This is a genomic window from Xanthomarina sp. GH4-25 (assembly GCF_045363175.1).
Lineage (GTDB): Bacteria > Bacteroidota > Bacteroidia > Flavobacteriales > Flavobacteriaceae > Xanthomarina.
Map to the genome: position 1 here is coordinate 115,343 of NZ_JBJFLO010000002.1, position 115,343 is coordinate 230,685.

Annotated in this window: 118 protein-coding genes (2 of these 118 running past the window's edge); 79 read left to right on the forward strand and 39 right to left on the reverse strand. The window is 32.0% G+C overall.

The window, feature by feature from the left end; all coding sequences use genetic code 11:
* The 17 genes from ACI5KZ_RS03140 to hisIE form a co-directional block, all read left to right on the forward strand.
* A protein-coding gene (locus ACI5KZ_RS03140) for a bifunctional UDP-3-O-[3-hydroxymyristoyl] N-acetylglucosamine deacetylase/3-hydroxyacyl-ACP dehydratase (RefSeq protein ID WP_109309952.1) crosses the window boundary here: on the forward strand, positions 1–361 show its final stretch. The gene continues 1,046 nt to the left of window position 1, outside the view; the window shows 361 of its 1,407 coding nt (coding positions 1,047–1,407); its start codon lies beyond the left edge, outside the window; the stop codon is at positions 359–361.
* A 27-nt stretch (positions 362–388) separates the two neighbouring features.
* The gene (gene lpxA, locus ACI5KZ_RS03145; protein WP_109309953.1) at positions 389–1,174 is read left to right on the forward strand and encodes an acyl-ACP--UDP-N-acetylglucosamine O-acyltransferase; all 786 of its coding nucleotides are present in this window, start codon (positions 389–391) and stop codon (positions 1,172–1,174) included.
* Between the two features lie 48 nt (positions 1,175–1,222).
* Positions 1,223–1,789 carry an elongation factor P gene (gene efp, locus ACI5KZ_RS03150; protein WP_109309954.1) on the forward strand — a complete coding sequence of 189 codons (567 nt, stop codon included), beginning with the start codon at positions 1,223–1,225 and terminating at the stop codon, positions 1,787–1,789.
* Between the two features lie 67 nt (positions 1,790–1,856).
* Positions 1,857–2,792, forward strand: a complete 936-nt coding sequence (locus ACI5KZ_RS03155) for a UDP-3-O-(3-hydroxymyristoyl)glucosamine N-acyltransferase (protein ID WP_109309955.1) — start codon at positions 1,857–1,859, stop codon at positions 2,790–2,792.
* Positions 2,793–3,200, forward strand: coding sequence for a nuclear transport factor 2 family protein (locus ACI5KZ_RS03160; protein WP_406846869.1), 408 nt, complete (start codon positions 2,793–2,795; stop codon positions 3,198–3,200). It abuts the gene before it with no gap.
* Positions 3,201–3,269: 69 nt separating this feature from the next.
* A complete protein-coding gene (gene sucD / locus ACI5KZ_RS03165; RefSeq protein WP_109309957.1) occupies positions 3,270–4,142 on the forward strand; it encodes a succinate--CoA ligase subunit alpha in 873 nt (290 codons plus the stop codon).
* Between the two features lie 158 nt (positions 4,143–4,300).
* Positions 4,301–5,047 (forward strand): 3-oxoacyl-[acyl-carrier-protein] reductase, encoded by a 747-nt coding sequence (gene fabG, locus ACI5KZ_RS03170; protein WP_406846870.1) that lies wholly within the window; start codon positions 4,301–4,303, stop codon positions 5,045–5,047.
* An 8-nt stretch (positions 5,048–5,055) separates the two neighbouring features.
* The gene (locus tag ACI5KZ_RS03175; protein ID WP_406846871.1) at positions 5,056–7,089 is read left to right on the forward strand and encodes a VWA domain-containing protein; all 2,034 of its coding nucleotides are present in this window, start codon (positions 5,056–5,058) and stop codon (positions 7,087–7,089) included.
* 9 nt (positions 7,090–7,098) lie between these two features.
* Positions 7,099–7,914 (forward strand): prohibitin family protein, encoded by an 816-nt coding sequence (locus tag ACI5KZ_RS03180; RefSeq protein WP_109309960.1) that lies wholly within the window; start codon positions 7,099–7,101, stop codon positions 7,912–7,914.
* A 245-nt stretch (positions 7,915–8,159) separates the two neighbouring features.
* Positions 8,160–9,017 (forward strand): ATP phosphoribosyltransferase, encoded by an 858-nt coding sequence (gene hisG / locus ACI5KZ_RS03185; protein ID WP_406846872.1) that lies wholly within the window; start codon positions 8,160–8,162, stop codon positions 9,015–9,017.
* Positions 9,014–10,300 carry a histidinol dehydrogenase gene (hisD, locus tag ACI5KZ_RS03190; RefSeq protein WP_406846873.1) on the forward strand — a complete coding sequence of 429 codons (1,287 nt, stop codon included), beginning with the start codon at positions 9,014–9,016 and terminating at the stop codon, positions 10,298–10,300. Before hisG ends, hisD begins: the two co-directional genes overlap by 4 nt.
* Entirely contained in the window at positions 10,297–11,328 is a 1,032-nt protein-coding gene (hisC, locus tag ACI5KZ_RS03195; RefSeq protein ID WP_406846874.1) for a histidinol-phosphate transaminase, read from the forward strand. Before hisD ends, hisC begins: the two co-directional genes overlap by 4 nt.
* Positions 11,325–12,458: a bifunctional histidinol-phosphatase/imidazoleglycerol-phosphate dehydratase HisB gene (hisB, locus tag ACI5KZ_RS03200; protein ID WP_109309964.1), complete on the forward strand. Its 1,134-nt coding sequence runs from the start codon at positions 11,325–11,327 to the stop codon at positions 12,456–12,458. The genes hisC and hisB overlap by 4 nt, the downstream gene beginning before the upstream one ends.
* A 46-nt stretch (positions 12,459–12,504) precedes the next feature.
* Positions 12,505–13,086: an imidazole glycerol phosphate synthase subunit HisH gene (gene hisH / locus ACI5KZ_RS03205; RefSeq protein WP_109309965.1), complete on the forward strand. Its 582-nt coding sequence runs from the start codon at positions 12,505–12,507 to the stop codon at positions 13,084–13,086.
* A 1-nt stretch (position 13,087) separates the two neighbouring features.
* A complete protein-coding gene (gene hisA / locus ACI5KZ_RS03210) occupies positions 13,088–13,819 on the forward strand; it encodes a 1-(5-phosphoribosyl)-5-[(5-phosphoribosylamino)methylideneamino]imidazole-4-carboxamide isomerase (RefSeq protein ID WP_109309966.1) in 732 nt (243 codons plus the stop codon).
* 1 nt (position 13,820) lies between these two features.
* On the forward strand, positions 13,821–14,576 hold the full coding sequence (hisF, locus tag ACI5KZ_RS03215; protein ID WP_109309967.1) for an imidazole glycerol phosphate synthase subunit HisF: 756 nt from the start codon (positions 13,821–13,823) through the stop codon (positions 14,574–14,576).
* A 44-nt stretch (positions 14,577–14,620) separates the two neighbouring features.
* Complete coding sequence (gene hisIE / locus ACI5KZ_RS03220) at positions 14,621–15,214, forward strand: bifunctional phosphoribosyl-AMP cyclohydrolase/phosphoribosyl-ATP diphosphatase HisIE (protein WP_406846875.1); 594 nt, start codon at positions 14,621–14,623, stop codon at positions 15,212–15,214.
* 39 nt (positions 15,215–15,253) lie between these two features.
* Here hisIE and ACI5KZ_RS03225 read toward each other — a convergent pair whose 3' ends face one another.
* Complete coding sequence (locus ACI5KZ_RS03225) at positions 15,254–15,691, reverse strand: hypothetical protein (protein WP_406846876.1); 438 nt, start codon at positions 15,689–15,691, stop codon at positions 15,254–15,256.
* 96 nt (positions 15,692–15,787) lie between these two features.
* On the opposite strand from ACI5KZ_RS03225, the gene ACI5KZ_RS03230 reads away from it, so the two are divergent.
* The 5 genes from ACI5KZ_RS03230 to ACI5KZ_RS03250 all read left to right on the forward strand — a co-directional run bounded on the left by ACI5KZ_RS03230 (position 15,788) and on the right by ACI5KZ_RS03250 (position 18,920).
* A complete protein-coding gene (locus ACI5KZ_RS03230) occupies positions 15,788–16,570 on the forward strand; it encodes a tRNA pseudouridine(38-40) synthase TruA (protein WP_109309970.1) in 783 nt (260 codons plus the stop codon).
* 165 nt (positions 16,571–16,735) lie between these two features.
* Positions 16,736–17,239 (forward strand): Dps family protein, encoded by a 504-nt coding sequence (locus ACI5KZ_RS03235; protein ID WP_109309971.1) that lies wholly within the window; start codon positions 16,736–16,738, stop codon positions 17,237–17,239.
* A gap of 131 nt (positions 17,240–17,370) precedes the next feature.
* Positions 17,371–17,574: a hypothetical protein gene (locus ACI5KZ_RS03240; RefSeq protein WP_109309972.1), complete on the forward strand. Its 204-nt coding sequence runs from the start codon at positions 17,371–17,373 to the stop codon at positions 17,572–17,574.
* 44 nt (positions 17,575–17,618) lie between these two features.
* Positions 17,619–18,167: a hypothetical protein gene (locus ACI5KZ_RS03245; protein ID WP_109309973.1), complete on the forward strand. Its 549-nt coding sequence runs from the start codon at positions 17,619–17,621 to the stop codon at positions 18,165–18,167.
* Between the two features lie 75 nt (positions 18,168–18,242).
* Positions 18,243–18,920, forward strand: a complete 678-nt coding sequence (locus ACI5KZ_RS03250; protein ID WP_109309974.1) for a DUF2461 domain-containing protein — start codon at positions 18,243–18,245, stop codon at positions 18,918–18,920.
* Here the strand turns inward: ACI5KZ_RS03250 and ACI5KZ_RS03255 are convergent.
* Both ACI5KZ_RS03255 and ACI5KZ_RS03260 read right to left on the reverse strand, forming a co-directional pair.
* The gene (locus ACI5KZ_RS03255; protein WP_109309975.1) at positions 18,913–19,359 is read right to left on the reverse strand and encodes a GreA/GreB family elongation factor; all 447 of its coding nucleotides are present in this window, start codon (positions 19,357–19,359) and stop codon (positions 18,913–18,915) included. The two genes, ACI5KZ_RS03250 and ACI5KZ_RS03255, sit on opposite strands and share 8 nt — an antisense overlap.
* A gap of 3 nt (positions 19,360–19,362) precedes the next feature.
* Complete coding sequence (locus ACI5KZ_RS03260; protein WP_109309976.1) at positions 19,363–19,764, reverse strand: glyoxalase; 402 nt, start codon at positions 19,762–19,764, stop codon at positions 19,363–19,365.
* A gap of 174 nt (positions 19,765–19,938) precedes the next feature.
* Between ACI5KZ_RS03260 and ACI5KZ_RS03265 the strand changes: the two genes are divergently transcribed.
* Positions 19,939–20,325 (forward strand): acyl-CoA thioesterase, encoded by a 387-nt coding sequence (locus ACI5KZ_RS03265; RefSeq protein WP_109310035.1) that lies wholly within the window; start codon positions 19,939–19,941, stop codon positions 20,323–20,325.
* On the opposite strand, the gene ACI5KZ_RS03270 is transcribed toward ACI5KZ_RS03265, so the two are convergent.
* Positions 20,326–21,573 (reverse strand): mechanosensitive ion channel family protein, encoded by a 1,248-nt coding sequence (locus ACI5KZ_RS03270; protein WP_109309977.1) that lies wholly within the window; start codon positions 21,571–21,573, stop codon positions 20,326–20,328. It abuts the gene before it with no gap.
* Positions 21,573–21,863: a DUF3817 domain-containing protein gene (locus ACI5KZ_RS03275; protein ID WP_109309978.1), complete on the reverse strand. Its 291-nt coding sequence runs from the start codon at positions 21,861–21,863 to the stop codon at positions 21,573–21,575. The genes ACI5KZ_RS03270 and ACI5KZ_RS03275 overlap by 1 nt, the downstream gene beginning before the upstream one ends.
* 234 nt (positions 21,864–22,097) lie before the next feature.
* Here ACI5KZ_RS03275 and ACI5KZ_RS03280 point away from each other — a divergent pair, with 234 nt between their 5' ends.
* On the forward strand, positions 22,098–23,444 hold the full coding sequence (locus ACI5KZ_RS03280) for a T9SS type A sorting domain-containing protein (protein WP_406846877.1): 1,347 nt from the start codon (positions 22,098–22,100) through the stop codon (positions 23,442–23,444).
* 29 nt (positions 23,445–23,473) lie between these two features.
* Here ACI5KZ_RS03280 and rlmF read toward each other — a convergent pair whose 3' ends face one another.
* Positions 23,474–24,331: a 23S rRNA (adenine(1618)-N(6))-methyltransferase RlmF gene (gene rlmF, locus ACI5KZ_RS03285; RefSeq protein WP_109309980.1), complete on the reverse strand. Its 858-nt coding sequence runs from the start codon at positions 24,329–24,331 to the stop codon at positions 23,474–23,476.
* A gap of 117 nt (positions 24,332–24,448) precedes the next feature.
* Here rlmF and ACI5KZ_RS03290 point away from each other — a divergent pair, with 117 nt between their 5' ends.
* A complete protein-coding gene (locus ACI5KZ_RS03290; RefSeq protein ID WP_109309981.1) occupies positions 24,449–25,567 on the forward strand; it encodes a DEAD/DEAH box helicase in 1,119 nt (372 codons plus the stop codon).
* 237 nt (positions 25,568–25,804) lie between these two features.
* Positions 25,805–26,266 (forward strand): cold-shock protein, encoded by a 462-nt coding sequence (locus ACI5KZ_RS03295; protein ID WP_109309982.1) that lies wholly within the window; start codon positions 25,805–25,807, stop codon positions 26,264–26,266.
* Between the two features lie 66 nt (positions 26,267–26,332).
* On the opposite strand, the gene ACI5KZ_RS03300 is transcribed toward ACI5KZ_RS03295, so the two are convergent.
* From ACI5KZ_RS03300 to ACI5KZ_RS03335, 8 genes are read right to left on the reverse strand one after another with little or no spacing between them, the layout of a single operon-like run.
* On the reverse strand, positions 26,333–27,454 hold the full coding sequence (locus tag ACI5KZ_RS03300) for an ABC transporter permease (protein ID WP_109309983.1): 1,122 nt from the start codon (positions 27,452–27,454) through the stop codon (positions 26,333–26,335).
* Between the two features lies 1 nt (position 27,455).
* Entirely contained in the window at positions 27,456–28,562 is a 1,107-nt protein-coding gene (locus ACI5KZ_RS03305; RefSeq protein WP_109309984.1) for an ABC transporter permease, read from the reverse strand.
* The gene (locus ACI5KZ_RS03310) at positions 28,559–29,287 is read right to left on the reverse strand and encodes an ABC transporter ATP-binding protein (RefSeq protein ID WP_406846878.1); all 729 of its coding nucleotides are present in this window, start codon (positions 29,285–29,287) and stop codon (positions 28,559–28,561) included. The genes ACI5KZ_RS03305 and ACI5KZ_RS03310 overlap by 4 nt, the downstream gene beginning before the upstream one ends.
* 5 nt (positions 29,288–29,292) lie before the next feature.
* Entirely contained in the window at positions 29,293–30,195 is a 903-nt protein-coding gene (locus ACI5KZ_RS03315; RefSeq protein WP_406846879.1) for an ABC transporter ATP-binding protein, read from the reverse strand.
* Positions 30,196–30,197: 2 nt separating this feature from the next.
* The gene (locus tag ACI5KZ_RS03320) at positions 30,198–30,701 is read right to left on the reverse strand and encodes a hypothetical protein (protein WP_109309987.1); all 504 of its coding nucleotides are present in this window, start codon (positions 30,699–30,701) and stop codon (positions 30,198–30,200) included.
* Positions 30,702–30,724: 23 nt separating this feature from the next.
* Complete coding sequence (locus ACI5KZ_RS03325) at positions 30,725–31,618, reverse strand: HlyD family secretion protein (protein WP_109309988.1); 894 nt, start codon at positions 31,616–31,618, stop codon at positions 30,725–30,727.
* Between the two features lies 1 nt (position 31,619).
* Positions 31,620–32,873 carry a TolC family protein gene (locus ACI5KZ_RS03330; protein ID WP_406846880.1) on the reverse strand — a complete coding sequence of 418 codons (1,254 nt, stop codon included), beginning with the start codon at positions 32,871–32,873 and terminating at the stop codon, positions 31,620–31,622.
* Between the two features lies 1 nt (position 32,874).
* Complete coding sequence (locus ACI5KZ_RS03335; RefSeq protein ID WP_109309990.1) at positions 32,875–33,489, reverse strand: TetR/AcrR family transcriptional regulator; 615 nt, start codon at positions 33,487–33,489, stop codon at positions 32,875–32,877.
* Between the two features lie 187 nt (positions 33,490–33,676).
* On the opposite strand from ACI5KZ_RS03335, the gene ACI5KZ_RS03340 reads away from it, so the two are divergent.
* Positions 33,677–34,951, forward strand: a complete 1,275-nt coding sequence (locus ACI5KZ_RS03340; RefSeq protein WP_406846881.1) for an OprO/OprP family phosphate-selective porin — start codon at positions 33,677–33,679, stop codon at positions 34,949–34,951.
* 22 nt (positions 34,952–34,973) lie between these two features.
* Here the strand turns inward: ACI5KZ_RS03340 and ACI5KZ_RS03345 are convergent, their stop codons facing one another.
* On the reverse strand, positions 34,974–37,265 hold the full coding sequence (locus tag ACI5KZ_RS03345; RefSeq protein WP_406846882.1) for a DNA topoisomerase 3: 2,292 nt from the start codon (positions 37,263–37,265) through the stop codon (positions 34,974–34,976).
* Positions 37,266–37,413: 148 nt separating this feature from the next.
* On the opposite strand from ACI5KZ_RS03345, the gene ACI5KZ_RS03350 reads away from it, so the two are divergent.
* The 6 genes from ACI5KZ_RS03350 to ACI5KZ_RS03375 all read left to right on the forward strand — a co-directional run bounded on the left by ACI5KZ_RS03350 (position 37,414) and on the right by ACI5KZ_RS03375 (position 42,471).
* Positions 37,414–37,746, forward strand: a complete 333-nt coding sequence (locus ACI5KZ_RS03350) for an ArsR/SmtB family transcription factor (protein ID WP_406846883.1) — start codon at positions 37,414–37,416, stop codon at positions 37,744–37,746.
* A 38-nt stretch (positions 37,747–37,784) separates the two neighbouring features.
* Entirely contained in the window at positions 37,785–38,252 is a 468-nt protein-coding gene (locus ACI5KZ_RS03355) for a DUF6428 family protein (protein WP_406846884.1), read from the forward strand.
* Positions 38,253–38,278: 26 nt separating this feature from the next.
* A complete protein-coding gene (locus ACI5KZ_RS03360; RefSeq protein ID WP_109309995.1) occupies positions 38,279–38,890 on the forward strand; it encodes a low molecular weight phosphatase family protein in 612 nt (203 codons plus the stop codon).
* Positions 38,891–38,894: 4 nt separating this feature from the next.
* Positions 38,895–39,929, forward strand: coding sequence for an ACR3 family arsenite efflux transporter (gene arsB / locus ACI5KZ_RS03365; protein ID WP_406846885.1), 1,035 nt, complete (start codon positions 38,895–38,897; stop codon positions 39,927–39,929).
* A 193-nt stretch (positions 39,930–40,122) separates the two neighbouring features.
* The gene (locus ACI5KZ_RS03370; protein ID WP_406846886.1) at positions 40,123–41,757 is read left to right on the forward strand and encodes a transcriptional regulator; all 1,635 of its coding nucleotides are present in this window, start codon (positions 40,123–40,125) and stop codon (positions 41,755–41,757) included.
* A gap of 201 nt (positions 41,758–41,958) precedes the next feature.
* Complete coding sequence (locus ACI5KZ_RS03375) at positions 41,959–42,471, forward strand: hypothetical protein (RefSeq protein ID WP_109309998.1); 513 nt, start codon at positions 41,959–41,961, stop codon at positions 42,469–42,471.
* Positions 42,472–42,533: 62 nt separating this feature from the next.
* Here ACI5KZ_RS03375 and ACI5KZ_RS03380 read toward each other — a convergent pair whose 3' ends face one another.
* A complete protein-coding gene (locus ACI5KZ_RS03380) occupies positions 42,534–43,433 on the reverse strand; it encodes a M23 family metallopeptidase (protein WP_109309999.1) in 900 nt (299 codons plus the stop codon).
* 376 nt (positions 43,434–43,809) lie between these two features.
* Here ACI5KZ_RS03380 and ACI5KZ_RS03385 point away from each other — a divergent pair, with 376 nt between their 5' ends.
* The 5 genes from ACI5KZ_RS03385 to ACI5KZ_RS03405 all read left to right on the forward strand — a co-directional run bounded on the left by ACI5KZ_RS03385 (position 43,810) and on the right by ACI5KZ_RS03405 (position 46,113).
* The gene (locus ACI5KZ_RS03385; protein ID WP_406846887.1) at positions 43,810–44,034 is read left to right on the forward strand and encodes an EamA family transporter; all 225 of its coding nucleotides are present in this window, start codon (positions 43,810–43,812) and stop codon (positions 44,032–44,034) included.
* Between the two features lie 14 nt (positions 44,035–44,048).
* The gene (locus tag ACI5KZ_RS03390; RefSeq protein ID WP_406846888.1) at positions 44,049–44,291 is read left to right on the forward strand and encodes an EamA family transporter; all 243 of its coding nucleotides are present in this window, start codon (positions 44,049–44,051) and stop codon (positions 44,289–44,291) included.
* A 91-nt stretch (positions 44,292–44,382) separates the two neighbouring features.
* Positions 44,383–44,865: a glutathione peroxidase gene (locus tag ACI5KZ_RS03395; RefSeq protein ID WP_109310000.1), complete on the forward strand. Its 483-nt coding sequence runs from the start codon at positions 44,383–44,385 to the stop codon at positions 44,863–44,865.
* Positions 44,862–45,323 (forward strand): TspO/MBR family protein, encoded by a 462-nt coding sequence (locus tag ACI5KZ_RS03400; protein WP_406846889.1) that lies wholly within the window; start codon positions 44,862–44,864, stop codon positions 45,321–45,323. The genes ACI5KZ_RS03395 and ACI5KZ_RS03400 overlap by 4 nt, the downstream gene beginning before the upstream one ends.
* 166 nt (positions 45,324–45,489) lie before the next feature.
* A complete protein-coding gene (locus tag ACI5KZ_RS03405) occupies positions 45,490–46,113 on the forward strand; it encodes a hypothetical protein (protein WP_109310002.1) in 624 nt (207 codons plus the stop codon).
* Positions 46,114–46,178: 65 nt separating this feature from the next.
* Here the strand turns inward: ACI5KZ_RS03405 and ACI5KZ_RS03410 are convergent, their stop codons facing one another.
* Positions 46,179–46,763, reverse strand: a complete 585-nt coding sequence (locus tag ACI5KZ_RS03410; RefSeq protein ID WP_123808418.1) for a hypothetical protein — start codon at positions 46,761–46,763, stop codon at positions 46,179–46,181.
* A 131-nt stretch (positions 46,764–46,894) separates the two neighbouring features.
* On the opposite strand from ACI5KZ_RS03410, the gene ACI5KZ_RS03415 reads away from it, so the two are divergent.
* The 8 genes from ACI5KZ_RS03415 to ACI5KZ_RS03450 all read left to right on the forward strand — a co-directional run bounded on the left by ACI5KZ_RS03415 (position 46,895) and on the right by ACI5KZ_RS03450 (position 54,656).
* Positions 46,895–47,752 carry a winged helix-turn-helix domain-containing protein gene (locus ACI5KZ_RS03415; RefSeq protein WP_406846890.1) on the forward strand — a complete coding sequence of 286 codons (858 nt, stop codon included), beginning with the start codon at positions 46,895–46,897 and terminating at the stop codon, positions 47,750–47,752.
* A 425-nt stretch (positions 47,753–48,177) separates the two neighbouring features.
* Positions 48,178–49,275 (forward strand): acyl-CoA desaturase, encoded by a 1,098-nt coding sequence (locus tag ACI5KZ_RS03420; protein ID WP_109310005.1) that lies wholly within the window; start codon positions 48,178–48,180, stop codon positions 49,273–49,275.
* Positions 49,276–49,362: 87 nt separating this feature from the next.
* Complete coding sequence (locus ACI5KZ_RS03425) at positions 49,363–49,554, forward strand: cold-shock protein (RefSeq protein WP_109310036.1); 192 nt, start codon at positions 49,363–49,365, stop codon at positions 49,552–49,554.
* A gap of 235 nt (positions 49,555–49,789) precedes the next feature.
* A complete protein-coding gene (locus ACI5KZ_RS03430) occupies positions 49,790–50,848 on the forward strand; it encodes an NAD(P)-dependent alcohol dehydrogenase (RefSeq protein ID WP_406846891.1) in 1,059 nt (352 codons plus the stop codon).
* Between the two features lie 133 nt (positions 50,849–50,981).
* A complete protein-coding gene (locus tag ACI5KZ_RS03435) occupies positions 50,982–52,073 on the forward strand; it encodes a nickel-binding protein (protein ID WP_406846892.1) in 1,092 nt (363 codons plus the stop codon).
* Between the two features lie 133 nt (positions 52,074–52,206).
* Positions 52,207–52,701: a nuclear transport factor 2 family protein gene (locus tag ACI5KZ_RS03440; protein WP_109310008.1), complete on the forward strand. Its 495-nt coding sequence runs from the start codon at positions 52,207–52,209 to the stop codon at positions 52,699–52,701.
* 40 nt (positions 52,702–52,741) lie between these two features.
* On the forward strand, positions 52,742–54,127 hold the full coding sequence (locus tag ACI5KZ_RS03445; protein WP_406846893.1) for an FAD-binding oxidoreductase: 1,386 nt from the start codon (positions 52,742–52,744) through the stop codon (positions 54,125–54,127).
* Positions 54,128–54,206: 79 nt separating this feature from the next.
* Positions 54,207–54,656: a KTSC domain-containing protein gene (locus tag ACI5KZ_RS03450; RefSeq protein WP_406846894.1), complete on the forward strand. Its 450-nt coding sequence runs from the start codon at positions 54,207–54,209 to the stop codon at positions 54,654–54,656.
* 93 nt (positions 54,657–54,749) lie between these two features.
* Here ACI5KZ_RS03450 and ACI5KZ_RS03455 read toward each other — a convergent pair whose 3' ends face one another.
* The 3 genes from ACI5KZ_RS03455 to thiE form a co-directional block, all read right to left on the reverse strand.
* Positions 54,750–55,493, reverse strand: coding sequence for an acyl-CoA desaturase (locus tag ACI5KZ_RS03455; protein WP_109310011.1), 744 nt, complete (start codon positions 55,491–55,493; stop codon positions 54,750–54,752).
* 67 nt (positions 55,494–55,560) lie between these two features.
* On the reverse strand, positions 55,561–56,130 hold the full coding sequence (locus ACI5KZ_RS03460) for a Crp/Fnr family transcriptional regulator (protein WP_109310012.1): 570 nt from the start codon (positions 56,128–56,130) through the stop codon (positions 55,561–55,563).
* A 12-nt stretch (positions 56,131–56,142) separates the two neighbouring features.
* A complete protein-coding gene (gene thiE / locus ACI5KZ_RS03465) occupies positions 56,143–56,790 on the reverse strand; it encodes a thiamine phosphate synthase (RefSeq protein WP_109310013.1) in 648 nt (215 codons plus the stop codon).
* Between the two features lie 230 nt (positions 56,791–57,020).
* Here thiE and ACI5KZ_RS03470 point away from each other — a divergent pair, with 230 nt between their 5' ends.
* From ACI5KZ_RS03470 to ACI5KZ_RS03485, 4 genes are all read left to right on the forward strand, one after another.
* Positions 57,021–57,398 (forward strand): cupin domain-containing protein, encoded by a 378-nt coding sequence (locus tag ACI5KZ_RS03470; protein ID WP_109310014.1) that lies wholly within the window; start codon positions 57,021–57,023, stop codon positions 57,396–57,398.
* A gap of 366 nt (positions 57,399–57,764) precedes the next feature.
* Positions 57,765–58,541, forward strand: a complete 777-nt coding sequence (locus tag ACI5KZ_RS03475; RefSeq protein ID WP_406846895.1) for a DUF6090 family protein — start codon at positions 57,765–57,767, stop codon at positions 58,539–58,541.
* Positions 58,542–58,626: 85 nt separating this feature from the next.
* Positions 58,627–59,142, forward strand: coding sequence for a VOC family protein (locus ACI5KZ_RS03480; RefSeq protein WP_406846896.1), 516 nt, complete (start codon positions 58,627–58,629; stop codon positions 59,140–59,142).
* A gap of 231 nt (positions 59,143–59,373) precedes the next feature.
* On the forward strand, positions 59,374–60,429 hold the full coding sequence (locus tag ACI5KZ_RS03485; RefSeq protein ID WP_406846897.1) for a serine hydrolase domain-containing protein: 1,056 nt from the start codon (positions 59,374–59,376) through the stop codon (positions 60,427–60,429).
* Between the two features lie 284 nt (positions 60,430–60,713).
* Here the strand turns inward: ACI5KZ_RS03485 and ACI5KZ_RS03490 are convergent, their stop codons facing one another.
* Positions 60,714–61,565 carry a hypothetical protein gene (locus ACI5KZ_RS03490; protein WP_406846898.1) on the reverse strand — a complete coding sequence of 284 codons (852 nt, stop codon included), beginning with the start codon at positions 61,563–61,565 and terminating at the stop codon, positions 60,714–60,716.
* A gap of 216 nt (positions 61,566–61,781) precedes the next feature.
* Between ACI5KZ_RS03490 and ACI5KZ_RS03495 the strand changes: the two genes are divergently transcribed.
* Positions 61,782–62,408 carry a MarC family NAAT transporter gene (locus tag ACI5KZ_RS03495; protein WP_406846899.1) on the forward strand — a complete coding sequence of 209 codons (627 nt, stop codon included), beginning with the start codon at positions 61,782–61,784 and terminating at the stop codon, positions 62,406–62,408.
* A 153-nt stretch (positions 62,409–62,561) separates the two neighbouring features.
* On the opposite strand, the gene ACI5KZ_RS03500 is transcribed toward ACI5KZ_RS03495, so the two are convergent.
* The 3 genes from ACI5KZ_RS03500 to ACI5KZ_RS03510 form a co-directional block, all read right to left on the reverse strand.
* On the reverse strand, positions 62,562–64,844 hold the full coding sequence (locus ACI5KZ_RS03500; RefSeq protein WP_406846900.1) for a BamA/TamA family outer membrane protein: 2,283 nt from the start codon (positions 64,842–64,844) through the stop codon (positions 62,562–62,564).
* 23 nt (positions 64,845–64,867) lie between these two features.
* Positions 64,868–69,982: a translocation/assembly module TamB domain-containing protein gene (locus tag ACI5KZ_RS03505; protein ID WP_406846901.1), complete on the reverse strand. Its 5,115-nt coding sequence runs from the start codon at positions 69,980–69,982 to the stop codon at positions 64,868–64,870.
* Positions 69,983–70,180: 198 nt separating this feature from the next.
* A complete protein-coding gene (locus ACI5KZ_RS03510; protein ID WP_406846902.1) occupies positions 70,181–70,924 on the reverse strand; it encodes an arylesterase in 744 nt (247 codons plus the stop codon).
* 27 nt (positions 70,925–70,951) lie between these two features.
* Between ACI5KZ_RS03510 and ACI5KZ_RS03515 the strand changes: the two genes are divergently transcribed.
* The 3 genes from ACI5KZ_RS03515 to ACI5KZ_RS03525 all read left to right on the forward strand — a co-directional run bounded on the left by ACI5KZ_RS03515 (position 70,952) and on the right by ACI5KZ_RS03525 (position 75,148).
* Positions 70,952–71,641 (forward strand): ABC transporter ATP-binding protein, encoded by a 690-nt coding sequence (locus ACI5KZ_RS03515; RefSeq protein ID WP_109310019.1) that lies wholly within the window; start codon positions 70,952–70,954, stop codon positions 71,639–71,641.
* Positions 71,642–71,688: 47 nt separating this feature from the next.
* A complete protein-coding gene (locus tag ACI5KZ_RS03520; RefSeq protein WP_406847040.1) occupies positions 71,689–74,184 on the forward strand; it encodes an ABC transporter permease in 2,496 nt (831 codons plus the stop codon).
* A gap of 229 nt (positions 74,185–74,413) precedes the next feature.
* A complete protein-coding gene (locus tag ACI5KZ_RS03525; RefSeq protein ID WP_406846903.1) occupies positions 74,414–75,148 on the forward strand; it encodes a tetratricopeptide repeat protein in 735 nt (244 codons plus the stop codon).
* A gap of 232 nt (positions 75,149–75,380) precedes the next feature.
* Here ACI5KZ_RS03525 and ACI5KZ_RS03530 read toward each other — a convergent pair whose 3' ends face one another.
* Positions 75,381–76,469 (reverse strand): serine hydrolase domain-containing protein, encoded by a 1,089-nt coding sequence (locus ACI5KZ_RS03530; protein WP_406846904.1) that lies wholly within the window; start codon positions 76,467–76,469, stop codon positions 75,381–75,383.
* 230 nt (positions 76,470–76,699) lie between these two features.
* Between ACI5KZ_RS03530 and ACI5KZ_RS03535 the strand changes: the two genes are divergently transcribed.
* From ACI5KZ_RS03535 to ACI5KZ_RS03585, 11 genes are all read left to right on the forward strand, one after another.
* A complete protein-coding gene (locus ACI5KZ_RS03535) occupies positions 76,700–77,647 on the forward strand; it encodes a sensor histidine kinase (protein ID WP_406846905.1) in 948 nt (315 codons plus the stop codon).
* Positions 77,647–78,345, forward strand: coding sequence for a LytR/AlgR family response regulator transcription factor (locus ACI5KZ_RS03540; protein ID WP_406846906.1), 699 nt, complete (start codon positions 77,647–77,649; stop codon positions 78,343–78,345). The genes ACI5KZ_RS03535 and ACI5KZ_RS03540 overlap by 1 nt, the downstream gene beginning before the upstream one ends.
* Positions 78,346–78,485: 140 nt before the next feature.
* Positions 78,486–78,977: an RNA polymerase sigma factor gene (locus ACI5KZ_RS03545; RefSeq protein ID WP_406846907.1), complete on the forward strand. Its 492-nt coding sequence runs from the start codon at positions 78,486–78,488 to the stop codon at positions 78,975–78,977.
* Positions 78,961–79,617, forward strand: coding sequence for a hypothetical protein (locus ACI5KZ_RS03550; protein WP_406846908.1), 657 nt, complete (start codon positions 78,961–78,963; stop codon positions 79,615–79,617). Before ACI5KZ_RS03545 ends, ACI5KZ_RS03550 begins: the two co-directional genes overlap by 17 nt.
* Before the next feature lie 113 nt (positions 79,618–79,730).
* Positions 79,731–80,183: a hypothetical protein gene (locus ACI5KZ_RS03555; protein ID WP_406846909.1), complete on the forward strand. Its 453-nt coding sequence runs from the start codon at positions 79,731–79,733 to the stop codon at positions 80,181–80,183.
* Between the two features lie 117 nt (positions 80,184–80,300).
* The gene (locus tag ACI5KZ_RS03560; protein WP_406846910.1) at positions 80,301–81,695 is read left to right on the forward strand and encodes an alpha/beta hydrolase family protein; all 1,395 of its coding nucleotides are present in this window, start codon (positions 80,301–80,303) and stop codon (positions 81,693–81,695) included.
* 114 nt (positions 81,696–81,809) lie between these two features.
* Complete coding sequence (locus ACI5KZ_RS03565; protein WP_406846911.1) at positions 81,810–82,430, forward strand: CatB-related O-acetyltransferase; 621 nt, start codon at positions 81,810–81,812, stop codon at positions 82,428–82,430.
* Positions 82,431–82,496: 66 nt separating this feature from the next.
* Positions 82,497–83,228 carry an NAD(P)-dependent oxidoreductase gene (locus ACI5KZ_RS03570; RefSeq protein ID WP_406846912.1) on the forward strand — a complete coding sequence of 244 codons (732 nt, stop codon included), beginning with the start codon at positions 82,497–82,499 and terminating at the stop codon, positions 83,226–83,228.
* Between the two features lie 15 nt (positions 83,229–83,243).
* Positions 83,244–84,107: an alpha/beta fold hydrolase gene (locus tag ACI5KZ_RS03575; protein ID WP_406846913.1), complete on the forward strand. Its 864-nt coding sequence runs from the start codon at positions 83,244–83,246 to the stop codon at positions 84,105–84,107.
* Positions 84,100–84,660 (forward strand): hypothetical protein, encoded by a 561-nt coding sequence (locus ACI5KZ_RS03580; protein WP_406846914.1) that lies wholly within the window; start codon positions 84,100–84,102, stop codon positions 84,658–84,660. Before ACI5KZ_RS03575 ends, ACI5KZ_RS03580 begins: the two co-directional genes overlap by 8 nt.
* Positions 84,661–84,796: 136 nt before the next feature.
* On the forward strand, positions 84,797–85,855 hold the full coding sequence (locus ACI5KZ_RS03585) for a serine hydrolase (protein ID WP_109309477.1): 1,059 nt from the start codon (positions 84,797–84,799) through the stop codon (positions 85,853–85,855).
* A 125-nt stretch (positions 85,856–85,980) separates the two neighbouring features.
* Here ACI5KZ_RS03585 and ACI5KZ_RS03590 read toward each other — a convergent pair whose 3' ends face one another.
* From ACI5KZ_RS03590 to ACI5KZ_RS03620, 7 genes are all read right to left on the reverse strand, one after another.
* Positions 85,981–88,359 carry a TonB-dependent receptor domain-containing protein gene (locus ACI5KZ_RS03590; protein ID WP_406846915.1) on the reverse strand — a complete coding sequence of 793 codons (2,379 nt, stop codon included), beginning with the start codon at positions 88,357–88,359 and terminating at the stop codon, positions 85,981–85,983.
* Between the two features lie 265 nt (positions 88,360–88,624).
* Positions 88,625–89,236: a hypothetical protein gene (locus tag ACI5KZ_RS03595; protein ID WP_406846916.1), complete on the reverse strand. Its 612-nt coding sequence runs from the start codon at positions 89,234–89,236 to the stop codon at positions 88,625–88,627.
* An 11-nt stretch (positions 89,237–89,247) separates the two neighbouring features.
* Complete coding sequence (locus ACI5KZ_RS03600; RefSeq protein WP_406846917.1) at positions 89,248–89,631, reverse strand: hypothetical protein; 384 nt, start codon at positions 89,629–89,631, stop codon at positions 89,248–89,250.
* A 24-nt stretch (positions 89,632–89,655) separates the two neighbouring features.
* Positions 89,656–90,348: a CPBP family intramembrane glutamic endopeptidase gene (locus tag ACI5KZ_RS03605; protein WP_406846918.1), complete on the reverse strand. Its 693-nt coding sequence runs from the start codon at positions 90,346–90,348 to the stop codon at positions 89,656–89,658.
* A 66-nt stretch (positions 90,349–90,414) separates the two neighbouring features.
* A complete protein-coding gene (locus ACI5KZ_RS03610; protein ID WP_406846919.1) occupies positions 90,415–91,575 on the reverse strand; it encodes an MBL fold metallo-hydrolase in 1,161 nt (386 codons plus the stop codon).
* Positions 91,576–91,613: 38 nt separating this feature from the next.
* Positions 91,614–92,036: an LIC_13387 family protein gene (locus tag ACI5KZ_RS03615; protein WP_406846920.1), complete on the reverse strand. Its 423-nt coding sequence runs from the start codon at positions 92,034–92,036 to the stop codon at positions 91,614–91,616.
* Positions 92,037–92,047: 11 nt separating this feature from the next.
* A complete protein-coding gene (locus ACI5KZ_RS03620; RefSeq protein WP_406846921.1) occupies positions 92,048–92,599 on the reverse strand; it encodes a TetR/AcrR family transcriptional regulator in 552 nt (183 codons plus the stop codon).
* Positions 92,600–93,908: 1,309 nt separating this feature from the next.
* Here ACI5KZ_RS03620 and ACI5KZ_RS03625 point away from each other — a divergent pair.
* The 5 genes from ACI5KZ_RS03625 to ACI5KZ_RS03645 all read left to right on the forward strand — a co-directional run bounded on the left by ACI5KZ_RS03625 (position 93,909) and on the right by ACI5KZ_RS03645 (position 99,728).
* The gene (locus tag ACI5KZ_RS03625; RefSeq protein WP_406846922.1) at positions 93,909–95,222 is read left to right on the forward strand and encodes an ATP/GTP-binding protein; all 1,314 of its coding nucleotides are present in this window, start codon (positions 93,909–93,911) and stop codon (positions 95,220–95,222) included.
* Positions 95,215–95,898: an RloB family protein gene (locus ACI5KZ_RS03630; RefSeq protein ID WP_406846923.1), complete on the forward strand. Its 684-nt coding sequence runs from the start codon at positions 95,215–95,217 to the stop codon at positions 95,896–95,898. The genes ACI5KZ_RS03625 and ACI5KZ_RS03630 overlap by 8 nt, the downstream gene beginning before the upstream one ends.
* A 911-nt stretch (positions 95,899–96,809) precedes the next feature.
* Positions 96,810–97,610: a DUF1853 family protein gene (locus ACI5KZ_RS03635; RefSeq protein ID WP_406846924.1), complete on the forward strand. Its 801-nt coding sequence runs from the start codon at positions 96,810–96,812 to the stop codon at positions 97,608–97,610.
* 58 nt (positions 97,611–97,668) lie between these two features.
* A complete protein-coding gene (locus tag ACI5KZ_RS03640) occupies positions 97,669–98,685 on the forward strand; it encodes a trypsin-like peptidase domain-containing protein (protein WP_165815832.1) in 1,017 nt (338 codons plus the stop codon).
* Between the two features lie 206 nt (positions 98,686–98,891).
* Complete coding sequence (locus tag ACI5KZ_RS03645; protein ID WP_109309491.1) at positions 98,892–99,728, forward strand: OmpA family protein; 837 nt, start codon at positions 98,892–98,894, stop codon at positions 99,726–99,728.
* A gap of 83 nt (positions 99,729–99,811) precedes the next feature.
* On the opposite strand, the gene ACI5KZ_RS03650 is transcribed toward ACI5KZ_RS03645, so the two are convergent.
* The 3 genes from ACI5KZ_RS03650 to ACI5KZ_RS03660 form a co-directional block, all read right to left on the reverse strand.
* Positions 99,812–100,810 carry an NADP-dependent oxidoreductase gene (locus ACI5KZ_RS03650; RefSeq protein WP_406846925.1) on the reverse strand — a complete coding sequence of 333 codons (999 nt, stop codon included), beginning with the start codon at positions 100,808–100,810 and terminating at the stop codon, positions 99,812–99,814.
* 95 nt (positions 100,811–100,905) lie between these two features.
* On the reverse strand, positions 100,906–101,763 hold the full coding sequence (locus ACI5KZ_RS03655) for a universal stress protein (protein WP_406846926.1): 858 nt from the start codon (positions 101,761–101,763) through the stop codon (positions 100,906–100,908).
* Between the two features lie 140 nt (positions 101,764–101,903).
* Positions 101,904–103,463, reverse strand: a complete 1,560-nt coding sequence (locus ACI5KZ_RS03660) for a DEAD/DEAH box helicase (protein ID WP_109309494.1) — start codon at positions 103,461–103,463, stop codon at positions 101,904–101,906.
* Between the two features lie 151 nt (positions 103,464–103,614).
* Here ACI5KZ_RS03660 and ACI5KZ_RS03665 point away from each other — a divergent pair, with 151 nt between their 5' ends.
* Entirely contained in the window at positions 103,615–104,196 is a 582-nt protein-coding gene (locus tag ACI5KZ_RS03665) for a pseudouridine synthase (RefSeq protein WP_406846927.1), read from the forward strand.
* On the opposite strand, the gene ACI5KZ_RS03670 is transcribed toward ACI5KZ_RS03665, so the two are convergent.
* Positions 104,183–104,872: a hypothetical protein gene (locus ACI5KZ_RS03670; RefSeq protein WP_406846928.1), complete on the reverse strand. Its 690-nt coding sequence runs from the start codon at positions 104,870–104,872 to the stop codon at positions 104,183–104,185. The genes ACI5KZ_RS03665 and ACI5KZ_RS03670 overlap by 14 nt on opposite strands.
* 683 nt (positions 104,873–105,555) lie before the next feature.
* Here ACI5KZ_RS03670 and ACI5KZ_RS03675 point away from each other — a divergent pair.
* Positions 105,556–105,687 (forward strand): hypothetical protein, encoded by a 132-nt coding sequence (locus ACI5KZ_RS03675; RefSeq protein ID WP_406846929.1) that lies wholly within the window; start codon positions 105,556–105,558, stop codon positions 105,685–105,687.
* 49 nt (positions 105,688–105,736) lie between these two features.
* Here ACI5KZ_RS03675 and ACI5KZ_RS03680 read toward each other — a convergent pair whose 3' ends face one another.
* Positions 105,737–106,168 (reverse strand): 3D domain-containing protein, encoded by a 432-nt coding sequence (locus ACI5KZ_RS03680; protein WP_109309497.1) that lies wholly within the window; start codon positions 106,166–106,168, stop codon positions 105,737–105,739.
* A gap of 97 nt (positions 106,169–106,265) precedes the next feature.
* On the opposite strand from ACI5KZ_RS03680, the gene ACI5KZ_RS03685 reads away from it, so the two are divergent.
* A complete protein-coding gene (locus ACI5KZ_RS03685; RefSeq protein ID WP_406846930.1) occupies positions 106,266–107,579 on the forward strand; it encodes a dipeptidase in 1,314 nt (437 codons plus the stop codon).
* 67 nt (positions 107,580–107,646) lie between these two features.
* On the opposite strand, the gene ACI5KZ_RS03690 is transcribed toward ACI5KZ_RS03685, so the two are convergent.
* Positions 107,647–109,653, reverse strand: a complete 2,007-nt coding sequence (locus tag ACI5KZ_RS03690) for a thiamine pyrophosphate-dependent enzyme (protein WP_406846931.1) — start codon at positions 109,651–109,653, stop codon at positions 107,647–107,649.
* Positions 109,654–109,776: 123 nt separating this feature from the next.
* Between ACI5KZ_RS03690 and ACI5KZ_RS03695 the strand changes: the two genes are divergently transcribed.
* Genes ACI5KZ_RS03695 through ACI5KZ_RS03715 form a run of 5 tightly spaced genes read left to right on the forward strand, consistent with a single transcriptional unit; the run spans position 109,777 to position 113,763 of the window.
* Entirely contained in the window at positions 109,777–110,727 is a 951-nt protein-coding gene (locus ACI5KZ_RS03695) for an isopenicillin N synthase family oxygenase (protein WP_109309500.1), read from the forward strand.
* Between the two features lie 6 nt (positions 110,728–110,733).
* Positions 110,734–111,066, forward strand: coding sequence for a translation initiation factor (locus ACI5KZ_RS03700; protein WP_109309501.1), 333 nt, complete (start codon positions 110,734–110,736; stop codon positions 111,064–111,066).
* Complete coding sequence (locus ACI5KZ_RS03705) at positions 111,066–112,007, forward strand: DUF1835 domain-containing protein (RefSeq protein ID WP_406846932.1); 942 nt, start codon at positions 111,066–111,068, stop codon at positions 112,005–112,007. The genes ACI5KZ_RS03700 and ACI5KZ_RS03705 overlap by 1 nt, the downstream gene beginning before the upstream one ends.
* Entirely contained in the window at positions 111,997–112,863 is an 867-nt protein-coding gene (locus ACI5KZ_RS03710) for a nucleoside phosphorylase (RefSeq protein WP_406846933.1), read from the forward strand. The genes ACI5KZ_RS03705 and ACI5KZ_RS03710 overlap by 11 nt, the downstream gene beginning before the upstream one ends.
* A 45-nt stretch (positions 112,864–112,908) precedes the next feature.
* Complete coding sequence (locus tag ACI5KZ_RS03715) at positions 112,909–113,763, forward strand: substrate-binding domain-containing protein (RefSeq protein WP_406846934.1); 855 nt, start codon at positions 112,909–112,911, stop codon at positions 113,761–113,763.
* Positions 113,764–114,024: 261 nt separating this feature from the next.
* Here the strand turns inward: ACI5KZ_RS03715 and ung are convergent, their stop codons facing one another.
* Positions 114,025–114,690, reverse strand: a complete 666-nt coding sequence (gene ung / locus ACI5KZ_RS03720) for a uracil-DNA glycosylase (protein ID WP_109309505.1) — start codon at positions 114,688–114,690, stop codon at positions 114,025–114,027.
* Between the two features lie 68 nt (positions 114,691–114,758).
* On the opposite strand from ung, the gene ACI5KZ_RS03725 reads away from it, so the two are divergent.
* A protein-coding gene (locus ACI5KZ_RS03725; protein WP_109309506.1) for a YfcC family protein crosses the window boundary here: on the forward strand, positions 114,759–115,343 show its 5' end (the start). The gene runs 909 nt beyond the window's last position; 585 of the gene's 1,494 nt are visible here — the first part of the coding sequence; its start codon is at positions 114,759–114,761; its stop codon lies beyond the right edge, outside the window.

A 115,343-nucleotide genomic window follows, 5' to 3' on the forward strand; every position in this document is an offset into this window, starting at 1 on the left:
ACTAACAGATTCTGGTGTTATTGGTATGAAAAACGTAACCATGAACGAACCGTTTTTTGCAGGACATTTTCCTGGAGCTCCTGTAATGCCTGGAGTTTTAATTGTAGAAGCAATGGCTCAAACAGGAGGAATACTTGTTTTAAGTACTGTTCCTGATCCAGAAAATTACCTTACATTCTTTATGAAGATTGATAATGTAAAATTTAAGCAAAAAGTAGTTCCTGGAGATACGTTAATCTTTAAATGCGATTTAATTTCGCCAATACGTCGTGGTATTTGCCATATGCAAGGCTATGCTTATGCTAATGGAAAATTATGTGCAGAAGCAGAGCTCATGGCTCAAATAGCAAAAGTTAAATAATCAAGTAAGTAAATAAAACTTAATCAAATGAATCAACCACTAGCTTACGTTCATCCTGGAGCTAAAATTGCAAAAAATGTTGTAATTGATCCTTTTACAACCATTCATAATAATGTTATTATTGGTGAAGGTACTTGGATTGGAAGTAACGTTACTATTATGGAAGGTGCTCGCATTGGTAAAAATTGCAATATTTTCCCAGGTGCTGTTATTTCAGCCGTTCCTCAAGATTTAAAGTTTGATGACGAAGATACTTTGACCATTATTGGAAACAATGTAACCATTAGAGAGTGTGTTACTATTAATAGAGGTACCACAGATAAAATGAAAACAGTTATTGGTGACAATTGTTTGATTATGGCATATTGTCATATTGCTCACGATTGTATTGTTGGTAACAATTGTATTTTCTCAAATAATAGTACTTTAGCAGGACATATAACTGTTGGAGATTATGTAGTTCTAGCTGGTATGACAGCTGTTCATCAATTTTGTTCAATTGGTAATCACGCATTTGTAACAGGAGGATCTCTTGTAAGAAAAGATGTGCCACCATTTGTTAAAGCTGGTCGAGAGCCATTATCTTATGTTGGAATTAACTCAGTAGGATTACGAAGACGTGGTTTTTCCACTGAAAAAATAAGAGAGATACAAGATATATATCGCATTTTATATCAAAAAAATTATAATAATACTCAAGCTTCAGATTTAATTGAAGCAGAAATGGAAGCAACACACGAACGTGATGAAATACTTCAGTTTATCAAGAATTCACATCGTGGTATTATGAAAGGGTATTTTAAATCAAATTAATGTAGTTTCAAAAGAAAACACACATACAACTTAACAACAAACAATAGAATGGCAAGTACAAGTGATATTAGAAACGGATTATGTATCAGATATAATAACGATATTTATAAAATAATTGAATTTTTGCATGTAAAACCAGGAAAAGGACCTGCTTTTGTTAGAACTAAAATGAAAAGTGTTACCAATGGAAAAGTGTTGGATAACACGTTTTCGGCTGGACATAAATTAGAAGATGTTCGTGTGGAAACACATAAATTTCAATTTTTATATCATGATGGCGAATTTTACCATTTCATGAATACAGAAGATTACACACAAATTCGTTTGCTTGAAGCAGCTTTAGATAGAGCAGATTTAATGAAAGAAGGCGAAGTAGTAACAGTTCTTATCAATTCAGAAGACAACATGCCTCTATCGGTAGATATGCCAGCTAGTGTTATTTTAGAAGTCACACATACTGAGCCTGGAATTAAAGGGAACACAGCAACCAATGCAACAAAACCAGCAACGGTTGAAACTGGGGCTGAAGTAAATGTGCCGTTGTTTATAAACGAAGGAGACAAGATTAAAATTGAAACAGAAAAGGGCACTTATAAAGAAAGAGTTAAAGAATAACTAATTTAGCAGTTAACAGAATCAGATAATAATTGTAAAACCGAGACTGAAACTGAAAACTAAGCCTATGAAGTTTCCAACGCCACATACTTTAGAACAAATATCTAAAATAATTGATTGTCAATTTTTAGGCGATGCCAATTTTCAAGTTTTAGGCATGAACGAAATCCATGTAGTGGAAGCAGGAGATATCGTTTTTGTGGATCACCCAAAATATTACGATAAAGCTTTAGAGTCTGCTGCAACTATTGTTTTAATTAACAAGGAAGTCGCTTGTCCAGAAGGTAAAGCCCTGCTAATTAGTGACGATCCTTTTAGGGATTTCAATAAATTAACGCAACATTTTAAACCTTTTGTTCCTTCGATTTCAGCCATCTCAACTTCAGCTAAAATCGGAAAAAACACCATTATTCAACCTAATAGTTTTATAGGCAATAATGTGGTAATTGGAGATAACTGTACTATCCATTCGAATGTGAGTATTTACGATGATACCGTAATTGGTAATCACGTAACCATTCATGCAGGAACTGTATTAGGAGCTAGTGCTTTTTATTACAAAAATAGACCTGAAGGTTTCGATCAATTAAAATCCAGTGGAAGAGTTGTTATAAAAGATCATGTAGATATTGGTGCATTATGTACCATAGATAAAGGAGTTACTGCAGATACAACCATTGGAGAAGGCTCAAAACTAGACAATCAAATTCAAGTTGGTCATGATACGGTTATTGGTAAAAAATGCCTTATTGCATCTCAAGTTGGAATTGCAGGTTGTGTTATTATTGAAGACGAAGTCACCATCTGGGGACAGGTAGGTATAACTAGTGGAATTACAATTGGTAAAAAAGCAGTAATTTCAGCTCAATCTGGTGTTAGTAAATCTTTAGAAGGTGGTAAAAGTTATTTTGGCACACCAGCTGATGATTTTAGATCAAAATACAAAGAAATAGCTTCCATTAGGATGATTCCAGAGATTTTAGAGAAATTAAAAATTAAATAAATGAGCCCTAAAGAAATAGTAAAACAATTTTATGAATACAACTTAGTTGAGAATAAAATTGCTGTTGAAAAATATTTTCATGAGAATTGTGAATTACATTGGAATAGCAGTAAAGGATTTCAATTATTGAATTTTGAAGATATTCAAGCCTTCTTTAATAATGTTAATGACACCTACTTTAATCTAAGGTCAGAAATTAGTCACTTACTTCAAGATGGAGATTTTGTTACTACTAGATATACTGTTTATGCTAGAACAATTGAAAATCCAGATGAAGAAATTCCTTTAGCACATTATATAAGCATATGGGAGTTAAAAGATGGTAAATTGTTTAAAGGTCATCAAATAAGTCAATTAGCAGATGATGATGCCATTCAAGCCAATTCTTTTTCAGAAATTAAAGTTTAAATTACTTTATAAATAGCAGTTAAAAACTTACTTTTGCAACGTTTTAAAAACATAAAAAATTAATCGATAATGAGCGTTTTAGTTAATAAAGATTCAAAAATAATAGTACAAGGTTTCACAGGAAGTGAAGGAACATTTCATGCAGGTCAAATGATAGAGTATGGAACGAATGTTGTTGGTGGTGTTACACCAGGAAAAGGAGGGCAAACACATTTAGACAGACCCGTTTTTAATACAGTTCAAGAAGCTGTAGAACAAGCAGGTGCAGATACAACTATTATATTTGTACCACCAGCTTTTGCAGCAGATGCCATTATGGAAGCTGCAGATGCAGGAATTAAAGTTATTATAACCATTACAGAAGGTATTCCTGTTGGAGATATGATTAAAGCTGCAGACTATATTAAAAATAGAGACTGTAGGTTAATTGGGCCTAACTGTCCAGGAGTTATTACTCCAGGTGAAGCTAAAGTTGGTATCATGCCAGGTTTTGTTTTCAAAAAAGGAAAAGTAGGGATTGTTTCTAAATCGGGTACTTTAACTTATGAAGCAGCAGATCAAGTAGTAAAACAAGGATTGGGCATTACAACTGCAATAGGTATTGGTGGAGATCCAATTATTGGAACAACAACCAAAGAAGCTGTGGAATTATTAATTAACGATCCAGAAACTGAAGCTGTAGTAATGATTGGTGAAATTGGTGGTCAATTGGAAGCAGATGCTGCTAATTGGTATAAAGCTAGCGGATCTAAAAAACCTATTATTGGCTTTATTGCTGGTGAAACTGCTCCTGCAGGTCGTACCATGGGTCACGCTGGGGCTATAGTTGGTGGTAGTGATGATACGGCTCAAGCAAAAAAGAAAATTATGAGAGCTTGTGGAATTCACGTAGTCGATTCACCTGCTGAAATTGGTAAAAAAGTAAAAGAAGTTTTAGGATAAAATCTTGTTTACATATAAATAAACCTCATAAATTCATCTTAATTTTATGAGGTTTTTTATTTCATATAACTTCTTATCGCTATATTTGATACTAGAAATCAACCAAACGAATCAACCATTTCGTACAATTGTGTTATTCGTACCAAAAATATATTAGAATGAAATTATTAGATGGAAAAACAGCCATTATTACTGGAGCAAGTCGAGGAATAGGCAAAGGTATTGCACAGGTTTTTGCTAAACAAGGTGCTAATGTAGCATTTACTTATAGTTCGTCTGTAGAAGCAGCTAATGAATTGGAAAATGAATTAAATGCACTTGGTATTAAAGCTAAAGGATATAAAAGTAATGCAGCCGATTTTAAAGAAGCTCAAGAATTAGCAGATGCTGTAGTAGCTGAATTTGGTGCCATAGATATTTTAATTAATAATGCAGGAATCACAAAAGACAATTTATTGATGCGTATTTCAGAAGAAGATTTTGATACCGTTATTGAAGTTAACTTAAAATCTGTTTTTAATATGACCAAAGCTGTACAACGTACGATGTTAAAACAGCGTAATGGTTCTATTATTAATATGAGTTCTGTAGTAGGTGTAAAAGGAAATGCTGGACAGACTAATTATGCAGCTTCTAAAGCAGGGATTATTGGTTTTTCAAAATCCGTAGCCTTAGAATTAGGTTCAAGAAATATTAGAAGTAATGTGATTGCTCCAGGTTTTATTGAAACTGAAATGACAGCAAAATTAGATGAAGCTACTGTAAAAGGATGGCGAGACGCTATTCCATTAAAACGTGGAGGAACACCTGAAGATATTGCTAATGTTTGTGTATTTTTAGCTAGTGATATGAGTTCTTATATTACAGGGCAAACCATCCATGTAGATGGTGGTATGCTAACTTAAAATTATACATGCAAACAGAAACAATTTTATATATAATATTATCTGGAATTATAGCGCTATTCGTAGCGCTTTTTCAGTATAAATATAAAGTGAAACAGCGCTCGAATCGGCAAATTATTTTGGCTACTCTAAGGTTTGTAACTGTTTTTTCATTATTGCTTTTACTTATAAATCCTAAATACGAAAGTCAAAGTGTTTATCTAGAAAAACCAAATTTGGTAGTAGCTGTAGATAATTCAAACTCTATAGCTTATTTAAAACAAGATGCGAATGCTTTGACTGCTTTAGAAAATATCACTTCTAATGCAGAAATTAATAATAAATTCAATGTGCAAACCTATGCCTTCGGAAAACAAGTAAAACAGTCTGATTCCATTACTTTTAATGAAGAGCAAACCAACCTTGATAAGGTGTTCCATGAGTTCAATCAAATATATAATCAAACTGTTTCTCCAACAGTTTTAATAACCGATGGGAACCAAACTATTGGGAACGATTATGTGTTTTCTGCAGCCAAATACAAACAACCCGTTTATTCAGTAATACTTGGAGATTCAACAGTTTACTCAGATCTAAAAATCCAACAGTTAAATGTGAATAGATATGCCTATTTAAAGAATAAATTTCCGGTAGAAATTATTTTGGTATATCATGGAGAAGAAGCTATAAACTCTGTGTTTAGAGTAAGAAGTGGATTAGCAACAGTTTTTTCTGAAAAAGTAAATTTTACCAAAGAAAATAATTCTCGAATATTAAATTTTTATTTGCCAGCCAATCAGGTTGGAGTTCATACCTATAAAGCGATTTTAGAACCTTTAGATAACGAAAAAAATACAGTAAATAATCAGAAGGATTTTGCTGTAGAGGTGATAGATCAAAAAACGAATGTTGCTATAGTGTCTGAAATATTACATCCAGATATAGGTGCTCTTAAAAAAAGTATCGAGGCTAATGAGCAACGACAAGTCGAAATTTTAAAACCTATTAATTATTTAAATAAACATAATGATTTTCAATTAGTTATATTATATCAGCCAAATAATAACTTTAATTCTGTATTTGAACATTTAAAAAGTACAAATAGCAATTATTTTTTGATTTCAGGAACAAAAACCAACTGGAGATATTTAAATAGCCTCGACTTAAATGTCACTCACGAAATCACTAATCAAACCGAGGATTACCAAGCAGTTTTAAATTCAGGGTTTTCAAATTTTATTGTTGAAGATTTAGAGTTTGAATCGTTTCCACCTTTGAAATCTAGTTTTGGTGAAGCCCAGTTTAAAATACCATTTCAATCCATTTTATATAAAAAAGTTGGAAATTATGCTACAGAAAATAGCTTACTAGCCACTTTAGAGCAAAATGGTACGAGAAAAGCTGTATTGTTTGGAGAAAACATTTGGCAATGGCGAGCACACAGCTATTTAATCGATAAGTCTTTCAATAATTTTGATAATTTTATTGGAAAATTAGTTCAATATTTAGCTTCTACTGAAAGAAAAACCAGACTAAATGTGGATTATAAGTCTTTCTATGAAGGAAATTCAAGTGTGCTAATAAAAGCGCAGTTCTTTAATAAGAATTATGAATTCGATTCCAAGGAATCTCTTTCAATAATAGTAACTAATAAGGTTTCTAAAGAAACCAAAAGCTTTCCATTTATTTTAAAAAACAATTACTATCAAGTAGATTTAAGTAACTTGTCTGCTTCCGAATACGACTTTACTGTAAATGCTGCCAACGAAAAAATATCTAAATCTGGAAGTTTTAGAATCTTGGAATATAATATTGAACAGCAGTTCTTAAATGCGAATTTTGAAAAACTTCAACAACTTGCAAAATCTAATAAAGGAAATAGTTATTTCGCAACAAATAGCAATAATTTAATTAACGATATTTTACAAGATGAAAGGTACAAACCAATCCAAAAGAGCCATAAAAATGTTGTACCTTTGATCGACTGGAAATATCTTCTAGCATTAATTGTTTTTTGCCTATCGGCAGAATGGTTTATTAGAAAATATAACGGATTAATTTAAAAAAAAAACATGGAAAAATTACCAAAAATTGCTTTACCTACTATCATTATTGCTATAGTACTTGTTATTTTACTTGCTAAATCTGCTGTGACCATTGGTTCTGGAGAAGCAGGTGTTTTATATAAAACGTTCGATAATGGAGTCGTTACAGACCAACCACCTTTAGGTGAAGGATTTCATATTGTAGCACCTTGGAATAAGGTATTTATTTACGAAGTAAGACAACAAGAGATTCTAGAGAGAATGAGTGTATTATCGTCTAATGGATTAGATATTAAATTAGAAGCCTCAATTTGGTTTCAGCCAGATTTTGCTCAATTAGGAAAATTACACCAAGAAAAAAGTGAAATGTATAAAGAGCGTGTATTATTACCAGCTATTCGTTCGGCAGCAAGAAGTGTTGTAGGACGTTATACACCAGAACAGTTGTATTCAAGTAAGCGTGATGCTATTCAACAAGAAATTTTTGAAGAAACTAAAAAAATTGTCGAAGATCAATATGTTCAATTAAATGAGGTTTTAGTTAGAGATGTTACTTTACCACCAACTATTAAAGAGGCTATTGAACGTAAATTAAAACAAGAGCAAGAATCTTTAGAATATGAGTTTAGATTAGTTACAGCAGCTAAAGAAGCTCAAAAAGTAATTATTGAAGCAGAAGGTAAAGCAGAATCTAACAGAATTTTAAGCGCTTCTCTTACTGATAAAATCTTACAGGATAAAGGGATTGATGCAACCGTTAAATTATCAGAATCTCCTAACAGTAAAGTTATTGTTATTGGTTCTGGAGACTCTGGAATGCCTTTAATACTTGGGAATCAATAAAAAAAATAATATTTATTTAGGAATTGTAATTAATTATTTACAATCTTTGTACTCACAAATAAGAAACATGACTTTTATTCAATTACATCATCATCATTTTCATTCTGGCACTCAAGCGAGCTGAAAATGTATTGAATAAAATCAACATATTTAAAAACCCGTTTGAGTAAATCAAACGGGTTTTTTATTTCTTAAAAGTAGAAATTTCTTTCCAAAAGATTTACTCAAACATATTTAAACAAACAATGAGTAAATTAAAAATTGCAGTGCAAAAATCTGGTCGTCTTCATGAAGACTCCATGAAATTACTTAAAGATGTTGGTATTTCTATCGATAATGGTAGAGACCAACTAAAAGCATCAGCCAAAAACTTTCCTATTGAGGTTTTTTATTTACGAAATGGAGATATCCCACAATACTTAAGAGATGGTGTTGTAGATGCTGCCATTATTGGTGAAAATATTTTATTTGAAAAAGGAAACGATATTCCTATTACAGAAAAATTAGGCTTTTCGAACTGTAAAGTATCTCTTGCTGTTCCAAAATCTTCAACCTATAAATCGATTCAGGATTTACAAGGCAAGCGTATTGCTACTTCTTATCCCAATACGGTTAATCAGTATCTAATTAAAAATAAGATTGAAGCACAACTTCATATCATTAATGGTTCCGTAGAAATAGCGCCAAATATTGGTCTTGCTGATGCTATTGTAGATATTGTTTCAAGTGGTAGCACCTTATTTAAAAATAACTTGAAGGAAGTAGAAGTGCTATTACAGTCTGAAGCGGTTTTAGCTGTATCACCTTTAATTTCTAAAGAAAATCTAGAGATTCTAAATAAATTGAAGTTTCGCTTTCAATCGGTTTTAAAAGGAAGGCAATCTAAATATGTGCTTTTAAATGCTCCCAACGATAGAATTCAAGATATAATTAATATCCTTCCAGGAATGAAAAGCCCAACAGTTCTACCATTAGCTGAAACAGGTTGGAGTTCATTACATTCAGTCATTAACAAAAATGATTTTTGGCACATAATTGACGAATTAAAACTTCAAGGAGCTCAAGGAATTTTAGTTTGTCCAATTGAAAATATGGTTATATGAAAAAAATAATAAATCCAAGTAGAGAAGATTGGTCAACCTTATTACAAAGACCAACACAGAAAGTTGAAAACATTGAGTCTACAGTTAATCAAATTTTTGAGGATGTAAAAAAACATGGAGACACTGCCATTTCAAAATATACAGAACTCTTTGATGGAGCTGTTTTAGAGTCCAATATGGTAATTAAAGAAGAGTTTGAAAAAGCTTCAGAATTAGTTTCAAACGACTTAAAAGAAGCTATTTCAATAGCAAAAACAAATATTGAAAAATTTCACCAAGCTCAAAAAACAGATAATGTAGAAGTGGAAACATCAAAAGGGGTTATTTGTTGGCAAGAACAAAGACCTATAGAAAAAATTGGTTTGTATGTTCCTGGAGGAACAGCTCCTTTGTTTTCAACGGTTTTAATGCTAGCCATTCCTGCTCAAATTGCAGGCTGCAAAGAAATAATATTGTGCTCTCCTCCAAATCAAAAAGGCAATATTGCAAACGAGATTTTGTATGCTGCACAACTTTGCGGTATCACTAAAATATTTAAAGTTGGAGGTATTCAAGCTATAGCTGGTTTGACTTTTGGAACAGAAACCATGCCTCAGGTTTATAAAATATTTGGACCAGGAAATCAATTTGTAACAGTGGCTAAACAGTTAGCTACAAAATTCGGAGTAGCCATCGATATGCCAGCTGGACCAAGTGAGTTATTGGTAGTTGCAGATAGTACAGCTAATGCAAGCTATGTAGCATCAGATTTGTTAAGTCAAGCTGAACATGGTGCAGACAGTCAGGTTATTTTAGTGTCTTCTTCAAGAAAACTGATTAAGAACGTTGAGCTTGAAATTAAGATGCAAATCAAGGAATTACCAAGGAAAGAGATTGCAGAGAAAGCATTATCCAATTCAAAATTAATTTATATGGAAAAGGATGCAGATGCCTTGAATTTAATAAACGGTTATGGACCAGAACATTTTATTATTTGTACTGAAAATGAGGATTATTTTATAGACAATATTATAAATGCAGGTTCGGTCTTTATTGGTAATTACACACCGGAAAGTGCAGGAGATTATGCATCTGGCACCAATCATACCTTGCCAACTAATGGCTTTAGTAAAGCGTATTCTGGCGTAAATTTAGATAGCTTTACTAAGAATATCACCTTTCAAAAGATATCAAAGGTAGGTTTAAAAAACATTGGCAAAACAATCGAATTAATGGCTGAAGCAGAAGGTTTACAAGCTCATAAAAACGCGGTTTCAATAAGATTAAAAGACTTGATATCATGAAGATTTTAGAACTAGTAAGAAATAACGTAAAAGAATTGAACCCTTATGCATCTGCAAGAGATGAATATCAGGATAGTTCAAACAACATGCTGTTTTTAGACGCCAATGAGAATCCGTTTGATAATGGTGTGAACCGTTATCCAGATCCTCAGCAACTTCAAGTAAAATCTAAACTCTCAAAAATTAAAAACCTCTCTACTAATAACATGCTTTTAGGGAATGGAAGTGATGAAATACTCGATTTAATATTTCGCGTTTTTTGCGAGCCAAATAAAGATAAGGTTATAACCTTACCACCAACTTATGGTATGTATCAAGTGTTAGCGAATATTAATGCTGTTGAAGTTGTAGAAGTGCCTTTATCTAACACTTTTCAGCCTCAAATAGACAAAATTTTAGAGGTCACAAATGCAAAAATTTTGTTTTTATGCTCACCAAATAATCCGACTGGTAATTGTTTTGCAGTTTCTGATGTTGAAAAATTACTTGAAAATTTTCAAGGAATTGTCGTTTTAGATGAAGCCTATATAGATTTTTCGGAACAGAAAAGCTGGTTAAATAAGTTAGATGATTTCCCAAACCTAATCATTACACAAACCTTTTCAAAGGCTTATGGTCTGGCTGGAATTAGATTGGGAATTGGTTACGCATCAACAGAAATTATTTCAGTGTTGAATAAAATAAAACCACCTTATAATGTGAATAGTTTGACACAACAGTCGGTTTTAGATAGATTAATAAATAGAAAAGAAGTAGCTTTTGAAATTCAACAAATCAAAGCTGAAAGAGAGAATCTAATTATAGAATTACAGACCATTTCCTTTATATCTAAAATCTATCATTCAGATGCTAATTTCTTACTTGTTAAAGTAGACGATGCAAATTTTAGGTATCAACAATTCATAGAAAAAGGCATTGTAATTCGCAATAGAACCAATCAGTTAGGTTGTAAAAACTGTTTGCGTTTAACCGTAGGAACTAAAGCCGAAAACACAAGATTAATAAACACTTTAAAAGCCATACAATGAAGAAAGTACTTTTTATAGATAGAGATGGAACACTAATAAAAGAAACACCAGATGAGCAAATAGATGCATTCGATAAAGTAGAGTTTTACCCAAATGTATTTCAATATTTAAGTAGGATAACCAAAGAGTTGGATTTTGAAATAGTTATGGTTACCAATCAAGATGGTTTAGGAACAAACACATTTCCCGAAAACACGTTTTGGCCAGTTCATAATTTTATCATTAAAACATTTCAAGCTGAAGGTATCGAGTTTAAAGAGCAATTTATTGATAAAACATTTGCTAGTGAGAATGCTCCAACTAGAAAGCCAAATACAGGTTTATTAACTCAATATTTTTCTGAAGATTATGATTTAAAAAACTCATACGTTATAGGAGATCGATTAACTGATATTGAATTAGCAAAAAACTTAGGTTCTAAGAGCATTTTTATTAATGACAATACCAACCTAGGAACAAATGAAATTACCGTTAAACGCGAAGAGTTAAATAGTATTATTGCTTTAGAAACCAACGATTGGAAAAAGATTTATACCTTTTTAAAAGCAGAAGTAAGAACAGGTTCAATTGAAAGATACACTAATGAAACTAAGATTAAAATCAATTTAAACCTAGATGGAACAGGACAAAGTAACATAGAAACTGGTATTGCTTTTTTCGATCATATGTTAGATCAAATAGCTAGACACGGACAATTAGATTTGGTTATTAAAGTTGTTGGTGATTTAGAAGTGGATGAACACCATACCATAGAAGACACAGCGATTGCCTTAGGTGAACTTTTTGCAACGACATTAGGAGATAAATTAGGTATAGAACGATATGGGTTTTGTTTACCAATGGACGATTGTTTAGCACAAGTAGCTATAGATTTTGGTGGTAGAAACTGGTTGGTTTGGGATGCGGAATTTAATCGCGAAATGATAGGAAAAATGCCAACTGAAATGTTTATGCACTTTTTTAAATCCTTCACCGATGGAGCAAAATGCAATCTAAATATAAAAGCAGAAGGAACAAACGAACACCATAAAATCGAAGCTATTTTTAAAGCTTTTGCAAAAGCTATTAAAATGGCTGTTAAACGAGATGTAGATAATATGATCTTACCAACAACAAAAGGTATATTATAAATTAAAAAAAGATGCCTCTCTGAGGCTATCGAAGCGTTTTAAAAATATGAAAGTAGTCATTATAGATTATGGAGCAGGAAATATTAAAAGTATTCAGTTTGCATTTAAGAGACTTAATATAGATGCCATATTAACTAATAATCCAAAAGAAATTTTAGAAGCAGATAAAGTTGTTTTCCCTGGTGTTGGTGAAGCAAAAAGTGCTATGGATATGTTGAAAGAAAGTGGTTTAGATATTATTATACCAAAGCTAAAACAGCCCGTTTTGGGTATTTGTTTGGGCATGCAATTACTTTGTAATGAAACTGAAGAAGGTAGTACAAGAGGCTTAGGAGTCTTTAATGTTTCTGTAAAACGGTTTTCAAATCAGGTAAAAGTGCCACAAATAGGATGGAATACTATCAATAATTTAAAATCTAAGCTTTTTAATGGTATTTCTGAAAATGAATATATGTATCTTGTACATAGTTATTATGTCGAAAACTGCAAAGAAACCATAGCTACAACTAATTATAGCCAAATCTATTCATCAGCTTTACAAAAAGACAATTTTTTTGGTGTTCAATTTCACCCAGAAAAGAGTAGTTATGTAGGGGAACAATTATTAAAGAATTTTTTAGAATTATAATATGAGAATCATACCAGCAATAGATATTATAGATGGAAAGTGTGTAAGACTTACAAAAGGGGATTATAACACAAAAAAAATATACAACGAAAACCCACTTGAAGTGGCCAAACAATTTGAAGCTGCAGGCATTGAATACTTGCATTTAGTAGATTTAGATGGCGCAAAGGCTAAACAAATAATAAATTATAAAGTGTTAGAGCAAATAGCCTCTAAAACAAAATTAAAAATTGATTTTGGAGGTGGAATTCGTGCAAATGAAGATCTGCATATCGCTTTTAATTCTGGTGCTAAACAGATAACAGGAGGAAGTATTGCTGTTAAAAACTCTAAAGTTTTTGAAGGTTGGCTTGAGAAATACGGTGGTACAAAAATTATTCTTGGTGCAGACTGTAGAAATGAAAAAATTGCCATTAGTGGCTGGCAAGAAGAAAGTTCTTTAGAGGTCATTCCATTTATAAAGAATTATCAAAAAAAAAGTATTCAATATGTTATTTGCACAGATATTTCAAAAGACGGCATGCTTGAAGGCCCTTCAATCGAGTTATATAAAAACATTATAGATTCTTGTTCTAATAGCAATGGCCAATCCGTTAAATTAATTGCTTCAGGTGGTATTTCTAGTATAGATGACATTAATTTACTAGAAGATATTGGTTGCGAAGCTGTTATTATTGGTAAAGCTTTGTATGAAGGAAATATTAAACTAAAGGATTTAGAAACTCATTTTTAACATGCTTACAAAACGAATTATCCCGTGTTTGGATATTAAAAACGGGCGCACTGTAAAAGGTGTCAACTTTATAGATTTAAAAGATGCAGGAGATCCAATAGAATTAGCTAAGAGGTATGCAGATAATGGTGCAGACGAATTAGTTTTTTTAGATATCTCGGCAACATTGGAAGGAAGGAAAACGATGTTAGATATGGTTTTAAAAGTGGCTGAACAAGTAAATATTCCATTTACGGTTGGTGGAGGCATTTCTTCTATAGAAGATGTTGAGGCTCTTTTAAAATGTGGAGCAGATAAGATTTCTGTAAATTCATCAGCTGTTAAACGCCCAGATTTAATTAACGAATTATCAAAAAGGTTTGGCAGTCAGTGTATCGTGGTTGCCATAGATGCTAAACAGATTGATGGACAATGGAAAGTGTATCTTGCAGGTGGAACCATTCCAACAGAATTGGATTTATTATGTTGGGCAAAAGAAGTTGAAATGCGTGGAGCTGGAGAGATCTTATTCACTTCTATGGATCATGATGGCACTAAAGATGGATTTGCAAATACAGTCTTAAAGAAACTTTCAGAAGAATTGAATATTCCAATTATTGCTTCTGGTGGAGCTGGAAGTATACAGCATTTTTCAGATACTTTTCAACTAGGGAAAGCAGATGCTGCATTGGCAGCAAGTGTTTTTCATTTTGGTGAAATAGAAATTATAGATTTAAAAAGAGAGTTAAAAAAACAGAGAATTCCTGTGCGACTTTAAGTTGTTTTGCTGAATTTATTCAGCCACACATAAGCATTATAAAAATGAATATAGATTACGATAAACATAACGGACTCGTTCCAGCTATTATCCAAGATAACACAACAAACAATGTGTTAATGTTGGGTTATATGAATGAGGAAGCACTCAATAAAACATTAGAAACAAAACTTGTAACATTTTTCAGCCGAACAAAGCAACGCATATGGACCAAAGGTGAAGAAAGTGGTCATGTATTAAATCTAGTGTCTATTAAATTAGATTGTGATAGCGATACACTATTAATAAAAGTAAATCCAAAAGGACCAACCTGTCATAAAGGATCCGATACCTGTTGGAATGATAATAACACTCAAAATTTCGGATTTCTATCAGATTTAGAAACTGTCATTGAAAACAGAAAAAATAATGCTTCAGAAGACACATCTTATGTTGCTTCATTATTTTCAAAGGGCATTAATAAAATAGCACAAAAAGTAGGAGAGGAGGCCGTAGAAGTTGTTATTGAAGCTAAAGACAGCAATGACGATTTATTCTTAAATGAAAGCGCCGATCTACTGTTTCATTACTTAATTCTCTTACAAGCCAAAGGTTTTAAGCTTCAGGATATTGTTAATATTTTAAAAGAAAGGCATTAGAAAAACATCTAACACCTTTTCATTCTTTAAAAAATAAGTTTATGAAATCCAGTTTTTTGAAATACATTTATTAGAAAAACCAATAAGATAAAAACCAATAATTATAATCATTACAGGCATAATCATTCCTCCAGGACCATATACATCCATAGCTTCACTAATGAAAAAATTATAAATCATTTGTACAACAATTCCTAATAATGATATAACATAGAGTGTTTTTGCTAATTTTTTTCTAAGTAATAATGCAATGGATGCAATAGAACCACCAAAAACAGCAATGGCAAAAGCAGCAGTTGCCCAAGCAGGATAATTGGCATATAAGGCTTGTTCGGCTTCAGGTAAAGATGCTAAGTCAGCATCTGTCATATAGGCTTGTCCAATATAAGCCATAACTCCCATAAGGTTCCAAATAAGTGCAACAACACCTACTATCCAAAACCAAAGAGGTGGCTTGTTTGTTGAAATGTTAGTCATAAGTTAGTATGTTTTAATGGTTAATATAATTACAAGGTATAAAAAATTTGGCAGTTACTTAAAATGACTTATTTTTCAACATTCAAATAAAGAGTTGTGTTTAATAAAAAATATTTCTACGTTTTAAAAGTTCAATATTTAGGTTATCGTTTTCATGGTTGGCAAAAGCAGCCTAATATAAAAACGGTTCACTTAATGATAGACAGAACCTTAAACTATATATTTGAGGGCAAACGATTTAAAACGTTAGGCTCAGGGAGAACAGATGCTATGGTTTCTGCTCAGGAAGCCGCTTTCGAGCTTTTTGTATATGAGCCTTTAGATGATTTAGATGAGTTTTTAGCATTGTTTAATCATAATTTGCCACAGGATATTCGAGCTCTTTCTGTGAGGCAAGTAGATGAAAGTTTTAATATTATTAATCATGCAAAAGTTAAAGAATACCTGTATGTCTTTGCTCATGGAAATAAATTTCATCCGTTTTGTGCTCCTATTATGACTACCATTTTGGAACCCTTGGATATTGAATTAATGAAAAAAGGGGCCAAACTATTTGAGGGTTTTCATAATTTTAAAACGTATTGCTATAAAGCGACAGAAAATGGCATCTTCGATAGAGAGATACTTACCTGTGAAATTGTAGAAAATACTATTTTTACTGCTAATTTTTTTCCAGAAACATCCTTTTTACTTCGTGTACGAGGACAAGGTTTTATGAGAAATCAAATTAGATTAATGATGGGGGCTTTAATTAAATTAGGAAGAGGAGATCTTACTTTAGAATACATAAAAGACTCTTTAAGTCCTGAAAGCATAGAGGTTATGGATTATATAGCTCCTGCTTCAGGCTTGATTTTAAATAAAGTTGACTTCGAATAAATCGATTATATTTCTAGTTTCATAATTTTTTTAACACTTCAAATCTAATTTAACTTAATTTAAGTTAATCAAAACTTATAACCGTTAAACCCTGTTAAACCACTTGACTTTCTGTATTCAAACCTTAGTTTGTTTGGTATATAAACCAATAAAACAAGATAGATTATGAGTTATTTGAATATGCAAGATGAAAAATTATTACCAGTTGTGGTAGAGCTAAATACGTTATTAGCAGATTATCAAGTTTACTATCAAAACCTAAGAAGCAACCATTGGAATATATTAGGAAAAAGCTTCTTCAATTTACACATTAAATTTGAGGAGCTTTATACAGATGCAAGAGAGAAAATTGATGATATAGCCGAACGTATTTTAACACTTAGATATCACCCTATGAGTAAGTTTAGCGATTATTTAAAAGTTTCCTCAATCGAAGAAGCTTCAGCTTTACAAACTGATAAAGAAATGGTTATGGAAACTTTAAAAGATCATAAAATACTTTTAAAACAAATGAATGTCGTTATCGAAAAAGCAAATGCAGTTTCAGATGAAGGAACAGTCGATTTAATAGGCGCATATATTAGAGAGTTAGAAAAATCCAGCTGGATGTTAGATGCTTGGAACAAAGAAACAACAGATTCACTTAAGGATCATATTATTGAAGCATAGTATAAAATGTTTTAAATATCTATTAGAGTTAAGATGCATTTCATTTAAGCTAAACATTATAAGCATTTAGTGTCATATTTGTTGTAGAAGTTTGATAATCAAGTTTTGTATGAACCATTAAAAATTAAATCATGAAAAGAATACTATTAATATTTGCTCTTTTATTTTCCTTTTCAACTGTATTTACTAGTTGTAGAGATGAAAAAAAGGCAGACGAACAAATTGAAGAAACAATGGATGAAGTAGGAGATGACGTTGAAGATGCAGCTGAAGATGTTGGTGACGCAGTCGAAGATGCTGCAGACGATGTTGAAGATGCATTTGACGGCAATTAATACTTAATCTCAATTAATTTATTAACCTTTAAAAACAAACAAAAATGAAAAATTTAATATATATAGTTATGTTTTTAGTTCCAACTGTCTTTTTTGCGCAGGAGAAACCTAAAAATGTATCTGAAGAAACAACCACAAAAACCATAACAGTAGATGATGGTAGAGAAGTGGTAGAGAAAAAAGTAAAAGTTACAACTAAAGAAGAACAAGAAATCAAATTGGCTGAAGATGATAAAAATAAAGTGAACCAAGAGATTGTTGCTTCACCTTCAAAAGTAACTCAAACTGTTGAAGTTGATAACGATATGGATCCAATGTACGATTCTAAAACACAATCGGTGTATTATAGCTATAATGATGAGAATTTTGTTTTCAAAAGAAATAAAGATGGTTTTGTAGTTTCAGAAATTGGAACCGATGTTCAAACAGATTATGGACATGTCTTAAATACAAGTAGAAATAATAATTATGTTTTTACCTCAAGCGATTATAATGGTGTTGGATATTTTGATGCCAATAATAATTTTATAGTAGAGTATTACGATGTTAATAGTAAATCTGTTATTAAAAAAACATTTACAATAGCTAAATAAGCTTTTTGAAATTCAATTTAAAAGTCCTGCTAATTAGCAGGACTTTTTTGTACTTTTAACTTAAATACATCAATCATGAAACCAACTATCTCTAAAGACATTTTCGATTTTTTAAACAAACTAGAAAGAAATAATAATCGCGATTGGTTTAATAATCATAAAAACGAGTTTAAAGAGGTAGAAAAACAATCAAAAACTTTCTACAATCAAGTCTTAGATGCTTTAAGAGTCCACGATGACATAGACAAACTTAAAGTTTTTAGAATTTATAGGGATGTTCGTTTTTCTAAAAACAAACTCCCATATAAAACACATTTTGGAGGTTCTTTTCATAGAAAAAAACCAGAATTAAGAGGTGGCTACTATTTGCATTTAGCACCTAACAATCAATCTTTTATAGCAACTGGTTTTTGGGAACCTAACAAAGATGATTTATTTAGAATACGAAAAGAATTTGAAATGGACGATTCCGAAATTAGAAAAATTATTACTAATAAAACCTTTAAAAATATCTGGGGAGATTTTGTTGGTGACGAATTAAAAACGGCTCCAAGAGATTTTGATAAAGAGCATCCTGCCATTGATTTAATTAGAAAAAAACAATACATTTTCACAAAAAAATATTCTGATAAGGAGGTTTTATCAGATGATTTCTTTGAAGATATTATTAGGTCTTTCAAAGCTGTTCGACCTTATTTTAATTATATGAGCGATGTACTTACAACCAATTTAAATGGTGAATCTATTATTTAATTTCTGTAACAGTAAATGTGTTATTATTAAAACTTACAGTATCTCCAACAGACTTACCTTTTAATAATTGTCCAATAGGTGAGTGTTGAGAAATACCGAAATAGGTGTCATTTTCTATCTCAATTTTTCCAACGCTTATTGAAATAAAGTATGTATTGGAAGTTGTTTTAACCAAGCTACCTAAAACCACATTGGTATTTGCTATTTTAGAATTAATGAGTTTTAAAGTGTCTAACATTTTTGATGCGTCACTTAAATACTGTGCATGTAATTCTAAATCGTTAAAAAGTTTTCCGTTACCAGAATCATCTCCTTCGTCATTGCTCTTGTCGTTATTTTCAATAGACTCTTTAATAGTTTCTATTTCATCTTTATAACTTGCAATGCGTTTGTTTACATAGCTATAACAGGCTTGTAACAAGTGTTCTTTCAAATTCATATCTTAAACAAAGATAGAATGAAAAACTTGAATATTACTAATTAATTTTTCCTTAACTAGGTGCATCATGCGTTTATTTAAAGCTGAAGAATTAGTTATGTAACATTGATATTCTTCAACTGTAAATTGACCAATGACCATACCCTTTAAAGAGTTTCTAAATTTCATGTCTTTATGAATGGCATTTTCTATGTAATCTATTTGTTTTTCTATAGATAAGTCTAAGAATACATTTTTATGTTTGTTTACATAATTTTTAAACACTTCAATAAACAAGTCGTTTTGAAGTTTAATAATAGGTCTTAGAGTTGCATTTTGAAAGCGTTCGTCATCGCTCATAGAATCGGAAAATAATGTTGAGGATAATTGTGGGCGACATTCTAAAAGGTCTGTAGATCTGTTCATTTTTAGTAAGTTTTTTTAAACTTACAAATTATGTGTTCTAAATTGGGGAAGGCTCTTAATCAATATTAACAGGGTTATTAACAAATAGATTAATTAAATATTTGTATTGATACAAAAGATATTATTATGCTTCCAAAACTTTTAGATAAAGTATCTTTGATAAAAATTAAATATATGAGATTTCATACACGAAAATGGGTAAAACCTGAAGATTTAAACCCAAATGGAACCTTATTTGGAGGACGATTATTGGCTTGGATAGACGAAGAAGCAGCGCTTTATACCGTAATTCAACTTGATAATAATAAAATTGTTACAAAATATATTTCTGAAATAAATTTTATGAGTTCGGCAACACAAGGCGATATAATTGAAATTGGGATGGATGTTGTGAAATTTGGAAAAACGTCCATTACGCTAAAATGTGAAGCACGTAATAAAATGACACGTGAAACTATTTTAACAGTCGATAATATTATTATGGTGAATTTAGGAGAGGATGGGAAGCCAGCGCTTCATGGTAAAGATAAAATAGAGTTTATTAAAGACAGATTAAAATAACTATTTTTTTAGAATAGGATATTGCGTAGGATATTCAAATAATTCCAAATCGAAATAAGAGACAGCTGCAATAGCATGATCGAAAATATCTGCCATAATATATTCGTAATTTACCCAACGTTTATCACTACTAAAAGCATAAATCTCTAAAGGTAATCCGTTTGGTGTAGGCTCTAATTGTCTAACCATAATGGACATCTCTTTGTTTATAGCAGAATGATTTTGTATGTAAGAAAGCATATATTTTCTAAACACACCTAAATTAGTCATATTCCTTCCGTTTATTAAAGTAGATTTATCCACTTCGTGAGTTTCATTATAACTAAAAATATCCTTTTGTCTTTGAGATAAATATTCAGAAATTAATTCAATTCTTTTAAGGTCTTCAATTTGAGCATCTGTTAAATAATGCACACTTTTTGCTTTTAAAATAAGAGCTCTTTTTATACGTCTACCACCTGAAGACTGCATGCCTCTCCAGTTTTTAAAAGAATCTGTTAAAATAGCATAGGTAGGGATATTTGTAATTGTCATGTCGAAATTCTGAACCTGAATGGTAGACAAGTTAATTTCAATAACATCACCATCTGCTCCGTATTTATCCATAGTAATCCAATCTCCAATTCTTACAGTATCGTTTATTGAAACTTGGATACTGGCTACAAAACCAAGAATGGTATCTTTAAAGATTAATAATAATACAGCTGATGCAGCCCCAAGTGTCGTGAAAAATTTAAGAAAAGAAAGATCGATAAGTATCGCTAAACAAGTGGCAAAACCTATAACCCATAGAAAAAGCATGGCTACTTGTATGTAACTATCTATAGGCTTGTCTTTTAATCTGGGTAAAGTTTTAAAGTAAGATTCGAAAGTTTGTAACACACTTCTTATAATCCAGATGGTTAAAATAACACCATAGACTTTTAGAATCATTACAATATAACCCTCAAAATGAGGGAAATCGTAAAAAACAATAGGGAATATCTTAATAGTAATAACTAAAGGAACAATATGTGCAATGTTTCTAGGAGCTTTATGGTCTACCAATAAATCGTCGAAATTAGTTTTAGATTTATTAGAAAACTTGGCAAAAGCATTCACTAATATTTTACGAGTAACATAATCTGTTATGTAAATTAATACAGCTAAAATTAGTAGTAAACAAAACATGTTTAGATACTTTGATGCTGTTTCAGAGATATGTATTGAAGTAAAATAATCGTAAAAAAAACACTGTAAGTCTTTCATTAAGATACTTGTTTTAAATAAACTTTATCTACATAAAAAGTTCCAAACGGTATAACTGAAGCTGAGAGAATAAAAAGCAAGGTTTTTGTTTTCCATTTTAATTTAGAACCGAGAATGACTGCTAAAATAATATAACCAATAAATAGTATACCATGAGGCATACCTAATAATTTTACATATTGTGGATCGTTGCCAAAATATTTAATTGGTACTGCAATAAACAGTAATAAAATATAGGAGATTCCTTCTAAAAAAGCGATAATCCTAAAAGTGTTTAATAATGAAAGCATAAGATATTTTTAATGAACAAAAATACAATTCAATAAATTAATATCCACATTTTTAGAATGTTTTTAACGTATTGAAAATTACTAATAAATAATTCATATTTAGGTATAAAACAGCAAGTTATCGGATAAATTCTACAAATAACGAATAAATGCATCAGCCGTTTAAGAAAATAATACTTTTATATTATTATTTGTAAGCTATTAATAAAATAACTAATCACTAACAAACCAAATATGCAACCTACATTTATTGGCATATATAAACATATTACGTTTTTTTCTATTTTGTTTAGTTGCGTTTTCCAATTTCAAGGGTTTTCGCAAACGACAGATATTATAGATTCTAATTTCGAAGAAGTCCTTGTTAACTTAAACATTGATACCAACGGATTGAATGGTAATATATTAAATACTGATGCAGTTGGTGTTTTTTATTTAAATGTAAGTGGAAATGATATTCATGACCTTTCAGGAATTGAAGCTTTTACTAGCCTAAAAACTTTAGATTGCTCATTAAATAACCTAGAAGAACTAAACGTTTCTAATAATATTCATTTAGAAGAATTAAATGCAAACGATAATGAGTTAGTTGCTATTGATGTTTCATTAAATACAAAATTAGAAATTCTAAAACTAAGCTCAAATCTATTAAATACTATAGACCTTACTTATAATGTGGATTTGGAAAGTTTATCTGTAGATTTAAATAATTTAACAACGCTAAATGTTATTAACAACTCGAAACTTGAATTTCTAGGTTGTTATTCTAATTATTTAACAACATTAAATGTTACAAATAATACTAAATTAAAATATTTATTCGCAAATTTTAATGAATTAACAACGTTAGATTTAACGCAAAACAATCTTTTAAAGACACTTTCTTGTAGTTCTAATAATTTAACTGAAATAAATCTGGATAACAATCCACAATTAAGTTATTTAGATTGTAGAGAGAACAGTATTTCAAGTTTAGATCTAAGTGATTGTCTTGGTTTAAAAAGATTGTTTGTTAGTAACAACTTACTAACTGAATTAGATTTATCAAATCATTCTAACTTATTACTATTATACGCAAGATATAATAATCTTTCGGCCTTAGACATCTCTAGTAATTCAGGATTGAGATGGATTAAATGTGAAGGAAATAATCTATCTACAGTAGATTTTAGAAATGGAAATAATAGTTATATTTCCGAATTCACTATGACCGAAAACGCGAATCTAAGCTGTATTTTTGTCGATGATGCCGAAGCTGGTTATTTATCTGGATGGTCAATAGATGCTACCTGTGCATTTGTAGAAAATGAATGGGATTGTGAAGCATTATCAACTACAGAAGTAAAAGAACCTATAGGATTTCATATGTTTCCAAATCCAGCTTCAGATAGGCTTACTATTAGTATTGATTCGCAACAAGCAGATTTAGAAATATATTCAATTAATGGACAATTATTATTAAGCAAACCATTAACTTTTGGTAAAAATAATATTCAATTAACCTCTTTAAGTGCAGGAATGTATTTGGTTCAAATAACTTCGGAGAATCTTTCAGAAACTAAGAAATTACTTCTTAATTAATTTCTTATTATTAGAATTTACTTTTTTTTTTAAGAAAACGTCCAAGCTAATATGTGACTGATTTTGTTTCCTTGAGACATTTTAATAATTTGATATGTTGCCTTTAACTTCTCTAATTGCTTTTTTAATTTAGTTAAATGCTCTTTTTTAGAAACTAGAGTAGTAAACCAATTTACTTGGTCTCTAAAATCGACACTTTGCTTAATCATGCGTTTAATAAATAACGCTTCGCCACCATTACACCATAACTCATTAGCTTGGCCACCAAAATTTAGAGTAGTTGCACCATCTTTTTTAAGGTTTTTCAGTTTTAATCTTGTTCCTTTTAACGCTTCTTCTTTAGATCCATGGAATGGAGGGTTACACATAGTAAAATGATAATATTCTTTTTGCTTAATAATTCCTTCAAAAATATAAGCAGGATTTGTTTGATGTCTTATCTCAATAGAATCTCTTAGATTATTTGTTAAACTTACATTGTATTTTGCAGCATTTACAGATTCTAATTGCGTATCACTTCCTACCATATGCCAGCCGTATATTCGAGTTCCTAAAATAGGATAGATACAATTAGCCCCAACACCTATATCGAGACCATTAATTTCGCCTTTAGAGTTATTTACTTGGAGTAAATCGGCTATTTGGTGAATATAATCAGCTCTCCCTGGAATCGGCGCACATAAATAGCCCTTTGGAATATGCCAATCGGTAATCTGATAATGGGTCTTCAATAACGCTTTGTTTAAATGAAATACAGCTTCAGGATTTGAAAAATCAATGGTTTTATTCTTGTAAACATTAGTAAAAACATAACGCTCCAATAAATGATTATTGTTAATTAATTCATCAAAATTATAATCTTTACAATGTAAGTTTCTGGAATGCATTTAATTAATTTTAACACTTAAATACCAAAGGTAATTTAATAAATAACTAAAAGAGTTTAATGTTAAAGTAATTCAACCAGAGTAAATAGCATTACCTTTGCCACTTAATTAAATATTATGGCCACATTTTCAGATTTAGGAATACATAAAGAATACGTAAAAGCTCTTAAAGAACTAGGAATTAAAACACCAACTCATATTCAAGAACAAGCCATTCCAATCTTACTTAACTCTCAAACAGATTTTATTGGTTTAGCACAAACTGGAACTGGAAAAACAGCAGCTTTTGGATTACCAATATTACATCAAATAGATACTTCATCTAATCAAATTCAAGCTTTAGTTTTAGCTCCAACTAGAGAATTAGTACAACAAATAAAAAAGCAACTCTTTAAGTTTACTAAATATACAGATTCAAAAATATTTGTTGAAGGAGTTTATGGAGGCGAAAAAATAGATAGACAAATTAGTGCTTTAAATAGAACCACACATATAGTAGTCGCAACACCTGGACGTTTAATCGATTTAATAGAACGCAACACTATTGACATTAAAAACATCAAAACATTAGTGTTAGATGAAGCAGATGAAATGCTTAGCATGGGTTTTAAGGAGGAGTTAAACAAAATTTTAAAGTTTACAACAGGAAACAGACATACTTGGTTGTTTTCTGCAACGATGCCTGATGAGATTAAACAAATTATAAAAACCTATATGTCTGAAAAGGCCGTTCGAATTGAAGTTAATAAGGAGCATCAGGTTAATGAAAATATTACACATCAATATCTTACCACAACCATAAAAGATAAAGTGAATATTATTTCTAGAATTCTGGATAGAAGGAAAGATGAACGTGGTATTATCTTTTGCAGAACAAAGGCAGGAACTCAAAGTTTGATGGAAAACCTTAAAAACGAGGGGTTCTCTGTTGGTGCGCTTGAGGGAGACATGCAACAAAAAGAACGGGATAAAGTAATGCGGGCTTTTAAAAATGAATCTCTACGAGTGCTTATTTCTACAGATGTTTCTGCACGTGGTATTGATGTTAATAACCTGGCATTTGTTATACATCATCAACTTCCTGAACAGTTGGAATACTATACACATAGAAGTGGTAGAACAGCCAGAGCTGGAAAATCTGGACACTCAATTGCTCTAATTATTCCTGGTGAATTGCAACGTGTACACGACTTACAAAAAGTGTTAGGAATTACTTTTAGAGAGATTGTTATGTAAATTAATTTCATATTATTTTTAAGCTCTAAAAAAAGACGAGCAATTCTCTAAATAAATTAAAATGAATGCCTTATCTTTGTAGGAGTTTAAAGGAGATATACCTAGCTTGTGCACTATTATTTTACAAGACATATCTTTAGGTTCATTAATAATATACATGGTTCTTATCGAAACATTCGTTTAGTATTTTAACATCTTCTTAAGCAATACATTATCTATTAATTTTTAAAACTACGAATGGCAAAATCGCAACAGACATTTAATAAAAGTGAAAAAGAAAAAAAGCGTTTAAAAAAGCGTGAAGACAAACGTAAAAAAATGGAAGCACGAAAGCTAGAGAAAGAATCTGGTGGAAGTGATGGAATCCAGTTCGCATACGTAGATTACAATGGGAATTTAACAGATACGCCTCCAGATCCTTCTATGAAAGTAAAAGTAGATGCAGAAAGCATTGAAGTAAGTATTCCTAAAAGAGATGATAGCGATATTGAAGAATTCGATCCAGTTAGAAAAGGAAAAGTGTCATTTTTTGACTCATCAAAAGGGTTTGGCTTTATCATCGATTCTGAAAATCAAGAAAAATATTTCTGCCATGTTAGTGGCTTAATCGATGAAATTATGGAAAATGATAAAGTGTCTTTCGAACTAGAAAAAGGTATGAAAGGTATGAATGCTGTCAAAGTAAAAATTGTTGAATAAACAGACTATATTCTATAATATATTTAAGTCCTATCAAATTTTTGATAGGACTTTTTTTTTAAATGATTAAGTCGTTTTTCTATATCTCCACACAGCTAAAATATTCATAATTACGGCATATATAAGGGTTTTAATAAACTGAGGGAGTATATCTATAAAACCTGAACCCTTTAGCATCACCATACGCATCACTTCCACAAAGTATTTTATAGGATTAAATTCTGTTAATATTTGAGCCCATTCTGGCATACTCTCAATGGGTGTAAACAAACCACTCATTAAAATGAAAATTACCGTAAAAAACCAAGCTATAAACATGGCTTGTTGTTGGGTATCTGTAAAATTAGAGATGAATAATCCCATTCCAAGAATCACTAAAATATAAACAGAAGTGTAAGCGTACATTAAAACCAAATTCCCAAGCATTGGAACATTAAAAATTAACCTTGCTAAAATTAATCCTATGGTTAACAAGCCCATGCCTATAATCCAGAACGGAAAGAGTTTCCCAATAATAAACTGACTTTTCTTAATGGGTGTCACGTTTATTTGCTCTAAGGTCCCAATTTCTTTCTCTCTTACAATATTCATACCTGAAAGAAATAAGGTAATCATGGTAACTAATAAAACTAGAATCCCAGGAACCATAAAAGTTTTGTAATTCAGGGTTTCGTTATACCAAAATAATGGAATGGTTTCAATGTTTACGGGCTGTATTTGTGAGTCTGATTTTTGCTTTAAATCCATTTTTATCTGCTTGCTAAAACTCCGAATGATTTGTGTGATATAAACATTTTCTACACCAGCAGCAGCGCCATCAATAGCATTAATAGTGATACCCAAATTTACTTTTTTATCTTTTTGTAAGTCTCTTTCAAAATAGAGTGGAATGTCTATCACTACATCTACCTCACCTTTTAACATAGCAGAACTTGCTAAGACTTCCGAAGGAAAACTTGTTTGCACATTAAAATAAGTTGAAGCCTCGAATTTTTCGATTAATGCTCTAGACGAAGTACTTTGGTCGTTGTCTATATAAGCAAATTTGATGTTCTTTACTTCAAAGGTTGCTGCATTTGATAGGATAACCAATTGGAGTAGTGGTAACACAAAAATAATAGGAAGCATACCTTTATTTCTAAAGATTTGCTTGAATTCCTTTTGGATGATGTAGAAAATAATTTTCATATTATTCCAACCTAATTTTATATTTCTTTACACTTAACACAATAAAAAAGAAGGTCATCCCAAATAAAATTAAGGTTTCTTTCCAGATAAATTGTAAACCAACTCCTTTAAGCATGATCCCTTTTAAAATAATAATAAACCATTTAGCAGGAATCACGTTACTGATAATTTGGAGAGGTACAGGCATACTAGAAATAGGGAAGATGAAACCTGATAATAAAATTACCGGAAGCATTAATCCCATTAAGGAAATCATCATTGCTGTTTGCTGGGTTGCAGAAATGGTTGAAATTAAAATACCTAAAGCCAAAGCCGAAATAATAAACAACACACTTTCAACACCTAATAAGAACAGACTCCCTTGAACTGGCATTTTAAAAATGAATATGCTTAATAAAACAATAACAATGGCATTGATTATCGATAGAAAAATATATGGAAACACCTTGCCAATAATAACTTGAAAAGGTTTAATAGGAGATACTAATAAAATTTCCATAGTACCAAGTTCTTTTTCTCTAGTTATGGAAATAGACGTCATCATAGCGGAAACCAACATTAAAATAATGGTCATAACGCCTGGTACAAACATATAAACGCTTTTTAATTCTGGATTATAAACCATTCGTGGTTGTGAGATTATAACGTAGTTAATTTTTATACCTTTATTTTGCTCTTGAAGGTAATTTTGCAAAATAGAACTCACATAATTACTAATGGTATTGGCTGTGTTAGGATCTGTGGCATCTGAAATAATTTGAACAGTCGCCTGATAGTCTTTAATCAGGTTTTTACTAAAATCCTTTTCAAAGTTTAAAACGGCTTTTACTTTTCCTTTTTTGAAAACGGTCTCTATATCAGCTTCACGTTCTATATGTTGTTTGATACTGAAATATTTTGAAGTTGAAATTTTATTAATGATCTCTTTGGTAGTGGCATCTTTAGAATGATCTAATATGGCGATATCCACATTGTTTATTTCGTTTGTAATAGCAAAACCAAACAATAAAATTTGAACAATAGGCATCCCAAAAAGTATAAACAAAGAACGTTTATCTCTAAAAATATGATAAAACTCTTTGGTGACAAAGCCTATAAATAATTTCATCCTCTGGCTAATTTTAAAAACACATCATTCATATTATCCACTTGGAATTGTTCCTTTAATTTCTTGGGTGTATCTAAGGCTTCTATTTTACCATTTACCATTATAGAAACACGATCGCAGTATTCAGCTTCGTCCATATAATGTGTGGTTACAAAAATGGTTGTTCCTTCGTGTGCTGCTCTGTAAATCATTTCCCAGAACTGACGTCTAGTTATAGGATCAACACCACCTGTAGGTTCATCTAAAAACACAATTTTTGGTTCATGTAACAAGGCAACTGAAAACGAAATTTTCTGTTTCCAACCTAAAGGTAAAGAACCAACTAATTGGTTAGCGACTTCATCTAAGCCTAAATCATCAATAAGCTCTTTAGTTTTTATTTTAATTTTTACTTTAGAAAGACCATAAATACCACCAAAAAAGGTAATGTTTTCTTTAACTGTTAAATCGTCATATAAAGCGAATTTCTGACTCATATAACCAATGTTCTTTTTGATGTCTTCAGCCTTGGTAAAAACATCAAAACCTGCAACCTGTGCAGCACCAGAAGTAGGTAAAGAAATACCAATAAGCATTTTCATAGCCGTAGTTTTTCCAGCACCATTAGCACCAAGAAACCCGAATATTTCCCCTTTTTTAACTTCAAAAGTAATGGCGTTTACAGCTGTAAAATCTCCAAATATTTTGGTTAAGCCTTCTGCTTGTATGACGTTATTATTGTTCATTGTTGTTATTTTGCCATTTCCATAAAACTATCTTCTATGGTTGCTTGGGTTCTTTCTATACTTATATTCGATAGTTTTTGCTCTTCCAAATAGGTTTTTAGCTCTTTCGGATTAAAATCTGAACGCGTATCCGTATAATGTACAAATTCTCCAAAAGGATACACGCTATGTTGATGTTGGTAAGCCTTTAAGCTATTAATTAATTGATACATATTATTGGCACTTACATCGTAAATAACTTTAGAATATTGTTTTACAATATTTTCTGGAGTATCAATCTGTAAAATTTCACCATTCTGAATCAATGCAATTCTATCACATAAAGCGGCTTCATCCATATAAGGTGTAGATACCAAAATAGTAATATTTTTTTGTTGCAAACGCTTAAGCATGTCCCAGAACTCTTTTCTTGAAACAGGATCAACACCAGTAGTTGGTTCATCTAAAAATAGAACTTTGGGCTTATGGATTAAAGCACAACACAAAGCTAATTTTTGTTTCATCCCACCAGATAATTTTCCAGCTCTACGGTTTTTAAATGGCTCTATTTGAACATAGATATCTTCTATTAACTCGTAGTTTTCTTCTATAGTCGTACCAAAAATTGTTGCAAAAAACTTTAGGTTTTCTTCAACAGTTAAATCCTGATATAACGAAAATCTTCCAGGCATGTAGCCCACGTGTTTTCTAATATCTTTAAAATTATTCAACACATCAAAACCTGTTATTGTTGCTTTACCTTCATTAGCGATCAATAGAGTGGTTAAGATTCTAAAAAGTGTTGTTTTACCAGCCCCATCAGGTCCAATAAGCCCAAAAAGTTCATTGGGTTTGACTTCAAATGAAATATTGTGCAAGGCTTTAACCTCTTTATAGGATTTTGATATGTTAGAGACTAGAATTCCCATTATTATTGAAAGTAATCCGAATAGGCATTTACATTTTCAACAATGCTTTGTTTAATCTCAGAAGCTTCATTTGTAGTCATAGCTTCAGAAAGAGCATCTAATTTTTCTATTAATGGTAGCAACCATACATGAAGATAATCATGTGAAGCTCCTTTCATCGTACATTCCTTTATTACATAATTTTTAGAGTTATTAAGCTCTGATGCTAAATTGTGATAATCATCTAATGTAAGTGTTTCATTTGTGTTTAAAGTAGTTTTCATTTGCTGAACACCAATATTTGTTTCTTCGTTTGCAATCCATTTTTTCCCATTGTCCAATTGAATCTCATTCATCCAATTGTTGTTTATTACAGAATTGGCATCAAGTGATTCCTGATTTTCATGAGAAACAACTTCAGTTTCTGCTTGAGTGTTTTGTTCTACTGCATGTGGTTCTTTTTTGTTGTTAATACAACTTGATAATATAAATGCCATCATTGCAATTGATAAAAGTATTTTTTTCATAATATATAATTTAAAGGGTTGATTTAATTGTTTAACCACATTTCGGCTGGCATGCCTATTTTTATACTGCCATCGTTAATAACTGTTATTTTTACTGCGTATACTAAAGCTACTCGTTCTTCTTTTGTTTGAATAATCTTAGGTGTAAATTCAGCTTCTGATGCAATCCAAGTAATGGTGCCTTCATAATCTTTCATGCTATCTTGATCATCTATTTTTACTATTACGTTTTCACCAATTTTTAAATTAGCCAATTGCGTTTGGCTAACAAACACCCGTAATTCCATGGTGTTTAAATCGGCAACTTTGTAGAGTGGTTTGCCAAAAGAAGTAATTTCACCAGGTTCTGCATATTTTGTTAAAACGGTTCCTTTTATTGGGTTGATAATTTTACATTTTTCTATCTGATCGTCTAATTGTTTAATTTGAACATCGATACTTTTTAACTCGTTAACAACAGGAGCGTTTTGTATTTCAACACTTCGGATCTGTTGCTTAATCACGTCAATTTCTCCTAAAATATCATCCAGTTGCTTTTGGGTACCGGCGTTATCATTAATAAGATTTTTAGTTCTGGTTTTATTAATGTTGGCTGTTTTTAACTTGGCATTCAATACCGCAATTTGAGATAAAACACCTTGAGATTTTGAACTTACAACATCTTTTGAAATTAAAAGTTGTTGGCGTTTTAACGATAAAGGAATGGTGTCGATATAACCTATAATGGATTCCTGTTTGAGTATGTCTCCTTCATGAACCTGAAAGGCCATGAGTTTTCCATTATTTTCAGCAGAAACCGTTATTTCAGTAGCTTCAAAATTTCCATAGCCATCTGCCTTTCCGTTAGTGTTGCTACAAGAAACTAAGCTTAAAAGACTTAAATTAATGCCTATAAAATATGTGTGAATTTGTTTCATATTAATGTCCTTGAATAATGTTATAATTTGCTTTTGCTAATTCTAGCTTTATGTTGTGCGTTACTAGCATATTTTCAGCTTCAAATAAATTAGTTAATTCAGTAATATAGGTAGATGTTGTAATCACACCATGTCGTAATTGAGATTCTGTTGCCAATAAAACATCTTTTCTAAGATTGATAATTTCAGAATCTATGCGAATGTTTTCTGAAATTTTGTTTATTTCTTTTTCATATTGATTCAGTTCAATATGAGTATTTAACTGAAAAATCTCTGTTTCGTTATCAATAATATCTTTATGAATCATTAAAGATTCTCGTTTCTTTTTATTGGCATTCCAATCGAACACATTCCAGTTCAATTTTACACCAACAGTATAAAATGGTTGAAATGTATTATCCAACATATTTAAACCTGGGTTACCAATACCTCCAGATGCAAATCCTAATAGTTTAGGAATGTTTTCTTTTTGAATGAGTTGTTCCCGACTTTCAATTTCTTCTTTTTTTAGTTGAAACAATTCCATTTCTGGACGTGGTGCTGTAGGAGTGAGGCTTGTTGAAATTTCAGGTTGTTGAAACTTGGTTGATGCGTCTAAAGAGTGACCAATTAAAGCCGATAAGGTTTCTACTAAGATATTTTTATTATTATTTATTTCTGAAAATTGTTGTTTGATTCTTAATAATTCGGCTTCAATAACTTTATCTGATGATGGTAAAATAGTTCCATACGCAATACCAGATTTCACTTCCTTAAGCTTGCTCTCCAATTGGGCTTGTTTCTTTTCTAACAAATTAAATGATTCGTCTGAAAGTAGAATAGAAAAATATAGCTGATTAACCTGCTGCTTTAATTTGTACAAACTAACATCCAATTGTTTTTGTTGGGTTTTTAATTCTGCCTCTTTCACTTTTGTAGAAGCATTAATTGAACCTCCATGATAAATTAATTGATTTACTGAAAGTGTTGCACGATATTGGTCGTTATTTGGTGGCTCAACACCAGTATTTGCTAAAGGAATTTGAGTAACATCAGATAAATAAACAGCTTGTGCATCAAAGTCCATTTGGGGTAGTTTTGCTGTATCTATTGTTTCTAATTCTAAGGCGTTTTTGCTTTCCAATAGTTTTTTTTGTTTCACTAAAGGATAGTTTTTGGATACCAATTGATAACAAGTTTCTAGTGTTATTTGCTGTTGCGACCAACTAACAATGGTCCATAAAAAGAAAACCAATATGCTAAATGTTGTTTTCATTTTAATGTTGTTTTATTGAATTGATAATAAACTCTGAAACATCAGTTTTACGTTGTTCCATGAGTTGTTTAAAACCCTCATCGTCTATCTTAACAAATGCTTTGACAAGTGGTTTTGCTACAAAAGGAAAAATATTTAATGCCAGGATGTTAATAAATAACTGGTCGCCTTTTGTGGGTTTTAAAATGCCTTTACTAACCTCTAATTCAACTTGTTGCTTAAATTTTTCAATATTCAATAAGCTAGAGTTTTCTTGAATCTTTATGATAAAATCTGGATTTCTATTTAATTCTTGTATGATGAAATTTGGTAGGTAAGGATGCTTGATAATAAAAGAAATGTAATTTGATGTGAAGTTTTTTACTTTATCTTCAATCGATGAATCATCATTTAAAATCTTGTTAAGTTGTGGAGCTAATAATGAAAACGCATTTTTAAATACAGCTTCAAAAAGTAATTGTTTGCTTCTGTAATAATAATGTAACATAGCCTTATTAATTCCTGCCAAGTCTGCTATTTCTTGCATTCTAGCACCATCCATACCCTTTGTTTGAAACACGTTTTTTGCAGCATCTAAAATTTGTTCTTCAGTATTGCTATCTTTTTCTTTATTCATGTTAACTATTTAGTTTAACCATTTGGTTAGCAAATATACTAAATTATATTTAATGCCATGATAAAAGGACACAGAGAGTTGACAAATATTATTAAGAATGAAATAACAGAAGAGTGAAGAAATAAAGTTATGATTGCTTTGAACTTGAAAAAGTAAGAAAGCGTTGAATGAAGATTAATTAAACTTTATGATTCAACTTAATCAAAGCTGCTTTATAAGAAATTATGATAATTACTATATTAGCGAAAAAAAATTGGTACCTATCAAAACATCATATTTTTATATATTATTAGTAATATTTTTCTGTTTTATAAATCAAGTTATAGCACAGACAGACTCAATTTCATCTGGAAAGATAAATGCAGAATATACAGATAAAGGGTTTGCGTTTAGTACCTCCGACAACAATTATTTACTGCATATAGAATCTAGATTACAGTTTCGTTTTGCGACTCCGAATGATCAAGATCCATTGACGTTTGATGATTTTTATAAAGACAATCAAACAACATTTAAAATAAATAGAGCTCGTTTAAAGATTGGAGGTCATGCCTATAAACCTTGGCTTAAATATTATTTTGAATATGAACTTTCACAAGGAAACCTATTAGATTTCCGAATTATGATTGAACGTTGGGATTTTTTTAAAATTAAAATTGGACAATGGAAAACATACTATAATCGGGAACGTGTCATTTCTTCTGGAAAACAACAGATGGTAGATCGATCTATTATTAATAGACCATTTACAATAGATAGACAACAAGGAATTGAATTTTATGGTCGTATTTTTCCACAAACTTTAGCAGATTTTACTTATCACTTATCCATATTAACAGGAGTGGGTAGAGGTGCTACCGTAAATGATGATAATCATTTAATGTATGTAGGTCGCTTGCAATGGAACATGTTTGGTCAAGAATTAGAAATGACAGGTTCTGATTTAAAATTCCATGAAAAACCTACAGGTTTAATTGCTTTAGCAGCAGCTACTAATAGAAGCCCCTATACTCGATTCTCTCAAGCTGGTGGTGGAGAATTAACAGGTTTTGATGAAGGTATTCCAGGTCAATATCGGGTTAATCAAGCTTTATTAGAAACAGCCTTTAAATACAAAGGGTTTTCTTGGCAAAATGAGTTTCATATAAAATCTGTTAAAGATTATGTAAACGATGATTCCAGAAACTTAAATGGGCAATATTTTCAAGCTGGTTACTTCTTTTCAAATATTTGGAGTATTATACCAGAACCTCTAGAAGTTGCTGGTATTTATTCAAACTATAATCCAGACATCGACATAGCAAATAATTACGAACGAGAATTGGGAATGGCTTTTAATTGGTTTTTTAATGAACACAGGAATAAACTGACGATGGAGATTACTCATTTTTCATATCATAGCGTGGATAATCAAAATCCTAAAGAATGGCGTTTTCGTTTACAATGGGATATCTCTTTCTAAAAAAAAAAAATCAGCTTGAATTTTATGTATGAGATTGAATGATTTTAAAGACTAACTCTTTTGTCAATTTCTCATTGCCTGCCTTTTCTCGTAACAAGTCAAATGGTAATATAAAATCGCAGTCTTTTCCATATTTACTACAGCCATAAGCTGTTTTACCTTTTATAATAGTTCCTTTGTTACATTTTGGACAAGTTAGCGTGTCTGGAATTGCTTTTGTTTTTAACTTCTTAGGTTCTAAAATAAGTTGAAAATTATCATCAAAACGCAATAGACCTTCAACTGTACCGGTAGTGGTTTTGAAGCCTTTTAAATTGACAGTCGAGCCTTTCTTTAACAATCTTAAAAACTGTTTTTCAGAAATCTTTTTTTCATGAATATTAAATGGAAGAATAAATTTACAACCTTCTTTATAAGAAGTACATCCATAGGCAGTTTTTCCTTTTATAAGCGTTCCTTTTTGACATTTCGGACACGTTTCAGCTGTGATACCAGCCTTCTTTTTTTGTTCTGTTTTTGCTTGCCGTTGCTTGACTACTGTAGCTTGAGAAATATTAGCCCGATTGGTTTCACTGCGTACTTCATAAACCAAATCATCTACCATTTTTTTCATGTTGATTATAAACTGATTAGCGCTAAATTCTCCTTTTTCAATATCTTTTAACTGCTTTTCCCATAAGCCTGTAAGTTCTGCCGATTTTAATAATTCATTTTGAATGGTATCAATTAAAGCAATTCCTGTAACCGTAGGAAGTAATTGTTTTTTGTTGCGTTTTATATACTGACGCTTAAATAAGGTTTCAATTATATTAGCACGTGTAGATGGTCTGCCAATACCATTTTCTTTCATCAAATCACGTAACTCATCGTCGTCCACCTGTTTTCCTGCTGTTTCCATAGCACGAAGAAGGGAAGCTTCAGTAAATTGATTGGGTGGTTTGGTCTGCTTTTCTAGGAAACTAGGTTCATGAGGTCCTTTTTCGCCCTTAACAAAAGTTGGTAGTATATCTGATTCTTTCTTATCTTTTTCATCAGATTCAAAAACCACTCGCCATCCTTTTTTGAGTATTTCTTTCCCTGTTGTTTTAAAATGGACATCTGCAGCTTTTCCTATAACTGTAGTATTTGACACAGAACAATCTTCATAAAAAACAGCAATAAAACGTTTCACAATAATATCATAAACCTGTTGCTGATTGTATTGCAAATTGGTTTGAATGCCTGTTGGAATTATCGCGTGATGATCGGTTACTTTTTTATCGTTAAAGACTTTAGTCGACTTCTTAATTTTTTTACCTAAAAGAGGTTGTGTTAACGTGGCATAATTAGTTAGCTTTTGAAGAATCCCTGACACTTTTGGGTACACATCATTGGGTAGAAATGTGGTATCGACTCTGGGATAAGTAACGACTTTCATTTCGTATAATTTCTGAACAATTTTTAAAGTTTCATCTGCCGAGAATCCAAACTTCGTGTTGCAAAACACTTGTAAGCCTGTTAAATCAAATAGTTTTGGGGCATATTCAGTGCCTTTTTTCTTAGTGATTGATTCAATTTCAAATTCGTGTTCCTTTACTTTATTGGCTAAAACTTGACCATCTTCCATTTTAGTAAAACGACCTTCTTCATAAGAAAATAAGGTGTCACGATACATAGTTTGCAGTTCCCAATAAGGCTGTGGTTTAAAACTCTCTATCTCTTTAAATCGGTTTACAACCATAGCAAGTGTTGGGGTTTGCACACGTCCAACTGAAAGAACTTGCTTGTATCCACCATGTTTCACGGTGTATAATCGGGTTGCATTCATACCTAATAACCAATCTCCAATAGCTCTAGAAAATCCAGCATAATAGAGATTGTCATAATTTTCAGAAGGTTTTAAATTCTCAAATCCTTCTTTAATGGCTTCAGTTGTAAGCGAAGAAATCCAGAGCCTTTCAATCTTACCTTTATAATTTGCTTGATCTAAAACCCATCGCTGAATGAGTTCTCCTTCTTGACCTGCATCACCACAATTTATAACGACTTCAGCTTTATCGAACAAACTCTTTACAATTTTAAACTGTTTTTGAATGCCAGAATTGCTAACCACTTTTGTTTTAAACTTCTCTGGAAGCATAGGAAGATTATTTAAATCCCAACTTTTCCAATGTGGTTTGTAATCGTTTGGCTCCATAAGTGTACATAAATGTCCAAATGTATAAGTTACTGCGTAACCATTACCTTCATAGTAACCATCATGCTTATTTTTTGCCCCGAGAACAGATGCAATCTCTCTGGCAACACTAGGTTTTTCAGCTATACAAACTTTCATTTATGACTCTTTTTACAGTCATGCAAAGTACATTTTTTTATAAAAATTTTAAACTTTATGGAGACTCAATTTTAAATTTTATTAAAAAATAGTTGTGAGATAATTTGCTTAATCGTAATATTGCAATGAACAAATAAAAGAGAATGTCATGGGACTTACCAAATCAGAAATATTTACAGATGAGCAAAACAGAATGGCATTGATAGCTAAAGCTTTTGGCCATCCTGCTAGAATTGCCATTCTACAACATCTGTTTAAATTAAATAGTTGTGTGTGTGGCGATTTGGTTAGCGAAATTGGTTTGGCACAACCAACCATTTCTCAACATCTAAAAGAATTAAAAAACTTAAAGATAATTAAAGGAAATATAGAAGGAACAAGTGTTTGTTATTGTATAGACCAAAAAGAATGGAAAAATATAAAACACATGTTTTTACAGTTTTTTGAGCAAGAGCCTATTGTAAATGGCGATTGTTGTTAACACACTATTTTAAATTATCTCATTAATTAATAATTATTATGAAACTATCAGAAATTAAACAGCATTTAAAAAAAATAGAAACTATTGCATTTCAACTACCAGATGGAGCTTTGGTACCAAGTCATTTCCACGTTACAGAAGTTGGAAAAATAGATAAACACTTTATAGATTGTGGTGGTACTATTAGAAAAGAATCTGTCATCAACTTTCAGCTTTGGGAAGAAAATGATTATAACCACAGATTACATCCTGAAAAACTAGTGCAAATTATTGAGCTTTCAGAACGTGTATTAGAACTTCCTGATTTAGAAATAGAAGTGGAATATCAAGGTGAAACAATTGGAAAATTTGGTTTAGATTTTGAAGAGACCCATTTTTTATTAACCAACAAACAGACAGATTGCTTAGCCAAAGAAAAATGTGGTATTCCTGAAGCGAAACCAAAAATGAAACTTTCTGAATTGCAAAATACGTCTTGCTGTACGCCAGAGTCAGGATGTTGCTAACAATTATGAATTTTAAAAATTAAAGAATGTTTCCAAAAATTAACGCATTAATAACAACTTTTGATACAAATTCTATAATTGAAAGTAGAAAAGAAGTATTAAAATCATTAATTACTTATATTCAAGAAAAGGTTTCAAATAAAGAAGAAGTTCGTTTAAACTTTATCTGCACACACAATTCGAGACGAAGTCATTTGTCACAAGTTTGGGCTCAGACGATGGCTCATCACTTTCAGATAAGTTTAGTTTCTTGTTATTCTGGAGGAACAGAAGCAACTGCATTATATCCTAAAGTAGCAGAAACATGTAAACAAATGGGATTTTATGTTCAGATGTTATCTGAAGGAATAAATCCAATTTACAGTATTAAATATTCAGAAAATGAACATCCAATTATTGGTTTTTCAAAATTATATAACCATGCTTTTAACCCAGAAAATCAATTTGCAGCTATCATGACTTGCTCTCAAGCAGATGCTGGTTGTCCATTCATTGCAGGAGCAGAAAAGCGTATTCCAATTACCTATGAAGACCCTAAAGCTTCTGACAACTCACCAGGTCAAACCGAAGTTTATGCAAACAGAAGTTTGCAAATAGCAACAGAAATGTTTTATGTGTTTTCTCAAATAAATAAATAGTAAAATGTCTTCAACCAAAAAACTTAGTTTTCTCGATAGTTATTTAACGCTTTGGATTTTTATAGCCATGGCAGTAGGAGTAGGGGTTGGCTATTTAATGCCATCTGTCCCAGATTATATCCATTCGTTTAGTAGTGGTTCAACCAACATACCAATTGCTATAGGATTGATTTTAATGATGTATCCACCATTAGCTAAGGTTAATTATGCCTTATTACCTAAAATTTTTAAAGATGTAAAAATTCTATCTATTTCATTGGTTTTGAACTGGATTATTGGACCAGTATTAATGTTTATACTGGCGATTACCTTTTTGCAAGATTATCCAGAATATATGGTTGGGTTGATATTAATTGGTTTGGCCAGATGCATTGCTATGGTTTTAGTTTGGAACGATTTAGCAGAAGGAAGCAGTGAATATGGAGCTGGTTTGGTAGCTTTAAATAGTATTTTTCAAGTGTTTGCTTATAGTTTTTATGCCTGGGTATTTATTACTGTTTTACCACCCTATTTTGGGTTTGAAGGAGCCATTGTGGATATTTCTATTGCTACAATTGCCGAAAGTGTGGCTATTTATTTAGGGATCCCTTTTTTATTAGGTTATTTAAGTAGGAAAATATTGGTGAAATTAAAAGGGGAAACCTGGTATAATGAAGTGTATATTCCTAAAGTATCACCTATAACATTGATTGCTTTATTATTTACAATTGTAGTGATGTTTTCTCTTAAAGGGGAACTGATAGTACAAATACCAATGGATGTTGTAATTATTGCCATTCCTCTTTTAATCTATTTTGCATTGATGTTTTTAATCGGATTTTTTATAAGTAAAGCAATGGGAGCAACTTACGATAAAAATGCTGCTATTGCCTTTACAGCTGCTGGAAATAATTTCGAATTAGCCATTGCTGTAGCCATAGCCGTCTTTGGTTTAAATTCAGGACAAGCTTTTACAGGAGTTATTGGACCGTTAGTGGAAGTACCAGCATTAATATTATTAGTACGTGTTGCTTTTTGGTTACGTAAGCGATATTATTAAATCTCTTATTGCAAAGAAAATCATTTATTTATCTTGTATATTTGAGATAACTAAACCAACTTTATTTTAATAAGTGAATCTAATCAAGTATATATTACTTAGTGCATGTTTCATAAATACTTTTTTATGTAATGCTCAAGAATCACTTACAAGTGAACAAGCTTTAAAACAATTTGATTCTATAACTGCAGTTATGGATGAATCATTTTCTGAAAATGATATAAAAACTTTTAGACGCGAATCTTTTTCCGAAAAACAGCTTCAAGTATATCTGTCCCAACATTTTAAACGTATGGATTTATTGCCATATATAGAAGGACATTACAATTTAAAGCTAAATAGATATATGCATTCGGGAAATTGGTTTCGGGAAATAGGGTTTCCTAAAGAATCTATTAAGTCTTGTGAAGATTTTTTTAAATATTATAGAACTATTGAAGATAAGGCAACCGAGTCCGAAAAAAAAGCATTTCTTGAAATGATAACGTTTACTCATAGCATGTTAGCAATAGGCTACTCAAAATTGGGGATGTTTGATCTGGCAAATGCAGAACATAAAAAAAATATTGAGTATACTAAAAACCTAGATGTTATTTCTTATGCTTCTGCTATTAATAATTATGGACTCTATTTTTACTGGTTCAAGAAAGAGTTAGATCCAGCTTTAATGAACTTCAATTTAGCCTATCAGATTACAAACAAACATTTTCCTACCCATACATTAATTGGTAGTATTAGAGATAATTTAGCCGATGTGTATGTAGATCAAGGAAATTATAATGATGCTTTACCATTATATCAAACCAATTTTGAGTTTTATAAAGTGGCACTCGATGAAGAATTATTTACAATAGATGTTCCAAGATTAATAAATGCAGGAAGTCAATTAGTGATTACTTTTATACATATAGGAGAATTAGAAAAAGCGAATCAAGCGTTTAAAGAACTTGAAGCAGTCATGACGAATCGTGATTATATTAAAAGAATTACATCTGATGCTAAACTAACTTTTTTAAATGCCAAAGCGCGTTTGTTTGAAAAACAAAATAACTACAAAGAAGCTTATAATACGGCTAATCTCATAAAGGAATATTCAGATAGTTTGATTAATATATCTGAATTAGCTGGATTAAAATGGCGTGATGAATTGAATAATATCACACTAGAAAGGATTTCGTTGAATTTTAAAATAGATAGAATTGAAAAAGAAAACAAAATACGAAGCCAACGGTCTAAACTTTTAATTGTAAGCTTATTATCTTCTTTAGTCCTTATTTTATTGTTATCCTTGTTTTTAAGAAGGCGACAACACCTAATAAATGCAAATAACAAGCAATTACTTGCTGAACAATCTAGAGATTTAATAGCATTAAAAAATGAGCAATTAGAATCTGAAATTGATTCTAAAAAAAGAGATTTATCAGATTTTGCTATTAACCTATCGCAAAATCAAGTTTGGGCAGAATCTTTGGCCGACAAATTGACTTCCATAAAAGAAGCGAACCCTAAAGAACAAAGTTTATTACTAGATGATTTAGAGCAATTTATTCAAAATAAAATAACAGTTGATGGTGATACCAAAGAGTTTTATGAACGTCTAGATAAATTAAGTGATTCTTTTTATAGCGAACTTACAAGTTTGTTCCCTAATTTAAGTAAAAACGAAATTCGGTTATGTTCTTTAATCCGTCTTAAAATGGACAGTCGAAATATTGCCACACTACAAAACATAACTGTTTCTTCACTAAACACAAGTCGATATCGACTTAGAAAAAAACTTCATTTATCTGAAAATGAAGATTTAGACGATTTTATTCAAAATATATAAATAGCTAATAATTAGCGCTTTAACAAGTTTTATTAGATATTTTTTTAAAACTGTCTATTAATTGTCTATTCCCTGTTCATTATCTGTCTATCTGTATTTCAAGGACTTAAGTGAGTTTTGTTCTACATTCGTTTCATATCAAATTAATCCCATAAAACATTAATAATAGCAACTAATGTATAATCTTAAAATCTTAAAATTATGAAAACGTATGTACTTGGTATTTTATTTTTAGGCTTCACCAACCTTATGATTGCACAAAATGATTTAGCTATTTTAACACCTTCAAATAAAACGGTGTATTCGTCTAGCAAAACAGTTCTTAATGCTGATTATTTAAATACAGTTACTCATCAAGATTTTTCAAAAAAGATTGAAAAACTTCAAAATCTGGTTGCTAATTACGATATTAAAAGCTCAGAGGTTTATCAATCAAAAAGTAATGGTAGCTATACAGTTAATTTTAAAGAAGGGAATAACCTTATAACTGCTGTTTATAACAAAAAAGGAAATTTAGAGAGTTGTGAAGAAAGTTATCAAGCTATTAAGTTGCCTTTCACTATTAGTTCAGATTTAATGAAAGAATATCCTAAATGGTCAATTAAAGAGGTGAAATGCGATATTACTTATACCGAAAATAAAGAGCGTACAATTATTTATAAAGTGTCGATTAATAAAGACAATAAAACAAAAAACATTACTATTAAAGTATAATCATTACCCTTAGTTAATTATTGAGAAAAGCGGAATTTAATTTTTTGAATTCCGTTTTTTATTTATTCAATAATTAATTTCTGACCAATACGTAACGTGCTGTTTCGACTCATATGATTGCTTTTACATAGAGCAGCGATACTTGTGCTATTTCTAGATGAAATACGTGACAAAGTATCTCCTTTTTTTACAATATAAACACGAGCTGGTTTGTTCATACTAGCAATAGCAGCTTCCTCAGTAGAAAATATTTCTAAATGACTTTGGCGTTTACTATTATGTAATTCTGGACGTGTCCAAGTTTTAGTAATCCAAAGATCTTTAGCTCGAACGTTATTGTTCTCATCAAAATCTAATAGAGATTCTGGGTGCACAGGAATGCCTTTGTATGTCATTTCTAAATGTAAATGACTCCCTCTAGCATTTCCAGAAGTACCACCTTTACCTAAATAAGAACCAGCTACAACAGTATCATTTTCCTTAACACCATAACGAGATAAATGGGCATATAAAGTTTCTAAACCATTATGATGTCTTACAACAACCGTTCTTCCGTGTCCAGAACTATAATTAGCAAATCGAACCACTCCATCAAACATAGCAAACAAACTGTCTCCAGTTATTAAATCGATATCGATGCCTTTATGAGCACGACCTTTTCGCCAACCATAACGTGAGGTTATTACTTTGCTTCTTGAAATAGGAGAGATGTAATTTGAATCTTTAAATTGAATGTGTAGAGGAAATTTTTCCTCAGTATTATAATCTATTTTTATTTTACTAGTATCCCAATATTCTGCAGTTATATCTACTGCGTTTTCTTTGCTGTTTAAAGTCGTTAAATAGTGACTTAAACTGTCTATTAATGCGGATGATTCTGGTGTGTTAAATTCAGGGGATAAATTTTGTGAAAATGAATTGAAGGATAAACACAAAATAATTAGGGCAATAATTGTTTTCATATATTATTAATTGTCAAATTACTAACTTTACTTTTTAGTAAATTTGGCGTTGATTTACATTTCTTCTCGACGAAAATAATAAAAACAACGATTAAAAACACATTGTATTGTATTTTGGACTTGTTTTTTGATAATATTTAACATTTTTTGCACCCTAATAATTGATAAAATGTTGATTATCATTTGATTAATTTATATTAGAATAATTGAAATTTAACACACTTTCTCATATCAATGTCTATGTGGTATGTCTTTTAAAAAAAACCATCGTCAAGAATAACAAACTAGTAATTCATTATTCCATAAAAATTCAATATGTAGCTAATTAGTTTTATTAATTTTATAAAACATAACATATGTTTTCTAATTAGAAACTATGAGTCAACCAAAAAGTGGTGTATTAATTATCCTTTCGTTCTTTTCATTTTATGTTATTTGGGGTTCTACCTTTTTATTAAATAAGATTGTAGTTTTAGAAGTGTCCCCATTATTATTAGCATCTATACGATTTCTATTGGCTGGAGGACTTATAATTATTATCTCAAAACTCTTAAAACTGTCGTTAAAAATATCAAGTCAACAACTTAAAACTGCATCATAGCAGGATTTTTATTTTTGGTTTATGGAAATGGTGTTTTTGTTTGGGCATTTAACAATTTACTTAAAGTAGTTTCTGCAGAGAAAGTTTCTACATCTGCTTATGTAAATCCAGTTATTGCTTCATTTTTAGGATGGTATGTTTTAGATGAATATATTTCTTTACAGAATATTTTAGCTGTATTTATTCTTTTAATGGGTGTTTATTTTATTAATTCTAAGAAAAAGTTTGCCATATTTAATAGGTTCAGAAATAAATAACATCTAATGACTTTAAAAATTGATAAAAACAAGCCTATTCTTCTAACTTTTTAGCTACTTTGTATCATTAACCGAATTAACAAGACAAATCATGCATTCACCAGAAAATATTTATAACATATCTATTAACAGTCTTACTGGAAAACCAATCGACCTAACTGATTTTAAAGGAAAGAAAATTCTTTTTGTAAATACAGCTTCAAAATGCGGATTTACTGGACAGTATACTCAACTACAAGAGCTTTCCGATACTTATAAAGACCAACTTGTCGTTATAGGAGTACCGTGTAATCAGTTTGGAGGGCAGGAACCAGGAGATGCTAAAGACATCGAATCGTTTTGTCAGGTGAATTATGGTGTAACTTTTTTAATTACAGAAAAGGTCGATGTAAAAGGAGAGAGGCAACATCCTTTATATTCTTGGTTGACGACAAAAGATTTGAATGGTGTTAAAAATTCTTCAGTTAAATGGAACTTTCAAAAATATTTAATTGATGAACAAGGTCAGTTAATAGATTATTATTATTCAATTACAAAACCAAATAGTTCTAAAATCAAGAAGCATTTAAAATGAAAAAATTTCAGCTTGTTATTGTTTTTCTTATTATCAACTTTGCTGCTTTAGGAATTGGAAGTTGGCTTATGGGAACCGGTCCAACTTCAGATTGGTATATAGAACAGAATAAAGCACCATGGACGCCACCAGGTTGGGTTTTTGGAGCTGCTTGGTCTACCATAATGATTTGTTTTGCGATCTATATGGCCATTTTGGTTAAGATAAAACCTCATACATTTATTATTGGATTATTTACCATTCAATTTTTATTAAATGTATCATGGAATTATATCTTTTTCAATCAGCATTTGGTCACATTTGGTTTAATAATAATCGTTCTACTTACTCTAGTAATAACACTATTTTTAATTAAATACAAAACTATATTAAAAACTGCAACATGGTTAATTGTTCCTTACTTTATATGGTTATTAATTGCCACGAGTTTAAATGCCTACATACTTTTAAATAATTAAGATATTGCTAAAGATTTTCAATTATAGAACTCTATAATTGTTGCATTACATCGAAGCTTTTGCACCTTTTTTTCATTTCATCGTAAAATTATTTCATTCATAAGATTTTTTATGAAGCTATACATCTAAATATATAGTTTTAAACGAATTATATAAGTAATGTCTCATGAAAAAAGTCCTATTTATTTTTTGTATCTCTTGTTTCTTTAGTTCAAATGTTGAATTATTTGCTCAAGACTCAGCCGATGTTCTAGAAGAAGTTCCATTCGATTTCATGACTAGAAGCCCAGTTTACGATTATTCTGAAAAAGACTTAAGCAACGTAGACACCATTCCTAGTTTTACAACTCAAGAAAACAAATTAAAAATAACAGGAACCATTTTCCAAAGTGATGGGGTTACTCCAGCTAAAGATGTCATTCTTTTTATTGAACAACCAAACGAAAATGGTGAATACAATTTAAAATTTGAAAACGAAAAACGTTATGTAGAACACAGAGGCTGGATTAAAACCGACGCTAACGGACATTATACATTTTACACATTTATTCCAGGTTCTTATAGACATAGTAAGGAATTGAGACACATCCATCCTATAATTAAAGAAGCTGGAAAGACAGAATACAAATTAAATACCTTGATTTTTGCTGATGATCCTTTCTTAACAAAGGCTTGTAAAAAAAGATTAAAGAAAAAAGGGGTTACAAGTATTCTTACTACCTTAAAGAAAGACGATATGTATGTTGCAAATTATAATATTGTACTTAAAGTAGAGAATGCAGTCAAATAATAACATTCTTAATAATATAATAAAAAAGCAGTCTATATTTAGACTGCTTTTTTATTGAACAACATTTAACAACCTCCAACAAGCTCGACAGTTAAAATTCCAGATTTCTGATGCACCTTAAACGGAATCTCCTCTAATGTACATCGTGGTTCAATAGTAAATCTAATAAGCCCAGTTACTTCAAAGTCCTTTTCTGATATAACCTGTATGGGTAGTTTATAAGTTGTGTTATCTCTAACCCAATTAACAGTACCATTTATTAAGTGATGAGAGTCGAATTCTTCAACAGATTGTGGTACTTCTATCAAATGGTCTTCTGTAGTTAGCATATTGCTTTCATCTATTGTCATGCTGAATTTTCCTTTAAATTCCCTTTTAGCATGTGGAGACACAAAATGGGCATCTCCTTTTAAAGTAATAAAAACAACCAATTGTTGGGCATCTGTTTCGGTATGTTCAATTTTTAAGTCCAAATGATATGGACTATGAGGATTATAAGGTTCTTTAAAAGCAAGTGGGTTTAAAGGTAAATTAACTTCAGTAGAAGTAATTTCGGCTTCAGAAGAAGCAATTGCTTTAACGGGATCTTCATTTTTTGTACTGCAACTCAAACATAATAAAACGAAAGAGCATAAAATTAATCTGTTCATTATTTAGATTGTATTTATGATTAATAATTGAAGTAAAACTATTCGAATTCCATTTTAAAAGTGTCAAAAAAATGTAAAAGAAGTGCAAACAGTTTCTAAAAGTCATGAATTTGTCAGTTATTTACAGTTAAATGAACAAAAGTAGCACATCCATACTTAGTGGTATTATAATCATTATAATATCTCTTTGGTTCCTCAATGATTCTAAAGATACAGACAAAATGTTTGATGAAAGAGTCAAAGTATCTTTGCGTTCTGTAGGCAATCAATTATTGCTTATCAATCAAGATACGACTTCTTTAATTTTACCAATAATAGCTTTAGAGGAAAATAAATACCAATTATCGTTTCAAAAGCCCTTGTCTTTTGAACCTGAACAATTAGTTTCTATTATTAATGCTTCCTTCCAAAAGGCAAAACTACCAAGCAACTATTTGGTAGAAACAGTTCAATGTGAAGCACAAGAAGTAGCCTATAGTTACCAGGTATTAAATACTATAGAAAACAGTATTGTTCCATGTGTTGGAAGGATTTTACCTGAAAGTTGTTACACCATCGAGGTATTATTTACAGATTTAAAGCTTAGCTCAAACAAACCAATTGTTTTTTATGCTTTACTAATTTGTGGGTTTATTGTTCTTATTTTAGGTGTTTATAAAAAGAAAAAGATATTAGAATCTGTTCCTGAAGATTTTGCGACACTCGGAAATTTTAAATTCTATCCAGAACAGAATAAACTAGTCATGCAAGCTAAAGAAATCAGTCTCTCTAAAAAAGAATGCGAACTTCTGGAAATTTTTGTTGCTAATCCAAATCAGATTATTAAACGCGACGAACTTACCAAAAAAGTATGGGAAGACCATGGGGTGTTTGTAGGAAGAAGTTTAGATACCTATATCTCAAAATTACGTAAGAAATTAGAAGCAGACAGAACCATTAAAATAACAAATGTCCATGGTGTAGGTTATAAGTTGGAAATGAATAACTGATTTTTAATCTCTTTTATATAGTATCTATTGTGGATAATTAGATATAAGGAAATGAGATAAATTGAATGACTTAAAAGGAATTATAAATAATAAAACAATAATAGATACTGATACTTTAACACATAATTGTGCTAATTTGAGCTAAGTAAGCTTACCTTTATAGAATAACTTATTTAGTCTGCTTTTCGTTTTTTAATTTTCAATCAACATTATTAAAATTCCTGCATTCATAATAATTTATATCGTAGAATAATAGACCATTACTTGTCAAGACTTTTAGGATTTGCTAAATCCCTTCCTTTCCAAAAGAACCATCTTCATAATTATCTTCTCTTAGAATTACGAAACTTCAATGCAACTTAATATGAATAAATATATTAAGCTATTGGATACATAAATGCTTTAAATTAATACCAAGTAATCCTATGGAAAACCCTAGATTTTCAAGAACAACTGATATAGATTTTTCAAAAACATTAAGAAAAAGAGTCAATACATATTTCAAAGAAAATAATATAAGTAGAAAAGGCAATACCAATATGGTTGTAAAAACAATTGTAATGGTTTCTCTTTTTTTTGTGCCTTTAATTTTGCTTTCAACAGGATTAGTAACAAGTATTTGGCTACTATTTACATTGTATTTAATAAGTGGATTTGGAATGTCAGGTATTGGTATGGGAGTTATGCACGATGCCATCCATGGGTCTTATTCTAAAAATAAAAACATCAATACCTTACTGGGTTACACTTTTAATTTAATAGGTGCAAATGCCAAGATATGGAAAATTCAACACAATGTTTTGCATCATACTTACACCAATATTGATCATGCAGATGACGATATTAACACCCCGTTTTTTCTACGATTTTCACCCAACGCCAAACACCATTGGTCACAAAAATTCCAGCATGTTTATATCTGGTTTTTTTATGCAATATCTACATTATTCTGGATTACAGCTAAAGATTTTGTACGCTTAAAACGCTATAAAGACATGGGGTTATTGCTCAAAAAGAACGAATTTAGTAAAGGACTATTTAGCATGACTGCTTGGAAACTGTTTTATTATTCTTATGCATTGGTATTACCCATTATTATGTTGCCATTTGCTTGGTGGGTTGTATTATTAGGGTTTTTAAGCATGCATATAATAACAGGTCTTATGGTGAGTATTGTGTTTCAAATAGCACACATCATGCCTGAAACAGACTTCCCTTTACCAAATGAAAAAGGCATGATGAAAAACGAATGGTACAGACATCAATTTGAAACTACAAGCAATTTTGCACCTAAAAGCAGATTGTTATTCTGGCTTATAGGAGGTTTAAATTATCAGGTAGAACATCATGTATTGCCAGATGTATGCCATGTCCATTATAAAAAAATAAACCATATTGTTGCCAAAACAGCTAAAGAATTTGGTATGCCTTATCATGTTAAGAAGAGTATTTTTCATGCCATAATAGACCATACTAAAATGCTTAGATTATTAGGAAGCAAGCAAACTGTTAGTATCACATAATAAACAATGAACACTATTTTAAAAATATTCAAAATGATAATAAAAAAAATAATAAATAAATTAATGAACTCTAATATTAAAAATGACATGAAAGAAGGTACTGTAAAGTTTTTTAACAATTCAAAAGGATTTGGTTTTATTAAGATTAAAGACTCCGAAGAGGAAGTTTTTGTGCATTCAACGAACCTTATTGATAATATTAAAGAAAATGATCAAGTAACATTTGACGTTGAAAAAGGAGATAAAGGTATGAACGCTGTAAACGTAAGTTTGATGTAACACTAGTTACATTGCAATTAAATGAAAACCATCTAAACAGATGGTTTTTTTATTATAGTAACCTTTTATTACGGCTTCCAACATCATATTACATCAAGAGACGGTTTAAAATCTCAATATAATATTAAAAAAAAAAAACAGAATAAAAGATGTAACTTTATAACACAAAAACACCTGATACTTTTTATCTTAAAAAGTATTAATTAATTTTAATTAATCCATAATCCGAAACAACATGAATGTCAAAAGCGTTAAAGCATACGGAACAGATTCGGCAGAAGCCGATTTGAAACAATTTAATATCAATAGAAGAGAAGTCGGTTCTAAAGATGTCGAAATAGACATTCTTTTTTGTGGCGTCTGTCATTCCGATTTACATTTTGCCAAAAACGATTGGGGCATGACGCAGTATCCTGTAGTTCCTGGTCATGAAATTGTTGGTAAAGTCACTCATGTTGGAGAAGGGGTTTCTAAATACAAAAAGGACGACCTGGTAGCTGTTGGCTGTTTGGTAGATTCTTGTAGAACCTGCGCCAATTGCAAAGACGATTTGGAACAATACTGCTCGGTAGGATGGGTTGGTACCTATGGTGGTTACGACAAACATTTAGATACCACAACTCATGGTGGATATTCAGAAACAATAGTTGTCGATGAAGCCTTTGTACTCAGGGTGCCTGAAAACTTAGATAAGGCAGGTATTGCACCAGTGTTATGTGCAGGAATTACAACCTGGTCGCCATTAAGTCATTGGAAGGTTGGTAAAGGGAGCAAGGTGGCTGTTGTCGGTCTTGGAGGCCTAGGACATATGGCCATTAAACTAGCTCATGCTTTAGGAGCTCATGTAACTTTGTTTTCTCGATCTAATAATAAAACGGTGGATGCCAAGAATCTTGGTGCAGATGAAGTGATTATTTCTACAGACGATGTTCAGATGGAAAAAGCTATGGGACGTTTCGATTTGATTATTGACACTGTTCCATATGCTCATGATTTGAATCCTTATGTTAGCACTTTAACAACTAATGGTACTTTGGTAGTGGTTGGTTATTTAGGGCCATTAGACCCAATGTTAGTAACCGTTCCAATGATTATGGGACGTAAATCGGTTGCAGGCTCTTTAATTGGTGGTATTGCTGAAACTCAGGAATTATTAGATTTCTGTGGCACCCATAACATTACTTCAGATGTTGAAGTTATCAAAATTCAAGATATCAATACTGCTTACAAACGCATGCTGAAAAGCGATGTAAAATACCGTTTTGTAATTGATATGAAATCGTTAAAAGATTAAAAATAAATAGGGACTTGCTTAGGTTGTTTGGTTGTTTCTTAGAAACAAGTAGAGTTCTGTTTTAATGAGCTAGACTTTTTAGTATGCTATAATTTAAAAAAATACAGTACCTTACAGTCTAAAAATCAAGCCAATGCCATTATTTTTAGATTTACATGAACTTCCTGAAGGTATTACAGCTGCCCATGTTGCAGAAATGCATCAAGTCGACTTAGATCTTGAACATAAGTATAATTGCAGAGGTTTAACTTATTGGTGTGATGAAAAACGAAAAGCAGCCTTTTGTTTAATAGAGGCACCTAATAAGCAAGCGTTAATAAACTTGCACGAAAACGCTCATGGAGCGATACCAACACGTATTATTGAAGTAAACGATACCATTGTGGAATCTTTTTTAGGGCGTATTCAGGACCCTGAAAAATCTAAAAATGTAAAGCTTAACATCATTAACGATCCGGCTTTTAGAACCATCATGGTGGTTAAAATAAAAAATAAAAGTTTAAGAGACTCCAATATAAACATTTTAAAAGCTGCCCTAAGAGGCTACTCTACATCTATTAAATCCATAACCACACAATTTAATGGACGCCTAGTAAAACAAGAAGTTAATTTCTTCCTAATATCCTTTGAATCTGTTTCAGATGCCATTCATTGTGGAATAAAAATTCAGCAAACTCACAATAGAGTCATTACTCCAGATTTAGAATTTAAAATTGGGTTAAGTGCTGGAATTCCCGTAACAGATAAAGAGGGTATATTTGAAGATACCATAAAAACTTCTGATTATTTAAGCGATATCGCTAAAGGCGATTATTCCATAACAACTGCTATTAAAGATCTTTATGAAGGAGAAAACCAAAATAATTCAATTCCTAAAATTAAAAATATTCATGTATTAAATAGTAAGGAAGAAGTCTTTATGAGGCAATTAATGGCATATACCGAAAAAATAAGGTCACATACTACGACTAGTGTGAGCGATTTTGAAGAAAATTTAGGCTATAGTAAATCACAATTATTTCGTACCATGAAAAACTTGGTTGGCAAATCACCTAATATATTTTTAAGAGATTATCGCTTAAATAAGGCGCTGGAATTATTGCAAAAGCAAGGACGTAATATTTCTGAAGTTGCTTACCAAACAGGGTTTAGTAGTCCTGCTTATTTCTCAAAATGTTTTCATAAAAAATATGGAGTTCTTCCTTCTAATGTTATTTTCAAATAATTAAAGTATTGTATTGTAAATAGTTATCTATTAATTTATTCGTGGTCTAAAATTCCTTTTAATTGGTCTAAATGTAGAATGATGAAAAAATCTTCTATGCTACTTTTGATGAAAACCAAATAAACATCAAATTATGAAGACATCATTAATAGGGATTTTGATTTTTGGATTATTTATCTCTGTGAACAAAATACAAGCCCAAACGGCCGAGGTAAAAGTAGATTTAATACAAAATGAGTTTCCAGAAGCAAAACAGGAAGTCATGGAAACCTTTGGAGGTATTGCACAAAGCATTCTCGATGGAGATATGGATAAATTAATTTCTTATCATGCTTATAGTTCAAAATTTACAGAATTTAAAAATGGTGCTCCAAGAAATGGTAGTGAGGCTAATGAAGCTCACGAACGGAATGTATTTGGCGCAGTAACCGAAGTGGTGAAATTTGAAGCAAAAGATTTAAAAATTGCTGTTTATGGCGATGTTGCAAATCTCACTTTTCACTCAGATTTTGAATTAAAATTTGGAGACGACCTCGTAATTGTAAACGACCAAATAACTCTATTATTCGTGAAAACGGACGATGGGTGGAAATTAGTACATGAGCATCATTCTCCATTAGCCAAATAAGAGACTTAATATAAACCAGCTATAATTAAAAACATGTAACATGAAAAATTCAGTAAAAAAAATCGCTCCCAAGATCTTAGAAGCTTTTGATTCGCAATTACAGGGCAACCTAATATTACCAGATCATACAGCATATCACAGCACAAGGAGCGTGTTTAATGGAATGATAGACAAACATCCTGGAGCTATTGCCATGTGTGAAACAGTAACTGATGTTCAAACATCGGTAAACTTTGGTAGAGATCATAATGTGCTAATAGCAATAAGAGGTGGAGGTCATAATGGTGGTGGATTGGGAATATGCAATGACGGGTTAGTAATCGATTTGTCGGGGATCAAGTTTGTGGATGTAAATACCTCCAACCAAACTGTAAAAGTTGGTGGTGGAAATATCTGGAACGAAGTCGATCAAGCAACACATGAACTTGGTCTTGCTATCCCTTCAGGGATGATTTCCAGTACCGGAGTTGGTGGTTTAACACTTGGTGGTGGTGTTGGTTATTTAACACGAAAATATGGGCTAACTATCGACAACCTTTTAGAAGCAGAGATGGTCTTGGCTGACGGTCGTTTTGTGACTGTAAACAAAGACGTATATACCGATTTGTTCTGGGCCATTCGTGGTGGTGGTGGCAACTATGGTGTAGTTACCTCTTTTACATTTCAAGCACATCCGGTTAAAATAATTAAAGGTGGTCCAACCTTATGGCCTATAGAACGCGTAGAAGAAATCATGGCGTGGTATGACACCTTTATTCAAGAAGGTTCTGAAGATTTAAATGGATTTATAGCAACCATGGTTATACCAGAATCGCCTTTCCCAGAGTTTTTACATAATAAAAAATTCTGTGCAATAGTGTGGTGCTATGTAGGAGATCCGAATGCTTTTGATGATTTGTTTCAACCTGTACTAGACCTCAATCCTGTTTTTGCACATGTTGATGACATGCCGTATCCGGCGTTACAAAGTATGTTCGATGGTATGTTTCCTTCAGGCATGCAATGGTATTGGAGAGCCGACTTCTTTAACAACTTAACACCACAGATTTCAGCACAACATTTAAAGTACGGTTCAGCCATTCCAACTGTATTATCTCAAATGCATTTATATCCTATCTCTGGAGCAGCTAGTAGAGTAGGTGCCGAAGACACACCATGGGCTTATAGAGATGCTAAATATGCTGGGGTGTATGTTGGTGTGGATCCAAATCCTGATAATGCCACACTAATTACTAATTGGTGCAAAGATTACTTTAATGCCTTACATCCGTATTCGGCTGGTGGTGCTTATTCTAATTTTATGATGGATGAAGGTCAGGAACGGGTTCAGGCAAGTTATAAACATAATTACGATAGATTGGTTAAAATTAAAGGCATTTATGATCCTGAAAACCTATTTCGTGTCAACCAGAATATCAAGCCTTGAGGTAGTTATTAAATATTAGAAAATTATAGTTGTACATCTCGTATTTACACGTACTTTTGCGCCCTCAAATAAAATTGGTATGAAGCGCATAAATGAATACAAGAAACTCTATGGTATTGAAAACGACCTCGACTTAAAGACATTAAAAAAGAGGTATCGTGATCTGGTTAAAGAATGGCATCCAGACAAGTTTCAAAATGGGGACGCCTTACAGGAAGAGGCTGAGTTGAACAGCCGTAAGATTATTGATGGGTATCATTTTTTAGTAAGTATTGCCCCAGAAACCATTGCTTCTAATTTAGAGAATTATACCGAGACCATTACCAATTCGGGTATTGCAGACTATATTCATAAAGGGTTGTTGCTAGAAATTACTTTTCAGGATGGAACCACATACGAATATTTTGGGGTTACTAAGCCAGTGTATATTAAAATGATAAACAGCGATAAACTCAACCGATTTGCAAAACGTAATATCTATCCTAATTACATCTATAGAAAGTCTAAACGTACACTTGAAGAAGCTTAGTTAGTTATTTAAAACCATCATAAAAACAGGGGTATCATAAGGTTTTCTTTATGATACTTTTTTATGCGTTAGTTTTAATGTAGGATCGTACAACTAGCTATTTTTAACAGGTATGGCTTTTAGCTGGATGATACCCAAAGTATCCATCGCTTTTATAATTAAATAGGTGATGTCTATCTCGTACCATTTCACTCCAAAATTGGCACTACTGGCATGTTTGTGGTGGTTGTTATGGTAGCCTTCACCCATCATAAGAAAATCGAAACGGAAGAGGTTTTTGCTGGTGTTTTTCATCTTAAAATTCACATAGCCATAGATATGTCCAAACCAGTTGATAATCACCCCATGAATAGGCGCCATTAAAACAGCAATAGGTAATAACAACCATTGCCAAGGAGCCGTTACAAAAAACGCAAAGAACAAAACATACCCAGTAATCCAAAGAAGTCTGGAAATACGGGAACTGGCAAAGGTGTCAAAGCTTTTCCATTGTGGGACGTTTTTAGTGAAACGCGCATCCACAGGAACACGTTGTTGATTGATATCCTGATAAATGGTTTTGGTTTTCCACATCATTGCTAATAAATTGGCATCGTACTTTGGGGAATGTGGGTCTTTTTCGGTATCGGTATAGGCATGGTGCATGCGATGCATGATGCCATAACCATAGGCACTTAAATAACTAGAGCCTTGAAACACCCAGGTTAATACAAAGGTGATACGCTCCATGGTGTTAGACATGGTAAATACTTGATGTGCTGCATAACGATGCAAAAAGAATGACTGAAAGAACAAGCCTCCATACCATAGTACCAAAACAAAAATAACGATAGTCATACCTTTTTTTTGCAAAGATAATCTGAAGAATGGGAGCAAACAATGAACCTAAATCAATAAAACACGGTTACAAACGCTTCCGAATCCTGCTTAAAGCCTGTGCTGTAACTCCAATATAAGAGCTGATGTATTTGAGTGGAATGACTTTTAAAAGTTCTGGACGTTCTTTAAATAATTTTAAATATCGTTCTTCGGCTGTTAAGTTTAATAGGTTTTGTTCGCGTTTGGACTTTATTAAAAAGAGGCGTTCGGCAGTAAGCCTGCCAATTAAATTGCCTATTTGTGTTTGTTTGTAGACTTCTTGCAAATCGTTATAACTAATACTTAAAATGGTGGTATTGGTGAGTGCTTGCAGCTCGTAAGCAGAAGGTGTTTGGGTTAAAAAGGAATCGTAAGCAGAGATAAACTGGTCTTTGAAACTAAAGCCAAAGGTGATTTCTTTATCTGGGTTTTCTTTAGGAATATAGACACGTACGACACCAGTTTCAATAAAGGAGATATGGTTCTCTATGTCGTTTAGTTTTAAAAAGACCTCTTTCTTTTTAATAACTCGACGTTGTAATTTTGATGTAAAAAAGTGCCAGTCTGTTTGAGAGATGGACGCTATTTGGTCTAAGTATGCTTTTATTTGTTGCAAGTCTTGAGTGCTTTATTGTTTAAAAGTATGGCGTTGTTCTTGGGTTACGGAAGCATTTAGTAACAGGTTGAAAGTTTTAATGGTATTAAAGTCTTTGGTAATAGCACTAGAAACAGCCAGCCCAGAAATGCCAGTATTTAAAATGGCTACCACATCTTCTGTGGTGATGCCTCCAACACCAATAATTGGAGTTTGCGTATTTAAGGCTTCTATAATGGTTGTATATCCATTTAATCCTAAAACAGGTGGTAAAGCGTCTTTGGTGGATGTGAATCTAAAGGGACCTAAACTGATATAATCGACTTCTTTTGTAAGTAGTGTTTCGGCATCTTGTAAAGTGTTGGCAGTACCGCCAATAATCTGCCAAGAGTATAGATATTTTCTTGCTATGCTAGGGCAGGTGTCTGCTGGGCCTAAGTGGACACCATCTGCTTTTACCTCTATGGCTATTTTATAATGGTCGTTGATTATTAGTCTGGTTTGAAAATGAGAAGTGATGTCTCTAGCTTCTTTAGCGAGCTTTAAAAGTTTCTTTTCTGAGACTTTCTTATAGCGTAGCTGCACCAATTCGGCACCCGAAGTACAGGCTTTTTGGATGTTATCTAGAAGCTCTTTTGGAGAGTTTCCTTGAGAGATATAATGTAGTTTAGGGATAATCATGTTTTGACGCTTGTGTGAGGCGCAAAAATACGATTATTAAATAACTATATAGGTTTTTGATTATATCCTGAAAAGAGCTATTTAGGACAAGACAGAAATCTGAAATATAATTTTTGGATTACGTTCATTTCACTCGAAGTGACTTTTGTTTTCGGTTTCAATTTACTAACTTACGTGTTAGAAACGTTGTACACATTTTGACTCATTGAGAAACCATTAAAACAATAGATATGAAAATTAACAAAAAAAGTATTCCAATAGCAATGGAAGGACCTGAAACTGTAATGCGAACTCAAGATAACTTTGGCGGAATGACAATCTGTTTTAACGAATTGCCAAAAGGAACGGATTTTACACCTTTACTGAACGGGCTGAATAATGACAGTTGCCACTGTCCTCATTGGGGCTATGTTTTGAGTGGCAAACTCCTTGTAAAATATGACGACGGAAAAGAAGAAATTCTTTCTGAAGGTGACGTTTATTATCTTCCAAACGGACACACAGCAATTGTACAAGAAGATATAAAATTGATTGAGTTTAGTCCTTCTAAAGAATTTAGTGAAGTAATGACACACGTTGGAAAAAAAATGGCTGAATTAGGCGGATAATAAGGCCAGCTAACAACATCCGAATAAATTAATTAGTTGGTAAAAGCTTTCTTTCGAAAATTGTTTAGGCTAGTTTGTCCTCGTTTGAAGTGGAGTTTACGGGTGTTTACTTCTCGATACGATTTGTTCATGCCTTATAAATCACTCGAAGTGACGTTTGTGTTCGGTTTGAATTTGCTAACTTAGAAGCAGGAATACGCCACGAATGATTTAGAAGATGGTTGTGTATAGAAATGACCAACCATTGACCCATGATAACATTCTTTAGATTATCGACAATTAGTTTTGAAGAACAAAACCAAATGTCCAGTGGATATTTGATTGAGATAGTTGCTTACGAGCTTAACCAATACAAATTTAAAAACCATGATTAAGTTTTTTAGGACAATTAGACAAAAGATGTTACATGAAAATAAGTTCAGCAAATATTTACTTTATGCTATTGGTGAGATTGTACTTGTGGTGATTGGGATTTTGATTGCTTTGCAGATTAATAATTGGAATGAAAACAATAAACTACAAAAACAAGAAAAACAGATTTATGTTGAACTAAAAAGCGACTTGATTCAGACTAAGAAGGATATTGAAAACACGGCTATTCAACATAAGAAAGCAGCCAAATTAACCCAACAACTTATATTTGATATACAGCGTAAAGTAGCGTATTCTGATACTGTTTATCGTGAATTTGTTAGCTCTAATTGGGACAGACAAATTATACCTAAAACAAGTGCTTTTGAGAATTTAAAAAACGTTGGTTTAAATATTTTATCTAACGATAGCCTTCGAATGGATTTAACAAACCTGTATCAATTAGAATTAAAGCGTTTTGATGATGAATTGGGATTAAGTAGCTCTAATGATAACATAAAAAAACTATTATACCCTTATATAGAAAAATACCTTTACGCAGATATTGAGGAGACAAAATCCTGGGGATTTAAGCATACGGACAGCATTGTAGTTCCAAATTTAATAATAAAAGATTACGATGTTTTTCTGATAGATAATAGTCTAATAAAAGCATTGCAACTTACTTTATATAATAGAAATAGGAAAGTAGATTTAGAAACAGAAACAATTATAAAGATTGATGAAACTATTAAACGAATAGATAAAGAGTTTGACAAATTGAATAAATAATGCAAGTAGAGCAATATGGTACTACTACATAACTAATTTCTTACCCATGTTTAAATTATATATTATACCTTTAATATTAGTGAGCTTGATAGTTATAAGCTGCAATAACACAAAAAACGAAACATATAATCTTGCTGAAATTAAAAATTTGCAAAAAGAAAACGACAGCTTGAAAAACATGTTGCTACCAAATAATGTTCCTATGAAAAATCAAATTAACACATTCCTTACTTTTCAAGATAATAACGCAGAAAATGCCATGAATTTTTATGTGGAATTATTCGACAATTCCAAGATTATCGAAGTCGTACGTTGGGGGAAAGAAGGCCCCGTTGAAGAAGGGAAAATAATGCATGCCACATTCAGTTTAAATGGGAGCTTGTTTATGTGTAGCGACAGTCCGCCTATTCACAATTGGAACTTTAGCCCAGCCGTTTCGAATTATATTGACTGTGAAAATGAAAGCGAGCTTGAAAGGCTGTTTTCAAAGTTATCTGAAAACGGTAATGTAACAATGCCATTGAACAACTATGGTTTCAGCCAAAAATTTGGCTGGGTAATTGACCAATTCGGTGTATCCTGGCAATTGAACTTACAATAAAAAAAACCGTCAATAATATTAGTTTGTACTCGAAAAAACCTTCGAGTTATCTTTTGGTCCATTTTTTTACTAACTTAGATGTTTAGTTACGCAACTGCCCTTATAGTAGCTACTTAGCCTTTATTAATGCAATCAATAAGATTCCTGTTTAGGGACATAGCATATGATAAAGTTTAATAATAAACACGATTTAAGCTTACGGAAAAAATACAACTGTAAAGATCAAGACCAATGAAAAAAATGACAACCGTTCTTTTCGCATTTTTTTTTATAACAACACTAAATGCACAGACCTTTCCAAGGGAAGATTGGACCTACAATACAAATTATGAAACCAATGGTTGGGATGTTTCTAAGTTAAAAAACTATAAACAATTTCTAATTGACAGTACACAAATAACAGGTCTTGTTATAGTCCATCAAGGAGAAATAGTGTTTCGATATGGAGACATTAAAGAAAACTCTTATATCGCTTCTTGTCGCAAAAGCATTTTAGCCATGCTTTATGGTAAGTATGTGGAAAATGGACAAATCAAATTAAACAAAACCTTAAAGGAACTGCAAATTGATGATATAACTGAACTGTCTGAACTTGAAAAATCTACCACAATAAACAATATTATTTCGGCAAGATCTGGAGTTTTTTTAAGAGGGTCTAATCTTGGTGATGATAGAAAATACGCTCCCGAAAGAAACTCTAAAAAGCCTGGAACTTATTGGCTATATAATAACTGGGACTTTAACGTAGCTGGATTTATATTTGAAAAAGAAACAGGATACAATATTTATGATGAAGTAGAAAAACAATTAGCCATCCCTTTACATATGCAAGATTGGGATAGAAGTTTACAACGGAAACGTGGAGACTTAACCATTTCTAAATATCCTGCTTATCATATGTGGTTTTCTACAAGAGACATGGCAAGGGTAGGGTTGCTCATGCTTAAAAAGGGCAAATGGCAAGAGAAACAGTTGCTTTCTGAAAAATGGGTAGCTGAAATGACATCTCAAATCACGACTTCGGCTGAAGTGGAAAACAATACTTTAAAAAGTACGGATGTTGACTTTGGCTATGGCTACATGTGGTGGCTTTGGGAAAACATAACGGACAACAAGTTTAAAGGAGCCTATTCTGCATTTGGGGTATATGGACAGAGCATAACCATCTATCCAGAAATTGATGTTGTTGTAGCATATAAAACGAAGGGAATTTATGGGAGGTCCAACGACTTCGGAACTCAGATAAAGATTCTTAAAAAAGCTGTTAATAATTTTAAAAATCAATAATTACTTCTCACATCATTAATGACTAGAATGAAATTGTTGTTTTTTGAGAGGTATTTGTGTTTATGGACGTTATAAGGAGTGGTTTAAATAAAACGGCTGTAACATCCAGTTATCTTCTCTGTCTTAAGAAAACAAAAACCTAATCAAGCAATGAAATACGGCTCTTGGTATATATTGCAAAAAGTTGAAGATCCTCAAAATTATAACCTATTAAAAAAAAGTAGTGATAAAGAAAAGCGCCAAAATTTGGCGCTAATAAGTGATTCCTATATTGATAGGAAGGATTAGTTTTTTTCGAATGTTAAATAATCGGTTCCACCATTTCCACCACTAATATCAATTAATTCAATTTTGGTTGCACTTTGAGAGATAAAGTCCCAATCATCATTGAGGTCTTGAAAATCGTTGGTTAGGTTAAAATTGATATTAAAATCTAAATCATCTAAATCGTCATTACTATTGCTATTGGTAATACTCCAAGTACCATTGTAGTTGTTTATGCCATTTTCAGCATGTAGTACACCCGAACTATTAAAGGTAAAACTGTAACCTGTAAAATGGTTAGTTTCATCAGTGCCAGAATCTATAAAACTACTAATTCTCCAGGTTCCACTAGCAACATGGTCTTGTATTGTGGTTATAAGAGTTGATGAACAGTTAGTGTCTGGAGTGCCTGTTTGAAAGGTTAAATAATCGGTTCCACCATTTCCACCACTGATATCTATTAAAGCTATTGAGGTTGAATTATAGGTAACAATATCCCAATCGTCGTTTAAATCTTCAAATTCATTCGTTAAATTAAAATTGATATTGAAATCTAAATCGTCTGAACTGTCATCGTTACTGTTACTATCTGTAATGCTCCATGTTCCAGAATAGGTGTTATTTTGACTTGTAGCTATTAAAGTGCCATCGGTATTGAATTGAAACCCAAAACACACAAAATGACCGGTTTCATCGTTTCCGGAATCGATAAAACTGGAAATCATCCAGGTGTTTGCTGTTAAGTTGGCTTGAATTACTTCTTGTGTAGTTGTATTACCGGAATTGTCGTCATCTGATGAAGAACAGGAATGTATAAATAAACTTATTCCAAAAATGACTAAGACAATCAGTTTGTTTTTTAGTGTTTTCATAATTACAATTTGTTTATAAATTACAAACGTTAAAGCACACTTATTTATTGCTAAACACAAGATTATTAGCAGAATGTAATTATAGTTGATATAAATTGATTTTTATGTCTATACATATTGCTGTTTTCAAAATAAAACACGCATTAACTTAACACAATCTTTAAAGAGTCTTAATCTTTAGTAGCTTAATTAAAGTGATTTTTGCTATAAAAAACAATGGATGTATTTATCATGATTTTTGGTGCATTACTCTCTGTAATGAACCCTCTTGGGACGATTCCCATATTTGTTAGTTTAACAAAAGAAAATAATAAGAAGGAGCGACATCAGATAGCTTTCTGGACTTCTTTTAATGTATTAATTATTTTACTGATCTCTTTTTTTGCCGGAAAATATATTTTAGTCTTTTTTGGAATTAGTTTAAATTCTTTAAAGGTTGCAGGAGGACTTATTATTGCTTCTTCAGGCTTTGCATTATTAACTGGAAAGTTTAGTAAACATAAAGGTATGAAACAAAAATCTGTAAAAGAAGGTATAAAAAATCGTTCTGAATTTTCATTAACTCCATTAGCCATTCCAATGATTGCAGGTCCTGGTACGATATCTTTATTAATAGCTTATAACCAAAAATATGATAAACTATACGAGGTGTTTTTAACTCTGGGAGCTATCGTGTTGTCTGTAATATGTATTTATCTAGTGTTGAAAAGCTCATTTTTTATAACCAAATCCCTTGGTGCTTCTGGTATTAATGCTTTGTCCCGAATAATAGGGTTTATTGTTATTTCTATAGGTGTTGAGTTTATTATCTCGGCTGTGTTACCTCTGTTTCATAGGGTGTAACCTCCAATAACATATTAGACAACAGAACAATAAACAGTGATAACTCTTTGGTTATTATAGTAATACACATAATCTAATCCACCAGTTTCAGTGAAATATTCAAAGGTTCTAAACTGTAATTCGTGATAATTGCTTAATCGAGATTAAACAAGCTTAAAATGGATAGCCTATGGCAAAATTTAAAATAGGGGAGCCTACATCGAAATTAAAACGTTCTCCTTTGGGTAACGCTGGGTCGTGAAAGGGTGCAGCCAAATCGAAACGAATAACAAAACTTTGAATATCCACACGGAGTCCAATTCCAGCACCCATACCTAATTCGCTTATAAAATCGCTATTAAATTTATCTTTGCCATTATAAATAGGGTTTTCTTTAGAGTTCCAAATGTTTCCAGCATCGGCAAATACAGCGCCTTTTAAAAAGGACACAATGGGAAAACGGTATTCCAGATTAGCTTCTAGCCTAATGTTTCCTGTTTTATCAAAGGCATCATCGTTGTCCACCCCATCCACATCTGGATTATAAGTGCCAGGCCCCAATGACCTAATATTAAAAGCACGTACACTATAAGGGCCACCAGAGTAATACTGTTTAACAAAAGGAACGACATCGGAATTGCCGTAAGCCAATCCATAGCCGCCAAATAGTCTAGCTGCAATGACTTGTTCTTTTCCAAAATTAAAATGATAATGCACATCGACATCTGCTTTGGCATATTGTGCATATTCGAAACCTAGAACTGTTTTTGGTTTCTCAGCTCCCTGGTCTTTACCAAATAGGCTTATGGTATTACCAGCAATATCGAAAGTAAAATTAAAATAGAGTTGATGCTTCTTTTGGATGTTTACCATCTCGTTATAAGTAAACCCATAAGTTAATCCGGCAATAAATTGTTGTTCAAAACTTCGTCTTAAAAAAGGGTCGTTATCTAGAATTTGTTCAAACTCTGGTGTGGTTTTTAAAAGTTCTGTATAACTTAATGAAATGGGATTGATTTCATGGGTTACGTACCTGTTTGCATCCCAAGTATAACCAAATAAGGCTGTTCCAGATAAGAGCGTGTACAAATCTGTTCTGTTTAGGTAATCAATGCTTAAAGAGGTTTTTGTTTTGGGAATAGAGTATTTGAAAAAATCGTCGTTGATTTTAACAGGGAACAAGACTCTTGGAAAAATAAGTTCGTTTTGTAAACCTAATTCTAAACTACTATTACCAGAGTTTTGACTGCCACCTAATTGTTTTTCATAACCTATTTTAGGCGTAATATTATAGGTTTCGCCTCCTCCAAATAAATTTCGATTACTTAATGTTAATGTTAAAGCAGGCCCCGCAAAACTATTGGATTTTGTTACCACTTGGAGCTCGGCTCGAAGGGCTCGTTTATTTAATGGTGATAAGTAAATATTGGCTTCTAGAAGTCCTAAATTATCATCTGCCAGAGTGTCCAATTCCTTATATTGAATGTTTACATATTTATAAGCACCAATGGTAGAGAGACGTCTGGCTGAATTACGCGAGTCTTCAGGATTATAATATTCGCCTTCTTTCAATACGATAAATGGATCTAAGTATTTGGGTTTGAAAAACGTTTCTTTTTGAATGTAGTTTTTCTCGTTAAAACGAGTTGGTTGTATGTCTGCAGAATCTGAAACTTCGTAATTGGGATACACATTAACTTTGAACACTTTATAAGTAATCAAACTTTTTTTAGGGACTTCGTTTTTTAATTTTAAGAATAAGTCGAAGTTTTTATTATCATAACTATTGGTGTCTGCTTCAAAAATTAAAAAGTTATTGTTAAAGTTAAAATAGCCTTTGCTTTTGAGCGCCTTGTCTAGTCGCTGACGTTCTAATTTCATGTGATTCAAATCGAAACGCATTCCGGGTTTAAATGATGATTCTGCCACCAGTTTTTTCATGTTGTCATGAATGCTAACCGGCATAGAATCCATCTGATAACTAGCCATTCTATATGGTTCTGGAACAACTACGGTGTATTTTAAAGCAGCTTTATTTTCTGTTTCTTCAAAAACGGATGATGCCCGACTGTAAAAAAAACCTCTGTTTTCTAATCGGTTTAACAAGATATCTTCTATTTCGTGGGTTTCTACATCCGACTGATACACGGGTTTTTCGCCAAACTGTTTATAGAACCAACGATTGATAAACCCTGGATTTTCTTTCTGGTTTTTATAGTAATAATACAAGCCCAAATGCATGCCTAAAAACTTGGAGTTAGGCTCGGGACGTAATACAGATTCTAGATCCGATTTTAAACCCGATTCGTTTTGAATAAGACTATCAGATTCAATACTAAGCGTAGCACCTGTATACAAACGCTCGTTCTCGGGAATGTGCTTGGTAATACTGCATGCGTAAAAGCTCCCAATTACTAGAAGGATGCTTATATACTTGAATGTTTTGAACTGTTTCAAATGCTACAGATTATATCTTGTGTTTAATTCTTTTTATCTTCAATACTTTTATTAGTGGCAGCTTCCTTTTTCTTTCTTTTTTCCTTAGCCGCTTTCTCTTCAGCTTCTTTCTTTGCTTTTGCTTCTTTTTCCTTTTGGGTTTCCGATTTAAACAAAGCGTCCCAAAGTTCGTTATACTTATTGAATTCCTGTGTAAAAATTAAAGCAATACCACTAACTACGGTTTGTCCATCAATCACATTCTCAAATTCATTTCTACTAAATCCTTTAAGCCTGTATCGTCCACTTTCGGTAAGCAGATATTCAATACTTACGTTACCAATTATAGGAGTTTCTTCGCCTGATGAACTGCTACCTTCAATATCTACTTCGCTACCAACACGTACAATTAAACGGTCGTTAAATAGTTTTTTTTGTGCAGCGATATCTAGTTGGGTGCGCTGTTGTGGCGATGCTCCTTGATAATCTGTAAAACTATTGATGCCGAAATCCAGTTCAAAACCTGATGTTCCTAAAAGCTTATCTGTAAACATATTTAATTGATCGGCAACAGCATCATTGAGATTATCTCGAGCTATGGATGCCACACCACCAGAACTGCCATCACTTCCTGGGTCTGGATAAAAACGATTCAACACTAATAATGAAAATACCTGACGATTTAATTCGTCTTCCTGATTGTTTAATTGTTGAATTCTGCCATATACTTGACCACCAATAGCTCCTTGTTCTTCTTCGGGCATGTCTAAATTGAAGGCAATTTCGGGTTCCATAAGCTGGCCAGAAATATTTAAGAACACATAGTATGGTAATACTTGTCGGAATTTCCCTTTAGTCGCTGGATCACTTCCAGAATATACTGGTGCCATTAATGAAGATGCTGATGCTTCCACTTCGTAAACAGCTTTCACGTCTAGTTTGGCATCAAAAGGATCGCCAGACCAGGTAACACGACTCCCAGGAACCAAATTGAATTTTCGGTTTACTATTTTATATAAATTTAATTCATAATGACCTGATAAAACTTCATATATACCTGATAATTTAACATTACCATTTGGATTCATAGTCATATTAAAATCGCCTTCTCCAGAGACCTTAAAATTATCTCCAGTTTCTTCATCCAGAACAAGTGTTACAGTGGCTTCTTTTCCTATTTTTAAAAGTGCCGAAATATCAAAACCTTTAATGGTGGCTGTCTTTTCGGTGGTTCTGGTTAAAATAGCATCAGGATTCTCTCGATTTACAAACACCACAACACCATCGCGTTCCTCCAGATTTACTGTAGCAGAGGGTAGAACATAGGTCACATCGGTATCCGAACTAATGGTCATGTCCAAATCTATTTTAGGAACTTGTAAATGGCCTGTTATTTTGGCATTTCCATCAAAACTGGCTTGTCCGTATAGAAAATCATTATCTTCTTTGGTGGCATTGAGGATTTGAAAATCGGTTGCTGTTACTTGCAAATCAAAAGTTGGGTTTATCATATTCTCGGTGCCTATTTTACCAGTCATTTCAAAGGTATTCTGGTTCTCGTCTAAAATGGTAAAGTCATTCATGGATAACCCCGAATTATCAACCCTCAAGGTTTCATGTTCTAAAGTAAAAGCCGAATTAAACATGGCGACTTTAAAATCGGCATCATAAAACTCCAAAGTACCACTGTATTTTGGTTGGCTGGTGGTTCCGCTTAATTTAAAGTTACCAGAAAAATAACCATCTGTTTCTGTTATTTGCCCTTGTGAAAAGCCTTTAATGGCATTCATGTGAAACTGGTTGATATCTAGATTTAAATTTAGTTGGGCACCAGACAGACTTGCTATATAATCGCCTTTTAAGTCTAAATCGATTTCACCACCTTTCATTTTAGCATTAAAATCGTAACTATCGTTATTTAAGGATTTGGCATCTACAGTAAGAGTTCCTAAATCGACTTCCATAAATTGTAATTTGGAGATGTCTAAATCGGCAACAATTCCTGTGTTTTCAAAAGGTTCTTCAACTATAAAATTGCCGTTTAAATTCCCAGAAGCAATAGTATCGTCTGGATTGAAATAACTCAAAATTTCACTGAGTTTAAAGTTCTCAAAATCGATGCCTATATGGTCTTTCGATGTATTAGGCAGTTTGTCTGTAATTTCTATGGATTGGCTATTTCTACTAATACGGAAGTCATGAAACACTAGTTTTTTATCGTAAATAAGCACTTCATTAGCTTCTGGGATATCCCAAGGATTTTTATTGATAATTAATTTGTTTGGTAGTACATGAAAACGCAACTCTTCACTATTACCAGTGATGTTACTGAAAATTTGCGCCATGACTTCCTGGTCGTGAAAGGCTGTAAATTCTAAAGATAATTCATTATTTGACTGATTTCCAGAAAGAACTGTTTTTTGAATATGTAAAGGACCAGCAATAATTTCTTTAAAACCTAGATTGAAGTTGAATTTCTCTAAGTCTGTATCCATAGAAAAAGCCAAACTATCCAATTCATAATTGCTGTAATTAATATGTGGTGCTGTAATATTCGCTTTTAGTTTACGCTCAGATTCTTTAAAATCGACTGCCAGAGTGATGGTATCTAAATCTTCTATATTTAATAAAAACACCTCGTTTAAAATAGGAGAGAGGCTTATCTTTCCTCGTAATTTTAAATTAACTGGTTGCGAAAGACTATCTAGAAGAATTTCATCGCGAGAAAAATAGCTTGATACATGGCGCTTTAATGACTTCGTCCAGGTTTCAGGATCTGAATTGGATTCCAGTAATACATCTACCATTTTATTTTTTATAGAAACCGATGTGGTATCTTTTCTAATATGAGCAGAAGCGTTTAATTTACCCAGCAAATAACTTTTATCATCATACACAAAAACCCCTTTGTCTATATCTGTTGTTACATCAAAACTACTGCTATTTCCTTTAAAATTGGCATTGATTTTCATGCCAGTCTTCACATGCCGATCCATAAGACCAAGTGCTTGTAAATCGGCTCCAATTATATCTATTTCTGCCTGAACTTTTGGGGCTATTGAATCTAAAACTACAGTTGCAAAAACAGTTGCATCAAGGTTTCTGTCTTTGTAAATAGAGGAAATCGTTCCAGCTCCATTGGTAATATCTCCCACTAATTTTAAATCTTTTACATCGTAATTGTTGTATGTAAAACTGGATATGATGGCATCAAATTTTGCGTCTAGGTTATTGATGTTATCACCTTTTCCATTGGCAGTTACATGCACATTTAAAGCCCCTATTTCGTCGTTATTAAATAGCTCGTTAAGTTTATAATCTTCAATAGCCAAGTCGGCATGAAACTCCAAAGTTTCCCCATTTTTAAACTGACCCTCAACCATGGCAAGGCCTTGTGAAGTTGTTAAATAAGCTTTTGTTGAAAGATCATGAAGGTTGCCTGTTGCATCACCAACGAGTTTGACATCGTTTGGTAAATTGATTCCTAAGCTATCTTCCTGAATAAACTGGATGATATCCGAACGCTTGGTAATGGCAGAAAAAGCTGGAATATCGAAAGCTAAGGCATCTGGATTGGTAACATTTTGAATGCTTCCGTTTGCGGATACATGGGTGTCACTCCATTGAATAATCATTTTGGCAAGATGGATATCGGACAAATGACCTTGGGCTTTCAAAGTCCCAGTAATCTGATTGCTGCTTAGGGTTTTTAGGTATTCATTTTCCTTTAATTCTGGTTGAATTAAAAATAAATCTTGGAGTGCTATTGTAAATGATGGCAGGTTTAAAGCTACTTTAGACAATTCTGGCATGGTTATTAAATTGGCTAAAGAGGGATAGTCTAACTGCATATTACCTTGCAGAGTATTTTTATTTAATGCAATGTTTAAATCTGATAACAGGAGTCGCTTATCTGAGGCTTGTAATTCGAATTGTAGGCGTTTTAAATCGATTCCTGAAATTTCCTGAAACGATGCTTCTTCTAACTGCAATTCGGCTATTTTATCTTTTAGCAACACAGAATTCGCTTGAAAATTAATGTCCGTTAGCACAATAGCATGGGGGTTGAAAATGCCTTTTTGTCCTTTTTCATTATTCACTAAATAGCTAAATTGGTTGTTTTCTAGAACTATTTCATCAATGGCAAGTTGTATGCTTGGCCATTCAAAAGCTTTAATGTCCTGTTCAATGTCTTTTGAAATGTCTTCCACTTTTTCGGTGACCACATTGTTTTCAGTTTCAGTTTTAAGCTGGATGCTTGAATTTTTTAAGCGAAATTCATCGACTTCAAAAAGCTGATTAGTTAAATCGATAGTGGGCACTTCAGCATAGAATTCCTTGATGTCTAAAGTGGCAGCTATTCTGTCTGCTTTACTTCGATAATCGGCAAATACATTGCTAAGGGTTAGTTCATCTACGGTTAATAGAGGTAATGTAGACGTTTCAGTTTCTGTCGTTGTAGCAACTGGTAATTGATAAAATTTAATATTGCTATCAGATAACGCTAATTCCGAAGTATGAAACGTCATGGTTTCCAAATCGGTTTTATCCATATCTGCCACCAGCTTCCCTATTTTAAAACGACTATCGATGCCTGTCACAACATCGTTATACATCACATCAAAATCTTTAAAATTTAGATGTCCTAAAATAAGATGTAAAGGTGCAGAAGTAGTGTCAACTGCAACTTCTGTGGTTGTTTCACTAGCAAAGGCATCAATAAGAAACTGAAAATTGAAACCTTCTAGAGTATCTTTTCTAGTAATGTTTGCACGTACACCTTCCCAATCTAATCCGTCAACTCCAACACCATTTCCTTGTATTAAAGCCCAAAGAGGCACATTGGCCTCCAAAGATTTTGAATAAATTAGGGTGTCGCCTTTGGTATCTTCTAGGTACAGTCCGTCTAATTGAATATCGCCATCAAAAGTGATAAATAATTTTTCAACGGCAACTTTAGTATGGGTTTTATCAGATAAATAAGTTACAGCCTTAGAAACTATTATATCTTGTCCCCAGGGACTTCTAATAAACAACACGAGCAAAAACAAAAGCAGGAGGACGCCTAAAATAATGCGTCCGATTATTTTTAAGAACCTAAACCGTTTCTTTTTTTTGGGAACAGGTTGTTGTATGTTTTTCTTTTCTGTCTCTTTCAAGCCATTTTTTTTCTGAATTACAAATTTATTATTTTAATAATAGTGAATGTACTTTAAAACAATTATTAATAGCCGAATAACTTAAGAAATACAAATTATATATTCTAAAGGGAATTGAATTAAAAACTCCTTGAAGTAGTGTTTTAGTATGTTGCGATTTTATTATTAGATACCTGTAATACAATATGATATCATGTATTACATCACTAAAGGCTTTAATATTTCCCATACATTATCCGCAACTATTTTATGTCCTGCAACATTAGGGTGAATGCCATCACTTTGGTTCAAGGCAGCCATTCCACCAACATCTTTCAGAATAAAAGGAATAAATTCTAAATTATTTAGAGCTGCAACATCTTTAAAAAGAGCTTTAAATTTTGTGGTGTAATCTTGTCCCATATTGGGTGGTAATTGCATCCCAGCAAGAATTATAGTTGTTTCTGGACTTTTTTCTTTAACTGTATTTATAATGGCTTGTAAATTAGATTGTGTTTCGGTTATGGGCACTCCACGCAAACCATCGTTGGCACCAAGTTCTAATAAAAAGATGGTAGGCTTTTGTTTAATAACCCATCCAATTCTGCTTTTACCACCTGCTGTGGTTTCACCACTCACACCAGAATTTATCACGGTATAATTCAAATTTAATGAATCAATACGTTGTTGTAAAACGCCAGTATAAGCATCGTTGGTATCCTCTAAACCATAACCGGCAGTAATACTATCACCAAAGCATAAAATAGTTTTACTTGCCTGGTTTTTTACCAGTGTGTCTTTGGGTTGCGTTATAGTTTGTTGCGCTTCATTACTGTTTTTTGTGTTGGTGTCGCCACAGGACACCATAAGTAGTACTAAAATAAAATAACAAAACTTTAAGAGTTTAGCGGCTTTTCTAGTTGGTACAGTGAAATGCAATCGATAATTTTGAACTTTGGACATAAGTCTATCTTTTAAATTTAAATTCACATGTCAAAGATATTAAAGATTACTGGGTTAGAGAAAACTTACACCAGTGGTAACAAACAATTAACGGTTTTGCACGATATCTCTTTTGATGTCGAACAAGGACAAACGTTTTCAATTGTTGGACCATCAGGAAGTGGAAAGACAACCTTGCTCGGACTTTGTGCAGGATTAGACCAATCAAATGCTGGTACAGTAGAATTATGCGGACAAGATTTAAGCCTTTTAAACGAAGACCAACGGGCACAGTTACGAAATAAGGAAGTGGGATTTATTTTCCAAAACTTTCAATTGTTACCCACACTTACAGCACTTGAAAATGTGAGTGTGCCTTTAGAGTTACAAGGATCTAAGAATGCTACAGCTAAGAGTATGGAGCTCCTGGAAAAAGTGGGATTAGGAGATAGAGTGCATCATTATCCGTCGCAACTTTCGGGTGGCGAACAACAACGCGTAGCTTTAGCTCGTGCTTTTGCAAATGCGCCTTCTATTTTATTTGCAGATGAACCTACTGGAAATTTAGATGAAGAAACTGGCGAAAAAGTCATTCAGTTATTGTTCGATTTAAACAAAGAAAACGGAACCACCTTAATTATTATTTCGCACGACATGGAATTAGCCAATAGAACACAACAAATTTTAAGGCTTAAAGGTGGAACAATAGTAAGCAACCAAACTACCAGCGTCCTGTGAAAAACAATAATTTAAATCAAAACTTACAAACCACTTGGCTTTTTAAAATGGCTTGGCGAGATGCCAAAGCTAGTAAAGTGCGCTTGTTGTTATTTATGGCATCCATTATTCTGGGTATTGCTGCTGTAGTATCTATTCAATTATTCAGCACCAATTTAAAAGAGAACATCCAGAGTCAGTCTAAAACCATGATGGGAGCCGACTACATCATCGACTCCAGACAAGAACCTACGGAATCTGCACAGGCGATTATTGATTCCTTAAACCCCAATGCTTACGAAATCAATTTTGTATCTATGGTGGCTTTTCCTAAAAACGGAAGCACCAAATTAGTAAAGGTTCGTGGGTTGGAAGGTAGCTTCCCTTTTTATGGAAAAATACAAACGCTTCCTGAAGCTGCTGCAAATAGTTATCAAGCATCCGGAGGCGCTTTAGTGGACGCTGCTTTAATGCTGCAATTTAATGTAAAGCCTGGTGATTCTATAAAAATAGGAGACCTAACACTTCCTATTGTCGGCGCACTAAAATCTATTCCAGGTAGTTCTGCTATGTCAAGTTCCATGGCACCACCTGTTATTATTCCTTACAGTTCTGTTGAAGAGACAAAATTAATCCAATTTGGAAGTCGTAAAGAATACCAATATTTCTACAAAGCCTCTGATACGTTAAATTTAAACCGACTTAAAAACAAACTAGAACCGCTTTTAGAATTTGAAAATGCAGATATTAAAACACATACAGATGCTACTAGACGATTAGGAAGAAGCTTCGAGAATGTTGGTAGATTCCTAAATTTAGCGGCTTTTATCGCCTTACTTCTAGGCTGTATTGGGATTGCCAGTTCTGTGAGTATTTATATTAAAGAGAAATTAAAAGCCATCGCCATTTTAAAATGCATGGGAGCTTCTCGACTTCAAAGTTTTCTAATTTTCCTCATACAAATTGCTGCTATTGGCATAGTTGGTGGTTTAATTGGGTCATTCATAGGTATCGGACTTCAAACCTTATTTCCATACCTCTTAAAAGACTTTTTACCGTTTGCACTAGACATATCTATCTCTGTAAAACCACTATTTATAGGGGTATTTTTAGGGTTGTTCATGTCTGTTTTATTTGCGTTCTTACCCTTGCTTCGCACCTGGTATGTCTCGCCATTAGAGGTGTTGCGGATCGATGAGCAAGCTGTTCAAGAACCTATAAAAGTTCGTTTTATGGTATTTGCAGCTATTTTGGTGTTCTTGTTTTTATTCGCCTTCTGGCTAATTCAAAACCTGCTTTACGCCTTGGCATTTGTTATGGCTACAGTAATAACCTTTATGTTATTAGCTGGGGTTGCTTTGGGCTATATTAAAATGATAAAACGTTTTTTTCCTAAACACTGGAGCTTTACTGCACGCCAAAGTTTACTTAATCTATTCAGACCCAACAACCAAACAGTGGTTTTGGTAGTTGCTATTGGTTTAGGTACATTTTTAATTAGTACCTTATATTTTACTAAAGACATATTATTAACTAAGGTCGAAATTGGGCAGACAACCCAAAATGCAAATATCATTATTTTAGATGTGCAGCCTGAACAGCGATCTAAAGTCGTACAAAGCATCACTGACAAAGGCTTACCACTACTTAATAACATGTCGTTGGTTACCATGCGGATGCATAGTATCAAAGGTCGCTTAGTTAATAACATGCGCCAGGATAGTACAACACAAATACGACGTTGGGTTTTAAACCATGAATTTAGAACTACCTATCGCGATTCACTTGTAGCCTCCGAAGACATAATTAAAGGAACCTGGACACCTAAATTAAATGCCAATGATCCGGTAGTGATTTCTATTTCAGACAATCTAGCATCAGATGCCAATATTACTGTTGGTGATGCCGTGGTTTTTAATATTCAAGGCGTCTTGATGGAAACAACTGTTGGTAGTATTCGAGCTGTTGATTGGTCGCAAATACAACTCAATTTTTCTATTGTATTTCCTAAAGGTGTTCTAGAAGAAGCCCCACAGTTTCATGTGGTAACAACCTCGGTTCCAAACGAGACTAGTGCAGCAGGCTTACAACGTGAGTTGGTTAATAAATTTCCTAATGTGTCTGTTATAGATTTAAGGCAAGTGTTTAGCCTTGTAGAAGATATCTTAGATAAAGTGTCATGGGTTATTAATTTTATGGCTTTTTTCAGCATCCTAACAGGTATTATTGTATTAATTGGCTCTGTAAGAACCAGTAAATATCAGCGTATAAAGGAAAGTGTCTTATTGAGAACGCTTGGTGCTAAAAATAAACATATTTTACAAATCACAGCTTTCGAATATGTGTTTTTAGGGTTATTAGGCAGCCTGGTCGGCATTTTATTGGCATTGGTTAGCAGTTTGTGTTTAGCCGTCTTTGTATTTAAAGAGCCCTTTTCACCTTCCATAATGCCTTTTGTGGTGTTTTTACCAGGAATAACTCTGTTGGTTCTAGCAATTGGTTTAAGTAACATTCAATCCGTTTTAAGAAGTTCTCCCTTGGAGATTTTACGCAGAGAGGGGTAGCATGGTGCTTGTAACATATAATAGGTCGTTTATTAAACCCTTTCAATCCACACAAAACAAGGTGCACCTGTTTCGAGCTACCTTTTAAAATAAGCATACTACATACAATTGTATTTTGTTATAAAATACTATTTTTGTTTACCTAATAAAAAGACGTTCAGCCTAATTCACAAAACAAAATAAAGCTAGTCTCTTACTAGTACATGAATCTCTTTTAAAATAAATACAAATGCAACTCTTGAAAATAGCACCATTCACATATCGCATCCTTTTGTTAAGCGCATCTCTTCTAGTTATGGTATCTTGTAAGGGTGAAGCCTCTAGTACAGCTCAAGATACACCCAAACAAGAAGCTGTTCCACCTCAAGATAAAGCTACGAATGCAGCTAAAGGAATAGCCTATTTTGAATCTGGACTGAAGGCTGCTGAAGAAAACAACATGCCATTGGCTTATAATGAATTTTTAGCAGGAGCTAAAGAAGGGCATATGTTTGCTCAGTACAATGTGGGACTCATGTATGAACAGGGTCTGGGAATAAGTAAAAATGCAAAGGAAGCTGTCTATTGGTATAACCAATCTGCCAAGCAGGGAAATTCGGCTGCACAGTTTAATCTTGGTGTGTGTTATGAAAATGGACTAGGGACTTCGGTTGATTTCGAAAAAGCGAATCTGTGGTATCGTAAGGCTTCCGTTCAAGGTGATGGATTAGCCGTTGGTAATCTAGGAATGCTGTATATCCGTGGTCAAGGTGTGAAAATTAATAAAGTGGCAGGTATCGCGCTTCTTCTGGTATCAGCTACTATAGATACCTCTCCTGAAAACCAGGCAAGAAATAACATATCTACAACTGGTGGTTTAACTGCCGCTATGGTTACCGAAGCACAAGCTCTTTCTAACAAAATGAGTGAATCTAATAACATTTTGGTACCTCTTGATGCCTATTTAAAAACATCAGAGAATTAGAATATCCTTTTCCTTTAAGGAAGTGGAACCAGTTTGAATTAAAAATAAAATAATGTTTACAACGTCGAAGAATAAGATTAGACGATAGCCAAATCATACTGTAGATTCATGAGCATATTTATACAAAACAAAAGAGTTAGGATTTTATGTGTGTGTAGAATGGAAGTAAAACAAAACAGTGAATGTCAATAAGTTCAACATTCACTGCTTAAAATAATTTTATAGAATATAATTAATTGCTACCATGCCATTGAGCCCAATCTTTCAAGCCTCCAAATAAAACATTCCTACCTGAAGAGCCATTGGTTAATATGATAATACCAGATTTTGATTCAAAATCGAGCATAAATCCAGAATGCCAACCTTCATTAGAACCACCATGACCATGCAATGTAAAATCTCCAAAACGATTCATTTCCATATAACCCATTCCGTAATTCCCTTTAGATAATTCTGTTGGTGTTCTTAAAAGTGTAATGCTTTTTTCCGAAAGCACAGGGTTTTTTGAAAATGATGCTTTTGCAAAAAGAATAAGATCATCTATTGTTGTATGCAATCCAGCTGCAGCTTGCGCATTAAAAAGGCGTAAAGGGATTTCATTTCCTTCTTCATCATAAGCTTTTGCTGATTTTTTCAATATTTTTTTATCGATTTTAAAACTAGTATGCTTCATTTTTAAAGGTTTGAAAATGTTTTTCTCCATATAATTAGCAAATGTTTCTCCACTCACTTCTTCGATAATAAGTTGTAATATAGTATAACCGCCACCAGAATATTGCCATTTACTTTCAGGTTCCATAATTAGTGTTACCGCTTCCTCTTCACGGCTAGTTCCTGATAACGATTTAGTAATAGATGTTAATTCATTTTTAGATTCATAACCATTATATCCATGTACAGATAAACCAGCAGTATGTTGCAATAAATTTCTAATGGTTACTTTATTAACATCAAATTTACTGGTTGGCAATTTCCATCTTGTTAAATAAGTTGAAGCAGGAGTGTCTAAATCAATCTTTCCGTCTTCTACCATTTTCATAATTCCCCAAGCTGTGAACATTTTAGAGATGGAACCAATATTAAACCCAGTTTTTGCATCAACTTTTGCACCAAGCGAAACATCCGAAAAGCCATAGCCTTTCTTAATAATCACTTGATCATTTTTAATAATTGCAATTGCCATACCAGGAACATGATGTTCTTTCAATGCAACTGGTATAGAATTATCTAAAGATTTTTGCAACTCCTTTTCGGAAGTCATTTGTGCATTTACGAATAATGTCGATAATGCCATTGTAATAATTGTAATTAAAGTTTTCATATGTATTATGTTTTAAATTTGATGCAAACCTAAAATTGAATCATTGTGTTTTATAACTATTTTGATGAAGCAAGCTTATAGAATGTTATACATCTATTTATGATATTTAAAGTACCTTTATCATCAAATTTTGATCGTTTACATTATGAAAAGAAGCGTTTATAAAATAAAAGCAAAATCATTGAAACCGCTCCATAGATTTGTGTCAAAATCATAAACAATTAGAAAACATGACACAAAAAAAATTATTTAAAACTGCTGCTATTTTATCAGGAATTATCATTGTACTAATGGTGCTATTAAGAAACGCTCAAAGTGAAATTTTTGCCGTACTATCTGGATCATTAGGATTAGTGGTCTTTTACACACTTTTATATTATCTCTTTCAAACTGAAAAGGTGAAATTTGGAGCTTCAAATCCTATCTTAAAATATATATTTTACGGAATTAGTATACCGTTATTAATTTACGGCGTACAAGTAACTACAGGAACAGATGGATTTTTAACAAATGCTATTAGAATTATTTTAGCTATAGAAATATGCTATTTAATATTCTATTGGATATTTAAATATCGAAAAAACATTCAGAAACTTAAAAGTGACAAATTGGAGGCAGAATTAATGCTTTTAAAAAATCAGATAAACCCTCATTTCTTCTTTAATACATTAAACAATTTGTACTCCTTAATTAAAAAAGATGCTGATGCTGCACAAGACTATGTTTTAAAATTATCAGATTTAATGCGATTTACCATTTACGATAGTGGTAAAGAAAGCGTAAAATTAAAAGATGAAATAGATTATTTAATAAACTTCATTGATTTACAAACAGCTAGATATCATAAAAACATTGACATCAATTTTGACAAAAGCATAAACAATCCAGATTCAAGTATAGCGCCTTTACTATTTATCAACTTATTAGAAAACGCCTTTAAACATGGTGTTGAAAAAGCAACCGAAAATGCATTTGTTCATATAAAAATTATTGAAGATAATAGTAAAATAAGTTTTACAGTCAAGAATAATTACGATGCTGAAGAATCATCAGAAAACAGTGGCATTGGTCTAAAAAATTTAAAAGATCGCTTAAATTTATTATATCCAAACAAATACCAATTGTGTGATAATATTGAAGAAAACAGTTATTCAACAACTTTAGAAATATACAAATAATGATAAAATATATAATTGTAGACGATGAGACAGCCTCGCATGATAATATTAAAGATTATGCGAGTAACTTATCTTATTTATCCTACCAAAAAAGTTGTTATAATGCATTTGAAGCCCTTGAATATCTTAATAAACATTCAATTGATCTTATTTTTTTAGACATCAATATGCCTAAACTATCTGGTTTAGAATTTTTAAAAACACTTCCTAATCCTCCAAAGGTTATTATAACGACTGCTTACAAAGAATTTGCTTTAGAAGGTTATGAATTAAATATTGATGATTATTTGTTAAAACCGTTTAGTTTTAGTCGTTTTGTAAAATCTGTAAGTAAAGTTTCCGAAGCATTATCTAATAAATCTACTTTAATTCAAAATAAAGAAGCTTCAGAGGATTCCAAAATTTTTATAAAAGAAGACAAGAAATACTATCAAATTAAACTTGCAGAAATTCTGTTTATTGAGGCGTATGGAAACTATGTAAAAATTAATATGATGGATAGGGTGATTGTTTCACATCAAACACTAACATCTTTTACGCATAACTTACCAGAAAATCAATTTATAAGGGTTCACAAATCCTTTATTGTTTCCATAGATAAAATTGAGTTGATTGAAGGTAATAGAATACATATAAGCAATCACAAAATACCAATTGGTAAAATGTATAAGCTTAATGTAAATCGATTATTAAAATAAAATGATTTAGATTGATTTTGAAATTAATCATGCAATGACAAGACGTGCTTAAATATCTTTAAAAAGAGATTCATTTTGCAATTTTACATTGGTGTGTAATAATTTTTCATTTCTGCCACTAACTAATAAAAACAACACGATTGAGTAGCGATTTTTATAAAACATCCATTTTACCCTTTGCAGGAATAATCATCAAATTATGTAGAGCATATACCAACTCGCAAGAAGATTTTGAAGATTATTACCAAGAAGTGTGTTTACAAATTTGGAGGAGTAAAAACAACTTTCGTGAAGAATCGCAATGGAGTACTTGGGTGTATCGAATTTCATTAAACGTTTGTTTAACCTTACTTAAGAAAAAGAAAAATAATGTTCAACATTTTGTATCTGATTCTATAACTGCTGATGAAACTGAAGACAATTACGCGTTTTCAGACGAATCTCTAAATTTATTATATGATGCTATTCGAAAACTATCAGAAATTGATAGAGCCATTATTATGCTGTATTTAGAAGAAAAGTCGCAAAAGGAAATTGCCGAAATTATAGGTACAAACCCTAATAATATTGGTGTACGAGTTAAAAGAATTAAAACGAGATTAAAAAAAATATTAGATGGAAAGATCAATTGAAAATATCTGGAAAGAAGGTTTTCTTAAAAGTGATGCATTAATTGCACCAAAAATAAACAACCTATACAGCCAAAAATCAATTCATATCATTGATAAATTTAAAAGGATGTTTAAAATAAATTTGATAGCAATTGTTGCATTCTCATTTGCTTTTTTAATAGTCTCTTTCATTGTAGGTATTCCAATAACAGGTATCATATTTTTTGTTACACTTTCTGTTCTCGTTATTATAAATAAGAAGTTATTGAATGATTTAAACAAAATAGATTTGGGTGTAAGTAGTTCTCAATACCTAAAAACATTTAATCAATGGATACAAAAACAGATAGCAATCAATAAGAAAATCTCAAGATTTTTATATCCAATAATATTTATATCAATGGTTTTAGGATTTTGGTTTAAAGATGCAGAAGGTATGCCTTTAGGTGAGAGACTTGTAGGTGAGATTCTTATTGGTTTTCCAGATTCATATCTCATTTTTGGTGTTCCAGTAATAGGAATCATTATAGCATTAGTAATAATAGGTCTACTATTTCTTGTTGGAGGTCGAATTTATAAATGGGATTTAAACATAGTTTATGGAAGAATATTCAAAAAACTAGAAGAATTAATGACAGATATAGAAAGTCTAAGAAGCTAAACATCTCTTAACTGTCTGTGTTTACAGCTATTTATGCGATATTACAAATAAAAATATGTTTTGCATGTAATAAATTTTGTTTTCAGCCACTAACCAAGAAAACATTAATAATTATGACACTAAAAGATGCCATTAACCTTTTTGAAAGTTTAAAAACCGAAACAACAAAAAAATCTGAAATTAAAGTTTACGATAAATTTCTTCATATTTTAAATGAATTGAAAAACAGAGAATTTACAACTGATGAAATTCAATCTATAGAAGAAGAACTGAAAAGTTTACAATTAGAATCAAATCCTGAAAATAGAAAAAGATTTTTCAAAAAGGCACTTACTAAATTTGAAAACTATTTAAAAGATACGTTTTCCTTAACTACTAAAGGACACTACACAAACTTAAGTGTAAGTCTAGGAATATTATTTGGAGTCGTTTTTGGAGTTCTTATAGGTCAGCGTTTTGAAAAGTCTTTAGGGCTTTCCTTAGGAATTTGTTTAGGAATGTTCATTGGTGCATATATAGGTCGCAATAAAGATGCTAAAGCCAAAGCAGCCGGAAACATCCTCTAAAACCAATTGAACATTTAGGAAAATCTCTTTCATTCCTAAATTATTAACATTATTTCATCAATAACAGACAGCTAAAGAATATTTGGCTTATACAGCATCAATCAAAATTTAACGAACATGAAAACAATAACAATTACTATACTTTTAATAATACTCGCAATTACTAGTGTACTTTCTCAAGATATTTCAGGAGATTGGAATGGAGAAGCAAAAAGAGGAGATAAATCAATCACCTTCGTTTTTAACATAAAACAAGAAAATGCTACGTATTCAACTACTATGGATGTTCCAACGTTTAGAATTTCTGGTATTAAACCTTCAGCTACAGCTTTTACAGATGGAACCTTAATAATTGATGGCTCTAATGTTGGAATGAGTTACATAGGAATTTTTAATAATGAAGCGAAACAATTTGAAGGCACTTACAAAGAAGGTGGTATAGAAATGGCCTTAAACTTAAAAAAAGGTGCTATAGAAATAGCAGACCAAAAAAGACCTCAAGAACCAGTGAAGCCTTATCCATACTATGAAGAAGAAGTCCGTTTTAAAAATACAGAAGCCAAAGTTGAATTAGCAGGAACGTTAACATTACCCAATAAAAACGGAAAATTTCCGGTAGTAATATTAATTAGTGGAAGTGGTCCACAAGACAGAGATGAAAGTTTTATGGGACACAAACCGTTTTTAGTGCTGTCAGATTATTTAACAAAACAAGGTATTGGAGTATTGCGTTTTGATGATCGTGGTAATGGAGAATCTACAGGTGATTTTGGAAATGCAACAACTGAAGATTTTTCTAAAGATGTAATGAGTGCTATTGCATATTTAAAAACTAGAAACGATGTAGACAAAAAAAATATTGGTTTGATTGGACATAGTGAAGGTGGCATTATTGCGCCTTTAGTAGCAAATAACTCAAAAGATATTGCTTTTATCGTATTGCTTGCGTCTACAGGAATATCTGGAGCTGAATTATCTGTTATGCAATCTAAAACATTAAGGCAATTTCCAGTTAAAGATGAAGCATCTTATGAAAAAAACACAAGAAAAGCAATTGCAATTGTAACTTCTAATAAGAGTGATTTAGAAATTGAAAAAGAATTGACGACGCATTATAATGCGTTTATAAGACCAATTCTAACATCTTTAAACGTGCCAGAAGAGAAAATCAATTTATTTATTGAAAGTCAGTTAAAGACTAGTTTACAGCCTTGGTCGCGTTATTTTTTACAATATAATCCAGCCGATCAAATTGAAAAATTACAAATCCCAGTATTGTCATTAAATGGAAGTAAAGATTCTCAAGTAAATGCACAAATAAATCAAGAAGGCATACGAAAAGCATTGATAAAAGGCGGCAATAAAGATTATAAAATAGTAGAACTAGAAAATTTAAATCACTTTTTTCAAGTGTGTGAAACAGGAAAGATGGATGAATATAGAAAAATTGAACAAACCTTTTCTCCAACGGCTTTAAAAGAAATTTCTAATTGGATTTTAAAAAGAATCTAAATAATCATAAATTATACAATTGTAAAGATAAAGTGATAAACCATTTAACTAACTATAGCGAAAAAGAATGACGATATTTGAAATCGCCATAAAATAAAGATTAAAAAAAGAATTATGACGGGACCAAATAAGTACACCAAATTCCCTCTTGCCAATTATGACAGGCTTTGTTTTTTAAAGAATATTGTAAAAAACCCAAACATTAGTGTTGGAGATTATACTTATTACGATGATTTTGAAAATGTGGAGAACTTTGAGAAAAATGTAAAATACCATTTTGACTTTGTAGGCGACAAATTAATCATTGGAAAATTCTGTATGATTGCTTCTGATGTAAAATTCATAATGAATGGCGCAAATCATTTAACAGATGCCATGTCAACCTATCCGTTTGCAATTTTTGGAAATGGTTGGGAACATGCCATGGAAAGAAAATCCTATCCACAAAAGGGAAATATAAACATCGGAAATGACGTTTGGATAGGCTATAACGCAACAATTATGGCGGGAGTTACTATTGGCGACGGAGCCATTATAGCCACAAACGCAACGGTTGTAAAAGATGTAGAACCTTATTCTATAGTTGGTGGCAATCCAGCTAAAGAAATTAAAAAGCGTTTTTCAAAAGAAGTTATTGCAAAACTTTTAGAACTAAAATGGTGGGATTGGAGTATTGAAAAAATAACTGCAAATGTTGGGAATTTAACTAATAATGAAATTGGAAAACTGCAATAAATAGTCGAAATAACTGTAACAATTTCATCAAAAATAAGTCTTAAAATAAAAGAATATATAGATAATATGACAGTTTTAGTAGTAGGAGCAAGTGGTGCCACAGGAAGTCAATTAGTAGAACAACTTCTAATTCAAAATCACACAGTAAAAGTCATTGTAAGATCTCCTGAAAAGTTACCTGAATCATGGAAAACCAATGACAATCTCAAAATAATTGGCGCAAGTATATTAGAATTAACTGATATAGAAATGCGTGATATTGTAAGTGATTGTGATGCAGTTGCCTCTTGTCTTGGTCATAATCTCACTTTCAAAGGCATTTACGGACAGCCTAGAAAACTGGTAACAGATGCAACACGACGATTATGTAATGCTATACAATCAAATAATCAAAAAAGGCCTACAAAGTTTGTGTTAATGAATACCACGGGAAATCGTAATCGTGATTTAAACGAGTCCATATCATTTGCTCAAAAATGCGTTATTGGATTGCTACGTTTACTGTTGCCTCCACATGTTGATAATGAAAAAGCGGCAGACTATTTAAGAACACAAATTGGTCAGAACAATGAGTCTATTGATTGGGTTGCAGTGAGACCAGATGGTTTAATTAACGAAGACAACGTATCCAATTACGAGATATATCCTTCACCAACACGAAGTGCCATTTTTAATGCAGGTAAAGTAAGTCGTATTAATGTGGGGCATTTTATGGCAAGTTTAATCAATGATGACCATTTATGGACGAAATGGAAAGGGCAAATGCCTGTAATCTATAGTAAATCACATCAAAATTAAATTTTATTAGCCATAATGGAGTCTCTATATAAATCTGAAACAGGAAAACGTGAGATTTTAAATCTTTATAATCAAAAGTTAAAGGATTTAAATATCAACTATCAAAATCATGAGATTGAAACGGCTTTTGGTAAAACCAATGTAATTGTTACTGGAGATGCCACAAAACCACCAATATTAGTCGTTCATGGTTCAAATGGTTGTGCACCAATAGCTTTAGAAGCTTATTCTGGTCTAGAATCTCATTTTCAAGTTTTTGCAGTTGATGTGTTGGCGCAACCTAATAAAAGTGCTGAAACTCGATTATCTATGAAAAATGAGGACTACGGAAAATGGTTACATGAAGTCATTGACATTTTAGAACTAAAAAATGTAACACTTGCAGGGTTTTCGTTTGGTGGTTTGGTCATTTTAAAGGCATTAGAATTTAAAGATGCCAATATTAATGAAGTGTTTTTAACTGCACCTGCTTATATTGTTAATGGAAATCCATTACAAGCATTATTTAAAGTGTTTATACCAATGAAACGCTTTATGAAATCAAAAAAAACAAAATATGTAGAACGTTTTTTGAAGGAAGTGTTTACGGAAAAAGACGACTTTGCACTCCAATTTCTTTCAACAGTATTTTTACATTTTAAAATGGATTTCACGCCTGTTCCATTAATAAATAGGAGAGAAGCCAATGCAATAAAAACACCAATAACATTAATAACAGCAAAAAACGACTTGATGTTTCCTGGTGAGAAAATGATAAAACGTGCTAACAGAATTTTTCCTTCATTAAAGAAAACAGTACTTTTAAAGCATTCTAAACACGTTCAAAATAGAAATGATAATAAACGAATTGTAAATCTTATAAGTGATGAATTTGAATAAAATTATTGAGAGAAACTTATCAGGAAAAAAAGTTTTAGGGCTTTTTATGCTCACCAATCTTGTTTATGCTTTTATGTTGTTGGTTACCATTCCTAAAACTATGACATTCGCGAATGAAATGAAGTTATTAGACATGATGCCAACAGGCTATGATTTCGAGTATGTAAATAAACTTTTCAGTGCTTTAGGTAGTAATGGACGTGAAACATATCTAACCAATCAAATACCAGTAGATATGATCTATCCATTACTCTTTGGGATTACCTATTGTTTAGTGATGGCATATTTCCTAAAGAAAATAAACAAACTTAATGCACCGTATATGTATCTAGGTGTTTTGCCAATTATTGCAGGAATTGCAGATTATTTCGAAAACATAGGAATTATCGGAATGCTAAACAGTTATCCAGATATTACCGAAACTACAGTTAGTACTACCAACATGTTTTCAATTATAAAAAGCGTTTCTACTAGTGTATTCTTTATTTCTTTAATTTTAATCTTAATACTAGTTGCTATTAAATTTCTCAAGAAATCAATGAGCACCACTTAAAAAAGACCTTATACTAATTGGTCTATAAAGAGTTTTAAAGATCTAAATCATTTCATCCATACTATTTAACAGTTGGGTAATTCATAATTTATTTTTATTGCAATCTGAAATATATTTGTAGTCTAATAATCATAGTATGAACAGCAAAATCAGTAAAACCAAACTTATGTTACGTATAGCCTTATTAGTTGGAACCATTGTATCGTTATGGTTTGTGCCTTGGATATTAGTAAAGGCATGGATTAGACCTTTACCTAAAACAGTACAAGAACAAGTAGACCAAACATTGAGTTATGGTTTTGATGGTGTAATTGTTTATGTAGATCAAGCTGGCAAACCACCAGCTTTCTATACAGCAGGTTATCACAACCGCGAGAACAAGATACCAGCCAAGCCTGATGCCTTATTTAAAATTGGTAGTATTACTAAATTATATTTAGCTGTGGCTACAACTAAATTAGTTAAAGACAATAGATTGTCTTTAGATAAAACCCTAGGCGATTATTTGCCTGAGCTTGCTGAAAGAATTGAATATGCAGATAAAATCACCTTGAGAATGCTGTTACAACATAGGAGTGGCATTCCTAATTTTACTGACCATCCTGGTTATTGGAATAACCCACCTAAAACCCAAAACGAAAAACTGGAATTAGTACTTGATTTACCAGCTAACTTTAAACCTGATAAAAAATATGAATACTGCAACACGAATTATTTATTGCTTGAAAAAATTATTGATAAGGTTTTAGGGTATAAATTTAGCATATATATCAAGGACGAAATTTTGATACCTCTTGAACTCAACAATACGTTTAGCTCGCTTAGTGAAGTTAAAAATATTGATGAATTAATGAGTGGATATTATGTAGGTATTGATGAGGATTTAAAGACCAATGATTATGGCATGAATGGTTATGGTTCAATGATAGCTTCAGCACAAGATGTTGGTATATTCTTAAGGGCATTAAACGATGGCACAGTGTTTAATGAAGGGGAACAGGAACTATACTCTTACGTTTATGAACATGGAGGTCTTATTCCTGGTTACCAATGTATGGCAGAATATCATAAAGACATTGATGCAGTGGTTATACAGTTTATGAATACCACAGATTTTACAGGCTACCAATGGAATTTGCTTCAAATAACACATAACCGTGTTGTAAAAATCTTACGTAAAGCAAAGGATTTGTGAACATTAAATAGTAATAACCCAGTCGTGACAACTCTTAAACTAATATGTAAATGCAATACAACAAGATAATCTAGAACATTTTAATGATTTGCTTACTAATTCTCAAGGAAAAATAATTGAATAATCTACCTGCGCTGTCCAGAAAATTGCATGGCTTCACCTTTACCAAAACCATAGCTAATTCCAAAATTAACAAAACGACCACGTTGGCGACTGTTATATAAATAAAAATCTGGCTCAGAGGTTACCGTTTCATCCACACGAGTCGCAAAGACATCGCGAACACTTAAATTTAGTATAATACGTCCTTTTACTATTTTTTTTCTAACACCAAGATCTACAAAATTTATAGCAGAAACCTCCTGTTGCAAGGTTTTGTATTTAGAATTATAGTTTTCAGAGATTTCAAAATCAAAATCAGCTGGGAGTTTAACTTTTGCAGTTATGGTGGTGGACCATCTATTGCCTGTAAAATCAAACGACTGTAATTCAAAAAAACCATTTCTATCAAAATAATTAAAGTTAAAATCCCCATTAATTGTCAACCAATCTAACGGACGATACTTCCCATTAGCCTCAAAACCTGTCGTGTTGTTAGTGCCCACATTCTCAGGTCTGGAGATGCTTACATTGTTTTCAGAAACAGTAATGTATTCTATAACATCTGTGGTGTACCAATGATACAAACTCATACTAAAAGAAAGCTTATCAAATTTCTGAATGCCTGTTAGCTCATAAGAATTGGTATATTCGGGTTGTAATTCAGGATTCCCTTCAGAGATACTATAATTATTCCTAATATTAGAAAAAGGATTTAACTGCCTTAAACTGGGTCTGTTTATACGACTTGAATATCCCAGTTGCAACGAAAAATCATCAGATACTTTATAAGAAGCGTATGCACTTGGAAATAGGTTGGTATAGTTTTGATTATCAGTTTCGTTGGTAGTTTCCAATAAGGTATTAATAACGGTGTTTTCTAAACGCAAACCTAATTTAAAACCCCATTTGTTAGCCTCATAAGCAGCTGTTGTATAAGCAGCAAAGACATTCTGATTTAAATCAAAAATATTGGTTAAAAAAGGATCTTCAACCCAAACACCTCCTGTAAAATTAGACACAGCATAATCATTAGACACCTTGTTAAGGGTATATTGCGATCCTATCTCTAAAGTGTAATATTCTAAAAAAGGATAGGTATAATCTAATTTAAAAATATAATCCTCTAACTTATAATCGGTTCGAGATTCTTGTCTAAAGCTATCCATATCCCCAAAGATGGTTGTATTATTAAACTCGGAGGTCTGGTCTTTACGGAAATAGTTTCCCATAGCGCTAAACAATAACGTTTGATCTTCGTGACGCTTAAAATCGCTTTTGTATTGTAGCTCGTAACGTATTTTTGGGTTGGTAGCTTCCGTATTTTCATTTCTATTCCATTGGTCAGTAATGGCATTGGTAGCATCCGTTTGGTAGAATTCTGAAAAAGCCGTTTGATCTTCAACTTCATAGGCATAAGAACCAGACAAGGTAATCACATTTCTATCATTGATATAATAATCGGCACCAATAAGAATATTCCCAAACTTTTCATCAAACTCACTGTCACCAATGTTTGTAATGGTAATATCATCTATTAAATCGGCATTTATAGATTCAAATTCAGTAGGGTAGGTCCGTATTCCAAATCCTAACTGACTAAAAAGGTTGAATTTCTCAGTACGTTTATTAACACTTAAACCAAAGCTATTACTATTAGGAACACCAACATTTAAGGTGGCAGAACCATTTAAGCCTCGTTTTTCAGATTTCTTAAGAATAATATTTATAATACCCGAAGTACCTTGAGCATCATATTTAGCAGAAGGGTTGGTAATAACCTCAATACTTTCAATCATATCAGCTGTTATAATACCTAGCGCACTACCATCATCACCAGCTAAAACCGAAGGTTTCCCATTAACAAGTATTTGTACACCTTCATTCCCACGCAAACTAATAGCACCTTCAATATTAACACTAACTGAAGGCACATTATTTAATACTTCTAGAGCACTGGCACCAGAGGCGCTTAAATCTTTACCTACATTAAAAATGCGCTTATCCAATTTAAAAACTGTTTGAGAAGTTTCAGCTTGAATCAACACTTCATCCAGACCTTCTAATTGGGGTTCCAATAGAATCGTTTTTAAATCAATACTGTTGTTAACCGTGTTAAAAGTACGAATGCTTTTGGTGCTATAACCAATAAAACTAATGTCTATATAAAAATGGGTGGCATCCGTTTGTAATGAAAATCGCCCATCTTGAGCAGTAATAGTCCCTGTAATAGCTTCTTTTGTTTGAGAATCAACTATGGCAATAGTAGCATATTCAATAGGTGCATTGCTTTGGGTGTCTAAAACAAGACCCGTAATGCTTAGCTTGTCGTTTTGTGAAAAACTCATCATTTGGTGTAAAAACATAAAAATAAAAGCAACATAAAAAGACCGGATGTGAGACATAAATAAGGGTTCAAATTTTAAAATAGCAAATATAGCGAATAGCAGATAAGATATATCATCTTAAAGAGAAAGACAACCACAAGGTTTCTAACACTTGTCAACCTGAACCTGTTTCAGGGTCTTGTTATACAAAGAGTTTGTGTAGAGCATGTCGAACCATAGGAGGGAAGTGAAAATCGAACTTGTGAGATTCTCGAATTCTTTAAAATAAAATAAGTGCGCATGAGTAATGTGTGTGGAATGACTAATAATATATCTTATACATTTAAGTAAACAAATTATATTCTTTTGGAATTTCTACGCCATTAAATCCATTTGTTAGCCCATAAAGTATAGCTATAGCTACAAAAATTCCAATTATTAGAATGAAATACGCTTGTTTGTTAGGTAACATTCCAAATATACGAAGCTTCATTATTTTAAAATGTACAGCAGCAACATGCCCAAAAAACGAGAAGATAGCTAAACCATAATAAGGAATAAAAAACAAACTCAAAGGAAATATGTTGAGACCAGCAACTCCAAAATAAAAGTTGGTGTCTAAATTTAAAATAAGCCTACCTGACAATATTGCACTAACGTGGATTACTAAAAAAAACGCCAAATAAAGCCCTGACCAAATATGCAGTTTTTCAAAAAAACCTGAAGCAGTTCCACGTTTTTTTGAGAACAGTTTTACCCCAGTAATTATTTGAACTGCAACAGACAAAAGCAAAATGGTTTCGGCAAATACATTTCTATAAACAATTCTTAATTTCTCCATCAATTCAATATGAGCGTTTGAACCAAATAGGCTATACAAATGATTGAATAAGTGAAAGCCAACAAAAATGGATAGGATAATTCCAGAGAAGTAATGTAGTTTCTTTATGGTCATTTTAAACTGTTTTAAGTTCCAATTATCAATACTATTCCTATGGCTAAAAGTACAAGCCACCCTGGATGTTTTCCTTTAGTTCCAATGAGAACCAATAACGATGATAAAAACATAGTTAAGCCAATTGTTTTAACTATAAAGTCAATTAACTGTGATTCTTCTAAAATCGAAATTTTTATCAATATGGCTCCAAGACACCAACCAAAAACTGTAGCCAGATGCCAGGTTGCCCAAAGGATGCGCACATGCCTTTCCTTTAATTCTATGGTTTCTTTTGTAGGAACTAATTTTTCTTTATTTCTTATGTTTTTAAAAATCAAGTATTCACCAAGGATTGAGTGAGCAATTCCTAATAGAAAGCATAAAATTCCAGCTATGAAAAAGTAGATGTTCATTTATCTAATGTTTTTGTGGATTCCTTAGTTCACAACGCCACCAGTAATATAAAAAGCTGTTAAACTAATGGTATTAATAATTAAATGAGCCAATATAACTGGGAAAAACCTTCTTTTTGCAATTAAATAAATACTACCAAAAATAAGCGCTATAAATGTAGTTGTAATGATTCCTGCAATTCCTTGGTAGATATGCAACATACCAAATATTATGGCGTGAATTACCATAGCTGCTATCCAACCAATTTTATTTTTACCAAATACATCAGTAAGGCGATTGAGTAGAAACCCTCGCATTAATAATTCCTCTCCTAAAGCAGCACCAATCCAAACAACTGTTACAAGGTAAGTGATGAAGAGTATGGGGTTTCCAAGAAAAAACTGAAACCTATCGGCAACATCTGACGGTTTTTCCAATCCGAAGTGAGTAAGAATTGGGTCTAAAATAAGTCCCATTAGGAGGAATACAATAATCACTGTTAAGAAAGCTAATCCGATACTAGTAAGCCACTCTCGTTTCCCTTTTGGTAAAACCAACCCCAAATCTCTCCAAGTGGTTTTTCTTCTCCTCATAAAAATAGTGGCTATAAAAATGGCAGACCATATTGCTATAGAACCAGCACCATTGATTTCAAAATAATCTACAATCGATTTAATTGCAAGCATTATGGCTAATACACTAATAATCTCTAGTACGATGTTGACTTTATTTTTCATGCTTGATGATTGATTATGCGTTTTTTGAAGATGTAATAATGTTACGACGGTAAGTTTTGATGCTTGTTACTTTCTTTTTGCTGTTAAACGTTCTTTTCCATTAAAGAAAACAAATTGTGTATTGGTGGCATCAAAGGTTAAATACTTATTTGGAAATTGTCCTTTTATATGGAACTTGGTTTCTAAAATCGGGACAATTTCATACATGTAATTGCCTTCACTTCGTAAAATCAATGTGCCGTTTTGAAGAATAATTTCATCAACTTGACCATTTTCATATTGATAAATACCTTCATAATTTTTTAAGGCATTAGCGTTAAGCTCAATGGTATCAACAAAATCAACAGCTATTGTTTTGTCTATGGTTCGTTGGATGTTTTGTTTAGACACATCCTTACCATCATTAAAAACCATACTCAATTGTTGTATTTGTGCATCATCAGCAATGGCATCAGAATTTTTCCCTTCACTGTGAAGTTGTTTGATTCTGCTCATCCATTTTACCGAGCTTTCTCTATAAGTAGTAAGTTCATTTTTGGTGACGGTCAAATTTCCGTGAGCTGGTACTATAGCAGTAGTTGCATCTCCAAGAGCCAATGCTTTGTCAATGATACTTAAATGCCCTTTACTGCCACCACCATAATAAAAATGTGGAAAGGAATTGGTCATATAGGTATCTCCCATGAATACAACATTATTGCTTTTAAAGTGCACCAAAACGTCATCAAAAGTATGTGCAACAGTATGGTAAAGTTCTATTGTTTCATTACCCAAATTCAATGTATAAGTGTCTTTAAAAGTAACATCGTAAGTTGCATTTGTATATTTAGTATTTTCCTGTGAAATAATGGTTGCTCCTAAATCCTTAAAAAACGTATTTGCACCACTATGATCCATATGATGATGGGTGTTGATGACATATGTAACAGGTTTTTCAGACAGTTGTTTTATGGCGTTCAACAATTGTTCTTGATTGTTGTTTCCTGTCATTGGGTCAACTAAAAGAATCTCCTTCTCGCCAATATAAACGCCAACATTGGTGTTATAATTTGGATTTTTTAGGATGTATAAATTGTCTGTTATTTTTTGTTGGATAAAATCTGAATGCTTTGTAGTCTTACTTTCAGTTTGTGTTGTTTTGTTGGTTTCCTTTTTTGTTTTAGCTTCTGTACATGAGCTATTAAGGATTATAAAAATAGTTAATGAAAGAGTTTTAAGGTATTTCATAGGTTTCTAGTTATTAATAATAGTAATGATGTATTTCTTTATGCTGTAAATATGATGCTATAGGATAATAAGTAACATGTTAGAGTAATAAATGCTCCAATAAAAGGTACATTAAACCAATATTTCTTTCCAAGCCAAACATAAAATCCAGCTATTAATATATTCAAAAGGAAAAAGAAATGGTCTGATTGTAAAACATCAAAATACTTGAAGGCTATATATAGATTTATAATGCCAAAAAACAGCACTCCCATACTATGACTTGCATTAAAGCCAATCCATGCTTTCCACATGGTAGTGCGTTTAGTTAATATTGGGTAAGACGACTTCATTTCTGCAATAACATTTTGGTTTCTTGAAGAAAACTTATTGGTAAAGAATGTATAGGTTAAATGAATGCCTCCTAAAATAAAAAAAATTAAAGCGCCTATAAGCCATAAATACTGTGCAATAATTGTCATGGTTTTTTATTTTATATGTCAATAATTTGTTCAATCTCTTTTTTTACTTCTGTCATATATTTACTATCCAGTTCTTTATAACGCGTCATTTCATAAAAACCGATTAAATGCTTGTAGAGCAACGATGCTTTAATCTTTGCCTCTTTGTCCTTATAGCCATTTTCTTTCAACAATTCTTTTACATACTCAATTCTTTGATTATCAACATCGTCAATGATTTTTGAAATCATTTTGTCCTTAACAGCGTATCTTTTTAGGTAAAAAACAAAGTCTAAATACGGCATCTTGCTATAGGTTATCTCTATGAGTTTATTTAATTTTTGGGACGCATTATCTTCGGCACTTGTGATTTCAATGATTTTTTTCGTTTTGTTTTCTACCCAATAGTTAACCATCTGCCTTATAAATTCCTTTTTGGTCTTAAAATGCCAATAAAAACTGGATTTATTGCAGTTTAGGTTTTTAGCCATATTTTCAACCACTATGCCAGAAATTCCTTTTTCAGAAAACAATTTATAGCCAAGCTTTAACCAATCTTTTTTTTGTGCAACTATTTTAGGCATCTTATTAGACGTTAACGTTTAGTAAACAAATGTAAATTATTTATTGAACGTAACCGTTTATAAAAATGTTAATATTTTTATAATTCTAATTGTTTCCACCATCATATAATCAGATTTTAATTTATACAATCTATAAGTGTTGAAAGAAGAAAAACTTGAAATAATAAATGAACGACCTCATAAAATTTTGGTAAAACAGGAGTTTAAATTATTGCTTAACACATCAATTATTTAAATCTGCAAGTTGATGTGGCTGGGTAGTGAGCGTCCAAATTTTAGGCTATACCAATGCAATTATCCTGTGGATGATTGGATTTGGATATAACACTTTACTAAATGTTTCTTTCGAATCGTATTTAGCTAAAAATGTCTAGTAGACATTTTATTAACGCCAAATAGTCTAAAATATAGCGTAACGAGCCGTAATTGTTTCCAAAAATTTATGCAGTCTTGATTTTTTTGTTTCTTTTTTTATCAAGAAAAAAAGAATTAATAAAACCTTTAGAAGTTCAAAAAATTAAATTCTATTTTACATAATATTAATAGTTACAATTAAAAAAGTTTAAATAGTAACGAGAATAGAATAAGTGCTTAGAATTTTATCCTTCATAAAATTTAAGCTCTTATGGAATGCCACGAGACATGCGCAGCATTCACGAACACGTCTAAAACAATATTAACGACGTGAGTAATCGTCTAAATTTTTTTTTGACGTTCATTTTATCGAATACGCGATTTTTAATAAGCGCAAAAAGGTTAGCTTTTATTTTGGCGTTGATTTCTACCAATGTTAATCGCTTAGAATCGTTTAAAAAATAAAATCTTGATCATTGTACAGAATATTCTAATTAAACGAGAAGCTCTATTTTACATAGTATCATTATAGCTACACATTTAAATTATTCTAACGAAGCCACAATTAGCTTGTCATAATTACTATCGATATAAGTCTGCGACGTTATATCTGTAATTATGTCAAATATCGCCTAAAAGGCTATTTCTCTAACTGTTATAAAATGTACTATAATGTTCTGCGTTATGTAACTTGAGCTTTGGTAAAAGCGAAAGTTTAATACATTATTTCCTTTATTTTTTTCTTTACAAATGTTTCTCTAGGATGTTAATGGAACACTCTTTTTACGAAACGACGGTAGGAGAGTAGTAGAATGTGTGTGAAATGGATAAATATATTAGCGCTATTATCATAATAAATAGTTAATAATGATTCATTTTTGAGATTTTTTCGTAAATTTAATTGATTTATATTAAAAAAATGTTTTATTTGTTCAATAAATAACGAGTTATCCGTATGTTAATAGAGTTTAATACAACAAATAATAGGTCTTTTAGAAAGAATAATAGACTAAGCTTGATTGCTGCTTCAATCAAAGATTTAGAAAATGAAGCTGTAATAGAATTGGAAAGAATGAATCTACTTAAATGTGCTGTAATATATGGTGCTAATGCAAGTGGTAAATCAAATTTTTTAGATTCTATTGCTCAAATGAGATGGTTAGTTAAAAACTCATCGAAAGAATCACTTGCAAACGACCCTCTTAATATCAAACCTTATTTACTTGATAATTTTTCTGAGAAAAAACCAACTCTATTTGAAATGATTTTTTATATAGGCAAAACTAAGTATCGCTATGGTTTTGAAGCCACTAATAAAAGGTTTGTTTCAGAGTGGTTATTTGAAACTTTAAGAAAGCAAGAAAAGCCTTTGTTTATTCGTGATATGGATAATATTCAAATGGTTGAAAAATTTTCAGAAGGAGATCGTTTAGAAGATAAAACAAGACCCAATGCTCTTTTCTTATCAGTAGCTGCACAATTCAATGGTGAAATTTCAAATAAAATTGTAGAATGGTTTAGAATGTGTAATTTTCTTCATGGAATTAATGATGCTAATTATTTTGATATTACCGCTGAAATGTTAGAAGATAAAAAGACCTCAAAAATGGTTCTTGATTTTATAAAATTAGCTGATTTAGGTATTAATAATTTAAAATTAAATGAATTAGAAAATGAGTTTTCTGATTTTAGTGAAGATATTTTCTCGAAAAAAGGTAAGAAACATTATAAGAAAATTCTAGAGGAATTAAAAAGTGAAACAGTAGCCGACATAACAACATTTCATGATGTTTATGACAGTAAGAATAAGAAAGTAGGTGAAGTAGAGTTTTCTCTTAATGATCAAGAATCTCATGGTACAAATAAATTTTTTAATATTGTTGGGCCAATAATCCATACGATATTAACCGGAACAATATTAATTATAGATGAGTTTAATACTAGGTTGCATCCATTATTAACAAGGAAGATTATTGAATTATTTAATAGTAAAGAAGGTAATCCAAATAATGCTCAATTAATTTTTAGCACACATGATACTAATTTATTAGATAGAGATATCTTTAGGAGAGATCAAATATATTTTGCAGAAAAAGATAACTATGGTGAATCGCATTTATATTCATTAATTGAATATAAACCTAGAAATGATGAAGCGTACGAGAAAAACTACATTAGCGGAAAATACGGAGCTATTCCATTTATTGGTGATTTTGATTCAATAATGAAACATCGACGTAAAAGAACTAAAAAAGTAACGAATGGCTAGAGTTACTAAAATAGACAATGCAATCTTAAAAAGATTAAATAGAAAGGCAGAGAGAGATGCTAGAATAGTAGAGAATAAACCAACCAGAAAATATTATTTACTGTTTTGTGAAGGAGCAAGAACAGAACCTAATTATTTTATTTCTTTAAAAAATGTGCTACCTGTTAATTTAGTTCAAGTAGATATTGACCCAAGTGGTGGGAAAAATACACTGTCATTGGTTAATCATGCAATTAAAATGATGCCTAGATATCAAAGAATAAATTCAACTATTGAATTTGAAGTGTGGATTATTTTTGATAAAGATTCATTTCCTTCTGCAAATTTTGAAAATGCAATAAATAAGGCTAATGCACATGGCTATAATTGTGCTTATTCAAATGAAGCATTTGAATTATGGTATTTATTACATTTTGAAGATTATCAAAATGCTATAAGCCGAAAAGATTATTCCAAATTGTTAAGCAATCATTTGAATAAAAAGTATCTCAAAAATGACCCTGATATTTATAATTTACTGCAAACATTAGAAACAAGTAGAGAAGATTTAGCAATCCAAAGAGCTATAAATTTAGAAAAAATACATAATGGTAAGTCACGAGCAAATTCAAATCCAGTCACAAGGGTATATAAACTTGTTGAAGAATTAAATTCATATAAAGAAGAAGATGAATAATTTCTTTTACCTGACCTCATAAAATTTTGGTAAAACAATAGGAGAGTGGAGCGTCCATATTTTAGGGGTCTAGAAATACAGTTTCCTAATAGTTTCTATTATACAAGGGATTTCAAAACAATCTTAATGGGTTACACTGTTTCCTAAAATATAGTGTAATGAACCGTAATTGTTTCCAAAAGTTTATGCAGTCTTGATTTTTTTGTTTCTTTTTTTATCAAGAAAAAAAGATATAATCAAACCTTTAAAAGTTCAAATTCTCAATTTCTATTTTACATAATATTAATAGTTACAATCAAAAAAAGTTAAAATAGAAACGAGAATAGCAACGAGAATAGAATAAGTGCTTAGAATTTTATCCTTCATAAAATTTAAGCTCTTATGGAATGTCATGAGAATCGCCTAGAAAAAAATATGAAGCACAATTATTCAAATACGCTAAAATTTAAATTACAGCAAAAAGGTTAGCTTTTATTTTGGCGTTGGCAAGCGTTGGATAATTGTGTGTAAAATAAATTGCCAGAGCAATTTGATTTTATAAAACAATCGAGCGCTTGGTAGCGGCTATTTTACATAACGGCTAATTATAGATACAAATGTTTTATAAACGCTGCGAAGCAAACCGCTTATTAGTTTAATGACCCAAGTTCCAATTATTCTTATGAAAACGAATGCTTCTGGGATATTTTACATAATACTACATTATAGCTATCAAATGGACTCCTCTCATAAAATACCAATTATAACATTTGTACTATAATTTATATTATGTAAAATAGAAAATATCAACACACTCCTATAACTTAATTAGAACCTGTTGCAGCCAAACAATTTTTACAGCATACATATCGTTCTACAACTTACCTTGGTTATATTTGAAACCTATTACTAAAAATATCTGTGTATTAATAATGCAAGTAAATCTACAATACCAAGGTTATGTAAACACACCCAATCTTTGGAACGGACAATTGGTGTATCATTTGCAGCAATTAAAATTATCTTCAAATCTAAAGACAGGTTTTAACGAAAGTCTTCCAAAAAACATCCGTTTAGGAAAACGTGTCGAGCAATTTGTATTTCACCAATTAAAACAAGATCCACAGATTTCCTTAGTATTCGAAAACCTACAAATCCAACAGGAAAAACACACACTTGGCGAAATAGATGCCTTGCTCTTAATAACTAATAAACCAGTACATCTGGAAATTATCTATAAATTCTATGTGTATGATGCTGCTGTTGGTACCACCGAATTAGACCATTGGATTGGTCCTAACCGGAAAGACAGCCTGCTGCAAAAACTAGACAAGCTAAAAAACAAGCAGTTGCCACTGCTCTATCATCCTGAAACCTTGAAATACTTGGAGAAACATGAGGTTGCCCTTCGAGATATCAAGCAGCAAGTCTTATTTAAAGCCCAGTTATTTGTGCCTTTTAACAAAGCCCTTCCAGAGTTTTCACTTATCAATTCAGAATGCGTGGTTGGATGCTATTTTAAAAAAGAAGACCTAAAAGAATTGAAGACTTATAAGTTTTACATACCCAGCAAAGCCAATTGGTTACTGGAGCCACAGACCCAAGTAACATGGTTATTACATACAACATTTATGGAACTTATAACCCCAATTTTAGAAGCACAATCCTCTCCTATGGTTTGGATAAAACAGCCTAATGGAGAGCTAAAAAAGGCTTTTATTGTTTGGTGGTAAATAGGCAATGCCACTAAAAAAAGACTTAAATTTGCTAGATAAAAATCACTCAATGTATATGAAATATATTTACTTATTACTCTTTACATGCACAACCTTCTTTGTGAATGCGCAAGATCTTTCTGAAATCTATAAAAAAGTAAGCCCAGCCGTAGTTATTATTTTTACTTCGGAAAAAGAAGTTGTTTCTTCCGAGATATCAAAAACCAATGTCGTTACAAAGGAAGGCTTAGGTTCTGGTTTCATGATTTCAGATCGATTGATAGTTACAGCAGCTCATGTAGTTACTGTTCCTGAGAAAATAAGTGTCCTTTTTCCTGATGGAGATGTCATTCCTGCAACCGTAGTGAGTTCTTATAAAAGTGCAGACATTGCCTTAATTAAATTGTTCAGACCTCGTATCAACCCGGTTACTGTTGCTTTTGGTGATTCTGATGCCTTAGAAGTTGGCGAACGTATTTTTGTTATTGGTGCTCCTTATGGCCAGGGAGCTTCTTTATCTTCTGGGTATGTTAGTGGAATTAGAAAAGACCAGTCAAGTAAAAACCCATTTATAAACAGAGAATTCATTCAAACAGATGCTGCTATAAATCATGGTAATTCTGGTGGTCCAATGTTTAATTTAAAGGGTGAAGTTGTTGGTATAGTGAGTAGTATTGCAACACAGTCTGGAGGATTTGATGGTATTGGTTATGCCAGTACTTCAAACCTAGCTGCTAAATTGCTAATGAATGATAAAATGCCATGGCTTGGTGCCGACATGCATACTCTTTCTACTAAAGAATGTAAACTCTTAAATGTCCCACAAGCCAATGCCCTATTGGTACAACGTGTGGTAGATAGTTCAATTTTTGGTGAGATGGGAATTAAAGGAGGTCATACCGAAGTTGTGATAGACAATCAGAAATTGATTTTAGGTGGCGATATTATATTAGGTTTTAACGACCTGATATTTGAATTAAATGAAGCCAGCTTAAACAAATTAGCTGCGTTTGCTAATAACATGGGAGACCATCCAAAATTTACGGTCACCATCTATAGAGATGGTAAAATTTTAACTTTAAAACATCAATAAGCTAGAAACTTTAATAGAGAATTAATACAAATAGCAGCTCTTTTTTGCAAGTCAATGCACTTTCTTTAAGTCTTTTATAATTAGAACACCTTGTTTTTACAGGCTTTGGGTTAATGTTAAATAAATATTAAAACCAAAGTTGAAACATCTATGCTCACTTCTCTTGCGTAGATATAACTATAAACCAAAAACAATAAACTTATATTATGAAAAGACTATCAATTTTTATTCTAACTGGAATTTTTATGACCGCCTGCGTCTCTAAGAAAAAATATGTTGCCTTAGAACAAGAGAATGGAGAAATAAGAAGCGAATTGCAAAAAACACAAGTCGCTAAAGAAGATTTAGAGGCTAAATTCGATGAGATTCAAGCAAGAATTGATACCTATAATACCAAGATAAATTCTTTAACTGAAGAAAGCGATGCTAAGTTAGTTACTGTTGGTGACGATATTGTTATTTCTAACGATGTGAGAAAGCAAATGGAAGCGACGCTTAAAAACGTAGATCAAAACGATTTGGCTCAAGCAAAAACACTTAAAGATTCTATGAATTTAGCTGTTGGTTATAACCTGCGTAAATCTATAGATACCTCTAGTATGAATGAAGACGAAGATCTTGTTATAGACATCAACGAAACAGTCGTTATGATTTCTATTTCAGATAAAATGCTATTCAATTCTGGAAGTTACCGTGTAAGTAATAAAGCCAATAACATTCTACAAAAAATTGCCGATGTAATCAATTCTGAAGAAAGCTTAGACGTAATGGTTGAAGGTCATACAGACAATCAAACCATGTTAGCAAATGCGGCTGTAAAAGACAATTGGGATTTAAGTGTGTTACGTGCTACTTCAGTGGTAAAGAAATTACAAGAAGATTATAACGTGGCTCCTGAAAAGTTAATTGCTGCTGGTAGAAGTTTTTATCAGCCTTTGGTAGAAAATAATTCTAATGAAAACAGGTCTAAAAACAGACGTACACGTATCATTATCTTACCAAACATCAATAAGTTTTTTGCTTTAATGGAATCAAACCAATAAACTTTTAATATTATATTAATTAGTCCAAAAAAAAAGACGTTATCAGATGATAACGTCTTTTTTATATTTTTTAATTAGATCTGTTACTCTATCACTTTCAATACAAGTTTTCCTTTTTTATCACCAGAAAAGAGACGCATAAAGGTTTCATGAAAATTTTCAATGCCTTCGTAAATAGCTTCTTTACTTTTTAGCTTTCCTTCCATAAGCCATTGTCCCATCTCTTTAGCTGCTTTTCCATAATGTGGTGCATAATCCATAACAATCATGCCTTGCATGGTAGCTCTACTTACTAATAAAGACATATAATTTCGTGGGCCTTTAACTTCTTCTAAATTATTGTATTGTGATATCGCGCCACAAATAACCACTCTGGCATGCATACGCAGTCTAGATAAAGCAGCCTCTAAGATGTCACCCCCAACATTATCGAAATAAACGTCGATGCCTTTCGGACAGGTTTCTTTAACAGCGTCAAAGATGTTTTCAGATTTATAATCGATGGTGGCATCAAAACCAAGTTCGTTTTTAAGGTAATCGCACTTCTCTTTTCCTCCGGCAATACCAACTACATAGCAGCCTTTTAGTTTGGCTATTTGTCCAACAATACTACCAACAGCTCCAGCTGCAGCTGAAACCAGTACCACATCTCCAGTTTTAATTTTACCGACTTCCAAAATCCCAAAATAAGCCGTCATCCCTGGCATACCAAGGGTTCCTAAATAAATTGGCATTGGCGCTAAATTGGTATCTACTTTGTACCAAGTTTTATCTGTTGCTACTGCATACTGCTGCACACCACCCCACCCGGTTACGGTGTCTCCAATGTGAAAGTCTGGATGATTGGATTTGATAATTTTTCCAATGGAACCAGCTCTCATAACATCTCCAATAGCTATTGGTTCTATATAAGATTTAGAATCGTTCATCCAACCACGCATGGCAGGATCTAAAGACACATAGTGCTGTTGTACTAAAAACTCTCCATCTGAAATGGTTGGAATTGTATGAGACTCTAAAGTCCAAGTTGATGCGTCTGGAATTCCTTCTGGACGCTTTGCTAAAATAAGTTGTTTGTTCATAAAATGATATATCTTCTCTAAAAATACAACTTCTTAAGTCATTCTAAATAATTGAAAGCCCTTTAATATAAATTTAACCTAACACCTTTGCAGGGTTATATTGTTTCATGATTGAAAATAATTAATGGCACATTAAGATGACTACTAATAGACTTGCTATTACTTTTACTAAAAAGCTTTTCAAAGAAACTACGTTTTTTATTGATAATACAAAGCATGCCTAATTTTCTGCTTTCACTAAAAACCCGTGTCCCTACCTCTACCGCTACATCTGTAATAAAATAAAAATCTATAGGCAACGGTTTTAGAGTCATTTCTAAAGCGAGTTTGTTAGCACGTAATTCTGGAGATAATTCGGCTTGTTTATTTAATACATGCACCACAGAAACCCTGGAAGTGTTTGCTGTTGCAATTGCTTTTAATAAATCGAGGTCATGATGATAATTGGCAATACTGAAATCGGTTGCAAATCCTATTTCCAACATAGACTTATTATTTACAAGTGCACCTTGTGGTACTGCAATGATTGGGCAAGTTTGCTTTTTAATTAAATTGGCTGTATTACTTCCAATAGTCATTTCCTTAATACCACTAGCACCTTTGGTTCCTAGCACCACAATATCGATAGCTAGTTCTTTGGTGGTTCCATGTACAGCACTCAAAAAATAGTCATGAACAATTATGGTTTCAAATGAATGCTTGTTATTTTTAGGAAGTTCATGAATCTTGTTTAGTTCCTTTTCTAATTCAATTTTAGATTCATTCAATCTAGATTTACTTATGGCTTCATTTGCTCTTTTAGAAGAAACAGCTGTTGAAGGTGCAGACACTAATGGCTCCAGCGAATGCATGATGTAAAATGTGCAAGTCTCATCTTTAAACAGATTGAAAGCATATAAGGATGCTTCCCAGGAGTTTGCAGAAAAATCTGTTGGTAATAATATCTTTTTCATAGGTTTTCTATTTAAAGTTAAAGATATTATTAATTTGTAAGATAAACATTGACATTTATCAGTTTTGGGACATTAAGTCCTTAATCACGACATGTTCATTGAAACATTAGAATAAAAATGGTGTTACAAGAGATTGTTACTTAGTTTTCAGCTGGTCTGCCGTGGACTTCTTCAAAAACTTCATCGAAATTGCTACGTAAATACGCTCTGAGTTTCATTCGGTAATCATTTTTTAGCCATTCCACAAAATTAAAGGTACTCTTACTAATGCATTTGGTATAACGATGGATTCTGTAATCAATATCATCGCCTAGTTTTTTTGCTAGATCTAAAGCATCATACAAATCTTCACTGTTCTCAATACATATTTTTGCATGGTGTTCTATAGAGCGTTCTAATACAACTTTTGAAGATTCCCCGTTTCTAACAGCATCAATATAGGTTTCTTTAATGTTGAAATACACCACATCCGAGTTAGAAAATTCAGCTCTTAACTCGTCTGGCATTTCGTATCTAAAATTATCTTCTAAATCTTCATCACTTAAGATATTATCTAAATAAAAATTAGGAGATTTAAAAATACGTTGCCAGTCTAAATCAGCTCCCCAAGGTCCAAATCGGTGTAAATTATTCCCTAAATCGATAACCGTAAAAGTATTTTTATTATGAAGAATACGAGAGCCACGACCAATCATCTGGTAATATAATGTCAAGGATTTTGTTGCTCTGTTTAGAATAATGGCATCCACAGTTGGCTCATCGAAACCAGTGGTTAAAATACTTACAGAAGTAAGAATAGCGTCTGGAGTATCTCTAAACCATTTAAGTATTTTTCTTCTTTCTTTTTTGGTGTTGGTATTATCTAAATGTGCCACAGGATATCCTGCACTACGAAAGGTATCGTACACATGTAAAGAGGTATTAATACCGTTATTAAAAATTAGGGTTTTCTTGCCTTTACAACGCTCTTCATACGCTTGCATGAGCTTGGTAAGCATGTCGTGATTGGTGTATAAATCTTCAGAAGATTTTACGGTATAATCTCCATTAGCACCAACAATTAAAGACGTTAATCCTACATTATATGAAAAAATATCTGCTTGAGATAAGAATTCATTCTTTATTAAAGACTCGATGGTTTCACCTACAATAAGTTCATCGTAATTATCTTTCATTGGAAGCTTGATATTCGAACTTAATGGTGTTGCAGTAACTCCTAAAATGAAAGATTTTTCGAAATATTTAAATAATTTAGTAAATGAATTGTAATGAGCTTCATCGATAATGACTAGGCCAATATCGGAAATATCCAGTTTATCTTCTTGTAAACGATTGTTTAAAGTTTCCACCATAGCCACAAAACAGCTGTATTGAGCTTGGTCGTCTAAATTGGCTTTGCTACTTACTACTTTATTATCTACACCAAATTCTTCAAGCATGGTCGATGTTTGTCGGCACAACTCAATTCGGTGAGTCATCACTAACACCTTTTTCTTATGGTGTTTTAAATACTGTCTAACTATTTCAGAAAAAATAACAGTTTTTCCTCCACCAGTAGGCAATTGGTATAGTAAATGGTAATCTTCTGGAGCCTCTTCAAAGCATTTAAAAATTTTATCAATCGCTCCTTTTTGGTAGCTATATAGGTTTTTCCCTACTTGTCTGTCTTCTAATTCTAAAGATGTAACTGTCTTGCTCATAAAATTTGTAATGTGCAAAAATAAGGTCTTTTCTTAGTTTTTATAGCTTTATAGTGAATAAAATTCTTAAGTTTTTTTAACATTTGTAGTTAATAAGATTCAAGAATCATTTCCTTTAAAATTTTAAAACACTTTCTTATTTTGTTATATTATGGATCTTTCTAAAAAACAGACACATTTTAAGCTTTATAAACCTTATGGTTATTTGAGTCAATTTGTTAATAATCAAAACAAAAGGCGTAACAAAAAACTACTTGGTGCTCTCAATGATTTTCCTGAAAACCTGATGGCTATTGGTCGATTGGATGAAAAATCTGAAGGGTTGTTGCTGTTAACTACCGATGGGAAAGCAAGTGATTACATAAGAAGCTCTAATATTGAAAAAGAATATTATGTGATGGTTGATGGCATAATGCATTCTGAAACAATTGAAACACTAAAACATGGTGTCGTTATTTCTGTTCAAGGAAAACCTTACCGAACGAAGCCTTGCAAGGCTTTTCTATTTCTTTCTGCTCCCGATATACCAGAACGTTTTGTAAGAGATATCAAACATGGACCAACCTCTTGGTTGTCTATAACTTTAACAGAAGGTAAATTTAGACAAGTTAGAAAAATGACTGCTGCTGTTGGATTTCCTACACTAAGATTGGTTCGTGTAAGAATAGGAGAATTTAAGGTTGGACAAATGCAACCAGGGAATTTTGAGCAAATAGATATTATTCCTTTATAACGATAAGTGTTGCTTTAACACCAGTTGCTAAATTCCAAATACCAGTTGCAATAATATTTCCTGTGCTATCCAATATTTGAAGTTCGGCTGTATTTGGTCCCGAATCTCCTTGGTTTAAAGCTTGAAAATCGATTTTATTAAACCCTTCTACAAGATCTAATTGAAATCCATTAAATGAAGATTGTAATAAGGCATTTGGCATAACCACTTCATCATTCACAAATATGCGAACACGATCTCCATCTGGATACATATGATCTCGATAAATAACATTGACTTTTGAAACACCTGTTTTAAAATCTCCTAGATATTGATTGGTCGTGCTTCCGTTTTCTCTAGAACCAACTTCTTCTTTAGCATATCCAGTATGTCTTTTTAATTGTTTTGTATATAATTCGGCTGGATTACCAAATTGTTCCGATTGAAACATGGAGAATTCTTTCTCATTAGAATTGGAAAGTGGATTTTGCTTTGGTACAGATAATCCATTAATTTTATCGGAATCTGAATTACCTAATCCGTTATTTTCTATCGGCTTGGACTCTAGAAGTGTATTACTCTCACTTCCCTCCTTGCTCTCTTTTGCTGGAATTGCTGTCGATTCATTTCTATTATCTATTTGAGAATAAATAGATAATGAAAATATACAAAAGAAAATGAGGCAAACATTTTTCATAACACGTATTAGTTTATATAACGAATTTTAAGACCAAAAGGTATGAGACAAAAATCGTTCCTAAATAAAACATATCCAATTTTTTATCAAAATTTTAATTTTTCAAACTTAAGCAATCCTATTAAACATTATCCCTACTCTTTGTTAATGTGTTAAATAATGTTAAAATACTATTATGTTATACATGGTACTGTAACAATTTTAAAATTGTATCGTCTATATAGTATCAATCAAACTTAAAAAACATAAAATCATGAGAACATTAAACAGTAATCAAGTATCAGAAAGAGTTATTACAAGTAAGGGATTTACTTGGAACAGTAAAAGAAGATTTAGATAATAGTATCTAAACATCATACATCAATCAAAAAAAACTTAGAAATTATGAGAACATTAAACAGTAATCAAGTATCGGAAAGAGTAAATACAAGTAAAGGTTTTACTTGGAATAGCAAAAGAAGATTTAGATAATCTAAACATTAGTCATCAATCAAAAAACTTAGAAATTATGAGAACTTTAGACAGCAATCAAATATCGCATAAACCTAATACAAGTAAAAGTTATACTTGGAATAGTAAAAGAAGATGTAGATAAGGTATAGAACGAATCATTCTTATTCCTTTATTAAAGACCCTAAAAGCTTAAAATGCTTTAGAAACCAAACCAATTAAAAACAATCAAAATGAAAGCAGTTATTAAAATTTCCAGAGATTCTTACGAGAAAGTAAAACATCTTTCAGTTAATAAACTCGTCAAGAGATTTAATAACTCTGACGATGAACTTTGGACAGGTATTAAGCGTTTTGCGCATTAAAAAATGAATTAGTCTTTAAAAAAGTCAGCATTAACATGCTGGCTTTTTTTTATTTATCTTCTTCAAACTTTGCAACTTCTTCTTCTTCAATCACTCCATAAAGAATGTTTATTTTTTTCCTTCCCCAGTCCTTTGCAGCTTGAACATCAACTCCCATATAGATATCTATTTTATTTTTCCAACGCGAATGCATTTTGTCCTTCACCAAATAGATCTCTTTAAAACCTTCAATTTTAACAGGTGTATTATGTGTTAATCCTAAACCAAGTAAATCTCTAGAAACAGCAATGTATTTTAACCCTGGATATAAACTATCACCAAAAGCTGTAATATGTGGATTATCATTGGTTTGATAGGATAACGAATTATAAGCAGTAGCCGTCACCTTAAGAGGCTTCCATGTATATGGATCTTTCGTTTTTTCTGTGCAAGTCGTAATTAAGAGAAACGCTGATATTGCTAGAGATATTTTTATATACATTTTTTTTAACCTATGAATAAATATACAATTTTTAAAGAGATATAAAACCTGTCTTACTTTTTTGTAACTTCACATCATAAACCAACGTAACAAACATATGAAAACCAACGTATTAATTTTATTTACTCTATTAGCATGCTTTTCTTGTAAAAAAGATGTCAAACAAACTGAAAATTCAACAGTAAACAATGACTCACTAGCCTTAGTTGAAAGGGCAAAAGCCATACATGAAAGAGTTATTACACTCGATACACATGATGATATTGATATAAATAATTTCACCGATTCACTTAACTATACGCAAGAATTAACATCGCAAGTAACCTTGCCTAAAATGAAAGCAGGTGGCCTAGATGTTGCTTGGTTTATTGTCTATACAGGACAAGATACCTTAACGGATGAAGGTTATAAAATGGCTTATGAAAATGCCATGTCTAAGTTTGATGCCATTCATAAATTAGTTGAAGATATTGCACCAGATCAAATAGAACTTGCAGTAACATCAGACGATGTGAGACGCATCCATGCTTCTGGAAAAAAAATAGCCATGATAGGTGTTGAAAATGGTTATCCAATTGGATTAGATATAAAAAATGTAGAAAAATTCTATAATCTAGGAGCTCGATATTTATCATTAGCTCATAATGGTCATAGTCAGTTAAGCGATAGTCATACTGGTGAAGCAGAAGGCGTTTGGCTAAATAAAGGGCTAAGCGACTTAGGCAAAGAAGTGATTGTTGAAATGAACCGTTTAGGTATGATGGTAGATGTGTCTCACCCTTCTAAAGAAGCTATGAAACAAATGATAGAACTTAGTAAAGCTCCAATAATAGCGTCACATTCGGCTGCAAGAGCATTGAGTGATGAAAGTAGAAATCTGGATGACGAACAATTGCAATGGTTGAAGGATAATGGTGGTGTCGTGCAAGTTGTTGCTTTAGACGATTACTTAAATATTAATAAAATGAACATAAGAAATGCTAAAATACTTAGCATTCAAAAACAAGTAGCAGATTCCTTAGGTGTTAAATGGTATACATCTAAAGAAGAAGTTATGGCTTTAGAACCACAAGAACAAGAAGCCTTTTTTGGATATTATAAAAAAGTATTAGACTTAGGAAATGCTAAAGCCAATAAAATTGAAGGCTTCCCTCCTAACGTGAATGTTTCAGATTTGGTAGATCATATCGATTATATCGTTGAAAAGATTGGTATTGATCATGTTGGTATTAGTAGCGATTTTGATGGTGGTGGTGGTATTGAAGGTTGGAATAACGCTTCTGAAACCTTTAACGTAACATTAGAACTGGTAAAACGTGGTTATACCGAAGAACAGATTGGCATGATCTGGAGTGGGAATTTATTACGTGTCTTGGATGACGTACAAGCTTATGCCGATTCTTTAAAATAAATGTATAGATAATTTAATTAAAAAAGAGAGCCAACAGGCTCTCTTTTTAGTTTTTATAAGACATTTTTTAATATGCTAATAATGCTTTCAAAGCTGCTTCAAACTTCCCTTTAGCCAAATACTGGTCTTCCAATTGATTGATAAATGGAATTGGAGTATCCATACTCGCTACACGTTTTACAGGAGCATCTAAAGCTTCGAAACAATGTTCCATAATCATGGATGAGATATCAGAAGCAATACCTCCAAACAAAGAGTCTTCTTGTAAAATAATAGCACGACTTGTTTTCCTAACCGAAGCATAGATAGCTTCAGTATCTAAAGGTTGTAATGTTCTTAAATCAATTAAATCTGCTTGAATGTCTGGGTTTTTCTCTAAAGTTTCTAAAGCCCAATGGACTCCTGCACCATAAGTAATAATGGTTACTTGATTACCTTCTTTTATAAGCGAAGCTTTTCCGAAAGGTAAGGTAAAATAGTCTGTTGGCACTTCTTGTCTAATACTTCTATACAAAGCTTTATGTTCGAAAAACAACACGGGGTTTGGATCGTTAATGGCTGTTGCTAATAAGCCTTTGGCATCTGCTGGAAAAGCAGGATAAACCACTTTTAATCCTGGCGTTTTTGTAAACCAAGCTTCGTTGGTTTGCGAATGAAAAGGTCCTGCAGCAACTCCAGCGCCACAAGGCATTCTAACCACAACATCTGCTTCTTGGCTCCATCTATAATGCGATTTTGCTAAATAATTAACAACAGGATTAAAACCTGAAGTCACAAAATCTGCAAATTGCATCTCTACTACAGACTTCATACCAGCAATCGATAAGCCCATACCGGTTTCAACAATAGCAGATTCGCAAATAGGTGTATTTCTCACTCTATCTTTTCCAAATTGCTCTACAAAACCATCTGTTATTTTAAAAACGCCTCCATATTCTGCAACATCCTGACCCATAATTACAAGGTGGTTATGTTGCTCCATGGATTGTTTTAAACCTTCAGAAATAGCATCAATTAAACGCAACTCTTTAGTTTCTGAATTTCCTATAACCTCCTTGTATTCAAAAGGTTTGTATATGTCAACTAACTCTTCACTTTCATTAGCTACAATAGCATCTTCATCGAAAGCCATTTGAAGATGTTCGTTAATTTCATTAATAATTTCTTCTCTAAAAGATGCTTCTTGTGATTCATTTAAAACCCCTTCCTCTTTAAGATAGGTTTGAAAATTATCAAGAGGATCTTTTTTAGCCCAAGCATCCATTAAATCTTGTGGTACATACTTGGTGCCACTTGCCTCTTCATGTCCACGCATTCTAAAGGTTTTAAATTCTAATAACACAGGACGTGGGTTTTTCCTAATGCTTTCAGCCAGGTCTTTTACTTTAGTATAGACTTCAAGAATGTTATTACCGTCAATAATATGAGATTCCATACCGTAACCCAAAGCTCGGTCTGCAATGTCTTTACAATTGTATTGCTCGTTGGTTGGTGTTGATAAACCATAACCGTTATTTTCAACACAAAACATCACTGGTAATTGCCAGACTGAAGCTACGTTTAAAGCTTCATGAAAATCTCCTTCACTTGTACCTCCTTCTCCTGTAAATACGGCAGTTACTTGATTTTTGTTTTGTAATTTACTAGCCAAAGCAATGCCATCAGCAACTCCTAGTTGTGGCCCTAAATGCGAAATCATACCCACAATTTTGAACTCTTGAGTACCAAAGTGAAACGATCTGTCTCGACCCTTAGTAAAGCCATTGGCTTTTCCTTGCCATTGACTGAATAAACGGTATAATGGAATTTCTCTAGTTGTAAAAACACCTAAGTTTCTATGCATTGGCAAAATATATTCCTCTTTTTGCAAAGACATAGTAACACCAACAGAAATAGCTTCTTGACCAATGCCAGAAAACCATTTAGACACTTTTCCTTGACGTAAAAGAATGAGCATTTTTTCCTCGATCAATCGAGGCTTTAGCATGTTTTTATATAACTCTAGTAATTCTGTAGAATCTAGATTTGTTTTATTGTATTGTATTTCAGTAGGTATAGCCACGTGCGTACTCATAAAAATTGTTTGTCAAATATAGTATAAATTGAGAATTTCAATTGAAATTCTTAAAATAATTAGTGTTCCAAACTTTATAATGTTTTCGTACATTTGTAATACATTCTTATTAAAACAAATACCATGAATAATATACCTAGCGTTAATTTAAAAGATTTTACTTCAGGAGATCCAGTTAGAAAACAAAAGTTTGTAGACGAAATTGGGAAAGCATACGAAGACATCGGATTTGTAGCATTAAAAGGTCATTTTTTAGATGATGCCTTAGTAGACAACTTATATAGCGAAGTCAAAGAATTCTTTGCATTACCAGTTGAAACCAAACAGAAATATGAAATTGAAGGCATTGGCGGACAAAGAGGTTATATTTCTTTTGGAAAAGAAAGTGCAAAAGGTAAAAAAGAAGGGGATTTAAAAGAGTTCTGGCATTTTGGTCAGTTTGTTGAAAACAACCCAAAACTAGAGGCTGAATATCCAAAAAACGTAGAAGTTAAAGAACTTCCAGAATTTAATAGAATAGGTAAAGAAACCTATAGAATGTTAGAAAAAACAGCCAAATATGTGCTTCGTGCTTTGGCGTTGCATTTAGGGTTGGAAGAAACGTATTTTGATAATTACATTCATAATGGAAATAGTATTTTAAGACCTATCCACTATCCTCCTATTTTTGAAGAACCAAAAAATGCCGTTCGTGCAGCAGCTCATGGAGACATCAATCTTATTACGTTGTTAATGGGTGCACAAGGACGTGGATTGCAAGTACAAAACAATCAAGGAGAATGGCTAGATGCCATTGCGGAACCAGACGAATTAATGATTAATGTTGGAGACATGCTTTCCAGACATACAAATAACAAACTAAAATCGACCATCCATCGTGTTATCAATCCGCCAAGAGAACTTTGGGGAACATCACGTTATTCTATTCCTTTCTTTATGCATCCTATAAGTGATATGAAATTAGATGTCTTAGACAGTTGTATCGATGAAAACAACCCTAAGCAATTTGAAGATATTACTGCTGGTGAATTCTTAAATGAGCGTCTTATTGAGTTGGGACTTATTAAGAAATAGATTTTTATGGATTTACAAGACCAATTAAAGAATCTATTTCCAGATCATGAGCCTGAAGTGACTTCAGAAGAAAACCAAGATAAAGAAACTGATTTATGGATACAAGATGAGCCTATCATCTGTAAATACGAAAAAAGAAAAGGAAAGCCTATTACAATTCTTGAAGGCTACACAGGTGCAACTGAGGACTTTAAAGCACTTGCCAAAGACATAAAAACTACCCTCAGCGTTGGTGGTAGCTTTAAGGATGATAAAATTATTATACAAGGAGATTTTAGAGATAAAATCATGAAGATTTTAATAGATAAAGGGTTTCAAGTGAAACGTGTTGGGGGTTGATGAGTAAAAAGACATTACATATAACCAATGGTAATAGTTTAACCAATTACCTTAAAGAACTTGATATTCCTGGACATATTCTTACATGGCAAGAAATGTTATGTGAAGGACCTCTAAGTCTTGAAATAAATACAGATGAGTTTCTAACCAAAAGAAAAGAATTTTTAAACAGTTTCTATCACATAGAAATAAATGAAGATGAATTTAAGCAGGAATTAAGTGTTTTAAATGATACCTCAGGTTTTTCAGAAATAGTGCTTTGGTTTGAATATGATTTGTTTTGCCATATTAATTTGCTGGCAGTCATAAAATTATTGAATGAAAAAAACATTCAGCTTCCACTTTTTTTGGTTTGTAGTGGGAGAATTAAAGGAGAAACGCAACTTAAAGGGCTTTCAGAATTATCACCCGATCAATTATTTAATCACTTTCACGATAAGGTAAAATTAAAAGACAGTGATATTGATTTAGCAATCACTTTATGGCAAATTTATTGTGGAAAAGATCATAATTTATTTAAACCATATATAACAAAAAAATCTTCTTTTAAATATTTAAATGCTTGTTTAAAAGCACATTTAAAACGTTTTCCAAATTTAAAATCTGGATTAAGTGTATTAGAAAATAACATTCTAAAAATAATTAATGAAAAAACTATTAAATCTAAAAATCAACTCATTGGATATGTGCTTAATTACCAAGGATATTATGGATTTGGAGATATGCAGATATTAAGATTAATAGACTTGTTACAGCTATTTTATACAGAAGAAGACCATAAAATAACTTTGAATAGAAAAGGTCATGAGGCTTTAATTGGGTATCAGAATTTTTCTTCCGAAATAAATAATAACTTAATATTTGGAGGTGTAGAGAGGTTGAATTTCTCTTATAATGACAAAACAAATATTTTAATTAAAACACAACTTAATGTCGATTAAAGACTCAGAATTAATATTAAATCCAGATGGTAGTATTTATCATCTAAATTTAAAACCTGAACACATTGCGAATAATATCATTCTTGTTGGAGATCAGGATCGTGTAGAAAAAGTTACCAAACACTTTGATAGCATTGAATTTTCTACTCAAAAAAGGGAATTTAAAACACAAAATGGATTCTATAAAGGGAAACGATTAACAGTTATTTCTACTGGAATTGGTCCGGATAACATAGATATTGTTTTAAATGAATTGGATGCTTTAGTAAATATTGATTTAATTACCAGAAAACCTAAAGAAACTCTAACTAGTCTTAACTTTATTAGAATTGGTACATCAGGTTCTTTACAACAAGATGTGCCTGTTGATGCTTTTTTAATGAGTACTCATGGTTTAGATTTAAATGGCATGCTTCATTCTTATAAAACTGAAGGTATAGATAATCCCGACTTTGAAAATGCTTTTATAGAATTCACCAATTGGAGCTCAAAAAAAGCAAGACCAATACTTATTAATAACAGTAAAATACTAGAAAAGATATTTGAGAGCGACCAAACTTATAAGGGAATAACTGCTACAGCAGGTGGTTTTTATGGAGCTCAAGGTCGTGTTTTAAGATTACCTGTACAGGATTCAGATTTTAACAAGAAACTAGATACTTTTAATTATCAAGGTATTCGTATTACAAATCTTGAAATGGAAACATCTGCTATTTATGGTCTATCAAAACTTTTAGGTCATCAAGCACTCTCGTTAAATGCCATCATTGCTAATAGGGCCACTGGACAATTTAGTGAAAACCCAAAAGGTGTTGTAGAAAAATTAATAACTTATGCCTTAAACAAGTTGGCATAATACCATCTCATGTTCTTAATAGAGCATGCAAATTAAACTTTTAAAATGAAAACAATTCATATTGGTGGCGTTCCAGAACATTTTAATCTAGCTTGGTATTTAGCTCTAAAAAACGGAGATTTTAAAAAAGCGGGTATCAACCTTAGATGGAAAGATTATCATAGTGGAACAGGTGCCATGACAAAAGCTCTAAGAAAAGGCGAAATTGATATGGCTGTTATTTTAACTGAAGGTATTATAAAAGATATTGTTGAAGGAAATCCTAGCAAAATAATACAAACCTTTGTAAAAACCCCTTTAATTTGGGGAATCCACGTTGCACATAACTCTGATTATGAATCTATAAAAGATATTAGAGGGACTAAAGCTGCAATCAGTCGTTATGGATCTGGCTCTCATTTAATGGCCTTCATTCATGCCAAGAATAACCATTGGAATTTAGAAACCGATTTAAATTTCGAAGTCGTAAAAAACCTTGATGGCGCTGTTGAATGTCTTACTGAAGGCAAAGCAGATTATTTTATGTGGGAAAAATTTATGACAAAGCCTATTGTTGACAATGGTGTTTTTAGAAGAATTGGTAATTGTCCTACTCCTTGGCCATGTTTTGTAGTTGCTGTTAGCGATAAATCTTTAGAAATACATAAAGAAGAAATTAAAACCATTTTAAACATCATTAACAAAACAACTATTCGATTTAAAGAAATTCCTAAAATTGATGAAATTATAGCTAAAAGGTATTCGCAAAAGATTGAGGATGTTCAAGAGTGGTTAGCATTAACTGAATGGTCACAAGAGCTTATAAATGAGAAAACTATCAATGAAGTCCAAGACCAATTATTAGCATTGAATATAATACCAAAAAAACTAAACTATTCAGAGTTAGTCTCAATAATTTAACATTTGTGTTTTCACAAAACACTTAATTATCACCATGTTAAATCGCTACGTTTTATTAAAATGTTAAAAAAAATTTAGTTTTTCAAGTCTAATCTCTTATATTTGCTTAATAACAAACCAAATTGTTTATGCTATTGATCATTACTTTACTACTTTCTTTTCTTGTTGCAGTTAATTTTTTACTACTTATTTTTAGTTGTAATAAAACGACAAAGCGTCAATCGGTTAAAGAAAACAAACCTACATTCGTAATTAATAATTCTACCAATCAAGAGGTTTCAACCCAACTTGCTCCAACAGGAAGTTAGTTTTACTAAAATGCTTATTGCCAAACCAATATCCTCTATTAGCACTTAATGGAGATGGATGACCTGTTTCTAATATAAAGTGTTTATTACTATCAATTAATTTTCGTTTCTTTTTTGCATATCCTCCCCAAAGTAAAAATACCACTTGTTCTTTATTATCGTTAATTATCTGTATTACTGCATCTGTAAATTGCTCCCATCCTTGTTTTTGATGACTGCCAGCTTCACTTTCTCTAACCGTTAATGTGGCATTAATTAAAAAGACGCCTTGATTTGCCCAACGCATTAAATTGCCACTTTTTGGATATGGAACTCCTAAATCTTGTTCAATTTCTTTAAATATATTTTTTAAAGAAGGTGGATGACTTATCTCATCATTTACCGAAAAACACAAACCATTTGCTTGTCCTTTCCCATGATAAGGGTCTTGACCTATAATGACCACTTTTAATTTGTCTAATGGACAATAATTAAATGCATTAAATATGTCTGTTTCTGGAGGATAACAGTTATTTGATTGATATTCACGTGTTACAAAGTTTTTTAAATTCTTAAAATATAGCTTATTAAATTCATTCTTTAAATAGGGTTGCCAAGACTTATTGATTTTAATCATCATTTATTATCTTCGTTTTAAAGTCAGAACTAAAATAACACTATCTTTATTCTTAATAAAATAATTGACGTTTGAAAAAATTAAAATTCCCAACAGCCCAAACCATTTTAATACTAATTGCAGCAGCAGTCGCGCTACTAACATGGTTAGTACCAGCTGGAAAATACGATTCTCTAACATATAATAAAGATGTTAACACCTTTACAAGAAGTAATCTAGAGAGTTCTACCACGCTTGAAGCCTCGCAAAAAACATTGGAAGATTTAAATATTAAAATTCCACTTGAGAAATTTACAAATGGAGATATTTGGAAACCTATATCAATTCCAAATACCTATCAAGAAGTTGAGGCGAAACCACAAGGAGTTTTAGCTTTTTTTAAATCGCCTGTAAAAGGTATTATTGAAGCTGCTGATATAATCTTTCTTGTTTTAATTATTGGAGGATTGATTGGAATTATGAACTTGACTGGTGCATTTGATGCTGGTATTTCTTGGTTAGCAAATGCCCTCAAAGGGCACGAGTATGTTTTAATTATTCTGGTTACAATTTTAATTGCATTAGGAGGAACAACATTTGGTTTAGCAGAAGAAACCATTGCCTTCTACCCTATTCTAATCCCTATGTTTTTAGCTGCAAAATACGATGCGATGGTG

Bases quoted from the DNA above. Each gene is read 5' to 3' on its own strand.
- ACI5KZ_RS03635 (WP_406846924.1), top strand. From the start codon at position 96,810: ATGCAAGTAAATCTACAATACCAAGGTTATGTAAACACACCCAATCTT.
- rlmF (WP_109309980.1), bottom strand. From the start codon at position 24,331: ATGCATTCCAGAAACTTACATTGTAAAGATTATAATTTTGATGAATTA.
- ACI5KZ_RS03605 (WP_406846918.1), bottom strand. From the start codon at position 90,348: ATGAAAAATAAAGTCAACATCGTACTAGAGATTATTAGTGTATTAGCC.
- ACI5KZ_RS03705 (WP_406846932.1), top strand. From the start codon at position 111,066: ATGAGTAAAAAGACATTACATATAACCAATGGTAATAGTTTAACCAAT.
- ACI5KZ_RS03260 (WP_109309976.1), bottom strand. From the start codon at position 19,764: ATGAACAGATCTACAGACCTTTTAGAATGTCGCCCACAATTATCCTCA.
- ACI5KZ_RS03410 (WP_123808418.1), bottom strand. From the start codon at position 46,763: ATGAACAGATTAATTTTATGCTCTTTCGTTTTATTATGTTTGAGTTGC.
- ACI5KZ_RS03275 (WP_109309978.1), bottom strand. From the start codon at position 21,863: ATGCTTTCATTATTAAACACTTTTAGGATTATCGCTTTTTTAGAAGGA.
- ACI5KZ_RS03290 (WP_109309981.1), top strand. From the start codon at position 24,449: ATGGCCACATTTTCAGATTTAGGAATACATAAAGAATACGTAAAAGCT.
- ACI5KZ_RS03405 (WP_109310002.1), top strand. From the start codon at position 45,490: ATGAAAAAAGTCCTATTTATTTTTTGTATCTCTTGTTTCTTTAGTTCA.
- ACI5KZ_RS03305 (WP_109309984.1), bottom strand. From the start codon at position 28,562: ATGAAATTATTTATAGGCTTTGTCACCAAAGAGTTTTATCATATTTTT.
- ACI5KZ_RS03680 (WP_109309497.1), bottom strand. From the start codon at position 106,168: ATGTATATAAAAATATCTCTAGCAATATCAGCGTTTCTCTTAATTACG.
- ACI5KZ_RS03455 (WP_109310011.1), bottom strand. From the start codon at position 55,493: ATGACTATCGTTATTTTTGTTTTGGTACTATGGTATGGAGGCTTGTTC.
- ACI5KZ_RS03640 (WP_165815832.1), top strand. From the start codon at position 97,669: ATGAAATATATTTACTTATTACTCTTTACATGCACAACCTTCTTTGTG.
- ACI5KZ_RS03620 (WP_406846921.1), bottom strand. From the start codon at position 92,599: ATGCCTAAAATAGTTGCACAAAAAAAAGATTGGTTAAAGCTTGGCTAT.
- fabG (WP_406846870.1), top strand. From the start codon at position 4,301: ATGAAATTATTAGATGGAAAAACAGCCATTATTACTGGAGCAAGTCGA.
- ACI5KZ_RS03295 (WP_109309982.1), top strand. From the start codon at position 25,805: ATGGCAAAATCGCAACAGACATTTAATAAAAGTGAAAAAGAAAAAAAG.
- ACI5KZ_RS03475 (WP_406846895.1), top strand. From the start codon at position 57,765: ATGATTAAGTTTTTTAGGACAATTAGACAAAAGATGTTACATGAAAAT.
- ACI5KZ_RS03325 (WP_109309988.1), bottom strand. From the start codon at position 31,618: ATGAAACAAATTCACACATATTTTATAGGCATTAATTTAAGTCTTTTA.
- ACI5KZ_RS03565 (WP_406846911.1), top strand. From the start codon at position 81,810: ATGACGGGACCAAATAAGTACACCAAATTCCCTCTTGCCAATTATGAC.
- ACI5KZ_RS03650 (WP_406846925.1), bottom strand. From the start codon at position 100,810: ATGAACAAACAACTTATTTTAGCAAAGCGTCCAGAAGGAATTCCAGAC.
- ACI5KZ_RS03700 (WP_109309501.1), top strand. From the start codon at position 110,734: ATGGATTTACAAGACCAATTAAAGAATCTATTTCCAGATCATGAGCCT.
- thiE (WP_109310013.1), bottom strand. From the start codon at position 56,790: ATGATTATCCCTAAACTACATTATATCTCTCAAGGAAACTCTCCAAAA.
- ACI5KZ_RS03590 (WP_406846915.1), bottom strand. From the start codon at position 88,359: ATGTCTCACATCCGGTCTTTTTATGTTGCTTTTATTTTTATGTTTTTA.
- ACI5KZ_RS03685 (WP_406846930.1), top strand. From the start codon at position 106,266: ATGAAAACCAACGTATTAATTTTATTTACTCTATTAGCATGCTTTTCT.
- ACI5KZ_RS03245 (WP_109309973.1), top strand. From the start codon at position 17,619: ATGAAAAATTTAATATATATAGTTATGTTTTTAGTTCCAACTGTCTTT.
- ACI5KZ_RS03420 (WP_109310005.1), top strand. From the start codon at position 48,178: ATGGAAAACCCTAGATTTTCAAGAACAACTGATATAGATTTTTCAAAA.
- ACI5KZ_RS03525 (WP_406846903.1), top strand. From the start codon at position 74,414: ATGCAACTCTTGAAAATAGCACCATTCACATATCGCATCCTTTTGTTA.
- ACI5KZ_RS03385 (WP_406846887.1), top strand. From the start codon at position 43,810: ATGAGTCAACCAAAAAGTGGTGTATTAATTATCCTTTCGTTCTTTTCA.
- lpxA (WP_109309953.1), top strand. From the start codon at position 389: ATGAATCAACCACTAGCTTACGTTCATCCTGGAGCTAAAATTGCAAAA.
- ACI5KZ_RS03610 (WP_406846919.1), bottom strand. From the start codon at position 91,575: ATGAAATACCTTAAAACTCTTTCATTAACTATTTTTATAATCCTTAAT.
- ACI5KZ_RS03450 (WP_406846894.1), top strand. From the start codon at position 54,207: ATGAAGCGCATAAATGAATACAAGAAACTCTATGGTATTGAAAACGAC.
- ACI5KZ_RS03310 (WP_406846878.1), bottom strand. From the start codon at position 29,287: ATGAACAATAATAACGTCATACAAGCAGAAGGCTTAACCAAAATATTT.
- ACI5KZ_RS03225 (WP_406846876.1), bottom strand. From the start codon at position 15,691: ATGACTAACATTTCAACAAACAAGCCACCTCTTTGGTTTTGGATAGTA.
- ACI5KZ_RS03695 (WP_109309500.1), top strand. From the start codon at position 109,777: ATGAATAATATACCTAGCGTTAATTTAAAAGATTTTACTTCAGGAGAT.
- ACI5KZ_RS03280 (WP_406846877.1), top strand. From the start codon at position 22,098: ATGCAACCTACATTTATTGGCATATATAAACATATTACGTTTTTTTCT.
- ACI5KZ_RS03380 (WP_109309999.1), bottom strand. From the start codon at position 43,433: ATGAAAACAATTATTGCCCTAATTATTTTGTGTTTATCCTTCAATTCA.
- ACI5KZ_RS03320 (WP_109309987.1), bottom strand. From the start codon at position 30,701: ATGAAAAAAATACTTTTATCAATTGCAATGATGGCATTTATATTATCA.
- ACI5KZ_RS03585 (WP_109309477.1), top strand. From the start codon at position 84,797: ATGAACAGCAAAATCAGTAAAACCAAACTTATGTTACGTATAGCCTTA.
- ACI5KZ_RS03300 (WP_109309983.1), bottom strand. From the start codon at position 27,454: ATGAAAATTATTTTCTACATCATCCAAAAGGAATTCAAGCAAATCTTT.
- hisG (WP_406846872.1), top strand. From the start codon at position 8,160: ATGAGTAAATTAAAAATTGCAGTGCAAAAATCTGGTCGTCTTCATGAA.
- ACI5KZ_RS03350 (WP_406846883.1), top strand. From the start codon at position 37,414: ATGGGACTTACCAAATCAGAAATATTTACAGATGAGCAAAACAGAATG.
- ACI5KZ_RS03490 (WP_406846898.1), bottom strand. From the start codon at position 61,565: ATGAAAACACTAAAAAACAAACTGATTGTCTTAGTCATTTTTGGAATA.
- ACI5KZ_RS03540 (WP_406846906.1), top strand. From the start codon at position 77,647: ATGATAAAATATATAATTGTAGACGATGAGACAGCCTCGCATGATAAT.
- ACI5KZ_RS03395 (WP_109310000.1), top strand. From the start codon at position 44,383: ATGCATTCACCAGAAAATATTTATAACATATCTATTAACAGTCTTACT.
- ACI5KZ_RS03335 (WP_109309990.1), bottom strand. From the start codon at position 33,489: ATGAATAAAGAAAAAGATAGCAATACTGAAGAACAAATTTTAGATGCT.
- arsB (WP_406846885.1), top strand. From the start codon at position 38,895: ATGTCTTCAACCAAAAAACTTAGTTTTCTCGATAGTTATTTAACGCTT.
- ACI5KZ_RS03555 (WP_406846909.1), top strand. From the start codon at position 79,731: ATGACACTAAAAGATGCCATTAACCTTTTTGAAAGTTTAAAAACCGAA.
- hisD (WP_406846873.1), top strand. From the start codon at position 9,014: ATGAAAAAAATAATAAATCCAAGTAGAGAAGATTGGTCAACCTTATTA.
- ACI5KZ_RS03160 (WP_406846869.1), top strand. From the start codon at position 2,793: ATGAGCCCTAAAGAAATAGTAAAACAATTTTATGAATACAACTTAGTT.
- hisB (WP_109309964.1), top strand. From the start codon at position 11,325: ATGAAGAAAGTACTTTTTATAGATAGAGATGGAACACTAATAAAAGAA.
- ACI5KZ_RS03655 (WP_406846926.1), bottom strand. From the start codon at position 101,763: ATGAAAAAGATATTATTACCAACAGATTTTTCTGCAAACTCCTGGGAA.
- ACI5KZ_RS03520 (WP_406847040.1), top strand. From the start codon at position 71,689: ATGGCTTGGCGAGATGCCAAAGCTAGTAAAGTGCGCTTGTTGTTATTT.
- ACI5KZ_RS03250 (WP_109309974.1), top strand. From the start codon at position 18,243: ATGAAACCAACTATCTCTAAAGACATTTTCGATTTTTTAAACAAACTA.
- hisC (WP_406846874.1), top strand. From the start codon at position 10,297: ATGAAGATTTTAGAACTAGTAAGAAATAACGTAAAAGAATTGAACCCT.
- ACI5KZ_RS03425 (WP_109310036.1), top strand. From the start codon at position 49,363: ATGAAAGAAGGTACTGTAAAGTTTTTTAACAATTCAAAAGGATTTGGT.
- ACI5KZ_RS03240 (WP_109309972.1), top strand. From the start codon at position 17,371: ATGAAAAGAATACTATTAATATTTGCTCTTTTATTTTCCTTTTCAACT.
- efp (WP_109309954.1), top strand. From the start codon at position 1,223: ATGGCAAGTACAAGTGATATTAGAAACGGATTATGTATCAGATATAAT.
- ACI5KZ_RS03340 (WP_406846881.1), top strand. From the start codon at position 33,677: ATGATTCAACTTAATCAAAGCTGCTTTATAAGAAATTATGATAATTAC.
- ACI5KZ_RS03485 (WP_406846897.1), top strand. From the start codon at position 59,374: ATGAAAAAAATGACAACCGTTCTTTTCGCATTTTTTTTTATAACAACA.
- ACI5KZ_RS03360 (WP_109309995.1), top strand. From the start codon at position 38,279: ATGTTTCCAAAAATTAACGCATTAATAACAACTTTTGATACAAATTCT.
- ACI5KZ_RS03440 (WP_109310008.1), top strand. From the start codon at position 52,207: ATGAAGACATCATTAATAGGGATTTTGATTTTTGGATTATTTATCTCT.
- ACI5KZ_RS03510 (WP_406846902.1), bottom strand. From the start codon at position 70,924: ATGTCCAAAGTTCAAAATTATCGATTGCATTTCACTGTACCAACTAGA.
- ACI5KZ_RS03595 (WP_406846916.1), bottom strand. From the start codon at position 89,236: ATGACCATAAAGAAACTACATTACTTCTCTGGAATTATCCTATCCATT.
- ACI5KZ_RS03535 (WP_406846905.1), top strand. From the start codon at position 76,700: ATGACACAAAAAAAATTATTTAAAACTGCTGCTATTTTATCAGGAATT.
- ACI5KZ_RS03550 (WP_406846908.1), top strand. From the start codon at position 78,961: ATGGAAAGATCAATTGAAAATATCTGGAAAGAAGGTTTTCTTAAAAGT.
- ACI5KZ_RS03175 (WP_406846871.1), top strand. From the start codon at position 5,056: ATGCAAACAGAAACAATTTTATATATAATATTATCTGGAATTATAGCG.
- ACI5KZ_RS03270 (WP_109309977.1), bottom strand. From the start codon at position 21,573: ATGAAAGACTTACAGTGTTTTTTTTACGATTATTTTACTTCAATACAT.
- ACI5KZ_RS03645 (WP_109309491.1), top strand. From the start codon at position 98,892: ATGAAAAGACTATCAATTTTTATTCTAACTGGAATTTTTATGACCGCC.
- ACI5KZ_RS03495 (WP_406846899.1), top strand. From the start codon at position 61,782: ATGGATGTATTTATCATGATTTTTGGTGCATTACTCTCTGTAATGAAC.
- ACI5KZ_RS03660 (WP_109309494.1), bottom strand. From the start codon at position 103,463: ATGAGCAAGACAGTTACATCTTTAGAATTAGAAGACAGACAAGTAGGG.
- ACI5KZ_RS03415 (WP_406846890.1), top strand. From the start codon at position 46,895: ATGAACAAAAGTAGCACATCCATACTTAGTGGTATTATAATCATTATA.
- ACI5KZ_RS03345 (WP_406846882.1), bottom strand. From the start codon at position 37,265: ATGAAAGTTTGTATAGCTGAAAAACCTAGTGTTGCCAGAGAGATTGCA.
- ACI5KZ_RS03575 (WP_406846913.1), top strand. From the start codon at position 83,244: ATGGAGTCTCTATATAAATCTGAAACAGGAAAACGTGAGATTTTAAAT.
- ACI5KZ_RS03355 (WP_406846884.1), top strand. From the start codon at position 37,785: ATGAAACTATCAGAAATTAAACAGCATTTAAAAAAAATAGAAACTATT.
- ACI5KZ_RS03400 (WP_406846889.1), top strand. From the start codon at position 44,862: ATGAAAAAATTTCAGCTTGTTATTGTTTTTCTTATTATCAACTTTGCT.
- ACI5KZ_RS03715 (WP_406846934.1), top strand. From the start codon at position 112,909: ATGAAAACAATTCATATTGGTGGCGTTCCAGAACATTTTAATCTAGCT.
- hisIE (WP_406846875.1), top strand. From the start codon at position 14,621: ATGAATATAGATTACGATAAACATAACGGACTCGTTCCAGCTATTATC.
- hisH (WP_109309965.1), top strand. From the start codon at position 12,505: ATGAAAGTAGTCATTATAGATTATGGAGCAGGAAATATTAAAAGTATT.
- ACI5KZ_RS03675 (WP_406846929.1), top strand. From the start codon at position 105,556: ATGAAAGCAGTTATTAAAATTTCCAGAGATTCTTACGAGAAAGTAAAA.
- ACI5KZ_RS03560 (WP_406846910.1), top strand. From the start codon at position 80,301: ATGAAAACAATAACAATTACTATACTTTTAATAATACTCGCAATTACT.
- ACI5KZ_RS03330 (WP_406846880.1), bottom strand. From the start codon at position 32,873: ATGAAAACAACATTTAGCATATTGGTTTTCTTTTTATGGACCATTGTT.
- ACI5KZ_RS03235 (WP_109309971.1), top strand. From the start codon at position 16,736: ATGAGTTATTTGAATATGCAAGATGAAAAATTATTACCAGTTGTGGTA.
- ACI5KZ_RS03155 (WP_109309955.1), top strand. From the start codon at position 1,857: ATGAAGTTTCCAACGCCACATACTTTAGAACAAATATCTAAAATAATT.
- hisF (WP_109309967.1), top strand. From the start codon at position 13,821: ATGCTTACAAAACGAATTATCCCGTGTTTGGATATTAAAAACGGGCGC.
- ACI5KZ_RS03445 (WP_406846893.1), top strand. From the start codon at position 52,742: ATGAAAAATTCAGTAAAAAAAATCGCTCCCAAGATCTTAGAAGCTTTT.
- ACI5KZ_RS03630 (WP_406846923.1), top strand. From the start codon at position 95,215: ATGGCTAGAGTTACTAAAATAGACAATGCAATCTTAAAAAGATTAAAT.
- ACI5KZ_RS03600 (WP_406846917.1), bottom strand. From the start codon at position 89,631: ATGAACATCTACTTTTTCATAGCTGGAATTTTATGCTTTCTATTAGGA.
- ACI5KZ_RS03265 (WP_109310035.1), top strand. From the start codon at position 19,939: ATGAGATTTCATACACGAAAATGGGTAAAACCTGAAGATTTAAACCCA.
- ACI5KZ_RS03435 (WP_406846892.1), top strand. From the start codon at position 50,982: ATGCCATTATTTTTAGATTTACATGAACTTCCTGAAGGTATTACAGCT.
- ACI5KZ_RS03255 (WP_109309975.1), bottom strand. From the start codon at position 19,359: ATGAATTTGAAAGAACACTTGTTACAAGCCTGTTATAGCTATGTAAAC.
- ACI5KZ_RS03615 (WP_406846920.1), bottom strand. From the start codon at position 92,036: ATGACAATTATTGCACAGTATTTATGGCTTATAGGCGCTTTAATTTTT.
- ACI5KZ_RS03180 (WP_109309960.1), top strand. From the start codon at position 7,099: ATGGAAAAATTACCAAAAATTGCTTTACCTACTATCATTATTGCTATA.
- ACI5KZ_RS03430 (WP_406846891.1), top strand. From the start codon at position 49,790: ATGAATGTCAAAAGCGTTAAAGCATACGGAACAGATTCGGCAGAAGCC.
- ACI5KZ_RS03710 (WP_406846933.1), top strand. From the start codon at position 111,997: ATGTCGATTAAAGACTCAGAATTAATATTAAATCCAGATGGTAGTATT.
- ACI5KZ_RS03670 (WP_406846928.1), bottom strand. From the start codon at position 104,872: ATGAAAAATGTTTGCCTCATTTTCTTTTGTATATTTTCATTATCTATT.
- ACI5KZ_RS03370 (WP_406846886.1), top strand. From the start codon at position 40,123: ATGGATGAATCATTTTCTGAAAATGATATAAAAACTTTTAGACGCGAA.
- ACI5KZ_RS03315 (WP_406846879.1), bottom strand. From the start codon at position 30,195: ATGGGAATTCTAGTCTCTAACATATCAAAATCCTATAAAGAGGTTAAA.
- ung (WP_109309505.1), bottom strand. From the start codon at position 114,690: ATGATGATTAAAATCAATAAGTCTTGGCAACCCTATTTAAAGAATGAA.
- ACI5KZ_RS03625 (WP_406846922.1), top strand. From the start codon at position 93,909: ATGTTAATAGAGTTTAATACAACAAATAATAGGTCTTTTAGAAAGAAT.
- sucD (WP_109309957.1), top strand. From the start codon at position 3,270: ATGAGCGTTTTAGTTAATAAAGATTCAAAAATAATAGTACAAGGTTTC.
- ACI5KZ_RS03570 (WP_406846912.1), top strand. From the start codon at position 82,497: ATGACAGTTTTAGTAGTAGGAGCAAGTGGTGCCACAGGAAGTCAATTA.
- ACI5KZ_RS03515 (WP_109310019.1), top strand. From the start codon at position 70,952: ATGTCAAAGATATTAAAGATTACTGGGTTAGAGAAAACTTACACCAGT.
- hisA (WP_109309966.1), top strand. From the start codon at position 13,088: ATGAGAATCATACCAGCAATAGATATTATAGATGGAAAGTGTGTAAGA.
- ACI5KZ_RS03690 (WP_406846931.1), bottom strand. From the start codon at position 109,653: ATGAGTACGCACGTGGCTATACCTACTGAAATACAATACAATAAAACA.
- ACI5KZ_RS03665 (WP_406846927.1), top strand. From the start codon at position 103,615: ATGGATCTTTCTAAAAAACAGACACATTTTAAGCTTTATAAACCTTAT.
- ACI5KZ_RS03470 (WP_109310014.1), top strand. From the start codon at position 57,021: ATGAAAATTAACAAAAAAAGTATTCCAATAGCAATGGAAGGACCTGAA.
- ACI5KZ_RS03375 (WP_109309998.1), top strand. From the start codon at position 41,959: ATGAAAACGTATGTACTTGGTATTTTATTTTTAGGCTTCACCAACCTT.
- ACI5KZ_RS03530 (WP_406846904.1), bottom strand. From the start codon at position 76,469: ATGAAAACTTTAATTACAATTATTACAATGGCATTATCGACATTATTC.